Source organism: Mesorhizobium sp. ANAO-SY3R2, from assembly GCF_042466635.1.
Taxonomy (GTDB): Bacteria; Pseudomonadota; Alphaproteobacteria; order Rhizobiales; family Rhizobiaceae; genus Aminobacter.
This window is the reverse complement of record NZ_CP159955.1, coordinates 2,307,521-2,420,138: the sequence shown is the minus strand read 5'-3', so window position 1 is coordinate 2,420,138 and position 112,618 is coordinate 2,307,521. Positions and strand designations below refer to the sequence as shown.

Genomic DNA, 112,618 nt, shown 5'->3' with positions numbered 1-112,618 from the left:
GGCCATGGCGCCGGTCGCGGCAGTGACGGCGGTGGCAAGTATCGCGATGGTGGTTTCCTGCACCTGGGCGACGCTCGTCGCATAGCGGCTGCGGAGGGAAACGTAGACGGCGAGGATGACGGAACTCAGCAGCATGACGCTGACACCGGCGCCGAAGCCTTCCGAAAGGGTGCCTGAGAAGATCAGGGCCGCGAAGGCGACGCTGGTGCCGAGGCCGTCGATGCCAGCGATCAGGCCGAACATGGCGGAGCGGGGGGAGGCGCGGGTCAACGCGGGGAACGCGGTCCTCGGTGCGCCGGGCTGCGCTGCGGAAGGTTGGGGCGGGTTCATGCGGCGGGGCATCGATGCTCCTGCGCGATTGGGGCGAGGTCAACGGTCCGATCCGCCAGCAAGGCCAGGTCGGCCCTGTGCGTGGCGAACAGAACGGCGATGTCGCGTCTGCGGACTGCAGCAATGATGCCGGTGACAACATCGCGGTCGAGGTTTGAGAAGGTCTCGTCGAGGACGAGCAGGTCCGCCCCCTGCGCCAGTGCGCGTGTGATCAGTAGTTGCTGGCCCAGGCTTTGCGGAAAGGCACCCTCCACCACCAGCGTCTGCATACCCATCGGCAGGGCGGTGATCGCACTGGCAAGGCCCGCATCGGCGGCTGCCTGGAGGATTTCCGCCTCCCGCACCATCGGCGCGTTCTGGCCGATGACGCCGCGAATGGTGGCAACGCCGATCGGCGTATCCTGGAAGATACCGGCGATGCGGTCGCGATAGCTTGAAAGCGCCTGCCAGTCGCGCCGCTTGCCGTTGATGACGATGTGTCCGGCCTGCGGGGGCCTGAGCCCCATCAGGATAGCGAGGAGCGTTGATTTCCCGCTGCCCGAAGGGCCTGTGAGGGCCACCACCTCGCCACGGGAGAGCGCCAGCGAGAAGGCGGTGAAGAGCGGGGCGGAGGCCGGGTCAAGGCGAAAGCCAACGCCGTCCAACCGCACGGTCTCGATATGTCTGACCGGCGCTTCCGCCGCCGCCGGGGACGGCTGGTCAAGCCTCATGGCCTTTATTGCCTGGACCTTGCGCCATGCGCCGAGGATGCGGGCGAGGCGCCGTCCGAGATCGGCCGCGCAATAGGTCGCTGGCACCAGGAGGAGCAGGCTGGAAATGGTAGCGGCATCGACGGGAGGCCATGCTGCGAGCGCTATCGCGAAACTCGCTGCGGCAAACCAGAAGGGAGCGGCGCCGGCAACTGTGGTCAGGATGCGCGAGGTGCGCCGGCGTTCCGCGGTTTCCTGCTGCAGGATTGCCAGTTCGCGGAGCTTTTGGGGAGCCAATCCAAGTTGCCGCAAGCTGGTCATCCGACGCGCCAGTCGAATTTCGAGCCTTGAGAGGCCATGCCGGCTGAATTCGAGACGGTCGCTCGACGCGAGACTGCGTTCTTCCAGCAGGAACGCAAGGCCAAGCGCTAGCGGGATGACGATCGCTGGCAGCGCATCTAACCTCGTGTCCGGTGAGGACAGGATCAAGGCCGTGGCGGCAATCGTCAGCGCCGCGGGCGCGAGCAGGTTCCTGCTTTCGGCTGCAAGCGTGAGCGCGCCTTCCAGCCCGCGTTGGAGCAGGAAGGCCCGACGCATGGAATCGTCGCCCGCGTCGTCGGCGTCGGCAGCGGGGAGCGGAGTTTCGATGATCCGGTCCCAGAAGCGGGCGTGGATGCGGACGCTTTCGTCGCGCTCCAGCCGCTGACGGGCGGGCGAGGACGCCGAAAACAGGCAGGTCGCGCCAACGATGAGGCCGGCGCGGATGAGGTCAGTCGGCGCCTGCCACAGCAGATAGGGCAGGAGCAGCGCCAGGACGGGGAAAGCGGCGAGCATCCCATCCGCGAGCACGGCCGCGCGGGGACCCGACAGCGGCCAGCGCGCCGTCCAGCGGCGAAGTGAAAGCCCGCTTGCCGGAGCCGTGGGATAGGGCATGTCGACGCGTTCCGCCCCGTCGAGGCTGAGGCGCCCGCGCCCGCGCCATGCCTTGCCGTCGCCGTCGCGGATGAGAAGCGGTCCGGCGTCCTGCCAAGGTTTCAGGGCTGATGCGAAGCGCACCCGCCGAGACCTCAGGCGTTCCCGTCCCTCGATGCCCTCAGGCTGCATTGGCAGTCCCCAGTTCCAGCCGTTGGTCGCCGGCGGAAAGCAGATCGGCATTCTTCGTCGTGACGACGAGGATCATGCCGAGTGCCCGCAGCCGGGAGAGAATGGTCTTGGCAAGTGCGGTCTCGACATTGTCCAGCGCCTCGTCGAGCACCAGCAGGCGGGGCGAGCGGCAGAGCGCGCGGGCGACGGCGATACGGCGCAACTGGCCGCCGCTCAGGCGCGGCTGGTCAGCGTTGAGGATGAGGGAAAGTCCGCCGCGCGGCGCCAGCACCTCGTCGAGCCCGACGAGGCGGAGCGCGGCCCGCATTGCGCCATCGTCGATATCAGTCGCGCCGAGGCTGAGATTGTCCCTGAGCGTCCCCGGCACGATCGGCACGGAATGGTCGACGAGGATGGCCGCGGTCGGCGGATGGCCTGCAAGGGGCATGCCGTCGAGGGTCACGATCCCCTCCGTCGGCTCCAGCATGCCGCAGGCCAGCCGGGCGAAGGTCGTCGCCCCAGCGCCAGAGGGACCATGTACGACAAGAGCCTCCCCGGGCGAGAGGCAGGCGGACACATTATCCAGGAGCGGGCGGGTGCCGCCGCCGGCATGCCAACTGGCATTTTCCATGCGGAACGTTCCGTTCGCCGGCCGCGGTGGCACGGGCCGGTGCTTCTCCGTTGCGGCCGGCAGGTCATCCAGCCGGTGCAAGGCGTCCTTCAGCGGCTGGGAGGGAAGGTCCCTTCCGAAACGCCGGAGCATCAAGCTGCCGGCTGCGGCCAGTCCGAGCGCAAGGAGAAGGCCAGGCATACCGGCTTGTGCGGCGAGATGGAGGGGCGCGGCGACTTTCACTGTGTCGAGCATGAAGAGCGCCGTGTCCAGGCGCCGCCGTTCGTTGGAGGTCTTGAAGTATTCGGACGCGACCAGAGCATGATGCCCCCCCAGGCGGCAGAACAGTCCGTCGCCGGCTCGGCCGATCCTGTACCAGTCGGTGTCGGCGAGGTGCTCCGCATCGATACCCTGCGCGGAAAGCTCTGGATGGCCGAATCGAGCGATGCGGCCGCCGCGACGGATCGAAGCCCAGGCAAGCAGGGCCATCTGGAGCAGACTGGCGAGCGCGACCGGCAGAACCGGACCGGGCGCGAGCGCCGTGCCTGCGGCGAGTGCTGCCAGCAGCCAGAGCGCAGCCAGGAGGGCCCGGAGAATGTTGGTGTCCTGAACGTGATCGAGGGCCGAAAACTGGGCCAGTGTCTGCTCCGGCTTGGCGAACAGGTAGTGCTCGTTGCCGGCCTTTCCGAGCGCTGAGAATACGTCGGCGCTCCGCCGGCTCCGCGCATTGAGCCCGGCCTGTTCCGCAAGGAGGATCGCGCAACCGCCTGCGCAAAGCGATGCCGCCAGAAGAAAGAAGCCCATGCCGGGGCTGGCCTGTCCGTCCGCCGCCAGATGCCAGATTCCTGCCGCGGCGGTGATGCCGCCCCCGGCGGAGGCCGCGCCGGCGAGGCCAAGCTTCCCCAATTGCGACTTCCACAAGTGCAGCAGGGCGGTCGCGAAGGTGAACGGCTTGCCGCGCCGCGCCACCTTCTCCGGTTTCAGCGACAGCACGATGCCGGTGAAATCCCGGTCGAATTCCGCACGGTCCAGTATGGTCGGTCCGCAGGACGGGTCGTTGACATGCACGACCGCGCTGCCGACGCGCTCGACCACGACGAAATGGATGAAGCGCATATGCGCGATCAGCGGCAGGCCGATGGCGGGCAGGTCTTCCGGTTCGGTGCGGTGGGCCTTGGCCTCAAATCCGTAACCGCGGGCAATGTCGCGCAATTGTCGGACCGTCGAGCCGAACAGGGTGGAGCCCGCCTGCCGGCGCAGCTCCGCCATTGGCACATGCAGTCCATGGTGGCCGAGCAAGATGGAGAGTGCTGCGACGCCGCATTCGGCATGCTCGCCCTGTCGTACCTCCGGCGTCCGGGCGCGTAATCTTCCTGTCGGAAGCCTGCCGTTCTCTATCGTCAAAAGACCCATGGTCCGCATTGGTTGAAGCGCGCTGTCCGTCGTCTGACCGATACCGGAACGCGCGGGTATGCGGAGGTGAAAAACACTGCCTGGGACAAAAAGCGACTATTTAGGGACGGAAAGGACCTAATCCTAAACCATTGATTTATCGTCATCTCTTTGCTCGCTGTGTTATTCCGGCGCTGGAATTGGGTGGGGTCTCGCGCGAAATATGACTGTTGGCAAAACGCTTTCCGGGTGGGCCTGCGGTGTGGCCGCCTGCGCGATCCTTTCATTCGCCAGCGCGTCTGCGACCTGGGCCGCTCCGCGCGATTTCAACCGTCCCCCGCGCGCCGCCGCAGGTGACGTCGAGCCGATCGAGGCCCGGCGGGCAGCCTTGTTCCAGGTGATGCTGGACGACCCCGGTAATCTCGATGCCGCCTTCGAATATGCGGCGCTCTCCTCGCAGGTCGGCGATCTCGAAGGGGCCATCGCCACGCTTGAGCGCATGCTGATCTTCGCGCCCGGCCTTCCGCGGCTGCAACTCGAACTGGGCGTGCTCTATTTCCGCCTCGGCGCCTATGGCACGGCCGGCATCTATTTCGATGCCGCGGTTTCCAATGGCGATGTGCCGGAGGAGGTGCGCAACAAGGTTTCCGAATACCAGGCGGCGATTGCCAGCCAGAACGATGCCTCGTCCTTTTCCGGCTCGTTCGGAATCGGTCTGCGCTATCAGTCCAACGCCAACGGCGGTCCGGCATCGGCCATCGTCAACCTGAACGGCCTCGACTTCGTGCTTTCCGAGGATGCGCGCAAGGCGCCCGATCTCAACGGGTTCATTTCGGGTGACTTTCAGGGCGTGTTCGACCTGGAGGCCCAGGGCGCCGAATTCAAGGTCAACCTGCGGACCTATGGCGAGGGCTATCTGAAGCACGACGAGTTGAACCTCGCCTATGCGGAACTGGCGGCCGGCCCGTCCTTCGATCTGAACCGGTTCGGCCTCGAGGGCTATACGCTCGACCTCTACGGCATTGCGGGCGGAGGCATCCTGGCGGGCGATCCGCTGACTTCGGGGCTCGGGGCCGGGGTGTTCCTCGGTGTGCGCCCGACCCTGGATTGGTTCTATGGCCTTCGCGGAGAGTATCGCCACGAGCGCTTCTACGATTCCGACGCCAACCCGACGCTGAGCGATAACAGCGGCGATCGGTTCCAGGGGCAGCTCGTTTCCTCCTACCGCCTCTCGGACCGCCTGACCCTCGACCTTGCCGGCACCGTCGACCGCTTCGAGGCCGAGACCGCGCGAAATACCTTCTGGCAGGTGGGTGGGATGGCCGGCCTCACGATCCTGTACGAATCGCCGCTAGCGCGCCTGCCGGCTCCCTGGAGCCTGTCGATCACCAACCAGATCCAGCGCCGCAATTACGATGCGGCCGATCCCATGGTCAGTTCAGCGGAGCAGCAAACGACGAAATGGACCGTCGGCCTGACCCAGACCATTCCGCTGACGGACGATTGGGCCGCCCTGTTGCAGACCGGCTACCAGAAGTCCTGGTCCAACTACGACACCGGCATGTTCGACAATGCCACCCTCGGCATCAGCCTGACGAAGGTTTTCTGAGATGGGACGATTGAAGTCAGCGCTTCTTGCCGCAACCGGTCTGGCCACCTTCATCGCGGCGCCCAACCCTTCCGTGGCTGAGGTGACCCGGGTGGGCGTTGCCACAGCGGTCAACCAGGATGCCCAGACCCGAATTCCGGGACGGGGCCTGAAGACCATCGCCATCGGCGACGAGGTCATCCATAACCAGGTGATCGACACCGATGATGGCGGTCTCGTCCAGATCCTCCTTGCCGACGGCACGGCCTTCACGGTCGGTCCGAATTCCAGCCTGACGATCGACAGCTTCGTCTACGATCCCGCTGCAGGAACAGCCAAGGTCTCGGCGAGCCTGTCGAAGGGATTCATGCGCTTCGTCGGCGGGCGCACGTCGAAGACGGAGGGCGGGGCCACCATCAATACGCCGATCGGCACCGCCGGCATCCGCGGCGCCGTGGTCGACATCGATCTGGGCGCGATCGGCCAGCGGCTGGGCAAGGCACGTTCGCGCAAGGACAAGAAAGGCGGCCAGGCCGGCAATCCGCCCCACGTTTCCCTGATCTTCGGCAGGGAGGTCACACTGACCGCGAACGGCGCGTCGAACCGGCTTTTCCGGGCCGGCTATTCGGTGATCGTCGATGGCGACAGGCGGTCAGTGACAAGAACGCCGCCCGCCTTCCTGGCGGCGATGCAGGGCCAGCTCGCCGGCCGCGACGGCGCCAACGGGGGTGTCGCCAGGCAGCCGCAGGACAATCAGGTCCGTGGCAGCGGCGTCGCTCAGCACAATTCCGGGACAGGCCTGCCGGCGAACATTCCTGTTCCCGAACCGCGTCCCGGTGAAACGCCGCAGCAGGCGGTTGCCTCAGACACAAGAGCGGCGATCGTCCAAGGTGCGCTCGGCCAGGGCGGCACCACCGCCAAGGTGCGCATCCTGACAGCGCGCCCTGTCGCCGACGATGGCGGCAATGGCATTGTCGGCGGTTCGCCCGAGACGGATCGCAAGGGCACGCTGACCGGCCGTCCGGGGCAGGATGGAACCGTGAGCCTCGACGGCGGCGGCAGCCTGGCGCTGCCGGTCTATGCCGACAGCGCCTTCACGGCTCATGCGATTTCCGGCTACGCTTTCGGCGGCTCAACCTATTCCGGCAAGGCCTATGTCGGCCTCGACGGTTTCCGCGCCTATATGCTGACGGACGGCACCAATCCGCTCTATGCCATCGCGGGCCGGCCGACGGCCGACGTTCCCGGTGCCTTTGCGGCATCCGGAACGCGTCACTACGCTCTCGGCGCCGATGCCACGAACCCCTTGTTCGGAAACCTTGGCGGCGTCATTCCCTTCACCTATGCGCCGCGGTTTGCCGGCGTCGATCTCACGGGTGCCGTTTCGAGCGATTTCCTGGTGGCCGGAACGCCCGGTGGCAGCGACCCCGATGTCGCGGCGAGAGGCTTGCAGGCGTGGATCGTCATCGATGGAACCGGCTCTGGCCAGAAGAGCGCGATCGGTGTGATGACCGGCGCCATTTCGCTGCTTGAGGATGATGTATCCTACGGTTTCAATGGTGATCGGGGCGGCAGCGACCGGCTTGATGCATCGGATGGAACCACAGCCCACAAGGGCAAGGTGGTCAGCGTGGCTGGCGGCAATGGAGGCTCGTCGATCTTCGGTCCCGGCGGTCAATATGTGGTGCTGACCAACGATCCCGAGAATCCCTATTCCTCCTTTCGCGACGAGGCGAATTATCCCGGCTCCGATCAAGTCGATTTCTCGACGGGCCATGTGGGCAATCTCGCATCGAACGACACGAGCGTGGCACGGAGCTACGGCGGCCGGACGCTGAACGGTTTTTCGTCCATCGCGCTGTCCGTGAATGGAACGACGTCTGCGCGGGCCGGCACGGTGGAAATGCAGTTCGATGCCGCCAACGCGACGTTCCGCGCGCAATTCGAGCAGTTTGCCCAGTTCGGTGGCTGGCCGCTTCCGCACAACGAGATCGGCTTCGCAGACAGCTATGGCGGTGCTGTCTATCTGGACGACGACAACTTCGCTGCGTCCGGCAAGAATAACCGCTCCTATGTGGTGAATTCCAAGGTCGCGCCGGTGAAGATCTTCAACGGCGGCACATCCTCGGAACTGTGCGCCTGCTCCTATCTCAGTTGGGGCTGGTGGGGCAACGCGGATGCCGGCGACGGCTATACGACCTCCGGCCATATGGGCAATTGGGTAATCGGTGACGTGACCGCGAATATCGACATGCCGGTGGGCGGCACGGCGACTTACAGCGGCAACGCAGTAGGGACCGTGCTGAACGGCGGCGCGCAGTACATTGCCACGGGTACGATGAACGCGACGATGAATTTCGGTGCCCGGACCGGCAACGTCTCCATCAGCAATTTCGACGGCCGCAATTTCGGCAGCGACGTCTCCTTTGCCGGCTCCTCCACCTTCACCGGCACCAATGGCGCGACCGACATAACCGGTTCCTTCTCCAATGGCGGCGGGCAGGCGGCGAAGGGCATTCTTGGGTCGTTCTCGACGACCGATAGTGCCTGGTCGGCGTCCGGCATCTTCGGCGGAAACCGCAATTGATGGCCGGCAGCAAGATGACCTGGGGCAGATGAGGGGCACGCCAAAAGGATTGGGTGAGAGCAGGCTCCCACGCCCGTCGGTGACGACCCTGGCGGGCGTGCTGACGCTATTCCTGTGCCTTGGGCTCTGGCGAAGCTTTCCGGACGCGACGGCGGTCCTGACCAATCCCCTATTCGACGCCTACCAGCGTATTCAGCCGCGCCCTGCCACCGAACCGCCGGTGGCCGTCGTCGACATCGACGAGAAGTCGATTGCGGAACTTGGCCAATGGCCCTGGTCGAGGGATGTCATCGCCGGCATGGTCGACCGGCTGAACGAGGCGGGCGTTGCCGCCATCGGCTTCGACATCGTGTTTTCCGAGCCCGACCGGCTGTCGCTCGGCAGGGCTGCCGAGGAGCTCCGCAAGCGGGGTGCGAGCATCGCACTGCCGGCCGATGCCTCCTCGCTCGACAGCGACCGGGCGTTGGCCGGTTCCCTGTCACGCGCCAATGCCGCCGTGGGCCTCGCGCTCACCGATGAAAGCGACGATGCCCCACCCGAGGCCAAGGCGGGTTTCGCCTTCGGCGGCGGCGATCCGCGCGCCTACTTGCCGCATTTTGCCGGTGCAGTGCGCAATCTCGACATCTTGCACGAGGCAGCACCGGGGGCGGGCTTCTTCTCCTTCGCCACGAGCCGCGACCATGTCATCCGCACCATGCCGCTCGTCGCAGTCTCGGCGGACAGGCTCTATCCGTCGCTCGGCGTCGAGGCGCTTCGCCTGGCTTTTGGCGCGTCGGGCTTTGTCATCCGCAGCAACGATGCCAGCGGCGAAGGGGGCGGCGGGCGGCCGGGAATGAGCGCCATGCGGGTGGGGGAACTGACGGTTCCCACAGGAGCGGACGGTCGCGTTCGGGTCTATTACTCAGGTCTCGCCAACATGCCGGTCGTCAGCGCCGCAGATCTGCTCATGGGCAGAGGCGATGTGGGCGCGCTCGAAGGCCGGATCGTCCTCGTCGGCACGAGTGCGGTCGGCTTGCGCGATATCGTGGCCACACCCATCTCGGCGGCGACGCCCGGCGTCAATGTGCATGCCGAGATCATCGACCAGATTGTCGCCGGAGTATTCCTGCAAGAGCCGGATTGGGCGAGGGGGGCGACCCTGCTTGCGACATTCGCAGCCGGCGCAATCCTGATCCTTGTTGCAAGCCGCCGCTCCGCCCTGACGAGCACGATGGTCTTTGCGGTCCTCGTCTGCCTTTGCCTTGCCGTCTCGTGGCTGGCCTTTTCCCGCGCGCACTATCTCATCGATCCGGTCGGCGCGGTCATGACGCTGCTTGCCGTTTTCCTGGTGCTGATCCCGCTCCGGCTCGCCCTGGAAAACCGCGAAAAGCAATTCGTCAAGAACGCCTTCGGCCGATATCTGGCGCCGGCGCTAGTGGAACGGCTCGCCGAGGAGCCGAATGCCCTGCAGCTTGGCGGCGAGACCCGGCACCTGACCGTGCTGTTTTCCGATATCCGCGGCTTCACCACGCTTTCGGAGGGCATGGACCCGCAGGCGCTTACCGGCCTCATCAACGATGTGCTGACGCCGCTGACCGACGTTCTGCTCACGCGGGAGGCGACGATCGACAAATATATCGGCGATGCGATCATGGCCTTCTGGAACGCGCCGCTCGATATCGAGCATCACGAGGAAAAGGCCTGCCGCGCCGCGCTCGACATGGCGCGCGCCGTCGAGCGGCTGAACGAAGGTCGCCAGGTGCCGATCCGCATCGGCATCGGGCTCAACAGCGGCGAGGCCTGTGTCGGCAATCTCGGCTCGGCCCAGCGCTTCAGCTATTCGGCCCTCGGCGACAGCGTCAACCTCGCCTCGCGCATCGAAAGCCTGACGAAGTTTTATGGCGTGACGATTGCCGTAAGTGAGTTCACGCGGCAGGCGGTGGAGGGCTTGGCCTTCCTCGAGGCGGATTTCGTTCGGGTGAAGGGCCGTTCGGCGCCCGTCCGGCTTTATGCGTTGCTCGGTGACGAGGCTGTTGCCGAAGGCGAGGCGTTTCGCAGTCTCGCGCGGCAACATCAGGCGTTCCTCGACCTCTATCGCACGGGCGCTTTCAGCGCTGCGGTCGAGGCGCTTGCAGCACTTCGCCCCCACGAAACGACAGAGCTTGCGGGGCTCTACGACCTTTATGCCGAACGCCTGGCCACCCTGATCTCCGACCCGCCGGAAGGGCCGTGGGACGGCGTCTATGTCGCGCGCTCGAAATAGCTGAGGAATGGCGGGCTGATGAGCAACCAGAAATCGAACCTCTATCGCCAGGAAGCGCTGGACCGACTGTCGTCGCCGGAGCAGCTCGACGAGGCCATCGTCATCACCGGCTCCGGCAACTGGGCCGCGCTTCTTGGCCTGCTGATCCTGCTTGCCACTGCGATCGCATGGGCATTCACCGCGGCTATTCCGACGCGCATTGAGGGACAGGGCATCCTCTTTTCCGGAGGCGGCCAGATGGTGGACGCGATCTCCATGGCACCCGGCACGCTCATCCCCGCCGGCCAGCCGATCGGCGGCAAGGTGCGCAAGGGCGACGTGCTGGCAGAGATCGGCCAGCCGGACGCCGTAGCAAAGCTGGAGGTGGCGAAGGCCCAGGCCGAGGCTGAAAGAGGCGCGCTCGAAGCGTTGCGAGGCGAGCAGAAGGCGGTCGCCGAGGCCCGGCAGGCGAATGCCGAGGCGCGCAAGGCCTCGCTTGAAGTGCAGATGAGCGCTGCCGAGCAGCGCCGCGCCGCCTATGAGAAGCTTGTCGGCAATCAGGAAAAGCTGGCAGCCGGCGGCGTCACTACGGCGAGTGCCGTGCAGCAGGCGCGCGAGCAGTTGGCCAGCGCCACGTTCGACATCGCGACGGCACGGACGGGGTTGCTGGCGATTGCGGCGGAGCAGTTCGCGGCGCAATCGGAAGACCAGCGCCGATTTTTCGACCAGAACCAGAGGGTTCTCGCCGCCGATGCCGAGGTCAAGCAACTGGACCTGCAACTGTCGCTCTTTGGCAAGGTCACGAGTCCTGCCGATGGCACGCTCGTCGAGTGGAAGGCGCCCTTCGGTGCCTTCGCGCCCGCCGGTACACGTATCGCCAGCGTGGCGGCCGGCGAGGGCAGTCTGCAATTCATGCTCTACGTGCCGCCTGCCCAGGGCAAGCGCATCAAGGCGGGCATGTCCGTCAATGTCGAACTCGGCGGGCTCGAAAAGGAGCAGTGGGGGACGCTCGTCGGACGCGTTCTGTCTGTGTCCGAATTTCCGGCAACGCCGGAAGGCATGCAGGCCGTCTTGCAGAACGACGTACTCGTCACGCGATTTGCCAAGGAGGGCGCGCCCTTTGCTGTTGTGGTTGAACTGGAGCGAGACGAAACGACGGCGAGCGGCTACCGCTGGTCGGGCGGAACGGGCGCTTCGGCCGCGCTCAGTGCCGGCACGACGGGCACCGCCAAGGTTACCATCGACAGCCGCACGCCGGTCTCCTTCCTTCTGCCGCTTGCGCGCAAGGCGCTGGGCGCGTGACCGCCGTGACTGCAAACATCCGCTCCGGCTTCGCCGCCGCGCGTTTCCGGCCGCGTGCGACGCCTGAGATACTGCAGATCGAGGCCGTGGAATGCGGGGCGGCGAGCCTCTCGATCGTCCTTGCGCATTACGGCCGTTGGGTGACTCTGGAGGAAATGCGCATCGCCTGCGGCGTCTCGCGCGACGGGACCAAGGCGAGCAATCTGCTCAAGGCCGCGCGCCACTATGGCCTCACCGCCAAGGGCTTTCGCAAGGAGGCCGACAAGCTTGCCGATGTGCCCTGGCCGGCAGTGCTGCACTGGAACTTCAATCATTTCGTCGTGCTGGAAGGCATCCGGGGCAACCGGGTCTTCATCAACGATCCCGCCACCGGCCGCCGGACGATCACGAAACGGGAACTGTCCGATGCCTTCACTGGCGTCGTGCTTGCCTTCGAGCCATCCGAAACCTTCGAACGCGCCGGCGCGCCGGCGCTCGCCTTGCCGATGATGCTGGAGCGGCTGAAGGGCTCTCGCAACGGGCTCGTCTACGTCCTTGTCGCCTCGCTGGCGCTGGTCGTGCCGGGCATCGCCGTGCCCGTCTTCACCCGCGTTTTCATCGACAACATTCTCATCGGCCGGCAGCATGACTGGTTCCTCGCCTTTGCCGTAGCCATGCTTGCCGTACTGCTATTGCGCGGGGCGGCGACGGCGTTGCAGCAGGCGGGGCTGCGGCGGCTGGAGATGAAGCAGGTGGTGGTGCCGGCCAGCAAGCTGCTTTGGCACCTCTTGCGCCTGCCGGCGGAGTTCTACGCCCAGCGCCATCCCGGCGAAATGGCAAGCCGGCTGAACGCCAATGAGCGCATCGCCGATCTCCTCTCGGGGCGGCTCGCCTCCACCGTCTTCAACCTGACGAGTCTCGTCGCCTATGCGGTGATCCTGTGGCTGATCAGCCCCTTGCTGGCATCCTGCATCCTGGCGACGCAGGTACTGTATGGCTTCGTGGTCTATCATGGCGGCAAGGTGCAGCGCTCGCAGAGCATCAAGCTCTCGCACGACCTTGGCAATCTCCTCGCAGCGACGCTGGGGCCGATCCGGGCCATCGAGACGCTGAAGGCGTCGAACATGGAAGGCCAGGCCTATCGACACTGGGCAGGCCAGCACAGCCGCGTCCTCGGCACGCGCGCGGACCTGACGCTGACCCAGACCCTGGTCAACGCCATTCCTGCGGCCATACAGGCGCTGACGGCGGTGCTCGTCCTCGTGTTGGGCGCGATCAGCGTCATGCAGGGGCAACTGTCGCTCGGCGCGCTTGTTGCCTTCCAGGGATTGGCGCAGAGCTTCAACGCTCCCGTGCTCGATCTCATCGGACTTGCCGGCCAGATCCAGTCGATCCGTGCCGATCTCGTGAAGATCGCCGACGTCACCCGCGCCAGGCCCGTTGCCGCCGGCGATGAGGCCGCAGTGCCGGCCTCGAGCCGTGTCGAACTCGACCGGATCAGCTTCGGCTATTCGCCGCTCGATCTGCCGCTGATCGAGGATTTCACGCTCAATCTGAAGCCGGGCGCGCGCGTTGCCCTTGTGGGTGGCTCGGGCAGCGGCAAGACGACGATCGGGCGCCTTATCGCCGGGCTCCAGACGCCCTGGTCCGGTGATATCCGCATTGGCGGGGTGAACGGGCAGACGCTCACCCAGGCGCGCCGCTCCAATGTCATCGGCTATGTCGATCAGGAGATATTCTTGTTCGAGGGCTCCGTTCGCGACAATCTCACGCTCTGGGACAATTCGATTCCGCAGGCGCAGTTGGTCGCGGCACTTTCCGATGCGGCCATCCTCGACGATGTCCTGATGCGCGCCGGTCAGCTCGACGCCCATGTGGCCGAGGGCGGTCTGAACTTCTCCGGCGGCCAGCGCCAGCGACTGGAACTGGCGCGAGTGCTGAGCGCCAATCCTTCATTGATCGTGCTCGACGAGGCGACGGCGGCGCTCGACCCGGTGACCGAAAAGCAGATCGACGACAATTTGCGCCGTCGCGGCTGCGGCTGTCTGATCATCGCGCATCGCCTGAGCACGATCCGCGACTGTGAGGAGATCATCGTGCTCGACCAGGGCCGCATCGTCGAGCGCGGGGACCACGACACGCTGATGGCGATGCAGGGCGAATACGCCTCCCTCGTCCGGGGGAGCCTGTGATGCAGCAGCACGCAGTCTCCCATGGCGCGCCCATTGGCGGCCTCATCGAGGGCGGCGGCAACCGTCCGCTGCCGCTCGATACCGGGTTGGGCGCCTACCGCCTCGTCCAGGGCTATGCCGACATCTTCGTGCTCGATTGCCAAAGCGATGCGCGTCGCCACCTCTTCCGGGCGGAGCAGGGGGCTGTGATCATTTCCACCGGACCAGTCGCGGTGGGCCTGCTCATGGCCATCGGCGGACTCGGCTCGCGCTTCCAGCGCATTGGCATCGACGATGCCCGCACGGCCTGCGGCGAGTGGATCCGTGGCATCAACGCGGCCGTCGCCGAAGCGCAGCAATGGCCGAACCATCTGGTGGAAGGGCAGAGGCTTTCGCTTTCGGAAGGCGAGACCTGCTCCTCGGCCGGCGGTGAAATTGCCTATGTGTTGGCCGAGACGCCGGGGTTGTCCTGGAACGGCGTTTCCCTTTCGGCAGGAACACTCTTTCCCCTCGCGGCACCAGCCATGCTGATGGCGACATCCGAGGCTGCGCTGCGTCCCGTGCCCGTGCCTTCGGCCGCGGAAGTCGGCGAGGGGTTAGAGCAGCTCGCCCACGCGACGATCGAATGGGCCGCCCGCTCTTTCGCTGCGGATCGCTTGGCCGGCGAACGCCGCGAACATGGCCGTGACCAGGCCTCCGCGCGCCGTTTCTCGGATGCGCTAGGCGCGCTCGCCACGACGCGCCAAGTCCGCCGTGTATCGCAGAACCCGTGGCTGCATGCCGTCGAAAGCGTGCTGGAAGCCTTCGGGCAGCAGCCCGACAGCCTGCCTGACGCTGCGCGTCGCCGGGCCGCGGAGGCGAAGGCCTTCGAACCGATCCTCGCCGACCTTTTGCTCGACCATCGCCCCATCGTGCTGGCGGAGGGCTGGTGGAAACGCGACGGCATGCCGATGCTGGCGCAAACGACGGACGGCGAGCCGCTCGCTCTGCTTCCTACCGGCAATGGCCGGTTCCGTGCCGTCGGCGCATCGATCGACCGCAAGGTCGACGCGACCTTGGCCGCCTCGATCAGGCTCGGCGCGCTCCAGGTCTATCCCATGCTGGAAAACCGCAGCCTCGGCATGAGCGATCTGATGCGCTTTGCGTCGCGCGGCCTCGGGCGGGATGCGCGGCGCATAGCGCTGACCGCGCTGCTCGCAGCAGCTACGATGGCGTCGCTGCCCATCGCTACCGGCATCCTGTTCGATTCCGTCGTGCCGATGAACGACCGCGCCGGCCTCGTGCAGCTGGCACTGCTCCTGATCGCAGCGGCGCTCGGCCAGTCGCTCTTCGAACTGACGCGCGCCATGAGCGTCGCCCGCATGGAGGCAGCACTTGATGCCAAGCTGCAGGCGGCCATCATGCTGCGGCTCCTGAGCCTGCCGGTCCGCTTCTTCCAGCGCTTCTCCGTGGGCGATCTTGGGCAGCGCGCGCTTGGGCTTCAGGAGGTGCGGCAAATCCTGACGGCCTCGACCCTCAGCGGGCTCTTCGGCCTCGTCGGCGCGGTGACCAGCATGGTGACGATGCTGTTCATCAACTGGCGGCTTGCTCTCCTTGCCGTCATCCCCTTCGCGGTCATGATGCTCGTTTCCGGCTGGATCTCGCGCAGGCAGTTGCGCCATGAGCGCGAGCGGGTCCGCTTCAATGGCCAGGTCGAAGGCTTCCTGCTGCAGGTTTTGGTCGGCCTGCCGAAGCTGCGTGCCGCTGCGGCGGAGATGCGTGCCTTCGCCGAGTGGGCCTGGCGCTCGATGCCGGAACGCCGCGCCTTCGAGCGCGCGCGCTTTTACAGCGGCTGGCAGACGGTCGCCGTTGCTGTGCTGCCGTCGCTGTCGCTGCTCTTCATCTTCGGTTGCCTTCTCCTTGTCTTCAAATACGAGACGACGCAGGCAGCCCTCTCGGCGCTGGTTACCGGAACCGGCGCGCCCGACGATGCCGGCTCCATGTCGGCCGGCATGTTCGTCGCCTTTGCCGCCGCCTTCGGCCAGGCGTCTTCGGCCTTCGTCGCGGCAGTGACGGCGAGTTCCGAACTCCTCAGCATCGGGCCGCTGGTAGCACGAACCCTGCCGCTTCTCGAAGCCGAGCCGGAAGTCGGCAGCAAGCGTGAGGCACCGGGCCGGCTGTCGGGCGAGATCGCCTTCAACCGCGTGCATTTCCGCTATGGCAAGGACGGCCCGCTCGTGCTCCGGGACGTCAACTTCACGATCCGGCCCGGCGAATATGTCGCCATCGTTGGCGAATCCGGCAGCGGAAAGTCGACCATCATGCGGCTTCTGCTTGGCTTCGATACGCCGGAGGAGGGCGCCGTCTTCTTCGACTGCAAGCCCGCCGACCGGTTGGACACAGCGGCACTCCGCGCGGAAATCGGCGTGGTTCTGCAAAACGGGCGCATCAGCCCCGGCTCGGTCTATCACAACATCGCGGGCGCCTCCGGCCACGGGATGGAGGCCGCCTGGGCGGCGGCGCGCCTCGTTGCGCTCGCACCTGACATCGAGGCCATGCCCATGGGCATGCATACCGTGCTCAACGATGGCGGCAGCGCGCTGTCGGGCGGCCAGCGCCAGCGGATCCTTCTGGCGCGTGCGCTCGTCGGCGAACCCAACATCCTCCTGCTCGACGAGGCGACGAGCGCGCTCGACAACCGCACCCAGCGTGTGGTGACGGATACGCTGGCGCGGCTTTCCGTCACCCGCATCGTCATCGCCCACCGTCTCAGCACCATCATGAACGTCGACCGCATTTTCGTGATGGACAAGGGCCGGCTGGTGGAAAGCGGCACCTACGAACAACTGATGGAAGCGCAAGGTGCCTTCCACGCGCTTGCCCGGCGCCAGTTACTTGAGAAAGAGGGTTGATGCGCAAAGTACTCTATATTCTCGGCCAGTTGGACGATGAAGACATCGAGTGGATGGCTCGTAGGGGGCGCCGGTTCCAGGCGGCGGCGGGGACCGTGCTCATCCGCGAGGGCATGTCGGTCGGCGAACTGTTCTTCGTGCTGGCGGGCGAGGTAGCCGTGGTCGTTTCCGGTGTTGGCGAGGTCGCGCGGCTAGGGCGTGGCGAGGTGGTGGGTGAGATGTCGCTCGTCGATTCCGCCCCGCCTTCGGCGACGGTCGAGGCGGCTGAGGGGGCGCTGATCCTAGCCGTCGACAAGCGCGACCTCCAGGCGCGGCTTGCCGAAAATCCCGGCTTCTGCGGCCGCTTCTACAAGGCGCTCGCGATCTTTTTGGCCGACCGCCTGCGCAGCACGACGCAGCGCATGAATGCGCGCGGCGGCCTCAAGGCAGGCACCGTCATGGAGGATGAACTGGACGAGGGCATCCTCGACACGATTTCGCTCGCCGGTGCACGTTTCGAGCATCTCCTGGCGCGGCTTTCGAGCGGCCGGGACGGCAACGCATGATGGCCGGCGAATTCGTCACGCTGTTCGCGCTGCTGGTCTTCGGCCATGCGCTTGGCGACTATCCGTTCCAGAACGATTTCATGGCTCGCGGCAAGAACTGGTGCACGCCCGTCCCTGGGGTGCCCTGGTATCACCTTCTGGCCGCCCATTCGGTGATCCATGGCGGCCTCGCAGGGCTGGCGACCGGTTCCGTCGTCATCGGAGTGTTTGAAACCATTATGCATTTTGGCATTGACAGCCTGAAAAACCGTGGCATCACTTCGATCCATTCGGATCAGGCGCTGCACATCGCCTGCAAGATTGCCTGGGCGCTCCTCATTGTCGGAAACGTGGTTTAATTCTGCGGCCGGCGCCGCGGAACCCGCGAAAGTTTTGCCCTGCTGGGATGCCGAAGCGCGATTTGGGGGAGGCGCGATTTGGCTACGGAGACTATCGAGCAGCAGACCATTCATTCCTCGCAACTGAGCCGCCAGGACAACTACGAACAGTGGCGCATGGCCGTCGCCAGCCTGTTTGACGCGACGCCGTCGGGGGATGGCCTGGACGAATTCCGGGCGGACCTAGTCAGTTACAATCTCGGCCATTTCCTGATCGGTAGGTCCTCGGCCAGCGCGCAGCGTTTCGTTCGCTCCCGGGAGCGGGTGGCGGCCACCGGCGTCGATCATCTGCTGATCCAGCTCTATGTGAAGGGTGAGTGCGCCTACAATGCCGACGGTGGCGTGGCTAAGGGCGCGGCGGGTGACATTGTCTGCTTCGACCTCAGCCGGCCCATGCAGAGCCAGGCCACCGACATGGACATCGTCAGCCTGATCCTGCCGCGATCCATGATCCGGCTCACGCCCCGCGTGATCGACGGCCTGCACGGTGCGCGGGTGGACGGCTCCTCCACTCTCGGCGTCCTGCTTGGCGAGCATATGCTGAGCATGGCCAAGATTGCGCCCAGGCTTGCTGGCCCCGACGGTAAGCTGGCGGCGGAGGTCGCCTCAGCCATCGTGTCGAGCGGCCTTTCGGCGGCGGTTGCCGCCGAGCGCGAGGCGTTGATGGACGTCAACCTCCAGACCATCCAGATATTCATCGAGCGGAATCTGACCAATCCGTCGCTCTCGGCCGACATGATCACACGCCACTTTGCGCTTTCCCGCTCGGCCCTTTATCGCCTGTTCGAACCGGTCGGCGGCATTGCCGACTATATTCGCGAGCGCCGGCTCAAGCTCGCCTACCTGAAGCTGACATCCGTCGGCTCCTCGCGAGGAGCCGTCGCCAAGCTCGCTTACGCCACCGGCTTTGCCAGCGAGAATGCATTCTCCCGCGCCTTCCAGCAGCATTTCGGCATCCGGCCGAGCGAGGCGATCCGCAATGCCGAGGCGGGTATCCGGTTGAAGAGCGATCTCGGCACGAGCGACGTCAACAGGATGCAGGGCTGGCTCGACAAGCTGCGCGCCACGCCCTGACGCCTCAGGTCGCGTTGCATCCCAATCTTCGCGGATATCGTCCCAATCTCCGGCGGCTGTCTTTTCTTTCCCGGGAGCCGCGGCCAAACACACTCCATGTCTGCGCATGCGGCGGCCGTGTGGCTGTCCCGGCAAAGAACGGGTCAGGGAAAGAACGGAATTGTGAGGAACGCGCTCGAAGTGGCGTCACGCGGGTTTGAAGATGGGGCGGGTTGCCTTGGCGCCCGCTCGGCTCCCCGTGTTTCCCTGTCGGTGCTGACAAGGGACGCCCGGCTGTTTTCCGGCCTCACGTTCGATCGCTTTCGGTCGCAGCTCGCGCCCCTCGGACCGGCGATGGTGGCCGTGGGCGCAATTGCAGGTGGCCGCCCTGTGGGTCTGGTGTTCGGCACCTGCGAAGGCGGGGCAGAAGCGGAACTCCTGTCGGTTGCTGTCGCGCCACCCGAGCGCCGTCGCGGCATCGGCCTTGCGCTTCTGCGGGCGTGGCAGGTCGAGGCGGCCCGCCGCGGCGCCGCCACCATGATCGCGCGCTACAATGAGACGACATCAGGCCGCGCGGCCTTCGAGGCGCTCACGGGGAGGGCGGCCTGGAGCGCGCCGGTGGAAGATGGCCTGATAGTTGCCGGGCGCGCCGGCGCGATGGCCGAGGCGGCCGGCGCCTGGCGCACCATCAGCGACCGCCTGTCGAGATCCGATCTCTATGACTATGCGTCAGTGGAGCTCTCGGAGGCCGATGTGGCGGCGGTCGAGGCCTGTCTCGCGCAGCCGGCCGCGGCCGGAATGATGGGGCCGGTCGCCCTGGCACAGACGATCGCGCCCGCATTCAGCACGCTGATCCGCCGCCAGGGGGCAGTGGTCGGCTGGGTGCTGGCGGCAGAAGCGGAAAGCTCCGACGCCACAGAACAGGCAAAGGGTGGCGAGCCCGCCATCCGCTATCTCGAGGCCTTCCTCGATCCTGCCTATTGGCACAGCGGCGTCACCATCGGCGCCTACCATTATTGCTATGCCCGGCAGGCCGCGCTGCTGGGGCGCGACTCCGTCGCGGTCTACTACACGAACCCAACTCGGCCGCGCATGGTCGCAATCACGCGCCGGCGCTTCGCACCGATCGCCGACAGGATCGAAACCATCCTGGCCGTGCGATGCGCCGGCGTGCCGCTGCGCACCGGCACCACCAATCTCGACTTCGCTCACTACGAAAGGAAACACCCATGAGCATCGAAGCACTTGAGCAGTTCTATGATAAGGTTCGCGCGGACACCGCTCTCGAAGCGGAGGCCGGCGCGGCCCTCAACGAAGGGGCCGCCGCCATCGTGGCGCTCGGCGCGCGCGAAGGCTTTGAGTTCTCCGAGGACGAACTCTCCATCGCGCTCTCTAGGCATGCGACGGCCGCAGGCGAACTATCCGATTCCGACCTGGACCTGGTGGCCGGTGGCGTCATTATACCCGCCGGCATAAACAAGGCAGGCCAGAAGGGTAGCGGGTTCGGTCGCAACTGATCGCTCGTTTCGCTTGCAATAGCGTACCCGCCTTTATCTCATCAATCCGGTGGAAAGTGCCTCCGGCCATTTCGGGCCTGAGGCCCTGGAGGCCGGGTCGAAGTGCGGATGGCCGGCATGGCGGATTTCGTCATGCCGGCGATCGCAGCTTTTCGGTGTCGGATTGGACCGCCAGCCTGTGCGACGGGCGGGCCGCCCGGTCGCTTCAGGAACCGGCAAAGCCCAGTGCTGCGGGTTCGGGTTCGTCGATGAAAACATCAACGACGCGGACCGGATTGTCTTCCGACACGTAGTCGTCCAGGCAGTCGGCAAGCAGTGTCGCCGGCCGGCGGTCCTTGCCTTCGGCGAAGTACTTGATCGCGTCCCCCCTTGGTAGCAACCAGCATTACAGATCATTGCATCTCCACGCAGGCTGGAGCGCAAGGCGGCTTTTCACGTGCTAGAGCAGGGACGTAGGGACTGGAGTCCTGGCGACGAGGTTTCGTCGCCTGATCCGTTCGCCGCCGCACAATTCATCGCCTCTTCTCGATGATCTCGATGAAGCGGGCAAAAAGGCCGGCTTGGGATTTGATGCCGAGTTTGTGGTGGATGTTGCGGCGGTGGACCTTCACCGTCCCAGGCGCGACGCCGAGCGAGCGTGCGATGGATTCGGTCGAATGGCCCTGCAGCACCATGTCGACCACATGCATTTCACGTGGGGTGAGCGACAGGCTCTCCCAAATGTGGGTGCGATCGAATTCGTTGACCGGCGGCTCGGTAGCCTTGGAAGGTGGTGCAATCTGCTCGGATTCAGGCAGATCCGGCCAACGCTGGCGGCACAGTTCTATAACAAGAGGTGCCATGTCGCGCAGCAGCCTGGCATCGGCGGTGCCAAACGGGCCCGACGCCTTGAGCCGCATCAGCGACAGCACAACGGCATCCTTGCCAGCGAGCGGCACGAAGAAGCCGACCTCTTCGGCGAGCCTGGTCTGGCTGTAGTAGGAGCGGAAATATTCGCTGGCATAGAAGCGGTCGGGCGCCAGTTCACGCATGCGCCAGAAGCCTTCCTTGCGTTCGACCGCCGCGTGGTGGAAGGGGTCCAGCAGATAGGGCCCCTCCTGGTAGAGGGCGACGAAGACGTGGCTCTCCGCGGGGGAGAAGGTCTCGAATAGCAATGGCGGTCGTAGCGCACCACGATAGCCAAACACCACGCAATGGTCGAATGCGACGTGGCGTCTGAGCCAGGAAATCAAAGCCTCGCCAAAGCAATAGCCTTCGGTCTCGCGCGTTGCTCCAATGACAGCCGCGAGGTCACCGAAATGGTCGCTGCGGGAAGATTGTCCTTTCAACTGGATACCACTCTAAACCAAGATATCTGATCGATATACCACCTGTGAGGTATATACTAGTTGGCATTTTCTCTGGTAGCGTTTCGATAGTTGTGATGTTCTGGTCCTGGAGACTGTAGATTGACCGCAGCGCCTGTTTCCGACATCGAGTTTCGTGGGGTCGCAAAGCGCTATGGAGCCGTCACCGCCGTCAGCGGCATGGATCTGTCCGTCCCGCCGGCCGCTTTCGTTGCGCTACTTGGGCCGTCCGGCTGCGGCAAGACTACATGCCTGCGCATGATCGGCGGTTTCGAGCAGCCGAGCGAAGGCCAAGTGCTCATCCGTGGCAAGGACATGGCCGGCACGCCGCCCTACCGACGCCCGGTCAACATGGTATTCCAGCAATATGCGCTGTTTCCGCATTTGGACGTCGAGGATAACGTCTCCTACGGGCTGCGGCAGCAGCGGCCCAGGCTTTCGGGACGCGAGATCAGCCTGAAGGCCGGCGAGGCGCTGGCGATGGTTCAGCTCGCCGGCTACGGCCGCCGCAAGGTCCACGAGTTGTCGGGCGGGCAACAGCAGCGCGTTGCGCTGGCCCGGGCGCTGGTCAACAAGCCGGCGGTCCTGCTGCTCGACGAGCCGCTGGCCGCGCTCGACAAGAAGCTGCGCACCGATATGCAGATCGAGTTGCAGAACCTGCAGCGCGAACTCGGCATCACCTTTGTGCTCGTCACTCACGATCAGGAGGAAGCGCTGTCGATGAGCGACTTCGTCTGCGTGATGAACCGCGGCAGCATCGTCCAGGTCGGCCAGCCGAGCGAGGTCTACAACGAGCCCGCCGACCTGTTCGTTGCCGACTTCGTCGGCAAGACCAATCTTCTTGCCGGCAAGGTGGCGAGGCGCTCGGGCGAGCTCGTCGAGGTGCAGCTTGCCGACGGTTCAGTGATTTCGGCGCGCAACCGCAATGGCGTCGCCAGCGGCGAAGCTGTCTCGGTCAGCCTGCGGCCGGAGGCATTGCGCCTCGGTGCGCCGGGCCAGGGTACGCTTCAGGGCATCGTCCGCAACCGCATCTTCCTGGGGTCCACGGCGGAATATGCCATCGAGGTGCCGGCCATTGGCACGCTCTTGGCCACCGCCGATCACCAGCACAGTCAGGGAAATCTGTTCAAGCCGGGCGAGCCCGTCGCCATCGGCTTCGCTGCTGGAGCGCCTCTGGCGTTCTCGGGCGCCAAAGACAACGGGACAAAACAGAGGGAAACGAAAAATGTCGAAGTCATATCGTGATGGTTTGCCCGTCAGTGCGGAGGAATTCGTCAACCAGCTCATGCGCCTCAAGCGCGGCTCCATCGGTCGCCGTGATTTCCTGGGCCTGACCGGCCTGGGTATCGCCACCGCCGTGCTCGGACGCGAGCTCGGCCTGTCACCGACGCCGGCGCGCGCTGCCGAAAACCTTGGCGACCGCATGTCGATCGCCACATGGCCAAACTATCACGACCCGGCGACCTTCGAGAATTTCACCAAGGACACCGGCGTTGCCGTCCAGGTGAACGTGTTTGGGTCGAACGAGGAGATGCTGGCCAAGCTCCAGGCCGGCGGCTCTGGCTGGAGCCTTTACGTGCCGACCAACTACACGATCTCGACCTACAAGAAGCTCGACATCATCGAACCCCTCGATATGGCCAAGCTCGGCAATTTCGACCCCAAGTCAGAAGATGCGCGCTTCACCGCCGAAGGCACCATCGACGGGGTCGTCTATGCCGTGCCGAAGAACTGGGGCACCACTGGCTTTGCCGTCAACACCAAGAAACTGGCAAAGCCGATGACCACCTGGAAGGATTTCTGGGACGTGGCCATGACCGAGGGCGATGGCCGCACCATGGTGCATGACTACCAGCTCACCACCATCGGCAACGCGCTCAAATATTTCGGCTTCTCCTTCAACTCGCTCAAAGCAGACGAACTGGCCAAGGCCGAAGAACTCCTGATCAAGGCCAAGCCGCATCTCTTTGCCGTCTCGAGCGACTACCAGCCGCCGATGCGCGCGGGCGACGCATGGATGACCATGTGCTGGACCAATGACGGCGCCCAGCTCAACCGCGATATTCCTGAGATAGCTTATGTGCTTGGAAAGGAGGGCGGCGAAATCTGGACCGACTTCTACGCCATCCCCAAGGACGCGCCGAACAAGCCGGCCGGCTATGCGCTGCTCAATTACCTCATGAACCCGCAAGTTGCGGTCAAGGAGCATCTTGCCAACGGAGCGCCCTCGACCGACGCACGCGTCAATGCGCTGCTGCCAAAGGAAGTGCTCGACAATCCGATCCTCTATCCGGCGGCCGATCTTCTCAGTCCGCTCGAATTCGGCGCGGCGGCAACGCTTACCGACCCGGGTCGCGCCGAACTGATGGCCCGTTTCAAGTCGGCCTGAGCCAACTCTGCCTGATCAACCCCAACCGGCCGATGGGTGCGCCTCACGCGTGCCCGTCGGCGCCTTGGACATATTCGCATGCACGGTAGCGCCTTCCGACACAGACTGCTGACCGCCTTGCTGCTAGCGCCTGCAACGGCGTGGCTGGTGGTTTTTCTCGTCCTGCCATTTGTTGCCATCATCGTATTCAGCGTCGGTGAGCGCGCACCGGAGGGCGGCTACCAAGCAGCATTCACCATGGCGCAATATGCCAACCTGCCGGCCCGTGCCACGGCCTTCTGGAACACCCTGATCCTGGCCCCCGTCGGCGCCTTCGCCTGCCTGCTCGTCGCCTATCCGGTGGCTTATTACCTTGCCCTGCGGGCGCCGGAACGCTGGCGACTGATCCTGCTCGCGCTTATCGTTATCCCGTTCTGGACCAGCCTGCTGATGCGGACTTATGCGTGGATGTACATCCTCGGCGGACGCGGCATTCCGGCCCTGCTGTCCTACATCGGCATCGAGGATCTGCGCCTGATCAACACGCCTGGCGCCGTATTGCTTGGCATCGTCTATGGCTATCTGCCGCTGATGATCCTGCCGATCTATGTCAGCCTCGAAAGGCTTGACCGCCGATTGCTGGAGGCCTCCGCCGACCTCGGTGCCAAACCGCTCTCGACCTTTTTCGGCGTCACGCTCAGGCTTTCACTTCCGGGCGTCATGACCGGCTTGTCGCTGGTCATGATCCTGCTGCTCGGCGAATACATCATTCCGAGCCTGCTCGGCGGCGGCAAGGTGTTTTTCATCGGCAACGCCCTGGTCGACCTCTTCCTGCAATCTCGGAACTGGCCTTTCGGATCAGCCATCGCGGTCACTTTGGTGCTTGTCTCCGTGGTCGTCCTCATCATCGCCAATCGTGTTTCGACCCGTTTCTCGGGCGCCCGGCAGGTGGACCTTATCTGATGCGTGCCTTCATAATTGCAGTTTTCGCCTTCCTCTATCTGCCGATCGTGCTGGTCGTGCTGTTCTCGTTCAACGCTGGCCGTCATGCCAGCGAACTCACCGGCTTTTCGACGCAATGGTACGGCAAGGCGCTGGCCAATCCATTCCTTGTCGAGGCGCTGAAGAACAGCCTGTTCATCGCCACCACGAGCGCGTTCCTGGCCGCGGTCTTCGGCACCGCGGCAGCCCTCGGGCTTGCGCGCGTGGGCATCAGGACACGCACCATCTTTGACGCGCTTCTTGGGGCTGCGATCGTTGTGCCTGGGGTTGTGATCGGCATTTCAACGCTGGTTGCGCTGGTTCAGCTGTTTACCGTGGTCAATCCGTTCCTCGCATCGATCTGGCCGGGCAGCACACCGCCACGCCTGGCCCTCGGTTACGGCTCGATCATCGCCGCGCATGGCCTGTTCTCCATGGCGCTGGTGACCATGATCGTGCGCACGCGGCTCGGCAGCCTCGACCGCAATCTCGTTGAAGCCTCAAGCGACCTTTACGCCACGCCGATGACCACTTTCCGCTCAATCGTCCTGCCGCAGATCCTGCCGGCGATCCTGGCCGGCTTTCTACTCGCCTTCACCTTTTCCTTCGATGACTTCATCATAGCCTTCTTCGTCGCTGGCGCGCAGACGACGCTGCCGATCTACGTCTTCGCCTCGATCCGCCGCGGCGTGACGCCGGAAATCAACGCCATCGCCACCATCGTGCTCTGCGCGTCAGTTCTCATGGTGGTGCTAGCGCAACTTCTGTTGCGCAAGACAAAATCCTCACACTGAAAGGCCCATCATGCTGCTCAAAGATCGCATCGCCGTTGTCACCGGCGCGGGTTCCGGCATCGGCCGCGCCGGCGCGCTGATGATGGGCAAGGAAGGTGCTGTGGTGATCATCGCCGACCGCGATGCCGTGTCCGGTGAAGCGGTGGTGGCAGCGATCCGTGCTGCTGGTGGGCGCGCCGAGGCTGTTGCCACCGATGTTTCCGACGACGCCCAAATCGATCACCTGATCAGCACTACGCTCGACAAGCATGGACGCATCGACATCTTGCACAATCACGCCGGCATCCAGGTTGGGGGAGCGCTGACCGAAGTCGACAGCGAGGGCATGGACGCCTCGTGGCGCATCAACGTCCGCGCCCATTTCCTGGCTGCAAAGCTCGCCATGCCCTCAATGATCGAGCAGGGCGGCGGCGTGATCGTCAACACGGCCTCCAATTCCGGCGTCTTCTACGATCGCGAGATGATCGCCTATGCCACGTCCAAGCACGCGGTGGTGGCGATGACCCGCCAGATGGCGGTCGACTACGCCAAATACAATGTCCGGGTGAACGCGCTGTGCCCTGGCTGGGTCGACACACCCTTCAACGACCCCTTCATCGCCCAGATGGGTGGCCGCGCCGCTATCGAGAACTACGTCCGGACGAAGATCCCGATGAAGCGTTGGGCAAGCGCCGAGGAGATCGCTGAGGGCATTCTGTTCCTCGTTTCCGATCGCTCGTCCTTCATGACAGGCCAGGCACTTGTCATCGACGGCGGCGAAAGCATCGCCTGAACTGAATACGAGCCCTACGTTCTTGAAGCACCGCCCCGTCGGGCTCCGACAAGGTGGACGAATACGTTAACTGGACCGAATTCCCGCTTCTGGCACGGGGAAGCTGTCCGGCGCGTCGGCTGGACCGTGCGTATTGGAATGCCTTACGTCGCAATCGGCCTGAAGGCGCGGCTGCGTCAGTCTGCCAACGTGCTCGCCATGGCAGCATGCATTCGTTTCGGCATAAACATCGCATCGAGCGGCAGGCCTCTGTTGAGCCCCGGGCCACTTCCGTCTTTCCACGCTCCTTTGTATGCTCCCAATTCCTCGTCCGTCACGCGAAGCCAGGAGTATCTGTCGCTGAGCCCCCAAGTGGTGACTCCCTTCACGTTAGCGTGGTCAAGCACCGTTTCCAGATAGCGGCGCGTTTCGTCCGCGACCGTAGTATCGCGCTGCTCTGCCGAGGCAGCATAGTCGGCCTCCTTCACGTCCAGCTCGGTCACGACCACCTCAAGGCCGAAGCCCTCGATCTCCTGAAGGAATTCCTTGATCGCGTTCTGGAATACCGTTCCCTTTCGCAGATCCAAGTGTGCCTGAAGTCCTATGCCATCCAGGGGCACATTCTTGGACCTTAGTCGTTCGATCAACTTCAGGAAAAGGTATCTGCGGTCCCGTTCCACCTGATTATCGTATTCTAGGCCGTATTCGTTGATCATCAGCCTGCCGCGGGGGGAAAAGACGCGTGCATCGTGTAGGGAGCGTTCAATGTAACTGCTGCCGAAGGCGCGGAGGAATGGGCTGTCTCTCAGCCCGTCTTCACGATGGCCAGTATCTATCGGCTCGTTGACGACATCCCAGTAACGGACGACATCGCCATACCGAGGCATGACGGTGGCGATATGATTGCGCACATGTTGCCAGTCGGGGGCCTCGCGAAGCATCACTTCGGCCCAGTGGGGGATGCTTCCGTGCCAAAGAAGGGCGTGGCCGTAGACTGCCAGTCCGTTGAATCGCGCGAAATCAGCGATCTCGTCCATGTCGGTCAGTTCCAGCCTACCTCTGGAAGGTTCGGCCGCAGCCCATTTCATACTGAGTTCGGGCGTAAGGGATGAACACTCGGCCAGGATTGCCTCCTTGAACGAGGAATCCCGCCGGAGTGCGTCGGCCGCCACAGCTGTTCCGATGAAGAGCTCCCTAGCTTCAGCGGCCGTCCTAAGCCTTGCCATCGCCAAAGCGGCCTGCTTGCCGAAACCGCAGAATGCAAGGGAGGTGACTGCCCACCTCAGAAGGTTTCTGCGTGACAAAATTGAGGTTTCGTTGAGGACCATTTGCCAGATGACCGCGTAAACTCTGTCAAGAAATACATCAGAATGGCCTGTCGCAACAGTCGGAAGCCTGGATGTTGGCCGCGCTGCGTCTCAAAAACTAGGAAAACCTTAGAAAACATTGGGGCTGCACTCCCCCAGGTTTGCCATTTGAGATTGAGCAAATCAAAGAGCCGCAATCGCAACCTGGGGTATAGGCGGCAGGCAGGGAATAAGATATTATAGAAAGCTACTGTAGCGTTTTCTGATATAAATAATAGAGATATAAATCAATAAAGTTCGATATTTGAAAAATTATTGAACGGAACTTTATATAATTGGAAATCATATTCTGGTTAATTTGACTATATCAAAGTATAGATGAGTGTATTCGGCTTTGTGCGCTGTGAAGTCAATTTCATGTTCGAAATATAGATGGCCTTATTGAGAGGGTGTTGACAAAGAACGTCTCGTAGAGCGGTGCATGGGTGACGGAACGTCTTGCGTCCTGTCCGAGGGAGTAAAGTGCATGCGTTTTGATGAAGCGTTGCCTGGTGCAGACCCAGGTGGTGAAAGTCGCCTCAAAAACATTCTTGTCACAGGGGGCGCGGGATTCCTGGGATCGCATCTTTGCGACCTGATGGTGTCGAGGGGCCACAGAGTCTTCTGCGTCGACAACTTCCATACTGGAAGCAGGCGAAACGTCTCCAGGCTTGAGGCCACCAAGAAATTCTGGATGGTTGACCACGACGTTCGCCAAGGGTTGCCTGAAGAACTCCCGCGGTTTGACGAGATATACAATCTGGCCTGCCCTGCCTCCCCGAAGCATTACCAGTCAGATCCAGTGCGGACGGCGATGGTGAATGCAATGGGGGCCTGGAATGTCCTTCAGCGGGCAGAAGCCGATGGTGCACGGGTATTCCACGCTTCGACTTCCGAGGTCTACGGAGATCCAGAGGTGCATCCGCAGCCGGAATCCTACTGCGGAAATGTCAACCCTGTCGGGCCGCGCGCGTGCTACGACGAGGGCAAGCGTTTCGCGGAAACCCTGTTCATGGATTTCGCCAAGACACGCGGCATTACCGTCAGGATGGTCCGCATCTTCAACACGTATGGACCAAGGATGAGGGCGGACGATGGCCGGGTAGTCTCCAACTTTGTCATCCAGGCGCTTCGGAACGAACCGTTGACGGTCTATGGCGACGGAAGCCAGACGCGGTCGTTCTGCTATGTCAGCGACCTCATCATGGGTCTTGACCTGCTGATGCATTCGGGCAGCGAAGCTGCGGGGCCAATGAATCTCGGCAATCCCGCCGAGGTTCCGGTACACGACTTGGCCGAGATGGTCATCGACATGGTTGGATCGCGATCGAGGATCGTACGTCTTCCCCTTCCCATCGACGATCCAAAACGGCGCAGGCCCGACATATCGCGAGCCGTCGAGTTGCTTGGCTGGAAGCCTAAAGTGGCTCTAGAGCAGGGGCTCGAGAAAACCATCGCATATTTCGACGCGACCATGGCCGAAAGCGGCTCCGCGCCTTCCAAGACCGCTGTCATCGCCCGATCAGGCGGTCATTTGAGCGAGTTGGCGCCATGAAAGTCGCCATAGCCGGATCAGTCGTGCTCGGCCTCGCGCCCAAGCGAAATGCGGACGACATGGGGGAAGCCCCCGCAGTGTCCATCATTTCGTTCATCCAGGCCTCGGGTGCCAGCGTCAGCGCTTACGACCCCGAGGGCATGCGACACCCATCGGCCATCCCGGATAGCGTGGCTTTTACGGCGGATGCGTATGAGCGCGTGAAGGATGTCGACCGCATGGCCCTTGTCACTGAATGGGATGAATTCAGCCAACTCGATTTCCGGAAAGCGGCATCACTCGTAGCGCAGAAGGTCTTCGCTGACCTGCCCAACGCCATCGAACCGTCGCGGCTCGCTCCTGCTGGGTTTTCGGTTCACGGGACAGGCAATGCCCCCTGGTCAACGATGCCGGGGCTGTTTGCTGTCAGACCCTATCCAGGTCCGACGAAGCGGGTCGCGTCGTCCAGGTTCGGGATAAAAACCGTCCGGAAAACAGCGACAGAAACAACGCAAGGGTTCGTCAAGGGGTGCTGACATGTTGTCCCTCGCGGGAATGTCTGAAGCGGTCCTGCTTTTTCTCTTCTTCGGCGTGCAAGGCCTCTATTCCCTCAGCATGGCAGTCAACATCTATTTCAGGACGCTGCCGACGAACAAGGTGGAGCAGGCGGACATAGATGCGGTGGACCGGAACAATCTTCCCTTCATCGTCCTGTATTATCCAGTACTGCGGGAACTTGAGGCGACGATGCGGACCACATTCCGCACCATCGCCAACATCGACTACCCGAAACGCCGTTTCCGGGTGGTGTCGATCCCGAATGCTGACGACCGCGAGACCATTGCCTCCCTGAGGCGGCTCAAGGGAGAGTTTTCGTTTCTGGAAGTTATCGAGGTGCCGCCCACGAGCGATCCGCGGTGGTCGGTCGTCTGGCATGCATGGGACAATAACCCTAAGGCCTACTGGTGGCATCAAGGGGCACGCGCAAGAAACCGGAGCTTGCCGCCAAAAAAGACCAGGCAGCTCATATATGCCTTCTACAACACTGCGAAATATCTACTCCCCAAGGAAGACTTTCTGATCAACTACATCGATGCCGACAGCTGTCCGCCGCGGGACCACTTCATCGCCGGAGCGGCTGGCATCAAGAAATTCGACGTGTTGCAGGCGCAGAACATAGCGGGCAACCTCCTGGACAGCATGGCCGCAACTTGGCACGCCGCCGACCACATGGCTTGGGACGGGCTTACATATCCGCACATCTCGGCGGACGGAAAGCAGCCTTTTTGGGTGCTTGGCAAGGGTCTGTTCTTCAAGGCTTCCGATCTGGTGAAACTCGGTGGGTTCCATCCGTGGACGACCATCGAGGATCCAGAGGTCGGAATGCGGTTCTGGATCAACGGCAAGCGCATCGGCATCATCGAGAACCCCCTGATAGAGGAGGTTCCGACGACGATCGCTCATGGCATCACACAGCGGAAGCGATGGGTGTGCGGCTTCTTCCAGAGCTTGTCGTCCCCGTTGAAGGCCATGGGGTATAGCCGTTGGCAGAGGTTCAGAGCATGGCTCAATTTCCTGCCATGCCTGTCGCTCTCCATCAATTCGATCGGCTTTCCTGTCGGGGTGTGGGCGATCTGGAGCGTTTGGCGGGGCGACGGAATCATCCCACAGGCGGGGGTGTGGCTATCGTGGGCCAATGTGACAATCCTGAGCCTGTTGCTGGCCAGTCTCTATGTGAGCATCTGGAAGCGGACCAGGCTGGTTCTCGACACGAGACTTATGCGGGCCTGGTACATCCTTCGGGTGAATCCTGTCTCGATCATGATCTGGTGGCTGATCTGGTGCATCCCGCTGTGGATCGGGTTCCAGATGTTCAGGAAAGACGGGGGACTCGTTTGGGAGCGGACCGTCAAGATCGATGCAAACCACAATCTGATCAGGCTCGATCGCGGACAAGACCTACCAGAACAGCAGACGGGACTGCCTACAGCCGCAGAATAAGAAATGTCCGCCAGCGACGAGTGCCCAAGGCAATCGGGAGGACCGAATGAAAAGAGGACATGTGCTTGTAACAGGTGGAGCTGGTTTCATCGGTTCCCATCTCACCGATCTGCTGGTCGAGCGGGGGTTCGAAGTGACAGTGCTCGACTGCTTGGCCGATCAGGTTCACGCGGACGCGGAAATGGATGCCGAAGGCTGGCCCGTTTACCTCAATCCGAAAGCACGACGCATCAAGGGCAATATCCTCGATGGCGGCGTTTTCGAAAATGCACTCGACGGTATTACTCATCTTGCCCATCTCGCTGCGTCTGTCGGCGTGGGGCAGAGCATGACCAACATCGTCGAATACACGCGTAACAACGTCATGGGTGCCGCGGTCGTCCTCGAGGCCCTGTCGAAAATGCAGCCTGGGCCAGACGGACGACATCCAATCAAGCGGTTGGCCGTTGCCTCCTCCATGTCGATTTATGGCGAAGGCGAGTATCGCCGCTCTGACGGCAACGGAGGCTCCGTGGCGCCCGGCCTCAGGACGAACTCAGCCCTGAAGTCTCGGATATGGGAGTTGTCCGAAGAAGGCGTGGGCCTCGACCCAATTCCGACGACTGAAACCAAGCCGCTTCAGCCTGCTTCCATTTATGCCGTCAACAAGTGTTAGCGGCGGTCAGTTTCCGCGTAAATCTGGTGTCGGCAAGCAGTCGGACGCGGTCATCCGCGGCAGTCAGCTGAATGCCTTGAACTTCCTTTGAGTTGAATGGGGGGTGCCCGTTCTGCAGGGCACTGAGGTGTGCCGGGGGGGCGTGCCTGCTGTGGCCGTGGGATGGCGGGAGTGAGCCAGCGCAGGGGTATGGCGCAGCGCTGGTCTTTTGCGTTACATATCGCCTACCTGTGTAAGAAGCAGGCGCGACAGTGACAGTAAATTTCCGGTAAACCCACTGTCGCGCCCCGAGACCCCCCGCTTTGGAGGGCGCCGTTGCCGCTGTCAGTATTTCACGAAGCGGGCGTGGCTGTCCAGCAGCGTGGGCCCACGCATGGGAATGGAGCGTCCATGCCCACTGCCCAGCCCGCGCCGTCACCACCGCCCAGACGCTTTGTGTGCGCCCTGTGCCGCTGCCCTGTGCTCATCTGCAGCCACTGCGACCGCGGCCAGCGCTACTGCAGCGCGGCCTGCTCGCACCAGGCCAGAAGTGGCGCCCAGCGCGCAGCCGGCAAACGCTACCAGGACAGCCGCAAGGGCCGTCACGCTCACGCCAGACGCCAGGGGCAATGGAGGGCGCGCCAGCAAACAGTGACGCATCAGGGTAGCCCACCACCGCCCTGCGCTGATGTACTCCCACCCGGCGAAACAACCGCTCTGATCCCGGACGCAAGTCAACGCTGCCAATGCCTCTTTTGCGGCCGTTCGGTCTCGAATTTTGTACGCCTGGACTATTTGCGTTGCCGCTTTCGTCGCCCATCGAAACCATCCGTATGGAGTACCGACTCACATGGCCATTTCACCTGAACTCACGGCGCAGATCCTGCGCTACCACCACGCCGAGCACTGGCCGGTGGGAACGATCTCGTCCCAGCTGGGCGTGCACCGCGAGACCGTCATGCGCGTGCTCACCCAGGCCGGCGCCGCCCCCATAGTGCCCGCACAACGCACCTCGGGCGTGAGCCCCTACCTGCCCTTTATTGAAGAGACCCTGAAGCAGTTCCCCAACCTCACGGCCAGCCGGTTGCACACCATGGTCGCCGAGCGCGGTTACGAGGGACGCCCCGACCACTTTCGCCACATCGTCGCCAGGCACCGTCCACGCCCCCCAGCACAGGCCTACTTGCGCCTGCGCACCTTGCCCGGTGAACAGGGGCAATGCGACTGGGGCCACTTCGGCCACATCCAGATCGGGCAAGCCAGGCGACCCCTGATGGCCTTTGTGATGGTCCTGTCCTGGTCCAGACGCATCTTCCTGCGCTTCTTCCTGGGCGCGCACATGGAGAACTTCCTGCGCGGCCACGTCCAGGCCTTTGAATCCTGGGAGTCCGTTCCCAGGGTCGTCTTGTACGACAACCTCAAGAGCGCGGTGCTCGAACGCAGGGGGCCGGCCATCCGCTTCAATCCCACCTTGCTGGCACTCTCGGCGCATTACCGCTTCGAGGCCAGGCCCGTGGCCCCGGCCCGGGGCAATGAGAAGGGACGCGTGGAGCGGGCCATCCGCTACATCCGCACGGCCTTCTTCGAGGGACGCACCTTTGACGGCCTCGACGATCTCAATGCCCAGGCCGATGCCTGGGTGAACGGGGCAGCCAGCGCTCGGCGCTGCCCCGAGGATTCCCAGCTGTCGGTGCAGCAGGCCTTTGACCAAGAGAAGGCGCACCTGATGGACATCCCGGTCACACCGTTTTGTTGCGATGAGATCCGCGGCGTGACAGCGGCCAAGACACCCTATGTTCGCTTTGACCTGAACGACTATTCCATCCCCCACACCCACGTACAGCGCAGCCTGAGCGTGCACGCCAGCCTGCATGAGGTGCGTATTCTGGACGGCCAGCAGGCACTGGCCACGCACCCGCGTTGCTGGGACAAGGCTCAGCAGATCGAGATCGAGGCCCATGTGCAGGAACTGGTGCAGCACAAGCGAGCCGCGCGAGCCCATCGCGACACGGACCGCCTGGTGCACGCGCTGCCTCAGGTGCAGGACTTGCTGACAGAGGCGGCCAAGCGGGGCGAGCCGCTGGGGCGCATCGCCCGTGAGTTGCAGGAACTCCTGGATGTGCATGGACGCACGCAGATGACGGCCGCCGTCGCCGATGCCATAAGCCGCGGTGTACCGCACCCCCATGCGGTTCGTCTGGCGCTGCAACACCAACGCCAACGCCAACGCCAGCGCCAGCAGCAAACCCCGCCACCGCTGGGCGTGGCCCTGTCCGCGCAGGTGCGCGCGCGCGACATCGCCGTGCGCCCCCACAGCCTGGACGGCTATGACCGTCTCACACAGGAGAGTGACGATGCCAGCAACTGATTCGGCCACACTCAAACACCGCGCCCAGGCGTTGCAACTGCACGGGGTGCTGGCCAACTGGAGTGCCTGCTGCACCGAACCCTGGGTGGGCACATTGCTGGACTGGGAAGAGCAGGAGAGAACCCGCCGATCCATGGAGCGGCGCCTGCACAGTGCGCGCATCGGGCGCTTCAAGCCCTTGGTGGATTACGACTGGCGCTGGCCCGAGCAGATTGACCAGGCCAGCGTGAGCGAGCTGATGACGCTGCAGTTCCTGCAAAACGCCAGCAACGCCATCCTGGTGGGGCCCTCCGGGGTCGGCAAGACCACGATCGCGCAGAACATTGCGCACCAGGCGGTGTTGCAGGGACACACCGTCGTGTTCACCACCGCGGGCAAGCTGCTGGGCGAGCTGGCCAGTCTGGACAGCGATTCGGCACTGCGCACCCGGCTGCGCCACTACGCCAGGCCAGAGCTCCTGGCCATTGATGAGGTCGGGTATCTGTCGTATTCCAGCCGCTATGCCGATCTGCTGTTCGAGTTGATCAGCCGGCGCCACGAGCACAAGAGCACGCTGATCACCACGAACAAATCGTTTGCCGAGTGGGGTGAAGTGTTCCCCAACGCGGCCTGCGTGGTCGCACTCGTGGACCGCCTGGTCCACCACGCCGAAATTGTCGGTATCAAGGGTCAGTCGTACCGGCACAAGGAGGCACAAGAACGCGCCAGGGCGCGCACCGCAAAGCGCAAACCGTCGAAGGAGGCGGCATGAAGCCGTGGCACCCGCCTTCAGGACTGCGCCGTGGGCTGCCCTTCACGGTGGACGACACCTGGACACCAGAGCAGGCCTTGGCGGTGATGGAGTTGCTTGATGATCTGCGTGATCGTGTCTGGACCCACTACGGCCGGGTCATCCAGAACCTGCTGCGCGAGCAGCGCGTGACCAGTGAATCGCTGGATGACTTTGACCCGGAGTTGCCGTTCTGAACAACGACGAATCTCCCACGCCAACAGCAAGGGCCCCTGACGGGGCCCTTGCTGTTGGTGGCGCACTCAGCACCGAAAGCCGCCACCAGAATCCGCCGCCACAAATGACCACCGGATTCCGTCACCATATTCCGCCACCATTTGCCGCCGCCAGATTTACGCGGGTTTAGACCGCCGCTAACAACAAGCGCGATCACGAGGAGATGTTTTTGTCCGTCGGGCGAACGCTTGAAATCCCAACTGTCGCTCTTCGCTTGTTTAACGCCTACGGTTCACGACAGGCTCTCAGCAATCCCTATACGGGGGTAGCGGCCATCTTCATCTCACGGCTTCTCAATGATCAGCCGCCCATTGTCTTCGAGGACGGTGAGCAGAGGCGCGACTTCGTGCATGTCATGGATGTCGCCAATGCATTCGCGACGACGCTCGAGAGCGCAAAGGAGGTCTGGGACGTCTACAACGTAGGCAGCGGACGATCGATCACCGTGAACGAGATCGCACGTACACTCGCACGCCTTCTCCGAAAGAACATTGCCCCGGAAATTCTGAACAAGTATCGCGTAGGGGACATTCGCCACTGCTTTGCGGACATATCCAAACTCGAACGCGATTTCGGCATCCGCCCAGAGCGTAACTTCGAGAAGGGCATGGAAGAACTGATCGCTTGGGTGGAGACCGCCAAAAAACCCGTCGACAAGTCAGGCCGAAGCATGGCGGAACTAGCTGCCAGCAGGCTGGTCGTTTGACGATTAAACCGCCTGCTGCGTCATTGCTTGGCGCATGGCCTGATACGTCGACTTGGGCCGCGGTGCGTTCGTCGCAAGGCAGCCCGCGGTTTAGCATCCGTTTGCCGAGGGCAATTCCGATGACTACGAGGCCGCTTTCATCAGGTGTCAGCCACGATCCATCGTCGCTCATGCCCCAAGTTACCACGCCCTTGGTTGGCCAATCGGCATTCTTCCAACGCCCGCTCACGATACTCGGCGCGCCGACCGGCGGGGCGGCAACCTTACCAGTGATCGTGTCGCAAATGTCTCAGAAACATCAAACCACCTGCCATCGTTGCCCGCGCCATGGTTAGCTCCCATGCATGAACATTCGCAATCATGTCCGGCTGCATTCATACAAGCAGGGGAGCATTTCTATTGTTCGCGAAATGGTTGCACAACGTAAATAAGGCCAAAACGCTCAAGTGACTTATCGATAAGGGCATTGAACCAGCTTTTGGAGATTTCCCAATGCTTACCTCGCTCGTTCCACTCAGGATGGCGTCTGCCCATTGAACGAAGCCATGATCGATTATCAATCATAAAATGGAGCTTTACCAAGAGCGGCCGCCCGGTCTCTCCACTTCTCCACGCGACGGGAATATTTTGTTGCCGCCAAACAGCTTCAAGCCTTGATGGTTCTTCCAGCACGTTGGGTAATGCCCCCACAATTACTTCAGCAAGGTTGCGTTGATTTTGAAGGATTCGCGAGCGCATTGACTCGATATCGTGGCCCGCCTGTTGAGGCGCGGCATAGGGCGGGATGGATGCAGCATTTCGAGCAGGAGGAATGACGCGACGGGACGCAAATGCCCATGTGGAACACCCACAAGGCTGCAGCACTTAGCTTGCGCCAATGTTTTCCTAAATATCTGATTTTATTGAAAAGAAGCAATTGGCTGGGGAACCTGGATTCGAACCAGGACTAACGGAGTCAGAGTCCGTGGGTCTACCGTTAACCTATTCCCCAGCAAGGCCGATTTTGCTTCGGCCGCGACGCAGTCGGTGACAACGCCGCCGGTGCGCGCCTTGTAGCTGCCGGCGGGAAATAGTCAACCCGTCCGGTGCAGCAATTTTCGGTTTTTAGATCTGATCTTTTTTTCCGCCCCGCCCGAACTGCGAATGCTCGAAGGCAAGCACCGCGATGATACCCAGGATGAGCGGAATGATGAGATAAAACAGCCGGAATACGAGCAGCGCTGCGAGAACGGCTGCCGGATCCATTTCCGAAAGGCCGGTGAGAAAGACGACCTCGAGCACACCCAGTCCGCCCGGTGCATGCGATGCCTGGGCGACCGCGAAGGAGAACAGGAAGATGCCGAGCACGATGAGATAGCCGGGATTGTGCTCAGTCGGCAGCGCGAAATAGATGATCGCTGCCGCTGCTACGATCTCGAGCGGACCTATGATCAGTTGTCGCGCCACGATCGGCAGGGCCGGATAATGCAGGCGGAAGCTGCGGATGGCGAGCGGCTTGAGCTTCAGCCAGCTGCCGAACACATAGGCCGCGACGAAAATCAGCATCGCAATGCCGAGTGCGATCCACCACGCCTCGTGGCTACCTTCGGTGTAGCGGTCGAGCAGGCCTGGTTCGAGCAGAATCACGATGCCGCCGACGAAGATGCTCGACAGCACGAAGGTGAACCAGCATATGCCGACCAGCACGCCGACATCCTGAACCGTCAGGCCCTTGGTGCCGTAGGCGCGATAGCGGATCACCGCGCCCGAAAAGACCGAGCCGCCGATGTTGTGCGAAAGCGCGTAGGTGGTGAAGGAGCAGACTGTGACGAACAACCACGAAACGCGCTTGCCGATGTGCAGCAGCGCAATGTGGTCGTAGCCGGCTAGGGCGGCATAGGCGACGATCGAACTCGCCGCTGCAAGCGCCCAGCCATGTGGGGGAATGGCCTCCAAGCCAGACCAGACGTCCTCAAGTGAGATTTCTCGCCACTCGTGGTAGAGCAGCCAGGCGGAAAGGGCGACGGCGCAGAGCCCGACAACGGGCCAGAAATAGTCCTTAATCCTCATGCGGCAGCGCTTGCCCACTCCTCTTGGTTCCAGCGTTCCTTGCCCGCCCGGTTGATGCGTCCCGTCGCATGTCCGGCCAGTATTTGAGCTTTGCCTGAACGAAGCCAGCTATTCAACCCGAGGCCGCGATTTCGTTTGCCCTGCAGGGTGCGCGGCATGGCGGCGGTGGACGAGGGAGATCGGCAAAAATCCACCCCGCCGCCCTTGGTGATCGGCGTCCGCGCTGATAGTCTTGCATCAACACAAGATGATATGCGCGTGCAGCGTCCGAAAAGGTTCGCGCGGCGCCAGAAGGAAGTAACAAGGTGAAGGACCGCGAAGCCGACGCTGGCGCGTCGGATGCGGGTGTCCCTGGGGGTGGATCCTTGCCGCAAGGCGCGGGCCGCTCTCAGCAAGGCCGCAAGGCTGCCGCGCGACCGAGCCCCGGTCACGCCAATGGGGATGCCGCGCAAAACAAGGGCAAGACCAGGAAAAGACGCAAGCGTCGTCGCGGACGCAAGGTGTTTGCACGCGATGGCAGCCAGCCGGCGGCTGGCGGGAAGCCGACGGCTGCACCCGTTGCGCAGAAGGCGACACCGGTGCCCGTGCCGCCGAAGGCAGTCGCCAAGGCAGTTCAGAACGAGCCACCGCGCCGGACGCCGGTCGCGGACCTGCCGGCTTTTGCAGCACTTGATCTCGGCACCAACAATTGCCGGCTGCTGGTTGCCGTTCCCGGCCGGCCTGGGCAGTTCCGGGTGGTCGATGCGTTTTCGCGCATCGTCAGGCTGGGCGAGGGCCTGACCGCCTCTGGTCGGCTCGGGCGGCCGGCGATGGATCGGGCCGTCGAGGCGCTCAAGGTGTGTGGCGACAAGCTGCGCAGCCGCAAGATCAAGCGCGCCCGGCTGATTGCGACCGAAGCTTGCCGTTCGGCCGAGAACGGGGCGGAATTCATCGATCGTGTCGAGCGTGAAGCGGGGCTGAAGCTGGAAATCATCGACCGGCAGACCGAGGCACGCCTTGCCGTTTCGGGTTGCGGCTCGTTGATCGAGCGCGATACCGACGGTGTCGTGCTGTTCGACATCGGTGGCGGCTCCTCCGAGATCGCGCTGATCGACGTGTCGCGCCACCGCTCGCCGCGCCTGGCGAATCACATCGTCTCGTGGACCTCGCTTCCCGTCGGCGTCGTGTCGCTTGCCGAGCGTTTTGGTGGGCGCACGGTGACGCGCGAAATATTCGCTGCCATGGTCGAAGACGTTGCCGCCCGGCTGCGCGCCTTCGATGGGCGCGACAGGCTCAGTCACATCATGTCGAGCCCGAAGTTCCATCTGCTGGGCACTTCCGGCACGGTGACCACCCTTGCCGGCGTGCATCTGGAACTCGACCGATACGACCGTCGTCGTGTCGACGGATTGTGGATGGACGGCGCCAGCGTCGACCGCATGGTCGAGAAGGTGCTCGGCTGGGACTTTCATCAGCGCATGGCGAACCCCTGCATTGGCGCGGACAGGGCCGACCTTGTACTGGCCGGCTGCGCCATACTGGAGGCGATTCGCGCGGCCTGGCCGGCAGAGCGGCTTCGGGTCGCCGACCGTGGCCTGCGCGAGGGCATTTTGAGCGAATTGATGGCTGACGACGGCGTGTGGCGCCGTAACTGGCGGAACGGACAGCGCGGATGACCAAGAAACCGACGAAGGCAGGGGTATCGGCAGGGGCGACCCGCGTGCTCCGGACCAAGATCAAGAAGAAGAGCGGGCTCAAGGAATCGTCGCGCCGCTGGCTCGAACGCCACATGAACGACCCCTACGTCCAACGCTCGAAAGCGGAAGGCTATCGCTCACGCGCGGCCTACAAGCTGATCGAGATCGATGACAAGCATCATCTGCTAAAGCCTGGCCTGAAGGTGATCGATCTTGGGGCGGCTCCCGGCGGCTGGTCGCAAGTTGCTGCGGCGCGCACGGTCTCGACCGAGGAAAACCCGCATGTGGTTGGCATCGACTATCTCGAAATGGATGCGGTGCCGGGCGCGGCAATCCTGCTGATGGATTTTCTCGATCCCGACGCGCCGGAAAAGCTGTCGGTTGCCTTGGGCGGCGCGCCCGATCTCGTACTGTCCGACATGGCGGCGCCGACGACAGGACATCGGCGAACCGACCATATCCGTACGATGCATCTCTGTGAGGTCGCCGCCGATTTCGCCATTTCGGTGCTGAAGCCTGGTGGTCATTTCCTCGCCAAGACTTTCCAGGGCGGAACCGAAGCCGAACTTTTGACGCTACTCAAGAAGAATTTCCGCACGGTCCATCACGTCAAGCCGCCGGCCTCGCGCGACGAATCCGCTGAACTCTACCTTCTCGCCAAGGACTTCAAGGGTCGCACGGAGTCCGACCCCTCATAGCCGTTGCGGCTCTTCCGTCACGGTTCGTTCGTGGCGGTGGCCTGAAATCGCCCCACCGGCATCCGACGCCAGTCGAGCAAACAGCAACAGGGGCAGCGCCGTGATCGCTGCGATCACCAGGAAGGCGAAGGTGAAGCTTTGCCCGCCGATCGCTTCGCCCGTGACCACGCTCCACAGTTCCAAGGCTCCGCCGCCAACGGCCACGCCGAGGGCTACGGCGATCTGCTGAGCCACCGCCGAGATGGCGGTGGCCTGGCCCGTTTGCGCTGCGTCGACATCTGCAAAGACCAGCGCATTGGATGAGGTGAAAAACAGCGAGCGCAGGAAGCCGGCGAGAAAAAGCACGGCGAGAATCACCAGATAGGGCGTCTGCGCGGTAAAGAACGCATTGGCCGCGATCAGGCAGGCCGAGCCCGCGGACGCCGTGATCAGAACGGTTCGAAAGCCGATCCTCCGCAGGATCTGGGGTGCCACGAACTTCATCGAAAGCGCACCTGCTGCGGTGGCGAAGGTGATCATGCCCGACTGGAACGGCGACAGACCGAATCCGAGCTGGAAAAGCAGCGGCAGCAGGAACGGCGTGGCTCCGACGCCGACGCGAAACAATGAGCCGCCGCTGATTGCGGTGCGGAAGACCGGGTTCGCAAAAAGCCTGAGGTCCAGCAGCGGATAGGCCGTGCGCCGTGCGTGGCGGATGTAGAGCAGGCCGCTGAGGATGCCGATGGCAATCGTAACGGCGCCTATGATGGGCGGCAGCGCCGGCAGGCTCACCACCGACAGGCCGAACACGACGCCGGATGCGGCGATCGCCGACAGCAAGAAGCCGGGCACATCGACGGGTTGCGTCGGCTCCGGCGGAATTTCAGGCAGGAAACGCCCCGCCAGCCAAATCCCGATGACGCCGATCGGTATGTTGATGAGGAAGATCCAGTGCCAGGCGAAGAAGGTGGTGATGAAGCCGCCGACGGGCGGGCCGACCAGCGGGCCGATGAGAGCGGGGATGGTGAGTGTTGCCATTGCCGACACCAGCCCGCTCTTTTCGGTCGTGCGCACCAGCACCAACCGCGCCACCGGGGTCATCATCGATCCACCCATGCCCTGCAGGAAACGCGCCAGCACGAAGGCGCCGAGCGAACCAGACATCGCGCAGCCGAGCGAGCCCAGCATGAACACCCCTATCGCCACGCGAAAGATGAGCTTAGCGCCGAACTTGTCGGCCATCCAGGCGCTGATGGGGATGAAGATCGCAAGTGCGACCAGATAGGCGGTCAACGCCAGTTTGAGGGCGATGGGGCTGGTGCCGATGTCGGTTGCGATTGCCGGCAGCGAGGTGGCAATGACGGTCGAATCCATGTTCTCCATGAACAGGGCGACGGCCAGGATGAGCGGGGTGGTTCGATTGATCGTCATGCAAATGGTCACGGTCTGTCGCCGCAGAACCGCGGCAGGATGCGCCCTGTTATCACGGGCCGTTAATGCTGTCCGCTGCCAGCGCTGCCCGTGGTGAATGCCAGCAAGACAAGGCCCCGGACCCGCGTAGGTTCCCTGCCTGCGTCGATTGCGCATCAACGCGCGCTTTTCAACGCCTCCAAGACGTGTTACCAGCCAGCGCCAATCCTGAAAGGGAATATTGAGGAGTCGGCGCTGAACACCATTGGTGCCAGTGCTCTTTTTCGCATTCCCCATTTTCACACATGAAGGACTGGCCATGGCGAAAATCATCGAATCCTCCACCGGCGCACTGGCGCTAACCTTCGACGACGTGCTGCTTCAGCCCGGCCACTCCGAGGTCATGCCCGGCGAGACCGACATTCGCACGCGGATCGCCGGCGACATCGAGCTCAACCTGCCGATCATCTCGGCTGCGATGGACACGGTCACGGACGCCCGGCTTGCCATTGCCATGGCCCAGGCCGGCAGCATCGGCGTCATCCACCGCAATTTCACGCCGGCCGAACAGGCCGAGCAGGTTCGACAGGTCAAGAAGTTCGAATCGGGCATGGTGGTCAACCCGGTGACGATCGGCCCGGACGCAACGCTTGCCGACGCGCTCGGCCTGATGCGCGCGCATGGCATCTCGGGAATTCCCGTGGTCGAGAACGGTGGTACCGGTGGGCAGAAGACTGGCCGCCTCGTTGGCATCCTCACCAACCGAGACGTCCGCTTCGCCTCCGACCCGTCCCAGAAGGTCTACGAGTTGATGACGCGCGAGAACCTCGTCACCGTCAAGGAGACGGTCGACCAGGAGGAAGCCAAGCGGCTGTTGCACGCGCACCGGATCGAGAAATTGCTGGTCGTCGACAGGCATGGCAATTGCGTCGGCCTCATCACGGTCAAGGATATCGAGAAGTCGCAGCTCAACCCCAATGCCTCCAAGGACGCGCAGGGGCGGCTGCGGGCAGCTGCCGCCACCAGCGTCGGCGAAGACGGCTTCGAGCGTGCCGAGCGTCTGATCGATGCCGGCGTCGATCTGCTCGTCATCGACACCGCCCATGGCCATTCGCAGCGGGTTCTCGACGCTGTGACGCGCGCCAAGAAGATCTCCAACGCGGTCCGCATCATGGCCGGCAACGTCGCTACTGCTGAAGGCGCGCAAGCGCTGATCGATGCCGGCGCCGACGCCGTCAAGGTCGGTATCGGGCCTGGCTCGATCTGCACCACGCGCATCGTGGCCGGCGTCGGCGTGCCGCAGCTTTCGGCGATCATGTCGGCAGTCGAGGCGGCTCAGAAGTCAGGTGTCACGGTGGTCGCCGACGGCGGCATCAAGTTCTCCGGCGATCTCGCCAAGGCGCTTGCCGCCGGCGCTGGTGCGGCGATGATCGGTTCGCTGCTGGCCGGCACGGATGAGAGCCCCGGCGAGGTCTACCTGCACCAGGGCCGCTCGTTCAAGGCCTATCGCGGCATGGGCTCGGTGGGTGCCATGGCGCGCGGTTCCGCCGACCGCTATTTCCAGGCCGAGGTCCGCGATACGCTGAAGCTGGTGCCTGAGGGTATCGAGGGGCAGGTGCCTTACAAGGGCCCGGTCTCGGGCGTCCTGCATCAGCTCGCCGGCGGCCTCAAGGCGTCGATGGGCTACGTCGGTGCGCGCGATCTCGCCGAGTTCCGCGAGCGCGCTACCTTCGTGCGCATCTCTAATGCCGGCCTCCGCGAAAGCCACGCCCACAACGTGACCATCACGCGCGAAAGCCCGAACTACCCGGGCGGCATCTGAGCCGAGAGATCGTGCGGCCGCGGTATCGCGCAGCCGCAATGAGTTTCATCACGGCGGCGGTGTCGCCGCGATGGCGCTTCTCGAATACTTTTATTTTAGCAGGTTGAGCGGCGGCATGCCGTCGCTTGATCTGCGCTTCCTGGGCTTTTCCGACAGCGACTCCGGGCTGATCGTAGCGAAAGTCGCCCTGCTGCTCGTCCCGGCGGGCGTCATCGCAATCTTTGCATTGGCTGCGCGGCGCGTGCGCTCGCTGGCTGATCGGCTTAAAACCGTACCGAGAATTTTTGCTTGTTGTCGAAGTCAGACGGGTCGATGAATTCCAGGTATTGAGCAAGCAGCCCGCGCGGACGTTCGCCCTTGGTGTGCTCGGCGAACTCCGCCCTTGCGGCGTCCTTCACCATATCTGAAAGATCCAGATCCACTTCCGGCAGGTCCTTGCCCGAAGTCGGTTCGGACATGGGTGCTACCGAAGTCATGCCGCTCAGGGCCTGAACGATAGTCATGGCTGCCTGAGAATCGTAGGGCTCGGATGAGGACTTGTTAGCCTGAGCCTCTTCCAGCGCCTCCTGCACCTTCTCGGGAATCGCCGCTGCCTCGTCGAGCTTTTCCTTGGCTTTGGCAGTTTCGATCGCTTTCAGGTCCTCGGCGATGGTTTCTTCGTCCACGACGTCGATGGAGGATTTCTTCTGGTCGATGAGCGTCTCCTCGACCGACTTTGCCCCTTCCGTAGCCGTTTCCAGGCGCTGGGCGACTTTACTGCCCGCTTGGCCGGCGAGACCTTCGGCGACCGCGTCGTACACCCTCTTCGCAGAATCGCCGTCCGGCTCGGCGAATGCCTTGAACAAATCGAGTGCGTTCATTCCGTGAAGACGGAAACCAGCGACATCTTCCAATGACCTCATCAGGTCGACGTCGCTTGCCAGATACTCGGTCTTGAACTTTTCAAGGACGAGCTTGGCGACGGCGCGGAAGGTCACGCCGTTCTCACCGGGCTTCGGAATGCGGAAGTCATCGCCAGAGCCGACTGCCACGTTCTTGCTAAGCGCCGTCTCGCGCCACTTGTTTCCCTCTTCGATCGCCTTCGGATCGCCGTCGCTGCCGAGGCCCATCTTGTCGTTGAGGTAATCCACGGCCCGCTCGACCATGGAGAACATTACCTCCATCGGCGTAAGGCTGATGCCGAAGTAGTGCTCGTTGATTGCCTGCATGTCCTTTGGTCGGACCGGTGCAGCCTGCGCCATGCCGCCCAGCGGCTTGATGCCGCCAGCAGCAGCCTGTGCGTCGGCCCACATCGCGCGCTCGCGGGAGTAGGTTGCGGCCTGGATGACGGACAGTGCGGGCTGGTATCGATTGGCCGTTGCAGGGAGCATCATGTTTGTCCGATTGTAGGGCTGCGCTTAAGCCTATCGTCACTCGCCGGTGTGAATTCTCCGTTAAACATAACGTATGAGTTCGTTGAGTAACTCACGATGTCTATTTAGGTATTTCTGAAGTGCAATTCTACAATCTTCCGGCAAATGCTTGTGAAGGTGCTTCCGGTCTACATCCTCTATTTTTCCTGGAGATGCGTCGACGGCAGGCTGTGGCCTCGGCCGAGGCGCGGGTCAGTCAGGTCAAGACCAGGGCGGCCGAACTTGTGTCGAGCGCGAGCGCCGCCAACGGTTGTCGCTCTACGTCACCGAGGGCGTGGCCCATCGCCGTCGCGCGTTCATCGCCGGATGGCGGGTGCAGGCGCTGCTGTGGATCTGGTTCGCCATGTAGCGCGGGCGCAGTCAGGGGCGCGGCAGTCTATGCCGCGCCGTTCAGTTCTTGACGTCGAACACTGTGATCTTGCGCTTGTCGAAGCGGATGGCGATCTCGCCGCGTACCAGGCGCAATGCCGCCTCGCCGAATACCGCGCGTCGCCAGCCCTGCAGGGCAGGGACGTCGGCGTCCTCGCCCTCGGCTGCGATGCGGTCGATGTCGTCGCCGGAGGCGAGCACCTTCGGTGCCACTCCTTCCTTTTCCGAAACCAGGCGCAGCAGTACCTTCAGCAATTCGGAGGCCGCGCTCGAGCCTTCGGGCGGCTGGGATGACTTCGGCAGCTTGGGCATTTGGTCGCGCGGCGTATCGAGCGCGGCGTTGACCACGGCCAGCAGTGCAGCGGCCGAGGACGACCGCTCCCAGCCCTTCGGCGTGGTGCGCAGGCGGCCAAGTGCTGTGGCGTCGCGCGGTCCCTGCTGGGCGATCTCGTAGATGGCATCGTCTTTCAGGACGCGTCCGCGCGGCACATTGCGTTCGCGTGCCTCGCGCTCGCGCCAGGCGGCTACTGCCTGGACGACGGCAAGCTCCTGGGGCTTGCGCAGTCGCATCTTGAGGCGCTTCCAGGCGTCTTCGGGATGCGGGTCGTAGGTCTCGCGGGAGGTCAGGACCTCCATCTCTTCCGTCAGCCAGTGCGCACGGTTTTCGCGGTCGAGTTCCTTGACGAGGTGCTGGTAGACGCCGATGAGATGGGTGACGTCGGCCAGCGCATAGTCGAGTTGCTTGTCCGACAGCGGCCGATGACGCCAGTCGGTGAAGCGCGACGATTTGTCGATGCGCCCGCCTGTCACCTTCTGTACGATCTGCTCGTAAGAGACGCTGTCGCCGAAGCCGCAGACCATCGCCGCCACCTGCGTGTCGAAAACCGGATGCGGGATCAATCCGCCGAGGTGGAAGATGATCTCGATGTCCTGCCTGGCGGCGTGGAAGACCTTGGTCACCGCTTCATTGGCCATCAGGCGGAAGAACGGTTTCAGGTCGAGGCCGGGGGCGAGCGGATCGACCAGTGCCGACACGTCAGGAGTCGCCATCTGGATCAGGCAGAGCTCGGGCCAGAAGGTGGTTTCGCGAATGAACTCGGTGTCTACCGTGACGAAGTTGGATTTTTCGAGCGCGGCGATGACGGTATCGAGTTCGTCCTGGGTCGTTATTACATGCATATTATGACTTTGGTCCGGACGCGTTGTCTTTCCATTTCAGTCGAGCGCGCTTTCGTCAAGGACCTGTGTCCTCGGGCTGGGAAGTTCAGTTGGCGTTGGAACGGTCGGCGGAGGGGCTTCGCCGGGCGAGGCGGGAGAATATCGGCGACGTCTTCAGCAACGCGATGAAGCGTCCGCGCCGGCCGGCGGGAACCGGCGACCGCGCGCCCATGCGATAGACTATGACGGCCACGAACATCACATACACCGCCGCGCTGAAGGCAAACAGCGAATGCGGGCCATATTGCTCCATGACGAGTGCGGCAACCAGTGGGCCACCAATCGCGCCAATCGAATAGAACAGCATCAGCGCCGCATTGACCAAAACGAACTCGCCCTTTTCGGCGCGGTCGTTCGCATGTGCTGCCGACAGCGAATAGAGCGGCATCGCAAACGAGCCGAAGATGAAAACCAATATGAAGTTGGCAAGCGACGAGTTGCCGGCCAGAAACACCAGCATCAGTGCCGATACGAGTGCGCCGCTGGTGGTGATCAGGAGCACCATCCGGCGATCCCATCGATCGGAAAGATAGCCGAGCGGGTACTGGATGAGCGCGCCGCCGATGATGCCGACGCTGACGAAGGTGACGACATCGGTGACCGACATGCCGATCTGCTCGGCATAGATCGGGCTCAGGGTGCGAAAGGCGCCATTGGTGATGCCGACGAAGACGCAGCCGAGGCTGCCCAGCGGCGAGATGCGCCAGGCCCGCTTGAGGTCGAGCTTGACCTCTTCTGGCGGGGTCGGGTTGGAGCGGTCGCCGAGCGACACCGGCACCAGCGACAGCGTGATCATGATCGACATGATGGCGAAGATGGTGAAGCCGTCGGCGCCGAAAACCGGGATCATGAACTGCGCCCCGGTCACCGAGCCGATGTCGATGATGCGGTAGATGGCAAGCACTCGTGCGCGACTGTCGTTCGACACGCCCGAGTTGAGCCAGCTTTCCATCACGGTGAACAGGCCCGCGAAACAGAAGCCGGTGGCGAAGCGGATCACCGACCACATCAGCGGATCGATGACCAGCACCAGCGTCAAGGTGGCCGCGGCGGCAATGGCGGCAAGGGCGGCGAAGGCGCGAATGTGGCCAACCGACTTCATGATACGGGTGATAAAAATGCAGCCGAGCAGGAAGCCGACGAAATAGGCCGTGCCCATCAGCCCGATTGTCGACGCGGAAAAGCCCTCCTTGGCGCCGCGCAGGGCGATCAGCGTGCTTTGCAGGCCGTTGCCGCCAAGCAAGATGCCGGCGGTGATCAGCAGTGGGATCAGAGGACGTATGGAGGACATGTCAGACGCAATTGGAGCGGGCTTGCCCTCTATTGGACTAAGCTAGCCGGCAAAGCCAGCGACATTTCCCGCCAGGATTGGGCCACAAGGGTCTCTTTACCTTGACAAAACCGAGCACCCATGCGCTTTTCGCGCCAATTTTTCGGCCCGGGCGCGACTGTCGTCCCGACGCCGTACAACAACAGCCCGAACCGGAATTTTGCCATGCACCGTTACCGCAGCCACACCTGCGCCCAATTGAGGAAATCCGACGTCGGCTCCGCCGTTCGCCTGTCCGGCTGGGTGCATCGCGTGCGCGATCACGGCGGACTGCTGTTCATCGACCTGCGCGACCACTACGGCCTGACCCAGATCGTCGCCGATCCCGATTCGCCGGCCTTCAAGGTCGCCGAGACGGTGCGCGGCGAGTGGGTGATCCGCGTCGACGGCGAGGTCAAGGCGCGCATGGCCGAGGCCGTGAACGGCAACCTGCCGACCGGCGAGATCGAGATTTTCGCCCAGGAGATCGAAGTGCTGTCGGCGGCCAAGGAACTGCCGCTGCCGGTGTTCGGCGAGCCGGAATATCCCGAGGATATCCGCCTCAAGTACCGCTTCCTCGATCTTCGCCGCGAGACGCTGCACAAGAACATCGTGGCGCGCACCAAGATCATCGCCGAAATGCGCAAGCGCATGGGCGAGGAGGGCTTCACCGAATATTCGACGCCGATCCTGACGGCGTCGTCGCCGGAAGGCGCGCGCGACTTCCTGGTGCCGTCCCGCATCCATCCCGGCAAGTTCTTCGCCTTGCCGCAGGCGCCGCAGCAGTACAAGCAGTTGCTGATGGTTGCCGGCTTCGACCGCTACTTCCAGATCGCGCCGTGCTTCCGCGACGAAGACCCGCGCGCCGACCGCCTGCCGGGCGAGTTCTACCAGCTCGACCTCGAGATGAGCTTCGTGACCCAGGAAGACGTCTGGAACACGATGGAGCCGGTGATGCGCGGCGTGTTCGAGCAGTTTGCCGATGGCAAGCCGGTCACGCAGAAGTTCCGCCGCATTCCCTATGACACGGCGCTGCGCACCTATGGCACCGACAAGCCGGACCTGCGCAACCCGATCGAGATCCAGGAAGTCACCAGGCATTTCGACGGCTCGGGCTTCAAGGTCTTCGCTGGCATGATCGCCTCGAATCCGAAGGTCGAAGTCTGGGCAATCCCGGCAAAGACCGGTGGTTCGCGCGCGTTCTGCGATCGCATGAACTCCTGGGCGCAGGGCGAGGGCCAGCCGGGCCTCGGCTACATTTTCTGGCGCAAGGAGGGCGACAAGCTCGAAGGCGCTGGGCCTATCGCCAAGAACATCGGCGAAGAGCGTACCGAAGCGATCCGCCAGCAGCTTGGCCTGTCGGATGGCGATGCCGCATTCTTCGTCGCCGGCGATCCCAAGAAATTCGTTTCGTTCGCAGGTGCTGCCCGCACCCGCGCCGGCGAGGAACTGAACCTCGTCGACCGCGAGCGTTTCGAACTGTGCTGGATCATCGACTTCCCGTTCTACGAATGGCTGGAAGACGAAAAGAAGATCGATTTCGCCCACAATCCGTTCTCCATGCCGCAGGGCGGCCTGGATGCGCTGAACAGCCAGGATCCGCTCACCATCAAGGCCTACCAGTACGACATGGTCTGCAACGGCTTCGAGATCGCGTCCGGTTCGATCCGCAACCAGTTGCCTGAAGTGATGGTCAAGGCCTTCGAGCTGACCGGAAAGTCGCGTGAGGAAGTCGAGGAGCATTTCGGTGGCCTGTACCGCGCCTTCCAGTATGGCGCACCGCCGCATGGTGGCATGGCCGCAGGCGTCGATCGCGTAATCATGCTGCTTGTCGGCGCAAAGAACCTGCGCGAAGTGACGCTGTTCCCGATGAACCAGCAGGCGCAGGACCTTTTGATGAACGCGCCCGCGGAGGCTACCCCTCAGCAGCTGCGCGAGTTGTCGCTGCGCGTCGCCGTGGCCAAGAAAGAGGCTTAACAAGCCCGCCCAAGCGATTCTTTCGACTCAACAAAAAGCCCGGCATCGCTGCCGGGCTTTTTCTTTGGAATGGTGAACCTGATGTCAGTCCTGGTTCGCTGTGATCGTGAGGCCAAGGGTCTTCGGCAGGTCCTTGGGGCCGGCCATGCCGCTGGCGGCCAGCAGCGCGAACGGCACAGGGGAGCCGGGCTCGGCGGAAATCTCGATCGACTTCGGATTGTCCAGGAATGCCGACAAGGCTGCCATTACCTGTTGGGTCAATTCGGGATTGTTGAGTTCCATCATCATCAGCGGAACGATCGCCTTGGCCTGGTTGGCGACGTCCTTGCCGGTCACGCCCTGCTGCTTGCCGAGATAGTCGAGCACCTTGTTGGTGATCGAGTCGTCATCGAACCTGACGGAGGCGCCGTTGAAGGTGAGCTGCTGCAACAGTCCGAGCATCGCGAGGCCCTGGGTCGAGCTGTCGGCGCCTTCCGGCTGCGCGGCCATGGACTTCTGCAGTTCCTGCATCGACTTGATGAACTCGAGCGTGTAGCCGCCGAGGTCGAAGGTCATGCCGAACGTGCCGGCGTTGTCGACGGTGACGTCATACTGCGTCAGCGCCATCTGGCCGTCCTTGGGCTGCCAGGTTCCTGCGACGTCGAAGCTGCCGCTGATCGCCTGGTAGCCGAGCGCATCGATCGCGGCCTTCGACTGCGGGTCTTCGACGAGGCTGAGGTCGGCGGTGAACTTTTCGGTCGACCCGGTGAACTCCATGGCCTGGCCGTCTGCCGGCGGCGTGATTTCCATCTCGAAGTTGGTCATCTGGAAGGTCTGCTTGCCACCGACCTTGACGCTGACATTCTCGAGGCTTGCCGTCTCGTACATCAGGAACGAGGCGAGCGGATCGGTCGAGCCTTGGGCTGGCAGCGACAGGTTGCCGAGGATCAGCGGACTGATCTCGATCGTCGCACCTTCCTCCGTCACGCTGTAAGGTTCAGTGCTGACGGTTTCGATCTTGAAGCCGCCATTGTCTTCGGAAATACCGCTCAACGTGATCTTGCCGACCGGAAGGGGCTTGTCCTCGCCGGCTACGGCAAGGGTGGCGCCCTCGATTACCATCTCCGAATCGTCGCCGGAAACGCTGCTCCAGCCCAGCGTCATGCTTTGCGCGGCCAGCAGCGACTTGAGCCTTTCGGCGACAGCCGTTGCGTCCTGCGCGAACGCCGCATTCAATGGGACCGTGAAGAGGAACGTCGATAGTGCAAGCTTGCCTAATGCAGAGCGGTAGTGCGTCATCATCTTTTCCTAGAACTGGGAGGAATCGTTCTGGCCTTTCCTGTCCGATAAGAACCAGACCAGTACAAGGCTTCTAGCCACAATGGCCGCAAATCGCCTGAAAAGGCAATTGCGACGATGCGATGCACGCATAGATGGTGAATCATGTATTTGCAACGCAAGGGATATGCATGTCGGCCAAAATATGATGCCTTGCGACGCCGCGACGCCATTGCATTTGTCGATAGAGCTTGTCGCGAATCGCCCGTTCCGATAGTCCAAACCCATGGGAAAAGGGCATTTGCCGCCCGCAAGCGGCGGCGACAACATCGAACCGGTCGATCTGAAGAAGGCGCTTGAAGAGCGCTATCTCGCCTACGCGCTGTCGACCATCATGCACCGGGCATTGCCGGATGTGCGCGACGGACTGAAACCGGTCCATCGCCGCATCATGCATGCCATGCGGCTGCTCAGGCTCAATCCGGACCAGGGCTTCGCCAAATGCGCCCGCATCGTCGGCGAGGTGATGGGCAAGTTCCACCCGCATGGCGACCAGTCGATCTACGACGCGCTGGTGCGTCTGGCGCAGGATTTTTCCGTTCGCTATCCGCTGGTCGACGGGCAGGGCAATTTCGGCAACATCGACGGCGATAACGCCGCCGCCATGCGCTACACCGAAGCGCGCATGACCGACGTGGCGGTGGCGCTGCTCGAAGGCATCACCGAAGATGCGGTGGACTATCGCCCGACCTACAACGAGGAAGACGAAGAGCCGGTCGTCCTGCCCGGCGCGTTTCCCAACATACTTGCCAACGGCTCGTCGGGCATTGCGGTCGGCATGGCGACCTCGATCCCGCCGCACAATGCCGCCGAGCTTTGCAGCGCAGCACTTCACCTGATCGACAATCCCGAGGCCTCGGTTGCCGATCTGATGACGTCGCCGTCGGAGTGGGAGCGCATCAAGGACGATCCCGAAGCGCGGCTCAACTGCATGGTGCGCGGTCCCGACTTCCCGACCGGCGGCAGCGTCGTCGACGATTGGGCCTCGATCGTGTCGGCATACGAGACTGGTCGCGGCGGCTTCCGCGTGCGCGCCAGATGGCAGCAGGAAGACCAGGGTCGCGGCACCTGGAACATCGTCGTCACCGAAATTCCCTATGGCGTGCAGAAGTCGCGGCTGATCGAGAAGATCGCCGAACTGCTGATCGCTCGCAAGCTGCCGCTGCTTGAAGATGTCCGCGACGAGAGCGCCGAGGACATTCGCGTCGTCTTGGTGCCCAAGAGCCGTTCCGTCGATCCGGGGCTTCTGATGGAGTCGCTTTTCAAGCTTACCGAGCTTGAAAGCCGCTTCTCCCTCAACATGAACGTGCTGTCGCGCGGCAAGGTGCCCAACGTTCTGTCGCTCAAGAGCGTGCTGCGGGAATGGCTTGACCACCGCCGCGAGGTGCTGGTCCGCCGCTCGCAACACCGGCTCGGCGAGATCGAGAGGCGCCTGGAGATCCTCGGCGGCTATCTGATCGCCTATCTCAACATCGACGAGGTGATCCGCATCATCCGCGAGGAGGATGAGCCCAAGCGGGTCATGATGGCTCGCTGGGATCTGACCGACACCCAGGCTGAAGCCATCCTCAACATGCGCTTGAGGGCCTTGCGCAAGCTCGAAGAGTTCGAGATCCGCAAGGAACACGATGCGCTGAGCGCCGAAAAGCAGCAGATCGAGGCATTGCTTTCGTCGGAAGCCAAGCAGTGGCAGACGATCAAGTGGGAAGTCGGCAACGTCCGCAAGCAGTACGGCCCGGACACCGAGCTGGGGCGCCGCCGCACCGAGTTCACCGACGCGCCTGACCATGACCTGACCGACATCCACCACGCCATGATCGAGAAGGAGCCGGTCACGGTGGTCGTCTCGGAAAAGGGCTGGCTGCGTGCCATGAAGGGGCATCTCGCCGACTTTTCGCAGCTTTCCTTCAAGGAGGGCGACAGCCTCAAGCTCGCCTTCCATGCCCAGACGACCGACAAGATCTTGGTCTTCACCACCGGCGGCAAGTTCTACACTATCGGTGCCGACCGCCTGCCGGGCGGGCGCGGCCATGGCGAGCCGATCCGTATCATCGTCGACATGGAGAACGATCAGGACATCGTTACCGCCTTCGTCCATGAGCCCAAGCGCAAGCTGCTGCTGGTCAGCCACGAGGGCAACGGCTTCGTCGTCGATGAGGAGGAAGTCGTCGCCAATACCCGCAAGGGCAAACAGGTGATGAACGTCAAGGCGCCCGACGAGGCCAAGCGCTGCATACCGCTTCAGGGCGATCACCTCGCCATTGTCGGCGAGAACCGCAAGATGTTGGTCTTTGCCCTCCAGGAAATCCCCGAGATGACCCGCGGCAAGGGCGTGCGCCTGCAGAAATACAAGGATGGCGGTGTGCTCGACGTCAAGACGTTCGCCATGGATGCCGGCCTGACATGGCTGGACTCGGCCGAGCGCACCTTCACGAGGACGCGCGAAGAGCTGCTTGAGTGGATCGGCACGCGCGCCACCGCTGGCCGAATGGTGCCCAAGGGCTTCCCACGCACCGGCCGTTTCGGCTGATGTTCAGCGCCGCGCGGCAAAGTTTTGGTGCGCGGCGCCGCATTCGGCACTATGATCTTTCTATCGGCGAGGTGAGCACTCGTCGGGCGTGCAACACGGGTCCGCTCCAGGGCCGAGGAGATCAAGGCTCTTGAACGTCACCGATCCCCGCAAACAGCAGCGCGAGCCGCGGCTGTTCGGTCCGTCCCAGCCGATGCGTGCCGCACTCGTACCGCCATTGTCGGCCGCGCGCTGGCTGTTAGTGCTGATCGTTGCCGCCGGCATCTATTTCTTCCACGGCTTCCTGGTGCCGGTCCTGGCGGCGCTCGTCATCGCCTTCGCCAGCTGGCCGCTCTACCGCAGGCTTTTGACTGCAGTGGACGGCAACCGGACCATTGGCGCCACGCTTGCGCTGCTGTTCATCATCGCCTTCCTGGTCGTGCCGATATCCTTTGCCTCGACCTATGCCATCAACGAGATCCGTGAGTGGGGCGGCTGGGCGGTCAATACCAACCGCCACGGCGCACCAACCCCGTTGTGGATCTCGAACCTGCCGGTGGTGGGCGAGTGGCTCAACGAGCAGTGGATCCGCTATGTCGGGCATCCCGGTGCGATCGGCGAACTGATCCAGCTGGTCAGCGGTGCGAATATCGGCAGCATCTATCGCGGCGTTCTCGCTGCCGGCGGCAGCGCCTTCAGCATCCTTTTGACGCTGCTGTTCATGCTGATTGCGCTGTTCTTCACCTATCGCGACGGCGAGATTTTCGTCGCCCAGCTCGATCTCCTGGGTGAGCGCATCCTGCCGATGCGCTGGGAACGCATTTCGCGGGTCGTGCCCAAGACCATCAGTGCGACGGTCATGGGCATGACGGTGATCGCCATTGGCGAAGGCGTGGTGCTCGGCGTGGCCTACTGGATCGCCGGCGTGCCGTCGCCGGTGACGCTCGGCGTGCTGACCGGTTTCATGGCACTGATCCCCGGTGGCGCGCCCCTGGCGTTCACGTTGGTCTCGATCTATCTGGTCGCCAGCGGCTCGCATGTCGCCGGACTGGCGCTGTTCGCCTGGGGGTCGATAGAACTCTTCATCGTCGACAAAACACTACGGCCGAAGCTTGTCGGCGGACCGATCAAGCTGCCGTTCCTGCCGACGTTTTTCGGCCTGATCGGTGGCGTCAAGACGATGGGCCTGCTTGGCCTGTTCATCGGCCCTGTGCTCATGGCGCTGCTCGTCGCGATCTGGCGCGAATGGCTGCGTGAGATCGAGCTGACGGACGAGGCGGCACTTGTTGCCGCCAATGCGCAGCCGGAGGTCGATGCGCCGCGTACTGTCGAAGATTTGCTGGAGGAACGGCCGGCAAAGCGGGCGCAAGCCGATCAGTTGCAGTCCTAAGCCGGCTGTTCGATTGCGCTGTTGATGCGGCGCTTGCGGCTCTCCGAAAGCTGCCAGGCCGAGTGCGCAACGAGGGTGACGATCAGGATCACGCCGCCAATGAGTGTGTTGGTCGTCGGCACTTCCGCAAAGATCATCCACACCCAGATCGGAGCAAGCACGGTTTCGAGCAGGTAGAACATCGCTACTTCCGGCCCGGAAATGTATTTCGGCCCATTGGCGAGGCAGAAGAACGAAATCGGCATGACCACCGCGCCGTTGAAGATGATCCACCAGGGCGCCTCGACCTGAAGGCCGGTCTTGGACACCATGAACGCGGCGACGAGGAAGGGCAGCAGCACGCCGACAAGCGCGGTAAAGCCCATGTCCTTGCCGCTGGCGCGCGAGATGGTGATGGCTGAGGCGATGCAAAACGCCGAGCACACGGCCATCAGGTCGCCGAAGAGATTGCCGGTGCCGACCGAGCCGCCGACGATGATGAGAACCCCACCGACCATGACAAGCATTGCCAGGACCGTTTGCGGTCGCGGCCGTTCGCGGAGAAAAATCCACGACAGCAATGCGGAGAACACCGTGTTGAAGGCGAGGATGAACACCAGATTGGCGGTGGTGGTGTTGTAGACGGCGGTGATGAAGGCCACCGAGCCGATGCCGTAGAGGCCGGCGACGATCAGGCCGGCCCGGCCGGGAATGAGTTGCGGCGCGTTGCGACTGAACGAGCGCCAGACCAGCCAGATGACGATCGCAGCGAGGAAGGTGGTGCCGCTACGCATCATTAGGATCGACCAACTGCTGCCGGAGGCCAGCTTGATCAGCGGAATGTCGACGGTCAGCGCCAAGCCGCCGATGCCGGTCAGCAGCAATCCCCTGGAGTGGTTCGATTGAGTGTTTGCCACGTTTTCCTCTGCCATATGGTCGACGGCAGCGTGGAAAACGGGCCGGACATGCTCAGGTTTTGCCCTCGAAACGCTCCCAGCCTTTCGGGCCGAGATGTTCTTGCGGAGTGAAGCGCACCTTATAGTTCATTTTGCGCGAACCGTTGACCCAGTAACCGAGGTAGACGTGGGGCAGGCCCATCATGCGCGCACGCGTGATGTGGTCGAGTATCATGAAGGTGCCGAGCGAGCGATCGTCCATTTCCGGATTGTAGTAGGAATAGACCATCGACAGCCCGTCGGACATCTGGTCGGTGAGTGCCACGGCCATCAACTCGCCCTGGCCCTTGCCGGTGATGAAACTGTCGGGACCGCGGCGGCGGTACTCGATCACCTTGGTGTCGACATGCGTGTCCTCGACCATCATCGCGTAGTCGAGCACGGTCATGTCAGACATGCCGCCCTTGCGGTGACGTGCGTCGAGGTAGGCACGGAACAGCGAATATTGCTCGGTGGAAGGTTCGGCGTCATGCATCGCGCCGATGAGGTCCGAATTGCGCTCGATCACCCGGCGCATGTTGCGTGTCGGTCGGAACTCCTGCGCCAGGATGCGTACCGAGACGCAGGCGCGGCAAGTTTCACACGCTGGACGGTAGGCGATGTTCTGCGAACGTCGGAAGCCGCCCTGAGTCAGCAGGTCGTTCATCTCCGGCGCCTTGTCGCCGACCAGATGGGTAAAGACCTTCCGCTCGAACTGACCCTCGAGATAGGGGCACGGCGAAGGCGCCGTCAGGAAGAATTGCGGCGAATGGGTTGGGTGCTGCGTCATCGAGCGTCAGAAAGACTCCCCACGAATGTTCCTAGCTTGGCCCTGACAGCAGAAATTTCAACATGAATGTGAAGGCAAGCAGATTCTTTGCCTTCACGTTTTGGCACAAGTGACCGTTTTGACTCGCCGAATGCCGTTTCAGCGGTCGCTGCGGCTTACCACGGTGCCGAGCAGCAGGTCATGCAGCGTGCGCTTGCGGTCGGCAAACAGCGTCACCAGCAGGATCAGCGGCGTGAGCAAAACGTTGCCGGCCCAGAACAGCACCGAATGCACGACTGCCAAAAGACCGTCCACAGGCCTGCCGTCGAGACGGTCGAGACGGATGCCCATCATGCGCATGCCAGTCGTCGCCTGATTGCGTCCGCCGAGCGTCGACCAGACATAGATCAGCGCCACCGCCGGGAAGAGGATGCCGAACAGCGCCCAGCCCAGCCCAAGCGTCAATATGCCGAGCAGCAAGATGATGATGGCGAAGGGGATCATCAGTAGACCGACGATGAGGTAGTCGATGCAAAAGGCCAGAACTCGCCGCGTGCGCACGCCATCATAGGCGCGGACATCGTCGAGCCTGCTGGTGATGATTTCGCGGTCCAGAACGCGTGCGGTCATTTTATCCTCTATGGCGGGCGAGATTGCCCGCGCATCAGTGCAAATGGGAGAAACGGAGTGCGAATTCAAGATTCGCGCTTCGCAACTTCAGCGGCGATCCGTTCGACTGCAATGCGCAATCCGGGCAGATTGTCCGTCACGACTGCCCAGACTATTGGGTCGGCGATCTTGTGATACTCGTGTCTGAGGACGTTCCCAATTCCGCGAATCTGCTTCCAGGGAATTTCAGGTGCGTTCACGAATATCTCGTCCGGCAGGTGCCGTGAAGCTTCCGAAATGATCTCTATCCCGCGCTGGACACCGTGCTTCAAAAGCCAGTCGTCTTGAAAGTCCCGTAGCGACTTGCCGGCAGTCGCCTTCTCGATCCCGTCAATCGCCGCGAGAATTTCCGTCAAGATCGGACTGATCTTTCGAGCTGCCATCAGAACACGCGGACGGCCGAGCGTTCGATGTCGTTCTTCAACTGAGGGTGCAGGCTGTCGCGCGTCGTGACGTCAACGTCGACTGCCATGGCCTCTTCCAGCAGTTGCTTGATGCCGACGAGATCGATCAAAGAAAAACGGCGGGCAGGGTCGTAGTCGATGAAGAGGTCGAGGTCGCTGCCCGACGCAGACTCGCCACGCGCCGTCGAACCGAACAGATACAATGATGTCGCGCCCATGCCGCGCACGGCATCGGCATTCTCCCGAAGTCTTCTGATGGCTTCCGACCTGTTCATGCTTCACATGCTACCGCAACTGTGAAGCATGTTGTAGTCGGCGTCCTCAGCCCCTGAGCATCTCCGCCACCTCAGGCGCGAAATAGGTCAGGATGCCGTCGCAGCCGGCGCGCTTGAAGGCGAGCAGGCTTTCCAGCATCGCCTTTTCGCCGTCGATCCAGCCATTGGCGCCCGCTGCCTTGATCATCGAATATTCGCCTGACACCTGATAGGCGAAGGTCGGTACGCGGAATTCTTCCTTGAGGCGATGGATGATGTCGAGATAGGGCAGGCCGGGCTTGACCATCAGCATGTCGGCGCCCTCGGCGAGATCCTGCTCGGCCTCGCGCACCGCCTCGTCGGAATTGGCGTGGTCGATATAGTAGGTTTTCTTGTCGCCTTTGAGCAGCCCCTGCGTGCCGATCGCCTCGCGATAGGGACCGTAGAAGGCGGACGCGAATTTCGTCGCATAGGACATGATCGCCACGTCCTGGAAGCCGTTGTCGTCGAGCGCGTCGCGGATCGCACCGATGCGGCCGTCCATCATGTCGGAGGGGGCGATGATGTCGGAGCCAGCCGCCGCCTGTAGCACGGCCGCCGCCGCGACCTGCTCCACGGTCTCGTCATTGACGATGATGCCGTCGCGCAGGATGCCGTCATGGCCATGGCTGGTGAAGGGGTCGAGCGCCACGTCGGTGATGATGCCGATCTCGGGCACCGCCGCCTTTATCGCGCGCGTCGCGCGGTTGATGATGTTGTCCGGATCAAGCACATGGGAGCCGGTCTGGTCGCGCAGGTCCATGTCGACATTTGGGAAGGTGGCGAGCGCAGGGATGCCGAGCCTGGCGGCGCGTTCCGCTTCCCTGACCGCAAGGTCGACCGACATGCGAAACACGCCGGGCATCGCCGGGACTGGTTCCTTGCGATTCTCGCCGTCGATGATGAAGATCGGCCAGATCAGATCGTCGACGCTCAGCCGGTTCTCCTGCACAAGACGGCGCGACCAGTCGGCCTTGCGCATGCGGCGCAGGCGGCGGCTGCCGGTGATCTCGTCGACGCTGCGAGCGCCGGCTGGCTTGGCGGGAGTGTATTTGTTCATCGATCGTCTCCGGATTGTGCGGTTTTTAGCATGCCGGTTTGCCGAAGACCAAGCTGCCCGATGACACCTGCGGCATTGACGCACCCCGGCACTGCACATTAGCTCTGCAAACGGCTTGGAATTAAGGGAATCTCTTGAATATGGACTTTGGCGGCGGCGATGAAATCCGCTTCGAGCGGATCGGCAAGGCCGGAATCGTCACGCTGACGCGGCCGAAGGCACTGAATGCGGTTACCCACAACATGGTCGGCGCGCTGTCGCGTGCGCTGACAGCGTGGGAGGCCGACCACGAAGTGGCGCTGGTTGTCATCAAGGCCGAGGGCAGGGCGTTTTCCGCCGGTGGCGACATTCTGCACATCTATGAAGCGGGACGCGCCGGCAATCCGCCGGTCGATTTCTTCGCCGACGAGTATCGCCTCAACGCCCAGATCGCGCGCTTTCCGAAGCCATATGTCGCGCTGATCGATGGCATCGTCATGGGTGGCGGCGTCGGTGTGTCGTTCCACGGCTCGCACCGGGTCATGACGGAGAACGCGCAGTTCGCCATGCCCGAGGTTGGCATTGGCTTCTTCCCCGATGTCGGCGGCAGTCATCTGCTGCCCGACCTTGGCGAGCATTTCGGCATGTATCTGGCGTTGACCGGCAACAGGATCCGATTTGGCGACGCGCTGTGGTCGGGGCTGGCCACCCACACCATGAAGGCAGAATATCTGCCCGGCCTGATCGAGCGCCTCTGCGAGACCGGCGATGCCGAACTGGCGTTGCACGAGGTTTTCGAGGCCGCCCCGGGCGAAACCGGTCGCGATACGCTCGAAGCCGTCGCCCGGCATTTCTCCAAACCGTCACTGTCCGACGTCCTCGAAAGCCTCAAGTCGGAAGCTGCGACCGACGAATTTGCCGCCAAGACGCTCGCCACGCTACTGTCGCGCTCGCCGACGAGCCTTTCGGTTGCCTTCCGCGAGGTCAGCGCCGGGCTGACCATGTCGATGGACGACTGCATGCGGATGGAGTTCCGGATCGTCAACCGCATGCTGTCCGGTCACGACTTCTACGAGGGCATCCGCGCTGCGATCATCGACAAGGGCTCGACGCCGGTGTGGCAGCCGGCACGCCTAGAGGATGTCGATCCAGCCGATATCGACCGCTATTTCGCAACGCTTGGCGACAGGGAACTTGCCCTTTGAACGACAGTGCAAGCCGCCTCCGCGAAATACACCCCTCGGCGGTCGAGGGTGCCTTCGCGTTGTTCCTGCGCGTCGTCGCCGCCTACTGCCTGCTGTTCGGGATCCTGTACTGGATCCGTCTGATCGGCCTCTACGATGGGGCACTTTGGCGCTTCGACCTGATGCCGGTGCACTGGCAGATCGCGGCGGTGATACTCTCGGTGTTTTTCCCTTTCGCTGCCATTGGCCTGTGGATGCTCTCGTCCTGGGGACCGGTCATCTGGTTCATCTGCGCGGCAACCGAAGTCGTCATGTATGCCGGCTTTCCCGATCTCTTCGGCAGCCGTCCCGTGATCGTTGCCGCCCATATAGTGGTGGCGTTGATCTATGCGGGCTTCCGCATCGTCCTGCACCTGCAGAGGCGTCAAAACGCGCAGTAGAGCGCCGTGCGTCCGAATGGACGCACAAAGGACGCTCTACGTCTTTGAAGTGGCGCACCGTGCTTCCCGAAAATCAGTTCCGATTTTCGGGAAGCACGGTGCGCCAGCCAACGCTTTCAGCGCGTTGCGCGGCAGTCGGTAAAATTCAAGGTTAATTCTTCTTGTTCGAAGCGGGTTTCATTAACCCTCTTTCGAAACCTGTGGATGGTAAGCCCTTGTTAAGCCTGACGTTTAAGTCGAATTTTATGGGTATTCGATAAGTTCGCGCTCAAGGTGAGATCAAACAAAAAAATCACCAGGCGACAACAGAGAGGCAAAGACAATGATCAATTCGCGTCAGGCTGCCAAGCCAGCCATGGTTTCCGAGGACCGTAACGAAGCGATCCGTTCGCTTTACATGGAATCGCTCCAGCTCGTCGAAAGACTTCATCGTCGTCTTCTTGACGTTATCAAGGATGAGTTCGACCGCAACAGCCGCAGCGACATCAATGCGATCCAGGCCCTGCTGCTGTTCAACATCGGCAATGCCGAGCTGACCGCCGGCGAATTGCGCTCCCGCGGCTACTATCTCGGCTCGAACGTCTCCTACAATCTCAAGAAGCTGGTCGAGCTCGGTTTCATCAACCACCAGCGCTCGCGCATCGACCGTCGTTCGGTTCGTATCAGCCTGACGCCCAAGGGCCAGGAAGTGGCCGAGGTCGTGGCCGGTCTGTACGACCGTCACGTCGGTTCGATCGAGCAGGTCGGTGGCATCAACACCGACGAATTCAAGCAGATGAACCGCGCCCTGCAGCGCCTCGACCGTTTCTGGAACGACACCATCGCCTACCGCATGTAAGCGTGACGGCACGCGCGGCGCCGCAAGATCCGCCCAAAGGAACGACCTCCAGTCGCAGGGCCGGTTGCAGAAATGCACCGGCTCTTCCTTTTTCGACACCGGCCACTGCGAAACGGGACCGTCCAGCCATGTTGCCGCCATATTCGGATGGATACCGGAAGACTGTGATGTGCCAGATCTGCCTGTTCGGCCGTCAGTAACCCGTGCGGTGAGGGCACGTTCCACGTGTTGTGATGCCGGGTTATGGTTGGCTAATTGTTAAGTATGGCCGTCATATCGTCGCGGGAAGAAATTCCTGCCGGTTGAGTTGCGAGAACATGTCTGGGACGACCATGAAAACAAGCCGCCGTTTCTTCCTCTCGGGTGCCGGCGCCATCGCCTTGGCAGCCATGTCGGGCGCGGCCAAGGCCCAGGACGTCATCGGTGATGTGCTCGGATCGTCGCGGCGCGGCAACTGGGACGATCAGTTCGACGCCCGCGTCACGCAGGGCGACAAGGTCGCTTCGACATTGCCGGTCTTTGCGCCGCAGACCGTCAGCTACACGCAGCAGGCGATCGCCCAGTACCAGAACATCGTCGGCCAGGGTGGCTGGCCGGTGGTGCCTGCCAACAAGAAGCTGCGGCTCGGCGTCGAAGATCCCGATGTCGCGATCCTGCGCAAGCGCCTGATGATCTCGGGTGACCTGTCCTCGCGCGCCGGCATGTCCAATTCCTTCGACACCTATGTCGACGCAGCGCTCAAGCGCTTCCAGGCGCGCCATGGCCTGCCGACTGACGGCGTCATGGGCAAGTACACCTATGCCGCGATGAACATCAGCGCCCAGGTTCGACTGGGCCAGCTCGAGACGAACCTCGCGCGCCTGCAGGCCCAGGCGGGCACGCTCGGCGCACGTTATGTCAACGTCAACATTCCGGCCGCCCAGGTCGAGGCCGTCGAGAACGACCGTATCGTGCTGCGCCACACGGCTATCGTCGGCAAGGTCGACCGCCAGTCGCCGATCGTCAATTCGAAGATCAACGAGATCGTCGTCAACCCATACTGGAATGCGCCGGTGTCGATCGTCCGCAAGGACATCATTCCGCTGATGCGCAAGAACCCCAACTACCTGACCGACAACAAGATCCGCCTGTTGGCGCCTGACGGCAGCGAGGTTGATCCGATCAGCGTCGACTGGTCGACGGAAGAGGCGGCAAAGTATCGCTTTCGCCAGGACCCGGGCGCCATCAACGCCATGGCTTCGGTCAAGATCAACTTCCCGAGCCCCGACGGCGTCTACATGCACGACACGCCGCAGCAGAGCACGTTCGACAAGCTGATGCGCTTCGACTCCTCGGGCTGCGTCCGCGTGCAGAACGTGCGTGACCTCGTCACCTGGATCCTGCGCGACACGCCGGGCTGGAGCCGCCAGCACTTCGAGCAGACCATCAAGTCGGGCGAGAATACCCCTGTGCCGGTCACCAATCCGGTGCCGGTCTACTTCACCTATGTCTCGGCCTGGTCGACCGGCGATGGTGTCGTCCAGTTCCGCGACGACATCTATGGCCGCGACGGCGTCGACGAGCTGCAGATTACGTCGGCGCTCTGAGTAAAGCGCGAAAACCAAAAACAAGGCCGTCCCTCGGGGCGGCCTTTTTCGTTGCAGCTACCCTTTGCCGCAAAGCGACTACGAAATTTCGCGGCTCAAACGTGGCGACCCAGCGGCAAGTGTGTTAATGGCGCGCCGAACCTCCCCAATGACCTCCCGGACAGCAAGGATCAAAACCTATGGCCGTTTCGCAACACCTCGAATCCTTTTTTGGAACTCCGCTGTCGGAGGTCGACCCGGAGATCTTCGGCTCCATCCGCAATGAGCTCGGTCGCCAGCGTCACGAGATCGAACTGATCGCCTCGGAAAACATCGTCTCTCGCGCCGTTCTCGAGGCGCAGGGCTCGATCATGACCAACAAGTACGCTGAGGGCTATCCGGGCAAGCGCTACTATGGCGGCTGCCAGTTCGTCGACGTCGCCGAGGAACTCGCCATCGAGCGCGCCAAGAAGCTGTTCGGCTGCAAGTTCGCCAACGTCCAGCCCAATTCCGGCAGCCAGATGAACCAGGCCGTGTTCCTCGCCCTGCTGCAGCCGGGCGACACCTTCATGGGCCTCGACCTCAATTCGGGTGGCCACCTGACCCACGGTTCGCCGGTCAACATGTCCGGCAAATGGTTCAAGCCGGTGTCCTATGGCGTGCGCAAGGACGACAACCTGCTCGACATGGACGAAGTCGAACGCCTCGCCCATGTCCACAATCCGAAGCTGATCCTCGCCGGTGGCACCGCCTATTCGCGCGTCTGGGACTGGCAGCGTTTCCGCGAGATTGCGGACGCGGTCGGCGCCTACCTGATGGTCGACATGGCCCACATTGCCGGCCTGGTCGCTGGCGGCGTGCATCCGTCGCCGCTGCCGCACGCCCATGTCGTCACCACCACCACGCACAAGTCGTTGCGCGGCCCGCGCGGCGGCATGATCCTCACCAATGACGAGGACATCGCCAAGAAGATGAACTCGGCTGTGTTCCCCGGCCTGCAGGGCGGCCCGCTGATGCACGTCATCGCCGCCAAGGCCGTCGCCTTCGGCGAGGCGCTGAAGCCGGAATTCAAGACCTACGCCGAAAACGTCGTCGCCAACGCCAAGGCGCTAGCCGAAAGCCTCAAGGACACCGGCCTCGACATCGTCTCGGGAGGTACCGACAACCACCTGATGCTGGTCGACCTTCGGCCCAAGAACGCCACCGGCAAGCGCGCCGAGGCCGCCCTTGGCCGCGCCAACATCACCTGCAACAAGAACGGCATCCCCTTCGATCCGGAAAAGCCTTTCGTCACCTCGGGCATCCGTCTCGGCACCCCTGCCGGCACGACGCGCGGCTTCGGCGAGGCCGACTTCCGCGAGATCGGCCAGCTGATTGCCGAGGTTCTTGACGGCCTCAAGGTCGCCAACTCCGACGAGGGCAACGCTGCCGTCGAAGCAGCGGTCAAGCAGAAGGTCCTGGCGCTCACCGAGCGCTTCCCGATGTATTCCTATCTCGGCTGATGCGCCGGTCTTGAGCCGCATTTGACGCTATTGGAGCCCCATTCCGACACGTTCGGGATGGGGCTTCTGCTTTCTGGGCCGTCTCGCAACGCCAAAAGCGGTTTCCACTTTCGGGCGTCATGCATTAAGCCTTGATAGGTCGAGGATTCGAAAGACAAGGCCGAACGATGCGTTGCCCATATTGCCAGTCTGAAGACACGCAGGTGAAGGATTCCCGTCCCGCCGAGGATGGGGCCGCGATCCGCCGGCGGCGCATCTGCCCGGTCTGCGGCGGCCGCTTCACCACCTTCGAGCGGGTGCAGTTGCGCGACCTCGTCGTCCTCAAGAAATCCGGCCGCAAGGTGCCGTTCGACCGCGACAAGCTCGCCCGTTCGGTCGAGATCGCCGTGCGCAAGCGCAATGTCGATCCCGAGCGCATCGAACGTGCGGTGACCGGCATCGTCCGTCAGCTTGAAAGCTCCGGCGAGACCGAAATTCCCTCCGGCGAGATCGGCCGTCTGGTCATGGAGGCGCTGAAGTCGCTCGACGACGTTGCCTATGTGCGCTTCGCCTCGGTCTATCGCAATTTCCGCGAAGCCAAGGACTTCCACGACGTGCTCGGCGAGCTCAAGGGCGACGAGGACGCCGGCTGAGCGATGCCCGCAATGCTCACTGATCAGGACAGGACTGACCATCGTTTCATGGCGGCGGCGATCAGGTTTTCGCGCCGGCATCTCGGCCTGACTTCCACCAATCCCGCCGTGGGTACGCTGATCGTCCGCGATGACGGCAACGGTCCTGTGATCGTCGGGCGCGGGGTCACCGCTATCGGCGGACGACCGCATGCCGAAGCCGAAGCGATTGCCGATGCTGGCGAACTGACGCGAGGTGCGACCGCTTATGTCACACTCGAGCCTTGTGCCCACCACGGTCGCACCCCGCCTTGCGCCAATGCGCTGGTGACTGCGGGCGTGGCCCGTGTCGTCGGTGCCGCCAGTGACCCGGATCCGCGCGTATCCGGCAAGGGCTATGCCATTCTTCGCTCGGCCGGTATCGAGGTGCGGGAGCAGGTGCTCGCGGCAGAGGCCGCCGACCAGCTGGCTGGCTACCTGAATCGTTCCGTCAACAAGCGTCCCGAAGTGATTCTGAAGCTTGCGCTTTCGGCCGACGGCATGATCGGCAGGCGAGGCGAGGGGCAGATTGCGATCACCGGCGAGATCGCTCGCCGTCAGGTCCATGTCATGCGAACCGAAACCGATGCGATCCTGGTCGGTATCGGTACGGCGATTGCCGACGATCCCGAACTGACGGTTCGTTTGCCCGGTCTGAGAGGGCGCTCGCCGGCCCGGATCGTGCTCGACAGGCTCGCACGCCTGCCGGCGACGTCCAAGCTGGCGCGTTCGGCGAAAGATGTGCCGGTGCTGGTCGCCGCCTGCCCGGAAGGCGATGCGGCCAACAGGGCCGAACTCGAGCGGGCAGGCGTAAAGTTCCTGGCGACCGAGAGCTTTGACGGGCGTGTTGCATTGCCGGAACTGCTCGAAGACCTCGCCAATCGGGGCATGTCACGCGTCTTCGTCGAAGGCGGTGCCGACACCGCGCGGGCGTTCCTGGACGAGGGGCTGGTCGATCGCATCGCGCTGTTTTACGGCCCCGAGGCGATAGGCTCTGACGGCATTGCAGCGCCGATCGGCCGCGACCACATTCCGGCAGGGTTCGCCTTGGTGCGTGAGGCGCGCTTCGGCGAGGACAGCTATGCCGAATGGATGAAGGAAATCTGATGTTCACTGGTATCGTCACCGATGTTGGCACCGTTGCGTCGACGACGCCTCTCGACCAGGGCGTGCGCCTGCGTATCGACACCGTCTACGACCCCAAGGGCATCGACATCGGCGCTTCGATTGCCTGCTCCGGTGTCTGCCTGACGGTTGTCACGCTGCCGGACGCTACGTCCAACGCCCGCTGGTTCGAGGTCGAGGCCTGGGAAGAGGCGCTGCGGCTGACCACCGCAAGCGACTGGACGGCAGGGCAGAAGATCAATCTGGAGCGTGCGCTCAAGATCGGCGACGAACTCGGCGGACACATCGTATCTGGCCATGTTGACGGCATGGCCGAAATCGTTTCGCGTGAGGATGAAGGCGAGGCCGTGCGCTTCCGCCTGGAAGCACCGCGCGAGCTGGCGAAATTCATCGCCCCCAAGGGGTCTGTCGCGCTCGACGGTACTTCGCTGACGGTCAACAAGGTCGAGGGCAGGCGCTTTGACGTGCTTCTGATCCATCATTCGCTGCAGGTGACGACTTGGGGCGAGCGCAAGGTTGGCGACCGCGTCAACCTCGAGGTCGATACCATGGCGCGCTATGCCGCGCGTCTCGTGGAAGCGGCCAACGAAGGACTCTGAGGAAACGCGCCTGTGCCGGCGATGGATCAGCGGTTTCCTTTCACGACCATTAACACTTCGCTTGCGAACTCCCCCGGTTCGGCCTAATTGACCGGCTCTGCCGGAGATCGAATATGGCCAATCACAAGAAACTGAAGCTCCTCATCATCGAGGCGCGCTTTTACGACGACCTTGCCGATGCTCTGCTGGAGGGTGCCAAGGCTGCCCTCGATGAAGCCGGCGCCTCCTATGACGTCGTCACCGTCCCCGGCGCCCTCGAAATCCCGGCCGTGATCTCTTTCGCGCTCGATGCTGCCGACGAAGACGGCACCGAATATGATGGCTATGTCGCGCTCGGCACCGTCATCCGTGGCGAGACCTACCATTTCGACATCGTTGCCAACGAATCCTGCCGCGCCCTGATGGATCTTTCGGTCGCAGAGTCGATTGCCGTCGGCAATGGCATCCTCACCACCGAGAATGACGAGCAGGCCTGGGCGCGTGCCCGCCGCAATGAGGGCGACAAGGGCGGTTTTGCTGCGCGCGCCGCACTCACCATGATTGCCGTGCGTGAGAAACTCGGAGCGGCCCGATCGTGACTTCTTCCGAAGACAAAGGCCAGCCGGTCATCCGCCAAGCCAACAAGCGTGGCGCAGCGCGCCTCGCTGCCGTGCAGGCGCTCTACCAGATGGACGTGGCAGGCAGCGGCCTGCTTGAAATCACCGCCGAATACGAGGCCTTCCGGCTCGGCAAGGAAGTCGACGGCGCGCTCTATCGCGAAGCCGACGCCCAGTGGTTCCGCGCCATCCTGGCCGGTGTCGTCGAGAACCAGAAGATCGTCGATCCGATGATCCGCCAGGCGCTGACTGAAGACTGGCCGCTGTCGCGTCTCGATTCGACCTTGCGCGCCATCCTGCGCGCTGGCGTCTACGAGTTGATGAAGCGCGAGGACGTGCCGGTGGCGGTGGCCGTGTCGGAGTATGTTGACATCGCCAAGGCCTTCTACGCAGATGACGAGCCCAAGCTCGTCAATGCGGTTCTCGACCGTGTGGCCCGCAGGGTGCGTGGCGAAGGAAAAGGCAAGGACGCATTATGATCGGTGAACGCGAAGCACGGCGAACTGCCTATATTCTCGCCGCTTCGCAAGCCATCATCGGCTCCACTGCACCGATCGCCTTCTCCCTGGGCGGTCTGGCCGGCTACTATCTCCTCGATGCCGACAAGTCGCTGGCAACCGCGCCCATCACTGGTTTCAGCGTCGGCATGGCGATCGGCGCTCTTCCCGCGGCGGCGATCATCCGCAGCATCGGCCAGCGCAGCGGCTTCATGTTTGGCACCGCCGTTACCGCGCTCGGCGGCGCGATTGCAACGCTCGCGCTGTTCCGTTCCGAGTTCTGGCTCTTTGTTTTTGGCCTGATGCTGCTTGGCGGCGGCAACGCCTTCGTGCAGCAGTTCCGCTTCGCCGCCGCCGACAACGCGCCGCCCGAATTCAAGGCCAACGCCATATCCTTCGTGCTGGCGGGCGGCGTCATCACCGCCATTGTCGGGCCGCAGGTCGTCATCTTCACGCGAGAACTGTTCGCGCCCGTCATGTTCGCCGGCTCCTTTGCCTCGGTCATCGGCCTTGCGGCGGTCGGCGCGATCATCCTGTCCTTCCTGCGGGTGAAGGAAGCCAGCCATGGGCATGCCGCTACCGCGCAAGCCGATGCGCGTCCGCTGCTGGAAATCCTTTCCCAGCCGCGATTTGCGGCGGCACTCGTCTGCGCTGTCGGCAGCTATTCGCTGATGACTTTCGTCATGACCGGTGCGCCGCTTGCCATGGTCGGCTGCGGCTTCTCGCCCGATGAGGCGACGCTCGGCATTTCCTGGCATGTCATGGCGATGTTCGGGCCGAGCTTCTTCACCGGCAAGCTGATCCAGCGCTTCGGTGCCGAGCGCATCGTCGCCCTCGGCATCTTGTTGCTGATCGCTTGCGCCATCGTGGCGCTGTCGGGCATTGCGCTGTGGCAGTTCTGGACGTCGCTCATCCTGCTCGGCCTAGGCTGGAATTTCGGCTTCATCGGTGCAACCGCCATCGTTGCCACGGCCTATCGACCGTCAGAAAAGGGCAAGGTGCAGGGGTTCCATGATTTCGTGCTGTTCAGCACTGTGGCCCTGGCTTCGCTGATGTCTGGTGCGGTCTACAACGCCTATGGCTGGGAGATGCTGGCTTGGGTCGTGTTCCCAATCTGCGCCATCTGCCTTGCAGCACTTGCGACCCTGTCGATGGCGCGCCGTCGCGAGGCAGCCTGACACGACCCCTGACAGCACGCTGTCAGCAACAGAGCCTGTTGGGCCCTTTGAAATTAAAAAGAATATTGCGCGGGCTCCGCGCAGTGTGAAACCGTATGCCCCGACCATGCGTTCCGGTTGTGCTCAAATCAGCCAACTGAAATCCGGAAGCAACAAGGGGATCGAATATGCGTCAGATCAGATCAATTGCCGCGACGATAGTCGCGCTTGGCCTCGCCACCAGCGCTGCGAACGCGCAGGTGGTCGTTTCTTCGAAGATCGACACTGAAGGCAGCGTACTCGGCAACATCATCAAGGCCGTGCTCGACGCCAACAACATCGCCACCACCGACCGCATCCAGCTTGGCGCGACGCCGGTAGTCCGCAAGGCGATTGCCGCCGGAGAGATCGACATCTATCCCGAATATACCGGCAATGCCGGCTTCTTCTTCCAAAAGGCCGACGATCCGGTCTGGAAGGATGCCGTCAAGGGCTTCGAGACCGCCAAGACGCTCGACTACGATGCGAACAAGATCGTCTGGTTGTCGCCGTCGCCAGCCAACAACACCTGGGCAATCGCGCTGCGGAAGGACGTCGCCGAGTCCAACAAGCTCGCCACTCTGAGCGATTTCGGCAAATATGTAGCCGGCGGCGGCAATGTCGTGCTGGCCGCTTCGTCGGAGTTCGTCAATTCGGCGGCAGCCTTGCCGGCCTTCCAGACGACCTATGGCTTTGCGCTCAAGCCGGAGCAACTGATTACGCTGTCAGGTGGCGACACCGCCGCCACGATCGCTGCCGCCGCCAACCAGACCAACGGCGCCAACGCAGCCATGGTCTACGGCACCGATGGCGGCATCGCCCCTTCGGGGCTTGTTGTTCTGGCCGACGACAAGGGCGTGCAGCCCGTTTACCAGCCGGCACCGATCATCCGCGAGGCCGTGCTCAAGCAGCATCCGCAAATCGAGACACTGCTCAAGCCGGTGTTCGAGAAGCTCGATCTCGTCATGCTGCAGGAGCTCAACGGCCGCGTTCAGGTCGGCGGCGAGCCGGCCAAGGCGGTTGCCGAAGATTTCCTGAAGCAGAACGGCTTTCTGAAGTAAGCTTCCCCGGCGCGCCTCGTCCAGGAGGGCGCCGACGGAACCGGGACGCATCGCAGCCGTGGGTATCAGGTTCGACAAGCTGGGCGTGGTGATCGCCGCGATCGCTGCCTATGGCGCTTTCGTGGCGCCATTCGCCACGTTTCGCGCCAACCGCATCGTGGCCGGCGAGCCGCGTTCCATCATCGAGGCGTTGCCGTCGCCCATGGGGACGATCCTGCTTGCCATCCTCGTCGCGACGGGACTCGTTGCCCTGATCCGGACACCCCTAACCATGCGGCTCGTGGCCAGCCTGGCTGCCCTCGCATCGCTGGCGCTGCTGATCGGAGTAGCGGGCAGTCATCTTACGCCCGAAGGCAACACATTCGCCCGCGTGTCGCCAGCTTCCGGCTTCTGGCTGTTGATCTTTGCTTACACCCTGCTTCTGGCCGACGTCCTGACCAGGCTGCAATTGTCGCCGTCAGGCCGCGTCGCGGTGCTGGGCGCGGCTGCCGCAGCCATCTGGTTGCTGCTCGCCTCCGGCCAGTGGGACAGCCTGTCTATCCTCAAGGAATATGCCAGCCGTGCGGACAGCTTCTGGAACGAAGCGAGGCGTCATGTGACGCTGGCGCTCGGCTCGCTTGTGGCCGCCGTGCTTGTCGGCCTGCCGCTCGGCATCCTTTGCCACCGCGTCGAGGGCTTGCGGGCCGCAGTGCTGAATGTGCTGAACATCATCCAGACGATCCCGTCGATTGCGCTTTTCGGCATCCTGATCGCGCCGCTTGGCTGGGTAGCGGCCCATGTCCCGGGCGCTGCGGCCATAGGCATTCGCGGCATCGGCGTGGCACCCGCGTTCGTTGCGCTGTTTCTCTATTCGCTGCTGCCAGTCGTGGCGAACACGGTGGTCGGGCTCGCCGGTGTGCCGCGCGCCGCCAACGACGCCGCGCGCGGCATGGGCATGACCGGCTGGCAGCGGCTGGCTGGTGTGGAATTTCCGCTTGCCTTTCCGGTGATCCTTACGGGCATCCGCATCGTTCTGGTCCAGAACATCGGCCTTGCCACAATCGCCACCCTTATCGGCGGCGGCGGCTTCGGCGTCTTCGTCTTCCAGGGCGTCGGCCAAACGGCAATGGACCTCGTCCTGCTTGGCGCGGTGCCGACGGTGGCGCTGGCCTTTGCCGCGGCCATCATTCTCGACGCAGCGGTCGAAATCGTCGCGACCCGCAGATCCATCACGGTGTCCGCATGATCGAAATCGAGCACATCACCAAGCGCTACGGCGATGCTGCAGTCGTCGATAACGTTTCGATGGTCATCGAGCCGCGCACCATGACGGTGATCGTCGGCACCTCCGGTTCCGGCAAGACCACGCTCTTGCGCATGATCAACCGCTTGGTCGAACCGACCGCGGGCACGATCAGGCTCGACGGCATCGACAACCGCTCGGTGCCCGGTCCCGAACTCCGCCGCAGCATTGGCTATGCCATACAGGGCAATGGCCTGTTTCCGCATCGCACCGTTGCGCAGAACATCGGCACCGTACCGAAGCTGCTTGGCTGGGATGCTGCCCGCATCAGGGCCCGCGTCGAGGAGCTCATGTCCCTGCTGCAACTCGACCCGGTTGAGTTCGGCCCGCGTTATCCGCATGAGCTGTCGGGCGGCCAGCAGCAGCGCGTAGGCGTCGCCCGTGCGCTTGCAGCCGAACCCAACGTGCTTTTGATGGACGAGCCGTTCGGCGCTCTCGATCCGATCATCCGCACCAAGGCGCAGGAAGACCTGCTCGCAATCCAGAAGCGTTTCGGCACCACCATCGTGCTGGTCACTCATGACATGGAAGAGGCGGTACACCTCGGCGACCGCATAGCGGTGATGGACGCGGGCAAGCTCATCCAATACGCGACCCCGGCAGAACTTCTGGCAAAGCCCGCCACGGGCTTCGTCGAGACCCTGGTCGGGGCCAGCGATCGTCCGTTCAAGCTTCTGTCGCTGGGCGAGGTCCGCGATGCGGTCGAACCGGGCAATGCCGAGGGCGAAGCAATCGATGCCGATGCGACCCAGCGCGACGCGCTGGCTGAGCTTCTGTGGTCAGGACGCCCGGCGATGCCGGTGACGTCGGATGATGGCAAGCTCATCGGCCGGGTGACTGTCGAAGAACTCATCAAGCGGGCTGCGAGGCCCGCATGAAGGCCTGGCTCCCGACCATTCTGCGGCTCGCCCTGCTGGCGCTTCTGATCGCGTTCCTGACCAATCCTTACTGGTTCGAGCCGCTGCTAAAGCCGCTGACACAGAACGGCGCCCCTGCGATCTACAACCATGGCAGCCTTCTGTCTCTTGCGCTTCAGCACCTCAGAACGGTGGCCATTGCTACGGCGGCAGCAATTGTCGTTGCCGTTTCGCTCGCCATACTGGTCACCCGGCCGGCTGGCGTCGAATTCCTGCCGTTGTCACGCAGCCTGGTCAACATCGGCCAGACCTTTCCGCCCGTCGCGGTGCTGGCGCTAGCGGTGCCGGCAGTCGGCTTCGGCGAAAAGCCGACGCTGATTGCGCTATTCCTCTATGGCCTGCTGCCGATCTTCGAAAACACGCTGACTGGCCTGACCACCACGCTGGCCAACGTCGTGGAAGCTGCTCGCGGCGCGGGCATGACCGGATGGCAGCGGCTGGTCCAGGTCGAGCTTCCGCTCAGCGTGCCCATCATACTAGCCGGCATCCGGCTTTCGGTGGTCATCAGTCTTGCCACTGCCACCATCGGGTCGACGGTGGCCGCCAAGACGCTCGGCGAGGTTATCATCGCCGGGCTGCAGTCCAACAACCTGGCCTTCGTCCTGCAGGGGGGACTGGTCGTGGCGGCTTTGGCCGTCCTGATCTACGACGCACTGTCGGCGCTTGAGCGCTATGCGGCGCGCCGGATGGGACAGGTGCCGCAAACGGTGTAATCCTCAGCGCCCGCGCACAGGATAGTCGAGCGTGATTTCGAGGCTGCTGTTCGGCTCTCCAATAACCCAGCGTCGGCGCAGCACGGCAAAATCGTGCCGAACGCCCCCTGAAAACACGGAGACGATATCCCCGGTCTGGCAATCGGGCGAAAGTCGTTCCGTGTAGCTTGTAAGGTCGAACCCCTGTTTTTCGGCATAGATCCTGGCCGAACCGGTAGTGGCAATGACGATCGGCAGGCCTGTTGCGCCACCGCCTCGACTCGGTGCTTGATCTGCGTGATGCCCCGATGTCTGATTGACCGGAGTTCTAGCCATGACCTTACGCCTTTCCAAGATCGTTATGTCCATGTGCCTCGCAGCCTTCGCCTTTCTTGTAGCCTTCGGCAACATCACCGACTACGGCTCCAACTATGCCTTCGTGCAGCATGTGCTGAGCATGGACACCACCTTCCCAGGCAATGCGCTGATGTACCGTTCGATCACCAACCCGACGCTGTGGACGCTCGGCTATTGGGTGATCATCCTGGGTGAGGCGCTGACCTGCGTGCTGTTTCTGATCGCCTCTCTCAAGCTCTGGCAGGCGCGCAACGGGACCGGACAGGAGTTCAACGACGCCAAGGGTTTCGTCGTCATCGGCGCCACCATGGGGTTCCTGGTCTGGTTCTTCGGATTCATGGTCGTCGGCGGCGAATGGTTCGCCATGTGGCAGTCGAGCACCTGGAACGGCCAGGAGGCAGCTTTCAAGTTCTACATGACGATGCTCGCGGTGTTGATATTCGTCAATCAGCCCGATCGCGATCTGGCCTGACAACACAGAGCGGCGCCTTCGTCCATGGTCGTGAAACAGGCGGCGAAAGCCGGGACAAAAGCTTAACGATATCTTGACGTTCGCTGCCCCGTTTCGGATTGTTGGTTTGGGGGCCGGATAGCGCGTAGAGGCTGCCGGTCTCGTTCACTCGCCCGGGGAGGGGAATTCCGGGCACAATCAGGGAAGAGAATTGGCAATGACAATGCTTTATGTCGTCATCGCCTGCGGCTTGCTATCTGTCCTATACGCCATCTGGGCGACGAAGTCGGTGCTTGCATCCGACCAGGGCAATGCGCGCATGCAGGAAATTTCCGCCGCTATCCGGGAAGGTGCGCAGGCATATCTGGCGCGCCAGTACACCACCATCGCCATCGTCGGCGTCGTCGTGTTCCTGCTCGCCTGGTGGCTGCTTTCCAGCACCGCGGCGATCGGCTTTTTGATTGGTGCAGTCCTTTCGGGGGTTGCGGGCTTCATCGGCATGCATGTTTCCGTCCGCGCCAATGTGCGCACGGCGCAGGCCGCATCCAACAGCCTGGCCGCCGGCCTCGACATCGCCTTCAAGTCGGGCGCCATCACCGGCATGCTGGTGGCGGGGTTGGCGCTGCTCGGGGTCTCCGTCTACTACTGGATCCTGACCGGCCCGATGGGACATGCTCCCGCCGACCGCATTGTCATTGATTCGCTTGTCGCCTTGGGCTTCGGCGCATCGCTGATCTCGATCTTCGCCCGCCTGGGCGGCGGCATCTTCACCAAGGGGGCTGACGTCGGCGGCGATCTGGTCGGCAAGGTCGAAGCCGGCATCCCCGAGGACGATCCGCGCAATCCGGCGACCATCGCCGACAATGTCGGCGACAATGTTGGCGACTGTGCCGGCATGGCGGCCGACCTGTTCGAGACCTACGCGGTGACCGTCGTCGCCACCATGGTGCTCGGCGCCATCTTCTTCGGCGGTACGGCCGTGCTGTCGAGCGTCATGCTCTACCCGCTCGCCATCTGCGGCGCCTGCATCATCACCTCGATCATCGGCACTTTCTTCGTCAAGCTGGGCGCCAATGGCTCGATCATGGGCGCGCTGTACAAGGGCCTGATTGTCACCGGCCTTCTGTCCATCATCGGGCTCGGGGCCGCGACCTCGCTGACCATCGGCTGGGGCGACATCGGCATGGCTGGTGGCGTTGCCGTCACCGGCAAGAACCTGTTCATCTGCGGCCTGGTCGGCCTCGTGGTGACAGGATTGATCGTGGTCATCACCGAATACTACACCGGCACCAACAAGCGTCCGGTCAATTCGATCGCCCAGGCCTCGGTCACCGGTCATGGCACCAACGTCATCCAGGGCCTGGCAGTGTCGCTCGAATCGACCGCACTTCCAGCCATCGTCATCGTCGGCGGCATCATCGCGACGTTCCAGCTTGCCGGCCTGTTCGGCACGGCAATCGCGGTGACCACCATGCTCGGCCTTGCCGGCATGATCGTCGCACTCGATGCCTTCGGCCCGGTCACCGACAATGCCGGCGGCATCGCCGAGATGGCCGGTCTGCCCAAGGAAGTGCGTCATTCCACCGACGCGCTCGACGCGGTCGGCAACACCACCAAGGCGGTGACCAAGGGCTATGCCATCGGCTCTGCCGGTCTCGGCGCGCTGGTGCTGTTTGCTGCCTACAGCTACGACCTGCAGTATTTTGCGGCCAACCCGACTGAGTTCCCGTATTTTGCAGGCATCGGCACGGTGTCGTTCGACCTGTCCAACCCCTATGTCGTCGCCGGCCTGATCTTTGGCGGCCTCATTCCGTACCTGTTTGGCGGCATCGCGATGACCGCCGTCGGTCGCGCCGCGGGCTCGATCGTCCAGGAAGTGCGCAAGCAGTTCCGCGAGAACCCCGGCATCATGCAGGGAACTGCCAAGCCGAACTATGCGCGCGCGGTCGACATCCTCACCAAGGCGGCGATCAAGGAGATGATCATCCCCTCGCTGCTGCCGGTGCTGGCGCCGCTCGTCGTCTATTTCGGCGTGCTGCTTATCTCCGGCTCCAAGGCCTCGGCCTTTGCCGCACTTGGTGCCTCGCTGCTCGGCGTCATCGTCAACGGCCTGTTCGTGGCCATCTCGATGACCTCGGGCGGCGGCGCCTGGGACAACGCCAAGAAGTCGTTCGAGGATGGTTTCACCGACAAGGACGGCGTCAAGCACATGAAGGGCTCCGAGGCTCACAAGGCTTCGGTCACCGGCGATACGGTCGGCGATCCCTACAAGGACACTGCCGGTCCGGCGGTGAACCCGGCGATCAAGATTACCAACATCGTGGCATTGCTGCTGCTGGCGGTGCTGGCGCACAGTGCAGGCTGATTCTTGAGACGGGTTCCGCCCGTTTCTGATCGGGCATAGTCGACCCCGTCCGCGCAAGCGGGCGGGGTTTTCATTTGGAACACTGCGCGTCGTCGGCCATGCAGCGGGCGCAACCAAAGAAAAACCCGCGGGATTGCTCCCGCGGGTTCCTGTTGCCTGAGAACTCTGAAAATTGTTGCGCGGTTTAACTTCCGCCGAAAATGCTGCTGGCCGCGCTCGACCCCATCTTGCCCGCGCCCGCAAGCAGCTGTCCCAGGAAGTTCTGGTCCTTGCCGCCGGTCGGCGTCGTGCGCGAAATGAAGTCGAACACCTTGCCGTCTTGCATGCCGTAATTGGCAATGTTGGTGACGCGCCCGTCTGCGCCGAAATAGACGGCGAGCACGCGCTGGTCAATGAGCTTCGGCTTGGCGAAGGCCACGGCGCGTTTACGCGTCTGGGAGATGTAGTAGAATACCTCGTTGTCGAAGGTTGCGGTGGTCGACGGCGTGCCGAGCGCCAGCAGGACCTGCTCGCGGCTGGAGCCGACCGGCACCGAATCGATCGACTGCTGGTCGATGACATAGCCCTGAGTCAGCGTCTCGCCTGGGGTCAGGTCACCGAAGGTCTTGGAGGTATTGCACGCCGAAAGGGCGACGGCAGCCGCGACCAGCGACACCGCTCCGGCCGGCCGCAGCGAAAATGGCATCTTGAATTTCAGCGAGTGCAACAACAACTCCATCCTGTCGTGCCAGAGCCCTAGCTTGCGCGAAGCCGCAAAACCGGTAAACCAGCTTGCGCGCCGATGCAACAAGGCCACTTAGCGAAACGGGTCCCCGGGAGACCGCCCTCTCATGTTCCAGCGTCTATTTGGCCGTCAACGGCAAGCCAACCGCGCCATCACCGACGCGCTCTATACACGAATCGTGGCGGCTGCGCGGCAAGAACCTTTTTATTCCGCCTGGAATGTGCCGGACACGCCGCTCGGCCGTTTCGAGATGCTGTCGCTGCACATGTTCCTGTTCCAGCACCGTCTCCGCGGTGAGGCGGGCGCGTCGGCCGAGATCGCGCAACTGCTCATCGACGAATTCTTCCTGGACGTCGATCATTCGCTGCGCGAATTGGGCATCAGCGACACCGGCGTGCCGAAGCGCATGAAAAGGCTGGCGAAAATGTTCTATGGCCGGACCGAGTCCTACAAGGATGCGCTGGAGCGCGACGACCACGCAGCACTTGCGGCAGCGCTTTCGCGCAACGTCCGGCCGGACGTCAAGGAATGGCCGGAGGTGACAGCACTTGCCGATTACGTCATTGCGGCGAATCGCGATCTGGCGGCCCAGCCTTCGCAAGACATATGTGCAGGCAAGCTGGAGTATCCGGCGCCACAGGCAGCCTGAAGGAGATCATCCATGAATCACCACGAAACTCGAAGCCCGGTTTCCTTCCCGGTCAATGTCGCCCGGCTGCCGCAAAAGGGCCAGCCGGTTGTCGTCGATGCCGACGCGAGTCAACGCGCGGCGCTGGCCGAGGCCCATGGGCTGTTGTCGGTGGAACGCTACCGGGCCGATCTTGTGGTCACCAAATGGAAGCGCAACGGCGTCAAGGTCAGCGGCCGAGTCGAGGCCGAGATCACGCAAGCCTGCATCGTCACCCTCGAGCCGGTCGAGACGAAGATCGACGAGGACGTCGAGGCGGTGTTCCTTCCTGAAGACTCCAAGCTCGGTCGGGAAGGGTTTCACGTCGGCGGCGAGATTCTGCTCGATGCCGAAGGGCCCGACAGCCCCGAGACCTTTTCCGGCGACAGCATCGATGTCGGCGCGCTTGCCGAGGAATTCTTCGGCCTGGGCGTCGATCCGTACCCGCGCAAGTCGGGTGCATCGATCCCGGATCGCTCCGCTGACATCGAGCCGATTGAGAGCGATTTCCAGAAAAAGCTCCGCCTGATCTCCAAGAAGCTTTGAAAACGGCTGCCGTTTCGCGTAATCCCGGTTGTGCGGTGAACGAAAACCGCTATTTTCGCCGGGCTTTTGCGTGCCCCGCTCCGACAACAGTGAGATGACCGACGCGTGATCAAGATTTCCATTGACGCCATGGGTGGCGATCACGGTCCCTCCGTGGTCATTCCTGCCCTGGCCAAGGTCGCCACCCGGCGCGGCGATATTCGTTTCGTCATCTATGGTCGCGAAGAAGTCGTTCGCCCAGAGCTGGCCAAGCATCCCAAGCTCGCCGCCGTCAGCGAGTTTCACCATTGCGAAGTGGCCGTCCGCATGGACGACAAGCCCAGCCAGGCGCTGCGCCACGGTCGCTGGAAGTCGTCGATGTGGAAGGCGATCGAGGCGGTCAAGTCAGGGACGTCAGACGCCTGCGTGTCGGCCGGCAATACCGGTGCGCTGATGGCCATGTCGAAATTCTGCCTGCGCACCATGGCGACCATCGATCGTCCGGCGATCGCAGCCCTTTGGCCGACGACCCGCGGCGAAAGCGTGGTGCTCGACGTCGGCGCCACCATTGGCGCGGATGCGCACCAGTTGATCGATTTCGCCATTCTCGGCACCGGAATGGCCCGCGCGCTGTTCGGCATCGAACGCCCCACTGTTGGGCTGCTGAATGTCGGCGTCGAGGAGATCAAGGGCCAGGAAGAGGTCAAGGAAGCCGGGCGCATGCTGCGCGAGGCCAACATGGCCTCGATGACCTACCAGGGCTTCGTCGAAGGCGACGACATCGGCAAGGGGGCGACGGACGTCGTCGTCACCGAAGGTTTTTCGGGCAACATCGCGCTCAAGACCGCAGAAGGAACTGCCCGCCAGATCGGCGGTTATCTGCGCGAAGCCATGAGCCGGACGCTGATGGCCAAGATCGGCTACATTTTCGCCAAGGGCGCGTTCGACCGCTTGCGCGAGAAGATGGACGTGCGTCGCGCCAATGGTGGCGTGTTCCTCGGGCTCAACGGCATCGTGGTGAAGAGCCACGGCGGCGCCGATGCGGATAGTTTCGCCGCAGCCGTCGAAATGGCCTACGATATGGTGCGGAACCGGCTGCTCGATCGCATCGAGGCGGATCTCGACCTGTTTCACGCGCGCAACCCGCACGCCGCAATGGGCCGGCCTGTCGCCAAGGCCGAAGATCAGGAATAGGAACTCTTTGAAGTGATCAGATCAGTTGTGCGCGGCATCGGTTCGGCGCTGCCCCGCCGCATCATGAAGAACGCCGATTTCGAAGGCATGGTCGAGACTTCCGACGAATGGATCGCCCAGCGCACCGGCATCCGCCAGCGCCATATCGCTGCCGACGACGAGACGACTGCTTCGCTCGGCGAGGCGGCGGCGCGCGCAGCGCTTGCCGATGCCGGGCTTACGCCCGACGACATCGATGTGATCGTGCTCGCGACCTCGACCCCGAACAACACCTTTCCTGCGACCGCGGTAGAGATCCAGAACCGCTTGGGCATGCGCCACGGCTTCGCCTTCGACATGCAGGCGGTGTGCAGCGGCTTCGTCTATGCGGTGACCACCGCCGACCTCTACATCAAAGGCGGCATGGCCAAGCGCGTCCTGGTCATTGGTTCGGAGACCTTCTCGCGCATCCTCGACTGGAACGACCGTTCCACCTGCGTGCTGTTCGGCGATGGCGCCGGGGCGCTTGTGGTCGAAGCGCAGGAAGGGCAGGGCACCATCGCCGATCGCGGCGTGCTGGCTGCGAGCCTGCGTTCGGACGGTATCCACAAGGACAAGCTCTACGTCGATGGCGGGCCTTCGACCACCGGCACCGTCGGCCATCTCCGCATGGAGGGGCGCGAGGTGTTCAAGCATGCGGTTGGCATGATCACCGACGTCGTCGAGAATGTCTTTGCCCAGACCGGCATCAGCGCCGACGATCTCGACTGGTTCGTACCGCACCAGGCCAACAAGCGCATCATCGACGCTTCGGCCAAGAAACTCGGCATCCCCGAGGAAAAGGCGGTCGTGACGGTCCATCTCCATGGCAATACGTCGGCGGCTTCAGTGCCGCTCGCGCTTTCCGCAGCCGTCGCCGACGGTCGCATCAAGAAGGGCGACCTCGTCATGCTCGAGGCCATGGGCGGCGGCTTCACCTGGGGTGCCGTTCTCCTGAGGTGGTGAGCCTGGCATAGCCTCGGTCCTTGCAAGGCACTTGCTGAAGGTCACGGATCGGTCCTTGACCTTTACGGATCAATTACTTAACCTCCGGCGCATTCGCTCAATTTGCTGTTATTTAGGATTGGACCGTCGCATGGGGGGAAAGACACTTACGCGTGCCGACCTCGCTGAATCCGTCTATCGGAAGGTCGGCCTCTCGCGCACCGAATCGGCGCAACTGGTCGAGACGGTCCTGGACGAAATCTGCGAAGCGATCGTGCGGGGGGAGACGGTCAAATTGTCGTCTTTCGCCACGTTCCATGTCCGCGACAAGAACGAACGCGTTGGGCGCAATCCCAAGACCGGCGAGGAGGTTCCGATCCTGCCGCGGCGGGTGATGACCTTCAAGGCATCCAATGTGCTCAAGAGCCGGATCCTGCGTTCGCATCAGAGCGGCAAGTCCAAGGCATCCAAGTAGCCGATTTTGGATCATGCGCAAATTCAAAGTGTTACAGCGTCCTTTGCGCGTCCAAAGGGACGCGCGGCGCTGTAATCGGTTGATAGCCTGGTGCGTGATTCGCACCGGGCTTGAATGTTGGCGCGCAAACCGCTGAAATGAACCACGATTCGTTCTTGCGAAAGTGGCGACTATGGACAAGAGCCCCGACGCCTTCCGCACCATCAGCGAAGTGGCAGAAGACCTCGATTTGCCGCAGCATGTGCTGCGGTTCTGGGAAACGCGATTCACCCAGATCAAGCCGATGAAGCGCGGCGGCGGCCGACGTTATTATCGGCCGCAGGATGTCGAGCTCATCAAGGGCATCCGTCACATGCTCTACGAGCAGGGCTACACCATCAAGGGCGTGCAGAAGCTGCTCCGGGAGAATGGCAACCAGTTCCTCGTTGCCATCGGCAGCGGCGATCTGAAGGCCGTGGAAGCGATTGCCCAGCGCAGGCAGACGGAAGCGCCGTTGACGCCCGCCGCGCTGCCCCGCACGGACGAGGAAGTGCTCGTCGGTGAGGCCAGGGCCAAGCCGAGTCGCCGATTCTTCGGCCTGGGCAAGGGTGACGACGAAGGCCCGGTATCCGCCGACAGCGGCAAGCTATCGCGAGACAACCGCGCATTGCTGCAGGAAGCCTTGTTCGACCTGCTCGAGTGCAAACGCCTGCTCGACCAGGTGCGCTGACGTCCGGATCGGCCGGGATCCGGCCCTATCGGGCAGGCCGATTTCGACAATGAACAAGATTGACGGGAAAGCCGCCGAATAGGGTTGACCGAAGCGGTATTATCAAGATACATCGCGACCGGTCCGGAGTGTAGCGCAGCCCGGTAGCGCACTTGACTGGGGGTCAAGGGGTCGTCGGTTCGAATCCGGCCACTCCGACCATTTTTCCCTTCCCCCTCTTCGATTTTGATTTGTTTCGTCGCGACTTCGCGCAGGCCTGTCGCTGCCTGCCGACGACGCTCGAATTCAACTCCTCCGCGTCCTGCCATGACAGGCATGCACGGGTTCCACGCCCGTTGTGCGCGCGCCGTTCATCTGCGTGACGCGCGTGAGCCGCCAAGCACGTTCTTTATCTTGTCGCCTTCATCGTTGAACATGATCGTGACCCTGTCGCCTGGGTTTAGCCTGGGAACGGCGACGTGGCGGGGGATGGTATAGCTCCTGCCGTTCTGAAGCTTGATCACCCGGGTTGAAGGGTTGTAGCTTGCGACGGTGCCCTGTGCCTGGCGGGCGAGCGCTACGCCTGTCATCAGCGCAAGCGCGGAAATGGCTATAATTAGCCTTCTCATGACGGTGCTCCACCAAATCGGATGTTGCGGCCTCCAATGCCCAGCTTCCCTACAAACGCAGTTGGCCAAGAATGGTTACGCGTAAATCGATCGATTTAGACTGCGGTGCGGTCACAGTTTGGTGTCGTCCCGGGTCGTGGCAGACGTTGGTGCCTGGCCGAGCGGCGCGAGATCGAGGCTAGTGAAGTCTTCCCTGTAGAGGCGGCGGGGATAGCGCGTTGAAACCAGGATGCGCCCCGGGCGGCCGGCCGTGCGTGGCGTTGTTCGTCGCCAGGAACCGATACCACGTCACCGGGCTGGCGAGGCCGCCGTCGCATGAGATGATGGATAGCCTCTATCCCGCGATGGCCCGTGGTGGCGACGCGACATTGCTCGGGAGAGTTTGATGGCCGCCACCCATCGGCATAGGAGGGGGCGACATCGGTCTTCACGCAGAAAAGCCATGGGAGGGAGGACCCATGGCTTTCTCTTGCAACATGCGTGCTGCCGGGAAGTAAGTCGACTGGAGGTGAAGACTTACTTGAGGACTGCGCGAACCTTGTCGCCTTCGTCATTCAGCTGGATCGATACCTTGTCGCCATCCTGTATCGCAGGGATCGCGACGTCGCGTGGGACAGTGTAGCTGTTGCCGTTCTCCAGTGTAATGACGCGCGTTTGGGCGTTGAACTTGCTAATAACTCCAGAAGCCGAAGAAGCAAAAGCGGCGCCAGACATGACGGCGAGGGCCGAAGCGGCAATGATGATCTTGTTCATTATTGTAGGCCTTTCATTTCCTTGTCGCGAAACGATTTTTATATTTTCTGTTTCGCTTGCCACCACCAGATAGGCCCTTTCGTTGTTAAATGCGATAGCCGGAGCAGTCACTTATCGGTCACAAAAAAGTCACACCGAGTTGAGCCCGAAATCGGTGCCGGACTGTTCACAATGAAGGCGATATGTGGCCCGCCAGCTGTGGTGGGGGACTCAGTCGACCTGGCCGGCAAGCCGGCGCTGATGACGGCTTTCGAGTGCTATCGCACCCCAGATCAGGCCGAGCAGCAGGTAGAAGTGGCGCCAGTGGTCGGTATCGATGACCGTACCGAGAGCGATGTGGCCGAGGAAGACGACATAGGCCGACAGAAGGTAGGGCTGCCAGGGCCGATCGCGAAGCAGGATGCGGAAGCCGGCGGCGACGGTCCATATGATTAACGTCAGATAAGCGGCAAAGCCCAGCCAGCCATAGTCCATCAGCGCCTTGAGCCAGATGTCGTGCGTATCTTCGCCGTAGATCTGTCCGAAAACCAGCGGGCCGATGCCGAATGGCCTTTCGGTGGCCAGCAGGAACCCGGTGCCGAAGCGTGCGAAGCGGCCCATGCGGGCGCCGTCATAGTCCTGGACCAACTGGGCGCGGACGGTGAACAGCTCGGCGACGCTCGGGATCTGCAGCGCGATCAACAGTGCGATCGCCAGCAGCGCCACGGCCGCGATGCTCATGACGACAATTCTGAGCCGGAATTTTCCGCTGTTGCTCTGCAGGAAAAGAAATCCAGTCAGCAATGTCGCGGAGGCGCCGAACAGACCCCAGGCGCCGCGGGAGAAGGATAGAAAGATACCGCCGGTGATGATCAGGAGCGGAATGGCATAAATCGCCATCCTGGCAGGGTTGCCGGTCAGCACGCGGTAGAGCAGGTAGATGCCGGGCAGTGCCAGATATGGCCCGAACAAGTTCGGGTCCTGGAAGCCCCCTGCCGCGCGGCCGTACTTGGTGAACATCTCCGCGCCCGGTACTGCGCCGAAATAGCCCAGAATGCCTAGCAGCGAGGTGAAGACGGCCGACGCGATCCAGGCGAGGAAGATGACCCGATAGAGCTTCGGGTCGGTTTCGGTGACGGCGGCAAAGAAAACCGCGGTGAAGGCGAGAAACAGCGATACCGCCAGATAGAGTGGCGTGTTGGCGATGTCCGACATCTGCGTCATCGAGATCATGCCGCCGATGTTGAAGGCCACCAGCAGCACGAGCAGCGGCGCGATTGCCGGTGAAATGCGCAGGCCGAACAGCGACCAGACCGCAATCAGGCCGGCCATGTAGAGCTCATAGGGGGCCGGTTCGCGGATGACGAAGCCCGACAGCAAGACACCCAGCGCGATGGCGCCGGTGGAAATGAGGCCGATCAGCTTGGCGTTGATCGCCCCCTGCGGCAATTCATGGGTGATCGCACTCAATAGGCGTTTTCCGTGTCGAGCAGGCGAATGGGTGTGAGGAACAAAATCTTGATGTCGAACCAGAGCGACCAGCGCTCGATGTAGTCGAGGTCGAACTCGGTGCGTTTGCGGATCTTCTCGTGCGTGTCCGTCTCGCCGCGCCAGCCATTGATCTGCGCCCATCCAGTCACGCCGGGCTTCACCTTGTGGCGGGCGAAATAACCGTCGACCACCTCATTGTAGAGACGGTTTTGAGACAGGGCCTCCATCGCGTGCGGGCGCGGTCCGACAAGCGACAAGCTGCCGAACAGAGCATTGAAAAACTGCGGCAGTTCGTCGATCGAGGTCTTGCGGATGATGCGGCCGACGCGGGTAACGCGCGGGTCGTGCTTGGTCACCAATTTGCGTGCGGCTGGATCGCCCTGGTCCGCGTACATCGACCGGAACTTGTAGACCTCGATCAGTTCGTTGTTGAAGCCGTAGCGCTTCTGCTTGAACAGCACCGGCCCCTTGCTTTCGAGCTTGATGGCGATGGCCGTCGCGAGCATCAGCGGCGAAAAGACGACGATGCCGAGCAGGCTGAAGACTATGTCGAAGGCGCGTTTGGCGACCGAATCCCAGTCGTTGATCGGCTTGTCAAAGATGTCGAGCATCGGCACGGCGCCGATATAGGAGTAGGAACGCGGCCGGAACTGCAACTGGCTCGAATGCGCCGATAGCCGGATGTCGACCGGTAGCACCCATAGTTTCTTGAGCAGTTGCAGGACGCGCGTCTCCGCCGTCAGCGGCAGCGAAACGATCAGCATGTCGATGCGCGCGATGCGGGCGAACTCCAGCAACTCCGAGACGGTGCCGAGCTTTGGATAGCCAGCTACGATCGGGGGTGAGCGGCGGTCGTCACGGTCATCGAAGATGCCGCAAATGCGGATGTCGTTGAATGGCTGCTGTTCGATCGAGCGGATGAGCGTCTCCGCCGCCTTGCCGCCGCCGACGATGAGGGCGCGGCGCTCCATGCGACCGTCGCGTGCCCAGCGACGGAGGAGGTGCGCCAAGGCAAGCCGCAGGCCAATCAGCAAGGCAAGGCCTGCGACGAACCATGTGCCGAACAGGAGACGGGAGTAGTCGGCCGAGACCTTCATGAAAAAGGCGGTCACTGCCATGAGCGCAAAGGTCACGGCCCAGCAAAGCGCCATGCGCCCGAGGGTGACGCCTGGACGCAGGAGCGACTGGAGCTGGTAGCAATCCATGACTTCGAAGAAGATCACCGCGCCGATGGAGGCGGCAACAATGACGGCCGGGTACTGCCAGCCGAGTTCTTCGAGAAAGCCAACGTGATAGAGATAGAGCGACAGCCCCAACGCTGTGAGCAGGGCGAATTCCGCGATCCGCAAGACGCCGCTGACCATGACCGGAGACATGGTATCGCGCCGGTATTGGCTGGCAACTTCCCTGGCAACCTTGCTCAGACGGGAGCTGGTCTTCTTGCTGTCGCTGCTTGCTGCTTTGACCGCCTCGGCAGTGAAGCGGCCAGCTGGATCGTTTTTGGTCATGGTCGTCGATCTGTAAACTGGCTGAACTGTCGCCAGATCGACTATCACCTATGGCCTAAGAAACCCTTGAGCTGGGAATTCGACTTCTAGGTACTTGCGAGGGCCGAGTGGTAGGCCGCTTCGACATTTGCCGCCATGACTGCGACGCTGAATCGTGCCTTGAGGTCGGTATTCGTCGGCATGGTGGCGGCATATGCCGCGGGCGATTGAAGGGCGAGTGCCATCTTCTCCGCGATTTCGTCTGTTTCCGGGCTGACAAGCGCTGGCGAGTTCGGGCCGAAGATTTCGGGAATGCCGCCGACAGCGGACGCAATGATCGGCATGCCTGCGGCGAGGGTCTCCAGCACGATATATGGCATTGCTTCGGCGCGCGAAGGCACGACTACGCAATTGGCGAGGGCAAAGGCCTGGCGGGCAGGCATCGGCGCCATGAACCGAACCTGGTTGGCGAGCCCCAGTCTTTCGACTTGAGCCCGGTAGCTTGGCAGGTCATCGCCATCGCCGACCATCACCGCGGACACACTCCTTTTGACGCGCAGCACAACATCGGCGAGCGCATCGATGAAGAGATCGGGCCCCTTCAGGTCGCGCATCATGCCGATGTAGAGAAAGTCGGCCGGGTGGCTGGTGGGATGCACCGGCTCGAACTCGTTGTCCCGCAAGCCGTTGTAGACCAGGCTGTTGGGTGCGCGAGGCTTGCCGACCTTGCGGAAATAGGTGCGGCGCTCGTAGTCCGACACGAAGAGAAGCTGGTCGGTGAAGCGCTCCATCAGACGTTCGAGACCGAAGAGGAACTTTCCCTTCGCCGACTTCTCGTCATAGTGCAGGCTGCCGCCATGCGGCGAATAGAGGCGGGCCACGCGAGACCTTGAAACCCGCAACAGTGAGCCGAACGCACGCGCATAGACACCGCCTTTGGCGCCATGTCCGTGCAGCACGTCCGGCTGCAATTCCTTGACTATCTTGTAGCTGTGCCAGGCGGCAACAGCGTCGCCTGGGCCGACATGGCGCTGCATCGGCGTGCGGTGCACTCCGAGCGCGAGCATGGGCTTTATCGTCTCGAACAGACGCTCTTCATGCTCGCCGCCCGTGGTCGAGTCGCAGACGATGCCGACTGAATGCCCGGCAGCCACCTGCGCTTCTGTCAGGTCGCGCACATGCCTGAAGATGCCGCCGACCGGCGACCTGAAGCAGTGGACGATGCGCAGCTGGCGCGGTGAGTTCTGCGGCGCGGTCAAGTTGACGGTCACTTTAGAAGAACCGCTCGCGGACATAGATGGTATCGCCGGGCAGAAGCGGGTCACTGGTCACCACCCGTCCGGTCATCACCTTGCCGTTGATGTCGCGTGTAATATCGACATCGGCCTGGTTGGCGCGGGCGCTGTAGCCGCCGGCCATGGCCACGGCCTTTTGCACAGTCAGTCCCGGCACATAGGAATATTGCCCCGCGGCTCCTACTTCGCCCATGACGAAGATTGGACGGTAGCGATCGACCTCGACCGAGACGTCAGGGTTGCGCAAAAAGCCCTGGCGCAGCTTTGCGGCGAGCGCGGCTTCGAGTTGCTTCGGCGTGCTGCCGCGCGCCGGTACTGCGCCGACGAGTGGGAAGGAGATGTGGCCCGACTGGTCGACGCTATAGGTGTTGCTCAAGCCTTCCTGCTCGAAAACGGTTACGCGGATGCGGTCGCCTGCGCCGAGCTGATATGGTTTGTCGAGCACTTCATGGAAGGCTTCTGGTGCCGGCTTGTAGCTCGAGCAGCCAGCCGCGACCAGCATGAGGGCGATGAACGCGTGACGAATGGGGAGTGGTCTTTTCATTGCTGGCGACGCGCCTTCGACTGCTTGCCGCCATGCTGCGGCTACCGGTTCGCCATCGTTATCGACTTGTTAGGGTTAATGCCCGGTAAAGGCCGCGCAGTTCGCGCTCCCGTGGGTTTCGCCGCAAGCGCTGCAATCTTAACGCATGGGTTACCATGTTTGTTTACCGTGCGCCTGCAAAGTCTCGGAGCAAGAATTTATGTCAGGCACTCAGTCTACTGCCGGTGATGTCGATGTCGACCTCCGCCATCTCTTCGCCAGCCTCATCAGGAACTGGCCGCGATTGGCATTGGTTGCAATCGCTGCAACCGGCTTGGCCTTTGTTCTGACTTCGATGACACCTCCGAAATACCGCGCCGAAACGCGGCTCCTCATCGAAACGCGGGAGTCGGTGTTCACGCGGCCTGGTGGTGGCGGCGACGAGGGGCCGATCCTTGATGGGGAGGGGGTGGCCAGCCAGGTCGAGGTGATCGGCTCGAGCAACATCCTCAAGCAGGTGGCCACGAAGCTCGACCTGGCCAGCCGGCCAGAATTCCAAATCGCGACCGAGATGTCGACTTTGTCCCGACTGCTCGTGATTGCCGGACTGAAGAGCGATCCAGGCGAACTGTCGGCCGAGGATCGCGTGCTCAAGACACTCAGCGAAAATCTGACTGTCTATCGTGTTGAAAATTCCCGCGTCATCGTCATCCAGTTCTCGTCGCGAGACCCGAAGCTCGCTGCCGATGTGCCGAACGCGGTCGCCGACGTCTACATGGAATTTCAGCGCAATTCGAAGCTCGAATCGAACACCGAGGCAACTGATTGGCTGAAGCCTGAGATCGCTGATCTTTCCACGCAGGTGAAAGAGGCAGAAGCGCGAGTCGCGAGCTTCAGGGCGCAGTCCGATCTGCTTATGGGTCAGAACAATTCCGTCCTGTCCACGCAGCAGCTTTCCGAGCTTTCCAGCGAACTGTCGCGGGTGCGCGCAAACCGTTCCGCCGCCGAAGCCACGGCCCAGCGCGTGCGCGAGGCGCTCAAGGGTGGCGGCTCGCTCGATGCGATGCCCGAGGTCCTGTCATCAGGACTCATCCAGCGTCTGCGCGAGCGGCAGATCCAGTTGCGCAATGACATAGCGGACCTGTCCACGACGCTGCTTCCGAACCATCCCCGCATCAAGGCGCTGAACTCGCAGCTTGCCGATCTCAACGCGCAGATCAGGACGCAGGCCGAAAAAGTGGTCAACGGCCTGGTCAACGAGGCATCCAACGCCGACATGCGCGAACGCCAGCTGATTGCCGACCTCAACACGCTGAAGGCCGAGTCGGCGCGCGCCTCGGAGCAGGAGGTCGAACTGCGGGCACTGGAGCGCGAGGCAGCGGCCCAGCGAGCGCAGCTAGAATCCTATCTGACCCGTTATCGTGAGGCTTCGTCGCGCCAGGACCGCAACTACCTGCCGGTCGATGCACGCATCTTTTCGCGCGCTAACGTGCCTTCGGATCCCTATTTTCCCAGAATCGTGCCGATCGTCGGTGCCGCCTTCGTCGGCTCGCTGCTTTTCATGGCGATCGTCACCCTGCTGCAGGAACTGTTCTCTGGCCGCGCGATGCGCCCGGCGGCAGGTGCGAACGTTGCCCCGGTACCACAGGTGGCAATGCCGGCGCTCCGGGCGGCCAGCCTGTCTGATGCGGCAAACGCCCGGGTTCGCAACGAAGCCGAGGCGCCACTGGCCCAGTCGGTGCCTGTCAGCGGGACGGGCGTTCACGCTGGCGTGAGTATCGAAGCGGCGGCGGAAAAACTCATTGCCGGTGGTGCCGCGCGCGCCATCTTCGTCTCGCCCGAGGGCGACGATGCTGCTGCAACTGCAGTGCTCGTGGCACGCGAGGTGGCCGACACCGGGCTGCGCGTGCTGCTGATCGATCTCACCGCTTCGGGCGCGGCATCAAGGCCGATGCTCGATGGCGGCCGCTATCCCGGCGTCACCAATCTTCTCGCCGCCGAGGCCCAGTTCACCGATGTGATTCGTGCCGATCACTATTCGGATTGCTATGTACTGCCGGTAGGTACTGTCGACCCGGCGCGCGCCATGCGCGCTGCCGATCGCCTGCCGATCATTCTGCAATCGCTGACGAGTGCCTATGATCTGCTGGTGGTCGAGTGCGGTCCGGCGAACGCCGATGAGATCCGTCGTCTCGTGGGCGAGGGAACCGAAGTTCTGGTCAGCTTCCTGGAACATGACGATCACGTCACTGACGCGGCCGACGGCCTTCGCTCTGGCGGCTACGAAGATCTGATTCTGGTGACGCCGGCTGGTCGCGACCTGCCGACGACACCGCAGCCGACGCGTTCGGCTGCCTGATTTCAGTCCTCTCCGGCAAGCGCGGCTTTGCCGCGCGCGCCTGTCCGCAACCGCCTGACGAGGGCCCATAGGGCATGGTTGCCCTTGATCGCGGCTTTGATGCGCGAACTTGCCTTGATGCCAAGTGCGTAGATGCGCCCTTTGGCAGACAGTGGCACCAGCACGTCAGCGTGGCGGATTTCGAGGTCGCACCAGTTGCGCTTGTAAGGCTCGTCGCCGACGCTGAAGTCGTAGATGCCGAATCCCTGCTCGCAGGCTTCCGAGATGTTGTCGAAGAACAGGTATTCGCCCGGACTGATATAGGCGAGGTCGTCGTCCATGATGGCGCCGAATTCGCAGATGAGACGGCTTCCGGCGCGGCTTGAACCAGTGACCGCGCGATATCTTCCATCCGCCTCGAGACCGTGCAGGACAAAGGCAGGCTCGTCCTGCTTGAGCGCGTCGGCAAACAGCCTGCGGAAGAAGCTGCGGACTTCGGCTGGGGCGAAAACGTCGGTAATGCCCATTGCAGCGAAGCGCTGCTTCTTCATCGCGAAGAAGGCGTCAAGCATGGCATTTGTTTCCGCCTCGGTGGTCGCCACCACCCGTCGCGCCCCGCCGACTGCATCATATTTGCGCTCCTGGCTGCGATGGCGCTTGCGCTTCTTTTTGCCGGGGGTCCGGCCGAGGACGGCCTCGAAACCGCCATCCAGGTCGACCGCCAGGGCGATGTTTGGGCTGGGCGCCGACGGAAGGGTCAGCAGCGGGTTAGGTAGACCGTCGAAATCGCCGATCAGACGCTCAAGCACGACCGCGTCGATATCTCGCCTTGCCGCCTTGATCGCGCCGATGAGTTTCTGGACATCGGCCGCGTCGGCCGTGGCGAGCCATTTCTTGTCTGAGGCCGGGAAATTGCCGTTGGCGTGTTTGCCGCTCAGGAACCGCGCGATACGGAATGGTCCTTCCTGGCAAACCTCCAGGGCAAGCGCGAGCACGACGCGGCCTTGCACTGTCAGCATGGCGACAACGGCATCCGAGCCTGTCGCTTCCAGCCAGCCGGATACCCACTTCGGGCTCTGTGCCGGCGCAAAGACAGCCAGCCGGGAGAATTCGCCATAGGCGGCGATCGTCTCCTTCGAGGCATGAAAGGCGGTCGCTGTGGAAGCCGAATCGACGGTCGGGCGCGGAGTGGTGCTATTTCTGCGCCAGCCAGTCGTGTCAACCATACTTCAATCCTTGCCGTCTATAGAGGGCTGTGGGCATTGCCCAGGCAAACTCCGTATGGCCAAGCCTAGGTGCTACAACCTAGTTGTTAATGGTGAAGGAATGATCGACGCAGCCCGAAAACTGGCCTTCAAGATGATCAGCTACGGTGGCCTCGGCGCGCTCGCCAAGCCGTTGGTCGGCGGCGTCGGCGCGATCCTCATGCTCCACCGCGTGACGGAATCCCCGGAAGCTGCTGAAGGTCCCAACCGTGGTCTCGTCATCGCGCCGCAATTTCTTGATGCGCTGATCGGTGAAATGAAGCGCATGGGTTGCAGCTTCGTTTCGATGGACGAGGCGGTGGGGCGGCTTCGATCCGGCAGCAACCGAGGGCAGTTTGCGGCAATCACTGCCGACGACGGCTACCGTGACAACATGACCGAAGCGCTGCCGGTGCTCGAAAGCCATTCAGCTCCGATCACGATTTACGTGGCGCCAGGGCTCACTTCCGGAGATGTCGCCCCCTGGTGGGAGGCTCTCGACGGGCTGGTGGCGGCGGGAAGACCGCTTGCGGTCAAGCTGTCTGACGGAGAAATGCGTTTCGACTGCTCGACGGCCAAAGGGCGGACCGATGCGTTCCGACATTTGTCGAACCATCTAACCGGCCAAGTGCGCGAAGAGGACCAGGCCGCCGTACTGCACGGCTGGGCGGCAATGGCAGGCTACGACGCGTCGTCACCGGGCCGCGCACTGCTGATGAATTGGGACGAGATCAGGCGGATTGCAGCACATCCGCTGGTCACCATCGGCGCGCATACGGTTCATCACTACAATCTGAAGCGGCTGAGCAAGGAGGCCGCGATCCAGGAAATGTATCGGTCGCGCAGCATGATCGAGGCAGAGATCGGCAAGGCGCCGCAGCATTTCGCCTATCCCTATGGCAACCCGGCAGCAGCAGGGCAGCGTGAATCCGAGCTGGCGCGTGAAGCCGGCTATCGCTCCGCGGTCACCACGCGCCACGGTGTGCTGCTGCCCGAACATGTCCAGCACCTGCATGCGCTGCCGCGCCTTTCGGTCAATGGGCGGCACCAGGACATTGTGACCATGCGCGCCATGCTGACGGGAGCGACGACGCTTCTGGCAAATCGCGGCAAGCGGCTGGTGACGGTTTGAAAATCAGCGGTTGGTTTTCTTCGACGGCGTGACCATCCATTTGATGATCCACATTGCCGGCAGGACCCACAGCAGGCCGCTGAGGAAGAAGAAGGCAAGGTGGACGACTGGGCCGGACTCCGCAAGTTGCGCCACTGCCACCGTAGTCGCGACCAGCGCGTAGACGATCACCAGCAGCACCAGCAGCACGGTACCGATCAGCTTCTTGACGCGAACTGGCATTTCTTCATCCTTTGTCCGAGCACGGCGCGCCCACCTGGAGGCGCATGGGGCCGCTCTGACATCTTGAGCCGGCGGCATCCTGCCTCGAAAACCATTCCCGATCTCGAGGCCGATGCGCTAGGCCTCCGCATAGTCTCTCCGGCCTGCCCACGCAACCGGGGAGGGCATGCGACGCAGCGGCGCGACCGCTTGTCGCGTGGTCAGTTGCGCCGCTATGGTCCACCAGTCCTGCGGTTTCGAATGCGCCGGGAACGATCGCCATGTCCGCCACGACCAATATTGCCGCACCGCTTGCCGAACGCGACAAGGAGCTACGCAATCGCGCGCTCGTCCGGGGCTGGCTCTATGTCGTGCTGATCGTATTGTTTGCGCTGGTCATGGTGGGTGGCGCCACGCGCATGACCGGCTCGGGGCTCTCCATCACCGAATGGAAGCCGATCCACGGTGTCATCCCGCCGCTCAATCAGGCGGAGTGGCAGGAGGAATTCGAAAAGTACCAGCAGATTCCGCAATACGAACAGATCAACAAGGACATGACCGTTGACGAGTTCAAGGGCATCTTCTGGTGGGAATGGGCGCACCGGCTGCTCGCCCGTGGCGTCGGCTTCCTGGTCGCCATCCCGCTCGCTTTCTTCTGGCTTACGGGCCGTCTTGAGCGTCGGCTGAAGCCCCGCCTCGTCGGGCTTCTGGCGCTGGGCGGCCTGCAGGGCGCGGTCGGCTGGTGGATGGTCGCGTCCGGGCTTTCGGAGCGCGTTTCGGTCAGCCAGTACCGGCTGGCGATCCATCTCACCTTCGCCTGCATCATCGTGACCGCGGTCGCCTATATCGCCAGAGGGCTTGCGACCTATTCTGAACCACCCGCCAATCGGCAGGTCCAGCGCTTCGCCGGCATCATGGTGCTGTTCGTGCTGTTCCAGATCTATCTCGGCGCTCTGGTCGCCGGCCTGCATGCCGGTCTAAGTTACAATACCTGGCCGCTGATGGACGGTGCCATTGTCCCTGGCGACCTCTGGGTGATCGAACCGGTCTGGCGCAATTTCTTTGAAAGCCCCAAGACCGTGCAGTTCATCCACCGGATGTTTGCCTACACCTTGCTGGTCGTGGCGCTATGGCACGCTTTTTCGACCACGCGAGCTGCGCCGAGAACGACGCATGCGCGCCGCGCCTGGCTGCTTGTGCTTTTGATCCTGTGTCAGGCGGCCATCGGCGTCGGTACGTTGCTGATGCAGGCGCACATGCACTGGGCGCTGCTGCATCAGGGTTTTGCGCTGGTCGTTCTGATCTTCGCCACCGCCCATTGGCGCGGCACCAAGGGGGCTTATCCGCTTGAAACCGACGTCGAGGTCAGAAGCTAGCCCGCACCGCGCGGATCGCTGCCACGACGGCGAGTTCGCTCTGCTCGTCCTCGTCGTTCTCGTCTTCGGCATGCCAGGATGACGACAGACAGCCCCAAGCGATGGCGTGGTCGAGGATGACGTCCGGACGCTGACCAAGCGTCCTCGCGAATGTCTCGGCCATGTAGGCGATGCGCTTGGGCGCGAGGCTGAGGTCGTGGCGATAGAGCGGATTGTAGAACAGGTTCGCCGCGTCGAAGCCGGGATCGCCGAGCAAGCCCTTGGGATCGATCACCAGCCAGCCGCGCTCGCCCAACAGGATGTTGTCGTGATGAAGGTCGCCATGTAGCACCCTGATGTCGTGTGGATCTGAGAGTAGGCGCTCCGCGATCCCTGCCGCCTCCGCATATAGGGACTTCGTGCCGGCATCGCTTTCGGCCCTGGCCTTCTTGAACAGGCTGGCGTAGCGCTCACCCAGCGGCTGCAAGTCAGCTGGGGGCGGGGTGTCGGACGGCGAGAACAGCCGCGCCATGACCTCATTGGCGATGTCAGTCGCATGGCGGTCGCCATGCTCGTTCAGTTCGGTGGTCAGATGCCGGTCGCCGGCATACTCAAGCAGCATGTCGTGCCCCTCGAACTGCAGCAGCCGGATCGCGCCAACGCCGTTGCGCCAGCTCAGGTAGTGCACGCCGCGCAACTCGTCGCCGACGTCATCGAACGGCTTCAGCGCCTTGACGATCGCCGGCCTGCCGTCAGCCAGCCGCACCTTCCATATGCGGCTGGAGAATGTCTCGGCGATGAGCTCCGGCTCGCTGACGTTCCAGTGGGCCGGAAAAATCGCCGGGTCCATTCAGTGATGGAGTCCGAGCATCAGGTCCATGTTCTGCACCGCAGCGCCTGACGCACCCTTGCCGAGATTGTCGTAGACGGCGATCAGCAGCGCCTGCGCGGCCTTGTCGTTTGCGCTGACATAGAGCTTCATCTTGTTGGTGCCGTTGTAGATTTCCGGCTGGATGTCGGCGCTGCGCTCGAAGTCGACCAGCGGCGCCACTTCAACCACGCCGCCCTTCAGGCCGGCATAGTGGTCGGCGAGCGCTGCATGAAGTTCGGCGCCCGTCGGCACCTTCTTCAGGCTGCCGAGCTGCAGCGGAACGACAGTGATCATGCCTTGCGCGAAGTTGCCGACCGCCGGCTGCATGATCGGGTCATGCGAAAGCTTGGCATAGGCGCGAATCTCCGGCACGTGCTTGTGCTTGAGCATCAGGCCGTATGGCAGGAACTCGGGTGCGTCCTCGCCCTGCGCTTCGTAATCCTCGATCATCTGCCGGCCGCCGCCGGAATAGCCCGAAATGCCATTGACCGTGACCGGGTAGTCGGCCGGCAGCAGGCCGGCGGTGACCAGCGGGCGCAAGCCCGCGATCGGACCCTGCGGCCAGCAGCCGGGATTGGCGACGCGCTTGGCAGCGGCGACGGCCTTGGTCTGGGCTTCGTCCATTTCCGGAAAGCCGTAGGTCCAGCCGTCGGCCACGCGGTGCGCGGTCGAGGCGTCGATCACGCGCGTCGTGTCATTCTTGATCAGCGCGACGCTCTCCTTGGCCGCGTCGTCCGGAAGGCACAGGATAGCGACATCTGCCGCGTTGAGGAACTCGGCGCGCGCGGCAAGGTCCTTGCGGCGCTCGACGGGAACCGAAATCATCTCGATATCGTTGCGCCCAGCGAGCAGCGCCCTGATCTGGAGGCCTGTCGTGCCGTGCTCGCCGTCGATGAAGATTTTCGGTTTCATGTGCCTGTCGTTCCGTCGAAAAAGAAGTCGTGTCAGAGGGTTGTGGCCAAAATCGGACTCTAACCCGGAGGTCGTTGATTCAGTGTCTCAGCCGCCGTTGCGTGCCTTCTTCTCGGCCAGTAGGCCGAGATAGTGCATGGCGACCGTCGAGCCCGCGATGGCGGTAATATCGGCATGGTCGTAGGCCGGTGCAACCTCGACGATGTCGGCGCCAACGATATCGATCTGTGTCATCTGGCGCAGCACCGAAAGGATCTTTGCCGAGGAGGGGCCGCCTGCCACCGGCGTGCCAGTTCCCGGTGCATAGGCGGGGTCCAGGCAATCGATGTCGAAGGTGACATAGGTCTTCTTGCCGCCGGTGCGTTCGGCGATCGCATAAGCGATGTCGGCGGCCCGCATCTCCTCGACATCGTGTCCGTAGAGGATCTTGATGCCGAAATCGTCGGGTGCATGGGTGCGGATGCCGATCTGGATCGAGCGGTCGGGATCGATGATGCCGTCCTTGACCGCGCGGCCGACGAAGGAGCCGTGATCGATGCGCTTGCCGTCATCGGGCCAGGTGTCCTGGTGAGCGTCGAACTGCACCAGCGCCATCGGTCCGTGGATCGCGGCATGGGCTTTGAGCACCGGCCAAGTGACGAAATGGTCGCCTCCGAGCGTCAGCAGGAACGCACCGGATTTCAGGATCTTGGTAGCTTCGCGCTCGATGGTGCCGGGCGTTTTCTGATGGTTGCCGCTGTCGAGCAGGCAGTCGCCATAATCGATTACCGCGAGGTCGTCGAACAGATCGCGATGGAACGGATACTGCGGGTCGCAGTCGAAGATCGCCGAAGCGCGGCGGATCGCCTGCGGGCCGAAGCGCGCGCCCGGCCGGTTGGTGACGGCGGCGTCGAAGGGAATGCCCCAGACGACTGCGTCGGCGCCGGCGACGTTCTTTGAATATTTGCGGCGCATGAAGGACAAGGCCCCCGCATAAGTCGGATCACCCGAGCGGCCCTTTGTGTTCCGCGCGGTAAAAGCGTGATCGATCGACGATGCGGGCATGGCAGTCTCCTCATTCGGTCTTTCGGAAGTCGTGGCGCCAGAACTACAGAAGCCGGGCGCAAGATGCCAGCCCCGTGGTGCAACGCGTATGACAAGCTGCGCTTCAGCGTACTGTTGTTGTTCAGCCACCAAAGAAAAAGGCCACCCGAAGGCGGCCTTTTCCGAAATTCCGATCTGCGAGGCGCTTAGCGCTTCGAGAACTGGAAGCTACGACGGGCCTTGGCCTTACCGTACTTCTTACGCTCGACGGTACGGCTGTCGCGGGTCAGGAAGCCGCCCTTCTTGAGCACGCCGCGCAGCGCCGGCTCGTAGTAGGTCAGCGCCTTGGAGATGCCGTGACGAACGGCACCCGCCTGGCCCGACAGGCCGCCGCCGACGACGGTGGCAACGATGTCGTACTGGCCGACGCGGTTGGCCGCGACGATCGGCTGGTTCAGGATCATCTGCAGCACGGGGCGCGCGAAGTATGCCGCGAATTCCTTGCCGTTGACGATGATCTTGCCGGAACCCGGCTTGACCCAAACGCGAGCGATGGCGTCCTTGCGCTTGCCGGTGGCATAGGCGCGGCCGCTCTTGTCGAGCTTCTGGACGTGGACCGGAGCTGCCGGCTGTGCGGCGACAGCGACGGTGCCGAGTTCTGCGAGCGAGCTGAGATCAGCCATAATTACGAGGCCTTCTTGTTCTTGGCGTTCAGCGCGCCGACGTCGAGCGTCTCGGGCTGCTGGGCGACATGCGGATGTTCGGCGCCTGCGTAGACGCGGAGATTCTTCATCTGGCGACGGCCAAGCGGACCGCGCGGGATCATGCGCTCAACGGCCTTCTCGAGCACGCGCTCGGGGAAACGACCCTCGAGCAGCTGGCGCGCAGTGCGCTCCTTGATGCCGCCGGGATGGCCGGTGTGCCAGTAGTAGACCTTGTCGGTGTACTTCTTGCCGGTGAACACGACCTTGTCGGCATTGATGATGATGACATTGTCACCGTCGTCGACGTGGGGCGTGAAGGTGGGCTTGTTCTTGCCGCGGAGAATGTTGGCGACGATAGTGGCGAGACGGCCGACGACGAGACCCTCGGCGTCGATCAGCACCCACTTCTTCACCACGTCCGCAGGCTTCTGCGAAAAGGTTGCCATGGATAAATGCTTTCGTTTGGGACCTTCCGAAGAAGGCGTTTCTTGTTGCTTTTATTGGCCAACGGACGGTGCCGCTCGCCAATAACAAAACGGCGGCCATTTCGGGCCGCTGCTTTGGATGGGCTTATAGGCGAGGGCTAACGGCGCGTCAAGCTTGTCGACTTGCGGGTCGCGGCGAAAAGAGGCGCAAAAACAAAGCGATAACTAGGCGGTATTATTTTACCTCATTGCTGCTGCGCTTCGGTGGGATGGAATAGGTTCCGGTGGCGTGCGCCACGGTCTGGCGATCGGGACCGGCGACGATGTCGATGTCGAAGACCATCAGGCTCTTGCCAAGCTTGAGGATCCGGCAATGCCCGTCGATCGGTCCGGTCTCGGCCTTGCGCATGAAGTTGATGTTGAGGCTGGTCGTGACCGAGAGCGCGTCGGGGCCGGCATGGCTGAGCACGCAGACGTAGCCGCCGATGTCGGCAAGCGTGAACAGGGAGGGCCCTGACACGGTACCGCCTGGCCTGAGGTGGCGTTCGTCGGCGTTGAGGCGTACCGTACAGCCTCCAGGGAACACCTCGATCGCCTGATAGAAATCATATTGGTCGTTGAGCTGCGGATAGGCGCCCTTGAGGAGGTCGTTAACCTCGTTCGCGTTCATCACTGGCTTCAGGTGCATCTGTTCGGGCATGGTAGCTTCCATTTCTATCCTCGGTTGCATCGAGGTCGCCGTGAAGTCGCGTTCGTCCGTGCTCGCATTGATGAAGCATGGCTGGGAACCAAGTTCGGCTGAATGCGTATATGCCTATGGTTCGACTGAGGCGATTCTTTCGCCGCGCATCGAATCCAGAGAGGGATAATATGGCAGAAATCGTCGCCATGAAGGGCAGCACAGCGGAAGGTCCGGTTTGGTCCAGCTTCGACAGGGGCGTTCTGCGCCTGGTTCTGGCCAATCCGCCGGCCAATGCGCTGTCGCTCGACACCATGGCTGCATTGCAGGCGCAACTTGACGCCGCCCGCGACGACAAGTCCGTTCGGGTGATCGTGCTGGCAGCCACGGGCAAGGTCTTCTGTGCCGGGCACGACCTCAAGGAAATGACGGCGCACAGAAGTGATGCCGATCGTGGTCGCGCGTTTTTCGAGCTCACCATGTCGCGCTGCGCAGCACTGATGCAGTCCATCGTGCGCCACCCCAAGCCTGTTATTGCCGAGGTCGACGGGCTGGCGACGGCGGCGGGCCTGCAACTGGTCGCAAGCTGCGATCTCGCCATTGCTTCGGACCAGTCGAGCTTTTGTACGCCCGGCGTCAATATCGGACTGTTCTGCTCGACGCCGATGGTGGCGCTTTCGCGCAACGTCTCGCGCAAGCAGGCGATGGAGATGCTGCTGACGGGCGAAACGATCGATGCGACGAGTGCGCGCGACTTCGGCCTCGTCAATCGCGTGGTGCCGCGCGAGTACCTGAAACACATTGTCGGCAAATACGCTCAAACCATTGTTTCGAAATCGCCTTTGACGCTGAAGATCGGCAAGGAGGCATTCTATGCCCAGGCCGAGATGGGACTGGGCGAGGCTTATGACTATGCCGCCCGCGTCATGGTCGAGAACATGCTGGCAAAGGATGCGGAAGAGGGCATCGGAGCATTCATCGAGAAGCGCGAACCGGAGTGGAAGGGGGAGTAGGTGGAGCCGAGAATCTCGCTTGTGACGCTGGGGGTCGACGACCTCGATCGCGCCGTGCGCTTCTATGAGGCAATGGGCCTCAAGCGCAACATGAACGCCACGGACGGCGTCGCCTTCTTCCAGATGGGCGGCCTCGTGCTTGGCCTCTGGGGGCGAGAGCACCTTGCGACCGACGCTGGCATCTCCGCTGGGAGGTCCGGATTTTCCGGTATCTCGCTCGCCTATAACACACGCACCGAAGCCGAGGTTGACGAACTCCTGACCAAGGCCGAACGCTCAGGCGGGCGCATCGTCAAGTCGGCGCAGCGGGCATTCTGGGGCGGCTGGTACGGCTATTTCGCCGACACCGAGGGGCACCTGTGGGAAGTCGCGCACAACCCCGACTTCCCGATCGCCGAGGACGGCAGCATCTCACTGCCGTAGGAGCCACCTTTCAGCCACGCTCGGCAAAGGCCTTTTCGACCACATATTCGCCCGGCGTTGCATTGTTGCCCTCGCTCATGCCCAGCCCTTCAAGAATGTCGCGCATGTCGGCGATGAAGGCCGGGCTGCCGCACAGCATGGCGCGGTCGTTCTTTGCGTCCATCTCCGGCAGGGCAATGTCCGAAAACAGCGTGCCCGAGCGGATGAGGTCGGTGATGCGGCCGCGGTTGCGGAAAGGTTCGCGCGTCACCGTCGGATAGTAGACCAGCTTCTCCGAAAGCAGCTCGCCGAAATATTCGTTGGCCGGAAACTCGCTGGTGATCTGCTCCTTGTAGGCGAGTTCGTCGGTCTGGCGGCAGCCATGCACCAGCACGACGCGTTCGTAGCGTTCGAAGGTCTCGGGATCGCGGATCAGGCTCATGAACGGCGCAAGCCCGGTGCCGGTGCCGAACAGGTAGAGATTGCGGCCGGGCCGGACGTTGCCGAGCAGCAGCGTGCCGGTCGCCTTGCGCCCAACGACGATGCTGTCGCCAACGGCAAGATGCTGGAGCCGCGAGGTCAGGGGGCCGTCAGGAACCTTGATCGACAGGAATTCGAGTGTTTCGTCGTAGTTGGGGCTGACCACGCTATAGGCGCGCAACAAGGGCTTGCCGTCCACTTCCAGTCCGATCATTGCGAACTGGCCGTTTTCAAAGCGGAAAGAAGGGTCGCGCGTCGTGGTGAAGGAAAACAGCGTGTCGGTCCAGTGGTGCACGCTCAGCACCTGCTGCTGGGTAAGGTTGCTCATTCCCTGCGCTCCTCGGCTAAGGGTTTAGGTCCAGTCGGACGTGGGTCGTTTGGTTCGGGAGGTGCCTAGACCGCCAGGTGGCGCTGCTTGATTCCCGGATCGGCGTCGAATTCCTGCCAGCTGCCGCGGAAGGCGATGCGGCCGGTGTCCATGACGAGCAAGGTGTCGGTCGTCTGCCGCGCGAACCAGATGTTCTGCTCGCACAGAAGCAGCGCCGCCTGCTCGGCCTCGCACAGTTCGCGGACATTCTCCGCCAATTGCTCGACGATTGCTGGCGCAAGCCCCTCGGTCGGTTCGTCGAGCAGCAGCAGGCGAGGGCGGCAGGCGATGGCGCGGGCGATCGCCACCATCTGCTGCTGGCCGCCGCTGATCTGGCCGCCGCCGCGCTCGCTGATCGGCTGCAGCATCGGGAAGCGGTCGACGATCTCCTGCGGCGGTATGGCCTTGCGGCCCGGCGCGGTGGCGTAGGTTGCCATCTGGATATTCTCGCGCACAGTCAGATGCTGGTAGATGCGCCGGTCCTCGGGCACGAGCTGGAGGCCGAGGCGGGCCCGCTTGTAGGTGGGCAGGGCGGCAATCGACTTGCCTTCCCAGCGCACCTCGCCATTGACAGTCGGTCCGGCGTTCATGATCGACTTGAGCAAGGTCGACTTGCCCGCGCCATTGCGGCCGATGACAGCGACGCGGCCGAGTGCCGGAACCGCTAGGTCGACGCCGTGCAGGATATGGCTGCCGCCGTAGAATGCGTTGATGCGGCTTGCTTCAAGCATGTTGCGCCTCCTTGCCGAGATAGACGTCGCGGACGACCGGATCGGCGCGGATCTCCTCGATGCTGCCCTGCGCGATCTTGCGGCCCTGGTTCATGACCATGATCCGGTCGGCGAGACCGAAGATGACGCCCATGTCGTGCTCGGTCATCACCACTGTCAGACCGCTGCCCTTGCCGCTGATGCTGCGGATGAGTTCCGTCACGCCGACGCGGTCGCTCGGCGACATGCCGGCAGTCGGCTCGTCCAGCATCAGGATCTTTGGCCGGCCCGCGAGGGTTATGCCGAGTTCCAGGCGCTTCTTGTCACCATGCGAAAGCTCGGAAGCGGGTGTCCTGGCCTTCTTGTCTAGGGACAGCCGGACGAGGATGTCATGCACCTCGTCGAGTGTCGCCCGTGAGGGCCTGACGGCATACCAGGGCGCGTCCGACTTGCCGGTGTTTTTCAGCCGGGCCTCGACGGCGACGATGAGGTTTTCCTCCGAGGTCATATCCTTGTAGACGCGCGCTACCTGGAACGTCCTGCCCATGCCGGCGCGGGTGCGCTTGTAGGCTGGGTCCCTTGTCACGTCCCTGCCGAGGAACTCGACCTTGCCGGCCTCGCAGCCGACCTCGCCGGTCATGACCTTGAACAGCGTAGTCTTGCCCGCACCGTTTGGGCCGATGATTGCGAAGGTCTCGCCCTCTGATATCTCGGCGTCGATGCCGTGCAGCACCTTGTGAGCGCCGTAGCTCTTGTCGACGGAACTTAGACGGATGATGGCCATCGGCTCACTCCTTCACGGTCTGGAGCGCGGGGGTCGCCGGCGCCGACTTTGCTGGCTCGGAGCGTGCGAACAGGCGGGCGACCAGCGCATTCCACGCACCGGCCACGCCGGTCGGGAACATCAGCACCACGGCGAGCAGGATGCCGCCGGTGATGATCTCCTGGATGCCGACGAGCGTGCGGGTGGAAAACTCGATCGCCGAGAACAGGAAGGCGCCGATCATCGGACCCCAGAAGGACGAGGCACCGCCAAGCAGGGTGAACAGGATCGGCTGGGTAGAGCGCATCATGTTGCCGATGTCGGGCGTCACGATCTGGGCCCATGGCGCAAACAGGGCGCCGGCGCAGGCGGCGATGGCGCCCGAGATGGTGAACGCGATCAGCCGGTAGCGGTGCGTATCCACGCCCATGAAGGCGGCGCGCTCGATATCGAGGCGGATGGTCCGCAGCGTGCGACCGAAGCGGCCATGCGCGATCCACCAGCACAGCCCGACCAGCAGGGCGCAGGCGATGCACAGGAACCAGTAGTAGCGGTTGCCGTTGGAGAGATCGATCGTGGCGATACCGATGGAGAAGGCGGGCCGCACGATGCTGGGGATACCGTCTTCCGCGCCTACCCAATGGATGCGGGCGAGCGTGATGCGCAGCAATTCGGCCAGGGCCAGCGTCAGGATGGCGAGATAAATGCCGGTCGAGCGGCGCAGGGCGACGATACCGATCGCAAAGGCTACCGCGCCGCCGACCAGCGTGGAAAGGATGATCAGGAGCAGGAACTGCGCCTCATGCCCCCCACGCAGCATCACTGCCATGGTGTATGCGCCGATCGAGAACAGGCCGCCGCTGCCGAAGCTGGCGAGGCCGGCATAGCCGAACAGGATGTTCCAGGACAGGGCGAAGACGGCGACCACCATCGTCGTGCCGGCGAGGAACACCAGGCCGGAGTTGGCCCACAGCGGCAGCAGGAGAAGCGCTGCGGCAAGCGCCAGCAGCAGATAGGTCGGCAGTCGGTTCATAGCCGGCTCTCCCCCAGAATGCCGTTGGGCCACAGAAGCAGGAAGGCGACCATGCCGACATAGACGGCAACGCCTGGATAGGCTGGCAGGAACATGGTGTTGAGGCCGTCGATCAGGCCGAGCAGGATGGCGGCGATGAAGCAGCCGCGGACGTTGCCCAGCCCGCCGATGACGACCGTGATGAAGGCAAGCAGCAGGAAGGTGTCGCCAAGTGCTGGCGACAGCGTCTGGTTGGGCAGCAAAAGCCCGCCGGCGAGGCCGGCCAGCGCGAAACTGCCGCCGACCGCCGCCATGACGCCGGCCGGCACGTTGATGCCGAGCAGTTCGGCCATCCAGCCATCGCGGGCGATTGCCGTGATCATCTTGCCGGCCCAGGCGCGGTGGATGACCAGGTCGAGGATCAGGAACACAACGATGCCCGAAGCGATGATGAACAGCGAGAAGGACGGGACGAACAGTCCCGCGATCTCGACGCCCGCGTCGATGCCGGGGGGCGGGTCGACCGACAGGAATTCCAGCCCCCAGACCAGTTTGACGAAGCCGACGCAGACCAGCATGACGGCGAAGGTGGCAATCAGCATGTAGTGCTCGTCGACATGCTGGATGCGCCGGAGGACGAACCGCTGGACAACGATCCCGAGCACCCCGACCACCGCCGCCGCGACCAGGGCCGCGGCGACCAGCGCCAGGACCGACCGCGGCGCCGAGCCGACGAGAGTGCTCGCGACATAGGCGCCGATCATGAAGAAGGCGCCATGGGCGAAGTTGAGGATGCGCATGATCCCGAAGACCAGGGTGAGCCCGGCTGCGACGAGAAACACCGCCATCCCGGTCGTGAGACCGTTGACCAGCGTGAACATCGAATGCTTCCCCTGACTAGTTGAGCTTCTTGCCCGGCGTTGCCGGTTCGAGGAACTCCTCGCCCGCCAGCTGCTCGGTCTCGAACACGCTCCAGCCATTGGCGTTCTTGCCGTCGCGGCCGAAGCGGATGTAGGTCAGGTCGCCGGCGAAGCCGTGGTCTTCCTTGCGGAACTTGATGTTGCCGAGCGCGCCCTGCGGGGTTTCGGTCTCGATGGTCGGGATGAGCTTGCTTGCTTCCATCGACCCTGCCTTGCCGACCGCATGCGCGATGGTCAGGATGCTGTCGTGCGAGACGCCGATATACCAGTTCGGATACTCGTCGCCGCGCAGCTTGATGTAGGCCTGGTGGACTTCGTTGCTGACGGGGTTGTCCTTGTTGGCCAGCGGATACCAGCCGGTCCAGCTCCACAGGGAGGCCGGCGTGTTGGCGCCCATCGCCTTGGCTATGGCGAACTCGTTGGCCGAGTCGCACAGCACCTTGAATTTCTGGTCGAGACCGAAGGTGCGCGCCTGCTTGTAGTAGCTGATGGCGTCCGCGCCCTGCAGGACGTTGAACAGGCCGGGCGCGCCCGAGCCGATGATGTTGGAGATCTGGTTGCGGAAGTCGGCGCCGCCATAGGGCACCAGCACCGGATCGAGCAGCTCGACCTTGCGGCCGGCCTTCTCGCTCTCCTTCTTCATGCCGTTGGCGAAGGCGTTGGTGATGTCGCCGAGCGCGGTCACGTCGGAACGCAGCATCGCCCACTTCTCGATCTCGGGATGCTTGCGCGCCATCAGCGTGCCGTAGCCGCCGAAGCACATCGGCGACGAGAAGCCGAGGCGGAAGGCGCGCGGGTTGTAGGCCTCGTGGGTCAGCGCCAGCGCCGAGGCGCCGACCATGACCATGGTGACGTCGGCTTCTTCAAGCAGCGGCAGCGTGCCGAGCAGGTTGGCGGTGAACGTGCCCTGGGCGAACAGCTTGATGCCGTTGCCGGTCAGCTCGCGAAAGGCGGTGACCGCACCTTCGGGCGAGTTCTTGTCGTCGCGCACCACCAGCTCGATCTTCGAGCCGTTGACGCCGCCGGCGGCATTCAGGCGTTCGACGGCGATCTCTGAGCCGTCCTTGATGTAGTTGCCGTAGAGCTGGCCCGGGCCGCTCAGCGTGGTGATCAGGCCGATGCGCACGGTGTCGCCCTGCGCTGCGCGCAGGATGCCCGGCATGGACAGCGCGCCCAGGCCGGCGGCTGATGCCGTCAGAAAATGTCTTCTATTCAATTTCATGTCTTCCTCCCAAAAGACCGGGGCCATCCTCCCCCGGGTTAAAGAACTCGGTCAGTCCATCTGCAGGACCATCTCCCTGACCCGCGAGCGCATGATCTGGCCGGTGGCCGGCGTCTTCGGCAGGTCGTCGACGGCGACGATCCTGCGCGGGTGCTTGAAGGCGGCGAGCGCTGGCCCGAGATGGGCGCGCAATGCCTCGAGGCTCGGGCATTCGCCCGACCGCTCGAGCACCACCGCCGCGCAGACGAGTTCGCCCCACACGGGGTCTGGCACGCCGATGACCGCGACCGAACGGATGCCGGGCAGGCCCGCCATGGCGAGTTCCACTTCGGCTGGCGCCACGGTCTCGCCGCCGGAGCGGATCACTTCGCGGCGGCGGCCGGTGATGGTGAGGTAACCCTCGGCATCGGCCTCGGCGAGGTCGCCGCTGCGATACCAGCCGTCGATGAACACCTCGGCCGTCTGCTCCGGCAGCTCGAAATATCCGTCCATCATGCTCATCGACCGCAATTGCAGTTCGCCGTCGACGATGCGCGCCTCGTTGCCGGGGTTGGGCAGCCCGACGCTGCCGGGCTTGCGCTCGATGTCGGAATCGTTGAGCCCGAGTGCGCCGCCGAATTCGGTCGAGCCATACATCGCCGCCCGGTAGGCCCGGGGAAAGCGGGCACGGATCCTGTCCATCAGGACCGGGTCAAACCTGGACGTGCCCGAGGCAGCGGAGCGCACGACGCTGCCGTCGAACGGCGTCTTGGCCGCAAGCACGCGCTCCCAGATGGCGGGAATGCAATAGAAGAAAGCGGGCTTCCAGCGGTCTATGGCCCTTGCCAGCGTGTCGCCGTCGGGGCGGCTGACGAAATGGGCCGCGCGCCGGTGCGCCCAGTTCTCCATCAAATAGTTCCAGCCTGCCCAGTGGAACATCGGGAAGGTCATCAGTTCGCCGCGGCCGCCCGATGTGACGAAGCGCGAGGCCCCGAGATAGGAGCGCAGCCAGCTGGCGCGATGCGACAGCACCACGCCCTTGGGCCGGCCGGTGCTGCCGCTGGTCAGGAAGATCGCGTGCGTGTCGTCCTCCGAGACGCCGAGATCGGGCAGGGGCGCGGTGCTCGCCTTGCCTGCCAGCACGTCGAGATTGATGCCTGATGTCGCCGCTTCGCCGGCGCCGAGTACGGCGACGGAGATGTCAGCACCTGCAGTGGCGAAGCTGCTGCCGTCCTGGCGAGCCGGATCGAGCACCAGCAAGTCGGGACGGATGTATTCGGCAATGGGCCGCACCTCATCGGGCGAGAGTGCAGGGTTGACCGGCACGAAGGCGGCGCCCAGCCGCTGGGTAGCGAAATAGAAGGCGAGATGGTCGAGCGCCATCTCGGCCTGGAACAGGATGCGGCTGCCGCGCCCGATGCCAAGGGATTGCAGGACGCGCGCCATGGCGTTCGCCGCCCTGTCGACTTCGCTGAAAGTCACGGTGCGGTCTTCGAGCGACGCCGCGAGACCGTTGGGCGTCGTGCTGACGGCCAGGTCGAGGATGCGATGGGTCAGGCGAAGTAATGTCATGCGAGCCTATTCCGAAGCCGAAATGTCCTTGATCTCGCCCAGCGGATAGGTCTTGCCGAGCGACTCCATCATGTAGTCAGCACCGCCTGAGGCAGGCACGAACCAGCCGGTCGGGCACATGGTCAGGATTTCGACCAGGCTGAGGCCCTTCTTTTCCATTTGCCGCTGAAAGCCCTTGCGGATCAGGCGGCGCGTGGCGGCGATAGAGGCGGCGTTGTGTACCGAGCCGCGCGCAACATAGGCCGAGCCCGGCATCGCAGCCACCATGTCGCCGATGACGATGGGATGGCCGTGATAGGCGGCATCACGGCCTTCCAGCGTGTTCTTGGTGCGCTGGCCGATCACCGAGGAGGCCGTCATCTGGCCACCGGTGTCGCCGAACACGCCGTTGTTGAGCAGAATGCAGGTGATGTTCTCTCCACGCGCCGTGGCGTGCAGGATCTCGGCCAGCCCCTCGCTGGTCATGTCGCCGTCGCCCTGCAGCGTCCAGACGGCGACGTCGGGGCGCATGCGCTTCAGGCCGGTCGCGACCGCGGGCGCGCGTCCGTGCAGGCAAAGGGTCGAGTCGACGTCCATCGTCATGATGAAGGAGCCGTAGCAGCCGTGGCCGATGATCGAGACGTTCTTTTGAGCTAGGCCGAGTTCCTCGATCACTTCGAGCACGAGGCGGATCGCCACCGGTTCGCCGCAGCCGGGGCAGAGGTGGTGTTCCTCGGTCTGCAACAGCGCCGGCTTGAAGGAGGCGACCTTGTTACTTGGCGCCTCGGGCGGGCGCGTGGTCATGACGATGCTCATTTGCTCGCTCCGTTGATGGCTTGCTCGATGCGCTCGCGAATGACGCCCGCGTCCATCAGCGGGCCGAGGTTCAGGCCGGATTCGTCGAAGCTGACGCCGCCGATGGCCTTGACCAGCTTGCGGTCGCGCACGTTGAGCTTGACGTCGTCGATCATCTGGCCAGCGTTGAGTTCGAAGACCAGCACGCGCTTGCAGTTCTGCGAGGCCCGCTCCAGCGCTTCGCCGGGGTAGGGCCAGAGCGTGATCGGCCGGAAGTAGCCGACCTTGTGCCCATCGGCCCGCATCTCGCGCACCACATGTTCGACGAACTTGCCGCCGGTGCCGAAGGCGACGACCAGTGTCTCGGCGTCTTCAACGAAGCCTTCCTCATGGCGGGCTTCCACCTCCGCGATGGCGTCAAATTTCGCCGCGATACGTTCCCAGTGCTTGCTCGGGCCGGGGCCCGGATCGTTGGTCTTGCCGCAGCCGAAGGTCCAGATCTGCCGCGACTTGCCGGTGCCGCCGGAAGTACCGTCGAGCTGCCAGTCCTTGGGTGGCAAGGGCTCGAGATCGAGTTCCGGCAGTTCGGTACCCATCTGGGTGCGCGCGAGCAGATTGTCGCCCATGAAGATGACCGGCACGCGGTACTTGTCGGCGAGATGGAAGGCGAGCTGCGCATGTTCGACAGCCTCATGCAGGTCCTTCGGCGCCAGCGTGATGGTGCGGTAGTCGCCCCAGCCGCCGCCGCGCGTCGCCTGGAAATAGTCCTGCTGGTTGCGCGCCATGTTGAAGATGACGATCGGCGTCTCGTTGAGCGCGGCTTCCGCAATCGCTTCCTGCATGAGCGCCAGGCCCTGGCCGCAGGAGCCGCTCGCCGCACGGAAGCCGCCGGCGGCAGCACCCAGCGCCATGTTGACGCCCTCGATCTCGGTCGCCGCATTGATGCAGACGCCCTCATGGTGAGGCAGTTTCTCGGCCATGTATTCGAGCAGCTCGGTCGCCGGCGACATCGGGTAGCCCGCATAAAAGCGCAGGCCCGCCTGGATCGCCGCCTCGACGATCGCCTCGCTGCCGTCCATCAAGCGCATCGTCATGGGTGCATCCTTTCGGCGTCCGAGCCCGAAACGATTGGCTCATGGTATTTGTAGACCTCGAAGACGAAGTCGGGGCACACCTGCTGGCAGGCGGTGCAGCCGGTGCAGCCGGGCGCAAGCTCGGGATAGAGGTAGCCGGTGGCGTTGCCCGTCTTGGACATGGTCAGCACCCGTGGCGGGCAGGCGACGATGCAGAGCTCGCAGCCCTTGCAGCGGTCGGCGTCGATGACGAGTGTGCCGCGCGTAACCTGTCTCATGCGACCTCCCGTGCGTCGAAGTCGACGGCGTAGGCGAGGGGCGTCACCGCCGCCGCACCCGCACGGATCGCCCGTTCGTTGGCCTCGATATGCTGGCGGCGATAGGATGGGATCTGCTCGGCCATGGCGGCCACCGCGCTGTCGATCTTCACTGCGCCGGTGAGCGCCGCAAAGGCGCCCAGCATCACCATGCCGGCGGCCATGCGGCTGCCCTGCTCGGTGGCGATGGCCGTCGCCGGCAGCCTGACAAGCCTGTGCTTTTCCATGTCTGGCAGGTCGGCGGCGATGGTTTCTTCGGCAAGCACCAGCGAGCCCGGCCGCAGCCGCGACCCCACGCGCTCCCAGAACAGATGCGACAAGGCGATGGCCGAGCCGGCATGCGGCAGGATCGGCAGGGCCCTGAGCGGCTTCGCGCCGATGACCACGGTTCCGACCGAGCTGCCGCCGCGCATGTGGCCGCCATACTCGCCGGCAAGCATGACGTGCCTGCCGTCCTTGATGGCGGCGAGCGCCAGCGACTTGCCAACAAGCTGTATTCCCTGGCCGCCGATGCCAGAGATGAAAAGGTCGAGTTCCAACTAACCCCTCCCGGTTACTTCTCGTCCAAGAGCTACGGCGATCTCGATCGCTGCGCAAGATATTTTTTCTTGTTCGACAAGAAATTTCCTGTTGAACAACAAAAAATCTCGTCTAGCTTCCGGCCACCGCTTTGGAGGGATGACGAATGGCCTATGTGGTGACCGACGCCTGCGTGCGCTGCAAATTCACCGACTGCGTGGCGGTCTGCCCGGTCGATTGCTTTCACGAGGGCGAAAACATGCTGGTGATCGACCCGGAGGGGTGCATCGACTGTGGCGTCTGCGAGCCCGTATGCCCAGCCGACGCCATCCTTGCCGACACCGATCCAAGGGCCGGCAAATGGCTGAAAATGAACAAGGAATATGCCGCCAGGTGGCCGGTGATAACCGCACAACTGGCCCCGCCGGCGGACGCGGAAGCCTTCAAGGGCCTCGAAGGCAAGTTCGAGACCCACTTTTCACCGGAAGCGGCATCGCGCTGAGCGGGTCAGTCGCGTGGCGCGAGCCCGCCGAACAGCACGTCTAGGATATCGATCGCCAGTTGGGTCGGTGTCAGCCGACCCGGCTTGTACCACTCGCGGGTCCAGATCAGCGTTCCCTGCAGCACCTGGTTGGCGAGCGAGACGTTGATGCCCGCACGCAGTTCTCCGGCTTCGGCGGCGGCCGCCATCAGGTCGCGCCAGATCTTGTTGGTCGCGTCCAGCAGTATGAAGTGCCGGTCGCGGACGTCCTGCGGAATCTGGTTGATGACATTGCCGTGGGCGGCGATGTAGTCGAGCTTCGTAAGCGTCGTGTTGAGGTAGGTGATCGCCGCCGCCTCGATGCGCTCCCGATAGGGCGTCTCGGGCGGCAATTGCTGCAGCGTAGCGAGCAGCCTGACGTGCAACTGCCTGGTCAGGCTGTTGATCATTTCCTCGACCAGCACGTCCTTGGTCGGGAAGTGATAGCGCAGCGCCGTCACATGCACGCCGACCTCGTCGGCAATGTCGGTGAGCTTGGTGAGCTGATAACCTTTTTGCGCGAACACCTTGGCGGCGGCATCGAGAATCTTCTCTTGCACGCCTTCAGTCTTGCGGCTGGGTTTGCGACCGGAAGCGTTGCGGGCGGTGCGGTTGAGTTCGCGCGTCGCACCCTCCGCTTCGCCCACGGCCAGTGCCTCGATTTCCTTGGTCGTCATCCTTGACGTGCCCGAGTGTACCGACTCATCGGGCCTATCATCACCGATCGTTGCCATTTGTAACGTGCCTCCATGCACAAGCCACAGCATTCCCATTCGTGGCTGGCCATTTGCCCGGGGGCGAATGGCATGGATCGTGGCTGCGTCGGGCGTTCAGATTCTGACGTAGCATGGCCATTGCGCTGCGTGGGGGCAACCATAATTTCTACTTGAGCATGAAATTTAAGCCGCTAGGCTTCCGGAAACTCAATTGACCGGGAAGGCCGCGCAGATGTTCGAACTCGATCTCAAGGGGCGCCGCGTCGTCGTCGCCGGTGGCAGCAGGGGGCTTGGCCTGCACACTGCGCAAGCCTTTGCCGCCGCGGGCGCGTCGGTATCCATCTGCGCGCGGGGCGAGGCCGACCTCAAGGCCGCGCGCGACGGCATCGCTCGACTCGGCGTGACGGCACATGCCGCCCGCTGCGACCTTGCCGACCTCGCATCCATCGAGGCCTATGTCGCGGAAGCCGCAGCCGCGCTGGGCGGCATCGACATTCTGGTCAACAACGCCACCGGCAAGGCGAGCTCCGACACCGAAGCCGATTGGGCGGCAAGCCTGGGCGTGGACGTGCTCGCCACCGTGCGGGCATCACGAGCGGCCCAGCCCTATCTGGAGCAGGGCAAAAATTCGGCGATCGTCAACATTTCGTCGCGAACTGCCTTCGGTCCGGCTCCGACCACGTCGGCCTATGGTGCGGCCAAGGCGGCGGTGATGCACTTCACCCAATCGCAGGCAGCCGCCCTGGCCCGCAAGGGAATCAGGGTCAACTGCGTGGCACCCAGCTCGCTCGAGTTTCCCGGCGGCTGGTGGGACAAGTGTCGCGAAACCAATCCCGAACTCTACCGCAAGACACAGGCGAGCTTTCCCTTCGGCCGCTTTGGTGCGCCGGAAGACATTTCGCGCGTCATCCTGTTCCTCGCTTCTCCGTTGAGCGGCTGGATCACCGGCCAGACGCTGCTGGTCGATGGTGGACAGACGCTCGCCGCCTAGCCTGGGTGACCGAAAGGCGGTATTCGAAATGTCCGACGAGGACGCCCATGAACCACGACGCCTATGACGATGCCTATATCGGCGACATCCTGAATTCGGTGAGGACCATCGCCGTCGTCGGCGCCTCGGCGAACGATGTACGGCCGAGCTACTTCGTCACCAAGTACATGATCGACAAGGGCTACGAGGTCTTTCCGGTCAATCCGGGCCATGCCGGCAAGGAAATTCTCGGCCGGATGACCTATGCCAGGCTCGCCGATGTTCCTGATGCCATCGACATG

General features: G+C 63.0%; 108 protein-coding genes, 2 tRNA genes and 1 pseudogene (2 of these 111 cut by a window edge). 63 read left to right on the top strand and 48 right to left on the bottom strand.

The window, feature by feature from the left end; genetic code table 11:
• The 3 genes in view from ABSY17_RS16725 to ABSY17_RS16715 are tightly spaced (each overlapping or abutting the next) and all read right to left on the bottom strand, a layout consistent with a single transcriptional unit that may run on beyond the window.
• A protein-coding gene (locus ABSY17_RS16725) for a SulP family inorganic anion transporter (RefSeq protein WP_378943126.1) crosses the window boundary here: on the bottom strand, positions 1–342 show its 5' portion. 1,902 nt of this gene lie to the left of the window's left edge; 342 of the gene's 2,244 nt are visible here — the first part of the coding sequence; its start codon is at positions 340–342; its stop codon lies off the left edge, out of view.
• On the bottom strand, positions 327–2,123 hold the full coding sequence (locus ABSY17_RS16720) for an ATP-binding cassette domain-containing protein (RefSeq protein WP_378943124.1): 1,797 nt from the start codon (positions 2,121–2,123) through the stop codon (positions 327–329). Before ABSY17_RS16720 ends, ABSY17_RS16725 begins: the two co-directional genes overlap by 16 nt.
• Entirely contained in the window at positions 2,113–4,125 is a 2,013-nt protein-coding gene (locus ABSY17_RS16715) for a cysteine peptidase family C39 domain-containing protein (RefSeq protein WP_378952774.1), read from the bottom strand. Before ABSY17_RS16715 ends, ABSY17_RS16720 begins: the two co-directional genes overlap by 11 nt.
• A gap of 202 nt (positions 4,126–4,327) precedes the next feature.
• Between ABSY17_RS16715 and ABSY17_RS16710 the strand changes: the two genes are divergently transcribed.
• From ABSY17_RS16710 to ABSY17_RS16660, 11 genes are all read left to right on the top strand, one after another.
• On the top strand, positions 4,328–5,713 hold the full coding sequence (locus ABSY17_RS16710; protein ID WP_378943122.1) for a tetratricopeptide repeat protein: 1,386 nt from the start codon (positions 4,328–4,330) through the stop codon (positions 5,711–5,713).
• A 10-nt stretch (positions 5,714–5,723) separates the two neighbouring features.
• Entirely contained in the window at positions 5,724–8,279 is a 2,556-nt protein-coding gene (locus tag ABSY17_RS16705) for a FecR domain-containing protein (protein WP_378943119.1), read from the top strand.
• 79 nt (positions 8,280–8,358) lie between these two features.
• The gene (locus ABSY17_RS16700) at positions 8,359–10,521 is read left to right on the top strand and encodes a CHASE2 domain-containing protein (RefSeq protein ID WP_378943117.1); all 2,163 of its coding nucleotides are present in this window, start codon (positions 8,359–8,361) and stop codon (positions 10,519–10,521) included.
• An 18-nt stretch (positions 10,522–10,539) separates the two neighbouring features.
• On the top strand, positions 10,540–11,802 hold the full coding sequence (locus ABSY17_RS16695) for an NHLP bacteriocin system secretion protein (RefSeq protein ID WP_378943114.1): 1,263 nt from the start codon (positions 10,540–10,542) through the stop codon (positions 11,800–11,802).
• Positions 11,799–13,973: an NHLP family bacteriocin export ABC transporter peptidase/permease/ATPase subunit gene (locus tag ABSY17_RS16690; RefSeq protein ID WP_378943112.1), complete on the top strand. Its 2,175-nt coding sequence runs from the start codon at positions 11,799–11,801 to the stop codon at positions 13,971–13,973. The genes ABSY17_RS16695 and ABSY17_RS16690 overlap by 4 nt, the downstream gene beginning before the upstream one ends.
• Entirely contained in the window at positions 13,973–16,843 is a 2,871-nt protein-coding gene (locus tag ABSY17_RS16685; RefSeq protein ID WP_378943109.1) for an NHLP bacteriocin export ABC transporter permease/ATPase subunit, read from the top strand. Before ABSY17_RS16690 ends, ABSY17_RS16685 begins: the two co-directional genes overlap by 1 nt.
• Positions 16,843–17,388: a cyclic nucleotide-binding domain-containing protein gene (locus ABSY17_RS16680; RefSeq protein WP_378943107.1), complete on the top strand. Its 546-nt coding sequence runs from the start codon at positions 16,843–16,845 to the stop codon at positions 17,386–17,388. The genes ABSY17_RS16685 and ABSY17_RS16680 overlap by 1 nt, the downstream gene beginning before the upstream one ends.
• Positions 17,385–17,726, top strand: coding sequence for a DUF3307 domain-containing protein (locus ABSY17_RS16675; protein ID WP_378943105.1), 342 nt, complete (start codon positions 17,385–17,387; stop codon positions 17,724–17,726). Before ABSY17_RS16680 ends, ABSY17_RS16675 begins: the two co-directional genes overlap by 4 nt.
• Before the next feature lie 78 nt (positions 17,727–17,804).
• Positions 17,805–18,839, top strand: coding sequence for a helix-turn-helix domain-containing protein (locus ABSY17_RS16670; protein WP_378943103.1), 1,035 nt, complete (start codon positions 17,805–17,807; stop codon positions 18,837–18,839).
• Positions 18,840–19,181: 342 nt separating this feature from the next.
• Positions 19,182–20,051 (top strand): GNAT family N-acetyltransferase, encoded by an 870-nt coding sequence (locus ABSY17_RS16665; RefSeq protein ID WP_378943101.1) that lies wholly within the window; start codon positions 19,182–19,184, stop codon positions 20,049–20,051.
• Positions 20,048–20,335, top strand: coding sequence for a Nif11-like leader peptide family RiPP precursor (locus tag ABSY17_RS16660; RefSeq protein ID WP_378943099.1), 288 nt, complete (start codon positions 20,048–20,050; stop codon positions 20,333–20,335). Before ABSY17_RS16665 ends, ABSY17_RS16660 begins: the two co-directional genes overlap by 4 nt.
• Before the next feature lie 211 nt (positions 20,336–20,546).
• On the opposite strand, the pseudogene ABSY17_RS16655 reads toward ABSY17_RS16660, so the two are convergent.
• A pseudogene (locus ABSY17_RS16655) lies at positions 20,547–20,693 on the bottom strand (IS5/IS1182 family transposase); the annotation flags it as partial.
• 154 nt (positions 20,694–20,847) lie between these two features.
• Positions 20,848–21,663: a LuxR C-terminal-related transcriptional regulator gene (locus ABSY17_RS16650; protein WP_378943096.1), complete on the bottom strand. Its 816-nt coding sequence runs from the start codon at positions 21,661–21,663 to the stop codon at positions 20,848–20,850.
• Positions 21,664–21,783: 120 nt separating this feature from the next.
• Here ABSY17_RS16650 and ABSY17_RS16645 point away from each other — a divergent pair, with 120 nt between their 5' ends.
• The 5 genes from ABSY17_RS16645 to ABSY17_RS16625 all read left to right on the top strand — a co-directional run bounded on the left by ABSY17_RS16645 (position 21,784) and on the right by ABSY17_RS16625 (position 26,596).
• The gene (locus ABSY17_RS16645) at positions 21,784–22,926 is read left to right on the top strand and encodes an ABC transporter ATP-binding protein (protein ID WP_378943094.1); all 1,143 of its coding nucleotides are present in this window, start codon (positions 21,784–21,786) and stop codon (positions 22,924–22,926) included.
• Positions 22,907–24,070 (top strand): PotD/PotF family extracellular solute-binding protein, encoded by a 1,164-nt coding sequence (locus ABSY17_RS16640; RefSeq protein WP_378943092.1) that lies wholly within the window; start codon positions 22,907–22,909, stop codon positions 24,068–24,070. The genes ABSY17_RS16645 and ABSY17_RS16640 overlap by 20 nt, the downstream gene beginning before the upstream one ends.
• Positions 24,071–24,148: 78 nt before the next feature.
• Positions 24,149–25,012 (top strand): ABC transporter permease, encoded by an 864-nt coding sequence (locus ABSY17_RS16635; protein ID WP_378943089.1) that lies wholly within the window; start codon positions 24,149–24,151, stop codon positions 25,010–25,012.
• Positions 25,012–25,824, top strand: a complete 813-nt coding sequence (locus ABSY17_RS16630) for an ABC transporter permease (RefSeq protein ID WP_378943086.1) — start codon at positions 25,012–25,014, stop codon at positions 25,822–25,824. The genes ABSY17_RS16635 and ABSY17_RS16630 overlap by 1 nt, the downstream gene beginning before the upstream one ends.
• A gap of 10 nt (positions 25,825–25,834) precedes the next feature.
• Positions 25,835–26,596 carry an SDR family NAD(P)-dependent oxidoreductase gene (locus tag ABSY17_RS16625; RefSeq protein WP_378943084.1) on the top strand — a complete coding sequence of 254 codons (762 nt, stop codon included), beginning with the start codon at positions 25,835–25,837 and terminating at the stop codon, positions 26,594–26,596.
• A 176-nt stretch (positions 26,597–26,772) separates the two neighbouring features.
• Here ABSY17_RS16625 and ABSY17_RS16620 read toward each other — a convergent pair whose 3' ends face one another.
• On the bottom strand, positions 26,773–27,903 hold the full coding sequence (locus ABSY17_RS16620) for an endo-1,4-beta-xylanase (protein ID WP_378943081.1): 1,131 nt from the start codon (positions 27,901–27,903) through the stop codon (positions 26,773–26,775).
• Positions 27,904–28,408: 505 nt separating this feature from the next.
• On the opposite strand from ABSY17_RS16620, the gene ABSY17_RS16615 reads away from it, so the two are divergent.
• From ABSY17_RS16615 to ABSY17_RS16580, 8 genes are all read left to right on the top strand, one after another.
• Positions 28,409–29,476: a UDP-glucuronic acid decarboxylase family protein gene (locus ABSY17_RS16615; protein ID WP_378943079.1), complete on the top strand. Its 1,068-nt coding sequence runs from the start codon at positions 28,409–28,411 to the stop codon at positions 29,474–29,476.
• On the top strand, positions 29,473–29,991 hold the full coding sequence (locus ABSY17_RS16610) for a UDP binding domain-containing protein (RefSeq protein ID WP_378943076.1): 519 nt from the start codon (positions 29,473–29,475) through the stop codon (positions 29,989–29,991). Before ABSY17_RS16615 ends, ABSY17_RS16610 begins: the two co-directional genes overlap by 4 nt.
• Position 29,992: 1 nt before the next feature.
• A complete protein-coding gene (locus tag ABSY17_RS16605) occupies positions 29,993–31,456 on the top strand; it encodes a glycosyltransferase family 2 protein (RefSeq protein WP_378943074.1) in 1,464 nt (487 codons plus the stop codon).
• A gap of 46 nt (positions 31,457–31,502) precedes the next feature.
• Entirely contained in the window at positions 31,503–32,111 is a 609-nt protein-coding gene (locus tag ABSY17_RS16600; protein WP_378943071.1) for an NAD-dependent epimerase/dehydratase family protein, read from the top strand.
• 829 nt (positions 32,112–32,940) lie between these two features.
• Positions 32,941–34,458, top strand: coding sequence for an IS21 family transposase (gene istA / locus ABSY17_RS16595; protein ID WP_378940750.1), 1,518 nt, complete (start codon positions 32,941–32,943; stop codon positions 34,456–34,458).
• On the top strand, positions 34,445–35,209 hold the full coding sequence (gene istB, locus ABSY17_RS16590; protein WP_304833932.1) for an IS21-like element helper ATPase IstB: 765 nt from the start codon (positions 34,445–34,447) through the stop codon (positions 35,207–35,209). The genes istA and istB overlap by 14 nt, the downstream gene beginning before the upstream one ends.
• Positions 35,206–35,424, top strand: a complete 219-nt coding sequence (locus ABSY17_RS16585) for a hypothetical protein (protein ID WP_305335607.1) — start codon at positions 35,206–35,208, stop codon at positions 35,422–35,424. The genes istB and ABSY17_RS16585 overlap by 4 nt, the downstream gene beginning before the upstream one ends.
• A 209-nt stretch (positions 35,425–35,633) precedes the next feature.
• Positions 35,634–36,170, top strand: a complete 537-nt coding sequence (locus ABSY17_RS16580; RefSeq protein WP_378943068.1) for an NAD-dependent epimerase/dehydratase family protein — start codon at positions 35,634–35,636, stop codon at positions 36,168–36,170.
• 396 nt (positions 36,171–36,566) lie between these two features.
• On the opposite strand, the gene ABSY17_RS16575 is transcribed toward ABSY17_RS16580, so the two are convergent.
• The 3 genes from ABSY17_RS16575 to ABSY17_RS16565 all read right to left on the bottom strand — a co-directional run bounded on the left by ABSY17_RS16575 (position 36,567) and on the right by ABSY17_RS16565 (position 38,219).
• Complete coding sequence (locus ABSY17_RS16575; RefSeq protein WP_378943065.1) at positions 36,567–36,908, bottom strand: hypothetical protein; 342 nt, start codon at positions 36,906–36,908, stop codon at positions 36,567–36,569.
• A 179-nt stretch (positions 36,909–37,087) separates the two neighbouring features.
• Positions 37,088–37,161, bottom strand: a tRNA-Gln gene (locus ABSY17_RS16570).
• A gap of 113 nt (positions 37,162–37,274) precedes the next feature.
• On the bottom strand, positions 37,275–38,219 hold the full coding sequence (locus ABSY17_RS16565; RefSeq protein WP_378943063.1) for a YbhN family protein: 945 nt from the start codon (positions 38,217–38,219) through the stop codon (positions 37,275–37,277).
• A gap of 305 nt (positions 38,220–38,524) precedes the next feature.
• Between ABSY17_RS16565 and ABSY17_RS16560 the strand changes: the two genes are divergently transcribed.
• A complete protein-coding gene (locus ABSY17_RS16560) occupies positions 38,525–39,874 on the top strand; it encodes a Ppx/GppA phosphatase family protein (RefSeq protein WP_378943060.1) in 1,350 nt (449 codons plus the stop codon).
• Complete coding sequence (locus tag ABSY17_RS16555; protein ID WP_378943058.1) at positions 39,871–40,593, top strand: RlmE family RNA methyltransferase; 723 nt, start codon at positions 39,871–39,873, stop codon at positions 40,591–40,593. Before ABSY17_RS16560 ends, ABSY17_RS16555 begins: the two co-directional genes overlap by 4 nt.
• Here ABSY17_RS16555 and ABSY17_RS16550 read toward each other — a convergent pair.
• Positions 40,588–41,997 carry an MFS transporter gene (locus tag ABSY17_RS16550; protein WP_378952771.1) on the bottom strand — a complete coding sequence of 470 codons (1,410 nt, stop codon included), beginning with the start codon at positions 41,995–41,997 and terminating at the stop codon, positions 40,588–40,590. The genes ABSY17_RS16555 and ABSY17_RS16550 overlap by 6 nt on opposite strands.
• Positions 41,998–42,301: 304 nt before the next feature.
• Between ABSY17_RS16550 and guaB the strand changes: the two genes are divergently transcribed.
• Positions 42,302–43,804 (top strand): IMP dehydrogenase, encoded by a 1,503-nt coding sequence (gene guaB / locus ABSY17_RS16545; RefSeq protein WP_378943056.1) that lies wholly within the window; start codon positions 42,302–42,304, stop codon positions 43,802–43,804.
• A gap of 70 nt (positions 43,805–43,874) precedes the next feature.
• Entirely contained in the window at positions 43,875–44,120 is a 246-nt protein-coding gene (locus tag ABSY17_RS16540; protein WP_378943053.1) for a hypothetical protein, read from the top strand.
• Here ABSY17_RS16540 and ABSY17_RS16535 read toward each other — a convergent pair.
• The 3 genes from ABSY17_RS16535 to ABSY17_RS16525 form a co-directional block, all read right to left on the bottom strand.
• A complete protein-coding gene (locus ABSY17_RS16535; protein WP_378943051.1) occupies positions 44,068–45,177 on the bottom strand; it encodes a hypothetical protein in 1,110 nt (369 codons plus the stop codon). The two genes, ABSY17_RS16540 and ABSY17_RS16535, sit on opposite strands and share 53 nt — an antisense overlap.
• 429 nt (positions 45,178–45,606) lie before the next feature.
• Complete coding sequence (gene rnd / locus ABSY17_RS16530; protein ID WP_378943048.1) at positions 45,607–46,764, bottom strand: ribonuclease D; 1,158 nt, start codon at positions 46,762–46,764, stop codon at positions 45,607–45,609.
• 85 nt (positions 46,765–46,849) lie between these two features.
• On the bottom strand, positions 46,850–48,094 hold the full coding sequence (locus ABSY17_RS16525; protein ID WP_378943046.1) for an MFS transporter: 1,245 nt from the start codon (positions 48,092–48,094) through the stop codon (positions 46,850–46,852).
• A gap of 204 nt (positions 48,095–48,298) precedes the next feature.
• On the opposite strand from ABSY17_RS16525, the gene aspS reads away from it, so the two are divergent.
• Positions 48,299–50,089: an aspartate--tRNA ligase gene (aspS, locus tag ABSY17_RS16520; RefSeq protein ID WP_378943043.1), complete on the top strand. Its 1,791-nt coding sequence runs from the start codon at positions 48,299–48,301 to the stop codon at positions 50,087–50,089.
• Between the two features lie 84 nt (positions 50,090–50,173).
• Here the strand turns inward: aspS and ABSY17_RS16515 are convergent, their stop codons facing one another.
• Positions 50,174–51,367 carry a hypothetical protein gene (locus ABSY17_RS16515; RefSeq protein WP_378952768.1) on the bottom strand — a complete coding sequence of 398 codons (1,194 nt, stop codon included), beginning with the start codon at positions 51,365–51,367 and terminating at the stop codon, positions 50,174–50,176.
• Between the two features lie 265 nt (positions 51,368–51,632).
• On the opposite strand from ABSY17_RS16515, the gene parC reads away from it, so the two are divergent.
• Complete coding sequence (parC, locus tag ABSY17_RS16510; protein WP_378943041.1) at positions 51,633–53,936, top strand: DNA topoisomerase IV subunit A; 2,304 nt, start codon at positions 51,633–51,635, stop codon at positions 53,934–53,936.
• A 193-nt stretch (positions 53,937–54,129) separates the two neighbouring features.
• Positions 54,130–55,305, top strand: coding sequence for an AI-2E family transporter (locus tag ABSY17_RS16505; protein ID WP_378952765.1), 1,176 nt, complete (start codon positions 54,130–54,132; stop codon positions 55,303–55,305).
• Here the strand turns inward: ABSY17_RS16505 and ABSY17_RS16500 are convergent.
• The 6 genes from ABSY17_RS16500 to hemB all read right to left on the bottom strand — a co-directional run bounded on the left by ABSY17_RS16500 (position 55,302) and on the right by hemB (position 59,414).
• Positions 55,302–56,201, bottom strand: a complete 900-nt coding sequence (locus tag ABSY17_RS16500; protein ID WP_378943038.1) for a DMT family transporter — start codon at positions 56,199–56,201, stop codon at positions 55,302–55,304. The genes ABSY17_RS16505 and ABSY17_RS16500 overlap by 4 nt on opposite strands.
• A 52-nt stretch (positions 56,202–56,253) precedes the next feature.
• Positions 56,254–57,009 carry an arginyltransferase gene (locus tag ABSY17_RS16495; RefSeq protein ID WP_378943036.1) on the bottom strand — a complete coding sequence of 252 codons (756 nt, stop codon included), beginning with the start codon at positions 57,007–57,009 and terminating at the stop codon, positions 56,254–56,256.
• A 138-nt stretch (positions 57,010–57,147) separates the two neighbouring features.
• Entirely contained in the window at positions 57,148–57,618 is a 471-nt protein-coding gene (locus ABSY17_RS16490) for an RDD family protein (RefSeq protein ID WP_378943034.1), read from the bottom strand.
• Positions 57,619–57,683: 65 nt separating this feature from the next.
• On the bottom strand, positions 57,684–58,040 hold the full coding sequence (locus ABSY17_RS16485) for a DUF86 domain-containing protein (RefSeq protein WP_378943032.1): 357 nt from the start codon (positions 58,038–58,040) through the stop codon (positions 57,684–57,686).
• Positions 58,040–58,336 (bottom strand): nucleotidyltransferase family protein, encoded by a 297-nt coding sequence (locus ABSY17_RS16480; protein WP_378943029.1) that lies wholly within the window; start codon positions 58,334–58,336, stop codon positions 58,040–58,042. Before ABSY17_RS16480 ends, ABSY17_RS16485 begins: the two co-directional genes overlap by 1 nt.
• A 46-nt stretch (positions 58,337–58,382) precedes the next feature.
• Entirely contained in the window at positions 58,383–59,414 is a 1,032-nt protein-coding gene (hemB, locus tag ABSY17_RS16475; RefSeq protein WP_378943027.1) for a porphobilinogen synthase, read from the bottom strand.
• 140 nt (positions 59,415–59,554) lie between these two features.
• On the opposite strand from hemB, the gene ABSY17_RS16470 reads away from it, so the two are divergent.
• The 15 genes from ABSY17_RS16470 to ABSY17_RS16400 all read left to right on the top strand — a co-directional run bounded on the left by ABSY17_RS16470 (position 59,555) and on the right by ABSY17_RS16400 (position 73,558).
• Positions 59,555–60,598 (top strand): enoyl-CoA hydratase/isomerase family protein, encoded by a 1,044-nt coding sequence (locus tag ABSY17_RS16470; protein WP_378952762.1) that lies wholly within the window; start codon positions 59,555–59,557, stop codon positions 60,596–60,598.
• A complete protein-coding gene (locus ABSY17_RS16465) occupies positions 60,595–61,017 on the top strand; it encodes a DUF6163 family protein (RefSeq protein WP_378943024.1) in 423 nt (140 codons plus the stop codon). Before ABSY17_RS16470 ends, ABSY17_RS16465 begins: the two co-directional genes overlap by 4 nt.
• A 322-nt stretch (positions 61,018–61,339) precedes the next feature.
• Entirely contained in the window at positions 61,340–61,855 is a 516-nt protein-coding gene (gene ldtR / locus ABSY17_RS16460; protein ID WP_378943021.1) for a transcriptional regulator LdtR, read from the top strand.
• A 332-nt stretch (positions 61,856–62,187) separates the two neighbouring features.
• Positions 62,188–63,441 (top strand): L,D-transpeptidase family protein, encoded by a 1,254-nt coding sequence (locus tag ABSY17_RS16455; protein WP_378943019.1) that lies wholly within the window; start codon positions 62,188–62,190, stop codon positions 63,439–63,441.
• A gap of 179 nt (positions 63,442–63,620) precedes the next feature.
• Positions 63,621–64,922, top strand: a complete 1,302-nt coding sequence (gene glyA, locus ABSY17_RS16450) for a serine hydroxymethyltransferase (RefSeq protein ID WP_378943016.1) — start codon at positions 63,621–63,623, stop codon at positions 64,920–64,922.
• Between the two features lie 167 nt (positions 64,923–65,089).
• Complete coding sequence (gene nrdR, locus ABSY17_RS16445) at positions 65,090–65,554, top strand: transcriptional regulator NrdR (RefSeq protein WP_378943014.1); 465 nt, start codon at positions 65,090–65,092, stop codon at positions 65,552–65,554.
• Between the two features lie 12 nt (positions 65,555–65,566).
• Entirely contained in the window at positions 65,567–66,679 is a 1,113-nt protein-coding gene (ribD, locus tag ABSY17_RS16440) for a bifunctional diaminohydroxyphosphoribosylaminopyrimidine deaminase/5-amino-6-(5-phosphoribosylamino)uracil reductase RibD (RefSeq protein WP_378943011.1), read from the top strand.
• On the top strand, positions 66,679–67,296 hold the full coding sequence (locus ABSY17_RS16435) for a riboflavin synthase (protein ID WP_378943009.1): 618 nt from the start codon (positions 66,679–66,681) through the stop codon (positions 67,294–67,296). Before ribD ends, ABSY17_RS16435 begins: the two co-directional genes overlap by 1 nt.
• 113 nt (positions 67,297–67,409) lie before the next feature.
• Entirely contained in the window at positions 67,410–67,874 is a 465-nt protein-coding gene (gene ribH / locus ABSY17_RS16430) for a 6,7-dimethyl-8-ribityllumazine synthase (RefSeq protein WP_378943006.1), read from the top strand.
• An 89-nt stretch (positions 67,875–67,963) separates the two neighbouring features.
• Complete coding sequence (gene nusB / locus ABSY17_RS16425) at positions 67,964–68,371, top strand: transcription antitermination factor NusB (protein WP_378952759.1); 408 nt, start codon at positions 67,964–67,966, stop codon at positions 68,369–68,371.
• A complete protein-coding gene (locus ABSY17_RS16420) occupies positions 68,368–69,567 on the top strand; it encodes an MFS transporter (protein WP_378943003.1) in 1,200 nt (399 codons plus the stop codon). The genes nusB and ABSY17_RS16420 overlap by 4 nt, the downstream gene beginning before the upstream one ends.
• 167 nt (positions 69,568–69,734) lie before the next feature.
• Entirely contained in the window at positions 69,735–70,646 is a 912-nt protein-coding gene (locus ABSY17_RS16415) for an ABC transporter substrate-binding protein (protein WP_378943001.1), read from the top strand.
• Positions 70,647–70,704: 58 nt separating this feature from the next.
• A complete protein-coding gene (locus ABSY17_RS16410) occupies positions 70,705–71,871 on the top strand; it encodes an ABC transporter permease (RefSeq protein WP_378942999.1) in 1,167 nt (388 codons plus the stop codon).
• Positions 71,868–72,806, top strand: a complete 939-nt coding sequence (locus tag ABSY17_RS16405; protein ID WP_378942996.1) for an ABC transporter ATP-binding protein — start codon at positions 71,868–71,870, stop codon at positions 72,804–72,806. Before ABSY17_RS16410 ends, ABSY17_RS16405 begins: the two co-directional genes overlap by 4 nt.
• The gene (locus ABSY17_RS16400; protein WP_378942993.1) at positions 72,803–73,558 is read left to right on the top strand and encodes an ABC transporter permease; all 756 of its coding nucleotides are present in this window, start codon (positions 72,803–72,805) and stop codon (positions 73,556–73,558) included. Before ABSY17_RS16405 ends, ABSY17_RS16400 begins: the two co-directional genes overlap by 4 nt.
• Before the next feature lie 3 nt (positions 73,559–73,561).
• Here the strand turns inward: ABSY17_RS16400 and ABSY17_RS16395 are convergent, their stop codons facing one another.
• Positions 73,562–73,873, bottom strand: coding sequence for a hypothetical protein (locus tag ABSY17_RS16395; protein ID WP_378942991.1), 312 nt, complete (start codon positions 73,871–73,873; stop codon positions 73,562–73,564).
• On the opposite strand from ABSY17_RS16395, the gene ABSY17_RS16390 reads away from it, so the two are divergent.
• Both ABSY17_RS16390 and ABSY17_RS16385 read left to right on the top strand, forming a co-directional pair.
• A complete protein-coding gene (locus tag ABSY17_RS16390) occupies positions 73,872–74,366 on the top strand; it encodes a DUF2165 family protein (RefSeq protein WP_378942989.1) in 495 nt (164 codons plus the stop codon). The genes ABSY17_RS16395 and ABSY17_RS16390 overlap by 2 nt on opposite strands.
• Positions 74,367–74,562: 196 nt before the next feature.
• On the top strand, positions 74,563–76,710 hold the full coding sequence (locus ABSY17_RS16385; RefSeq protein WP_378942987.1) for a sodium-translocating pyrophosphatase: 2,148 nt from the start codon (positions 74,563–74,565) through the stop codon (positions 76,708–76,710).
• 184 nt (positions 76,711–76,894) lie between these two features.
• On the opposite strand, the gene ABSY17_RS16380 is transcribed toward ABSY17_RS16385, so the two are convergent.
• Positions 76,895–77,416, bottom strand: coding sequence for an outer membrane protein assembly factor BamE (locus ABSY17_RS16380; protein WP_378942984.1), 522 nt, complete (start codon positions 77,414–77,416; stop codon positions 76,895–76,897).
• 124 nt (positions 77,417–77,540) lie between these two features.
• On the opposite strand from ABSY17_RS16380, the gene ABSY17_RS16375 reads away from it, so the two are divergent.
• The 7 genes from ABSY17_RS16375 to ABSY17_RS16345 all read left to right on the top strand — a co-directional run bounded on the left by ABSY17_RS16375 (position 77,541) and on the right by ABSY17_RS16345 (position 82,168).
• The gene (locus ABSY17_RS16375) at positions 77,541–78,083 is read left to right on the top strand and encodes a ubiquinol-cytochrome C chaperone family protein (protein ID WP_378942982.1); all 543 of its coding nucleotides are present in this window, start codon (positions 77,541–77,543) and stop codon (positions 78,081–78,083) included.
• Positions 78,084–78,095: 12 nt separating this feature from the next.
• The gene (locus tag ABSY17_RS16370; protein ID WP_378942980.1) at positions 78,096–78,647 is read left to right on the top strand and encodes a YceD family protein; all 552 of its coding nucleotides are present in this window, start codon (positions 78,096–78,098) and stop codon (positions 78,645–78,647) included.
• 105 nt (positions 78,648–78,752) lie between these two features.
• Positions 78,753–79,820: a phosphate acyltransferase PlsX gene (plsX, locus tag ABSY17_RS16365; RefSeq protein WP_378942978.1), complete on the top strand. Its 1,068-nt coding sequence runs from the start codon at positions 78,753–78,755 to the stop codon at positions 79,818–79,820.
• Between the two features lie 12 nt (positions 79,821–79,832).
• A complete protein-coding gene (locus tag ABSY17_RS16360; protein ID WP_378942976.1) occupies positions 79,833–80,804 on the top strand; it encodes a beta-ketoacyl-ACP synthase III in 972 nt (323 codons plus the stop codon).
• A gap of 130 nt (positions 80,805–80,934) precedes the next feature.
• Entirely contained in the window at positions 80,935–81,258 is a 324-nt protein-coding gene (locus tag ABSY17_RS16355) for an integration host factor subunit alpha (protein ID WP_378942973.1), read from the top strand.
• 172 nt (positions 81,259–81,430) lie between these two features.
• Complete coding sequence (locus ABSY17_RS16350; protein WP_378942971.1) at positions 81,431–81,967, top strand: MerR family transcriptional regulator; 537 nt, start codon at positions 81,431–81,433, stop codon at positions 81,965–81,967.
• Positions 81,968–82,091: 124 nt separating this feature from the next.
• Positions 82,092–82,168, top strand: a tRNA-Pro gene (locus ABSY17_RS16345).
• A gap of 149 nt (positions 82,169–82,317) precedes the next feature.
• On the opposite strand, the gene ABSY17_RS16340 is transcribed toward ABSY17_RS16345, so the two are convergent.
• From ABSY17_RS16340 to ABSY17_RS16315, 6 genes are all read right to left on the bottom strand, one after another.
• Positions 82,318–82,575 (bottom strand): hypothetical protein, encoded by a 258-nt coding sequence (locus ABSY17_RS16340; RefSeq protein ID WP_378942969.1) that lies wholly within the window; start codon positions 82,573–82,575, stop codon positions 82,318–82,320.
• A gap of 516 nt (positions 82,576–83,091) precedes the next feature.
• On the bottom strand, positions 83,092–83,328 hold the full coding sequence (locus tag ABSY17_RS16335) for a DUF1344 domain-containing protein (protein WP_378942968.1): 237 nt from the start codon (positions 83,326–83,328) through the stop codon (positions 83,092–83,094).
• Positions 83,329–83,538: 210 nt separating this feature from the next.
• Complete coding sequence (locus ABSY17_RS16330) at positions 83,539–84,777, bottom strand: O-antigen ligase family protein (protein ID WP_378942965.1); 1,239 nt, start codon at positions 84,775–84,777, stop codon at positions 83,539–83,541.
• Positions 84,774–86,306 carry an undecaprenyl-phosphate glucose phosphotransferase gene (locus ABSY17_RS16325; protein ID WP_378942963.1) on the bottom strand — a complete coding sequence of 511 codons (1,533 nt, stop codon included), beginning with the start codon at positions 86,304–86,306 and terminating at the stop codon, positions 84,774–84,776. The genes ABSY17_RS16330 and ABSY17_RS16325 overlap by 4 nt, the downstream gene beginning before the upstream one ends.
• An 86-nt stretch (positions 86,307–86,392) precedes the next feature.
• Complete coding sequence (locus tag ABSY17_RS16320; protein WP_378952756.1) at positions 86,393–87,463, bottom strand: glycosyltransferase; 1,071 nt, start codon at positions 87,461–87,463, stop codon at positions 86,393–86,395.
• 94 nt (positions 87,464–87,557) lie between these two features.
• On the bottom strand, positions 87,558–88,124 hold the full coding sequence (locus ABSY17_RS16315) for a polysaccharide biosynthesis/export family protein (RefSeq protein ID WP_378942961.1): 567 nt from the start codon (positions 88,122–88,124) through the stop codon (positions 87,558–87,560).
• Between the two features lie 199 nt (positions 88,125–88,323).
• Between ABSY17_RS16315 and ABSY17_RS16310 the strand changes: the two genes are divergently transcribed.
• The gene (locus ABSY17_RS16310; protein ID WP_378952753.1) at positions 88,324–90,462 is read left to right on the top strand and encodes a GumC family protein; all 2,139 of its coding nucleotides are present in this window, start codon (positions 88,324–88,326) and stop codon (positions 90,460–90,462) included.
• A 2-nt stretch (positions 90,463–90,464) separates the two neighbouring features.
• Here ABSY17_RS16310 and ABSY17_RS16305 read toward each other — a convergent pair whose 3' ends face one another.
• Positions 90,465–91,667, bottom strand: coding sequence for a GNAT family N-acetyltransferase (locus tag ABSY17_RS16305; protein ID WP_378942959.1), 1,203 nt, complete (start codon positions 91,665–91,667; stop codon positions 90,465–90,467).
• Positions 91,668–91,767: 100 nt separating this feature from the next.
• Between ABSY17_RS16305 and ABSY17_RS16300 the strand changes: the two genes are divergently transcribed.
• Positions 91,768–92,817: a polysaccharide deacetylase family protein gene (locus ABSY17_RS16300; RefSeq protein WP_378942956.1), complete on the top strand. Its 1,050-nt coding sequence runs from the start codon at positions 91,768–91,770 to the stop codon at positions 92,815–92,817.
• A gap of 3 nt (positions 92,818–92,820) precedes the next feature.
• Here the strand turns inward: ABSY17_RS16300 and ABSY17_RS16295 are convergent, their stop codons facing one another.
• The gene (locus ABSY17_RS16295) at positions 92,821–93,039 is read right to left on the bottom strand and encodes a DUF2842 domain-containing protein (protein ID WP_378942954.1); all 219 of its coding nucleotides are present in this window, start codon (positions 93,037–93,039) and stop codon (positions 92,821–92,823) included.
• Positions 93,040–93,299: 260 nt separating this feature from the next.
• On the opposite strand from ABSY17_RS16295, the gene ABSY17_RS16290 reads away from it, so the two are divergent.
• On the top strand, positions 93,300–94,394 hold the full coding sequence (locus ABSY17_RS16290; RefSeq protein ID WP_378942951.1) for a COX15/CtaA family protein: 1,095 nt from the start codon (positions 93,300–93,302) through the stop codon (positions 94,392–94,394).
• Here the strand turns inward: ABSY17_RS16290 and ABSY17_RS16285 are convergent.
• From ABSY17_RS16285 to ABSY17_RS16260, 6 genes are all read right to left on the bottom strand, one after another.
• Positions 94,384–95,223, bottom strand: a complete 840-nt coding sequence (locus ABSY17_RS16285; protein ID WP_378942949.1) for an aminoglycoside phosphotransferase family protein — start codon at positions 95,221–95,223, stop codon at positions 94,384–94,386. The genes ABSY17_RS16290 and ABSY17_RS16285 overlap by 11 nt on opposite strands.
• On the bottom strand, positions 95,224–96,156 hold the full coding sequence (argC, locus tag ABSY17_RS16280; RefSeq protein WP_378942947.1) for an N-acetyl-gamma-glutamyl-phosphate reductase: 933 nt from the start codon (positions 96,154–96,156) through the stop codon (positions 95,224–95,226).
• Between the two features lie 87 nt (positions 96,157–96,243).
• On the bottom strand, positions 96,244–97,200 hold the full coding sequence (gene speB / locus ABSY17_RS16275; protein WP_378942945.1) for an agmatinase: 957 nt from the start codon (positions 97,198–97,200) through the stop codon (positions 96,244–96,246).
• Positions 97,201–97,385: 185 nt separating this feature from the next.
• On the bottom strand, positions 97,386–97,862 hold the full coding sequence (rpsI, locus tag ABSY17_RS16270) for a 30S ribosomal protein S9 (RefSeq protein WP_378942943.1): 477 nt from the start codon (positions 97,860–97,862) through the stop codon (positions 97,386–97,388).
• Between the two features lie 2 nt (positions 97,863–97,864).
• Positions 97,865–98,329: a 50S ribosomal protein L13 gene (rplM, locus tag ABSY17_RS16265; protein ID WP_378942941.1), complete on the bottom strand. Its 465-nt coding sequence runs from the start codon at positions 98,327–98,329 to the stop codon at positions 97,865–97,867.
• 214 nt (positions 98,330–98,543) lie between these two features.
• A complete protein-coding gene (locus ABSY17_RS16260; RefSeq protein WP_378942938.1) occupies positions 98,544–99,008 on the bottom strand; it encodes a PaaI family thioesterase in 465 nt (154 codons plus the stop codon).
• Between the two features lie 170 nt (positions 99,009–99,178).
• On the opposite strand from ABSY17_RS16260, the gene ABSY17_RS16255 reads away from it, so the two are divergent.
• Both ABSY17_RS16255 and ABSY17_RS16250 read left to right on the top strand, forming a co-directional pair.
• A complete protein-coding gene (locus tag ABSY17_RS16255) occupies positions 99,179–100,000 on the top strand; it encodes an enoyl-CoA hydratase (RefSeq protein ID WP_378942936.1) in 822 nt (273 codons plus the stop codon).
• Positions 100,001–100,423 carry a VOC family protein gene (locus ABSY17_RS16250; RefSeq protein WP_378942934.1) on the top strand — a complete coding sequence of 141 codons (423 nt, stop codon included), beginning with the start codon at positions 100,001–100,003 and terminating at the stop codon, positions 100,421–100,423.
• A gap of 10 nt (positions 100,424–100,433) precedes the next feature.
• On the opposite strand, the gene ABSY17_RS16245 is transcribed toward ABSY17_RS16250, so the two are convergent.
• From ABSY17_RS16245 to ABSY17_RS16195, 11 genes are all read right to left on the bottom strand, one after another.
• Complete coding sequence (locus ABSY17_RS16245; protein WP_378942931.1) at positions 100,434–101,210, bottom strand: ferredoxin--NADP reductase; 777 nt, start codon at positions 101,208–101,210, stop codon at positions 100,434–100,436.
• Positions 101,211–101,275: 65 nt separating this feature from the next.
• Positions 101,276–101,980: an ABC transporter ATP-binding protein gene (locus ABSY17_RS16240; protein ID WP_378942929.1), complete on the bottom strand. Its 705-nt coding sequence runs from the start codon at positions 101,978–101,980 to the stop codon at positions 101,276–101,278.
• A complete protein-coding gene (locus ABSY17_RS16235; protein WP_378942927.1) occupies positions 101,973–102,743 on the bottom strand; it encodes an ABC transporter ATP-binding protein in 771 nt (256 codons plus the stop codon). Before ABSY17_RS16235 ends, ABSY17_RS16240 begins: the two co-directional genes overlap by 8 nt.
• 4 nt (positions 102,744–102,747) lie before the next feature.
• Entirely contained in the window at positions 102,748–103,755 is a 1,008-nt protein-coding gene (locus ABSY17_RS16230; RefSeq protein ID WP_378942925.1) for a branched-chain amino acid ABC transporter permease, read from the bottom strand.
• Complete coding sequence (locus ABSY17_RS16225; protein ID WP_378942922.1) at positions 103,752–104,615, bottom strand: branched-chain amino acid ABC transporter permease; 864 nt, start codon at positions 104,613–104,615, stop codon at positions 103,752–103,754. The genes ABSY17_RS16230 and ABSY17_RS16225 overlap by 4 nt, the downstream gene beginning before the upstream one ends.
• A 16-nt stretch (positions 104,616–104,631) precedes the next feature.
• Positions 104,632–105,876, bottom strand: coding sequence for an ABC transporter substrate-binding protein (locus ABSY17_RS16220; protein ID WP_378942920.1), 1,245 nt, complete (start codon positions 105,874–105,876; stop codon positions 104,632–104,634).
• A gap of 51 nt (positions 105,877–105,927) precedes the next feature.
• A complete protein-coding gene (locus tag ABSY17_RS16215; RefSeq protein WP_378942917.1) occupies positions 105,928–107,427 on the bottom strand; it encodes a class I adenylate-forming enzyme family protein in 1,500 nt (499 codons plus the stop codon).
• A 6-nt stretch (positions 107,428–107,433) separates the two neighbouring features.
• Positions 107,434–108,222, bottom strand: coding sequence for a thiamine pyrophosphate-dependent enzyme (locus ABSY17_RS16210; RefSeq protein ID WP_378942915.1), 789 nt, complete (start codon positions 108,220–108,222; stop codon positions 107,434–107,436).
• Complete coding sequence (locus tag ABSY17_RS16205) at positions 108,219–109,295, bottom strand: hypothetical protein (protein WP_378942912.1); 1,077 nt, start codon at positions 109,293–109,295, stop codon at positions 108,219–108,221. Before ABSY17_RS16205 ends, ABSY17_RS16210 begins: the two co-directional genes overlap by 4 nt.
• The gene (locus ABSY17_RS16200) at positions 109,292–109,552 is read right to left on the bottom strand and encodes a 4Fe-4S dicluster domain-containing protein (protein ID WP_378942910.1); all 261 of its coding nucleotides are present in this window, start codon (positions 109,550–109,552) and stop codon (positions 109,292–109,294) included. The genes ABSY17_RS16205 and ABSY17_RS16200 overlap by 4 nt, the downstream gene beginning before the upstream one ends.
• Positions 109,549–110,130: a 2-oxoacid:acceptor oxidoreductase family protein gene (locus tag ABSY17_RS16195; RefSeq protein WP_378942907.1), complete on the bottom strand. Its 582-nt coding sequence runs from the start codon at positions 110,128–110,130 to the stop codon at positions 109,549–109,551. Before ABSY17_RS16195 ends, ABSY17_RS16200 begins: the two co-directional genes overlap by 4 nt.
• 146 nt (positions 110,131–110,276) lie before the next feature.
• Between ABSY17_RS16195 and fdxA the strand changes: the two genes are divergently transcribed.
• Positions 110,277–110,612, top strand: a complete 336-nt coding sequence (gene fdxA / locus ABSY17_RS16190; protein ID WP_378942905.1) for a ferredoxin FdxA — start codon at positions 110,277–110,279, stop codon at positions 110,610–110,612.
• Positions 110,613–110,617: 5 nt separating this feature from the next.
• Here fdxA and ABSY17_RS16185 read toward each other — a convergent pair whose 3' ends face one another.
• Entirely contained in the window at positions 110,618–111,307 is a 690-nt protein-coding gene (locus tag ABSY17_RS16185; protein ID WP_378942903.1) for a TetR/AcrR family transcriptional regulator, read from the bottom strand.
• Positions 111,308–111,557: 250 nt separating this feature from the next.
• Here ABSY17_RS16185 and ABSY17_RS16180 point away from each other — a divergent pair, with 250 nt between their 5' ends.
• On the top strand, positions 111,558–112,337 hold the full coding sequence (locus ABSY17_RS16180; RefSeq protein WP_378942901.1) for an SDR family NAD(P)-dependent oxidoreductase: 780 nt from the start codon (positions 111,558–111,560) through the stop codon (positions 112,335–112,337).
• A gap of 47 nt (positions 112,338–112,384) precedes the next feature.
• Positions 112,385–112,618: the 5' portion of a CoA-binding protein gene (locus ABSY17_RS16175; RefSeq protein ID WP_378942899.1), read on the top strand. Its footprint extends 288 nt past the window's final position; the window shows 234 of its 522 coding nt (coding positions 1–234); its start codon is at positions 112,385–112,387; its stop codon lies off the right edge, out of view.

Excerpts from the sequence above, each read along its gene's own strand:
- ABSY17_RS16720 (WP_378943124.1), bottom strand. The coding sequence starts at position 2,123 with ATGCAGCCTGAGGGCATCGAGGGACGGGAACGCCTGAGGTCTCGGCGG.
- ABSY17_RS16715 (WP_378952774.1), bottom strand. The coding sequence starts at position 4,125 with ATGGGTCTTTTGACGATAGAGAACGGCAGGCTTCCGACAGGAAGATTA.
- ABSY17_RS16710 (WP_378943122.1), top strand. The coding sequence starts at position 4,328 with ATGACTGTTGGCAAAACGCTTTCCGGGTGGGCCTGCGGTGTGGCCGCC.
- ABSY17_RS16695 (WP_378943114.1), top strand. The coding sequence starts at position 10,540 with ATGAGCAACCAGAAATCGAACCTCTATCGCCAGGAAGCGCTGGACCGA.
- ABSY17_RS16685 (WP_378943109.1), top strand. The coding sequence starts at position 13,973 with ATGCAGCAGCACGCAGTCTCCCATGGCGCGCCCATTGGCGGCCTCATC.
- ABSY17_RS16680 (WP_378943107.1), top strand. The coding sequence starts at position 16,843 with ATGCGCAAAGTACTCTATATTCTCGGCCAGTTGGACGATGAAGACATC.
- ABSY17_RS16675 (WP_378943105.1), top strand. The coding sequence starts at position 17,385 with ATGATGGCCGGCGAATTCGTCACGCTGTTCGCGCTGCTGGTCTTCGGC.
- ABSY17_RS16660 (WP_378943099.1), top strand. The coding sequence starts at position 20,048 with ATGAGCATCGAAGCACTTGAGCAGTTCTATGATAAGGTTCGCGCGGAC.
- ABSY17_RS16640 (WP_378943092.1), top strand. The coding sequence starts at position 22,907 with ATGTCGAAGTCATATCGTGATGGTTTGCCCGTCAGTGCGGAGGAATTC.
- ABSY17_RS16635 (WP_378943089.1), top strand. The coding sequence starts at position 24,149 with ATGCACGGTAGCGCCTTCCGACACAGACTGCTGACCGCCTTGCTGCTA.
- ABSY17_RS16630 (WP_378943086.1), top strand. The coding sequence starts at position 25,012 with ATGCGTGCCTTCATAATTGCAGTTTTCGCCTTCCTCTATCTGCCGATC.
- ABSY17_RS16625 (WP_378943084.1), top strand. The coding sequence starts at position 25,835 with ATGCTGCTCAAAGATCGCATCGCCGTTGTCACCGGCGCGGGTTCCGGC.
- ABSY17_RS16620 (WP_378943081.1), bottom strand. The coding sequence starts at position 27,903 with ATGGTCCTCAACGAAACCTCAATTTTGTCACGCAGAAACCTTCTGAGG.
- ABSY17_RS16615 (WP_378943079.1), top strand. The coding sequence starts at position 28,409 with ATGCGTTTTGATGAAGCGTTGCCTGGTGCAGACCCAGGTGGTGAAAGT.
- ABSY17_RS16610 (WP_378943076.1), top strand. The coding sequence starts at position 29,473 with ATGAAAGTCGCCATAGCCGGATCAGTCGTGCTCGGCCTCGCGCCCAAG.
- ABSY17_RS16605 (WP_378943074.1), top strand. The coding sequence starts at position 29,993 with ATGTTGTCCCTCGCGGGAATGTCTGAAGCGGTCCTGCTTTTTCTCTTC.
- ABSY17_RS16600 (WP_378943071.1), top strand. The coding sequence starts at position 31,503 with ATGAAAAGAGGACATGTGCTTGTAACAGGTGGAGCTGGTTTCATCGGT.
- istA (WP_378940750.1), top strand. The coding sequence starts at position 32,941 with ATGGCCATTTCACCTGAACTCACGGCGCAGATCCTGCGCTACCACCAC.
- istB (WP_304833932.1), top strand. The coding sequence starts at position 34,445 with ATGCCAGCAACTGATTCGGCCACACTCAAACACCGCGCCCAGGCGTTG.
- ABSY17_RS16585 (WP_305335607.1), top strand. The coding sequence starts at position 35,206 with ATGAAGCCGTGGCACCCGCCTTCAGGACTGCGCCGTGGGCTGCCCTTC.
- ABSY17_RS16575 (WP_378943065.1), bottom strand. The coding sequence starts at position 36,908 with ATGCGCTCGCGAATCCTTCAAAATCAACGCAACCTTGCTGAAGTAATT.
- ABSY17_RS16565 (WP_378943063.1), bottom strand. The coding sequence starts at position 38,219 with ATGAGGATTAAGGACTATTTCTGGCCCGTTGTCGGGCTCTGCGCCGTC.
- ABSY17_RS16555 (WP_378943058.1), top strand. The coding sequence starts at position 39,871 with ATGACCAAGAAACCGACGAAGGCAGGGGTATCGGCAGGGGCGACCCGC.
- guaB (WP_378943056.1), top strand. The coding sequence starts at position 42,302 with ATGGCGAAAATCATCGAATCCTCCACCGGCGCACTGGCGCTAACCTTC.
- ABSY17_RS16540 (WP_378943053.1), top strand. The coding sequence starts at position 43,875 with ATGGCGCTTCTCGAATACTTTTATTTTAGCAGGTTGAGCGGCGGCATG.
- ABSY17_RS16535 (WP_378943051.1), bottom strand. The coding sequence starts at position 45,177 with ATGATGCTCCCTGCAACGGCCAATCGATACCAGCCCGCACTGTCCGTC.
- rnd (WP_378943048.1), bottom strand. The coding sequence starts at position 46,764 with ATGCATGTAATAACGACCCAGGACGAACTCGATACCGTCATCGCCGCG.
- ABSY17_RS16525 (WP_378943046.1), bottom strand. The coding sequence starts at position 48,094 with ATGTCCTCCATACGTCCTCTGATCCCACTGCTGATCACCGCCGGCATC.
- aspS (WP_378943043.1), top strand. The coding sequence starts at position 48,299 with ATGCACCGTTACCGCAGCCACACCTGCGCCCAATTGAGGAAATCCGAC.
- ABSY17_RS16515 (WP_378952768.1), bottom strand. The coding sequence starts at position 51,367 with ATGACGCACTACCGCTCTGCATTAGGCAAGCTTGCACTATCGACGTTC.
- parC (WP_378943041.1), top strand. The coding sequence starts at position 51,633 with ATGGGAAAAGGGCATTTGCCGCCCGCAAGCGGCGGCGACAACATCGAA.
- ABSY17_RS16505 (WP_378952765.1), top strand. The coding sequence starts at position 54,130 with ATGCGTGCCGCACTCGTACCGCCATTGTCGGCCGCGCGCTGGCTGTTA.
- ABSY17_RS16495 (WP_378943036.1), bottom strand. The coding sequence starts at position 57,009 with ATGACGCAGCACCCAACCCATTCGCCGCAATTCTTCCTGACGGCGCCT.
- ABSY17_RS16490 (WP_378943034.1), bottom strand. The coding sequence starts at position 57,618 with ATGACCGCACGCGTTCTGGACCGCGAAATCATCACCAGCAGGCTCGAC.
- ABSY17_RS16485 (WP_378943032.1), bottom strand. The coding sequence starts at position 58,040 with ATGGCAGCTCGAAAGATCAGTCCGATCTTGACGGAAATTCTCGCGGCG.
- ABSY17_RS16480 (WP_378943029.1), bottom strand. The coding sequence starts at position 58,336 with ATGAACAGGTCGGAAGCCATCAGAAGACTTCGGGAGAATGCCGATGCC.
- hemB (WP_378943027.1), bottom strand. The coding sequence starts at position 59,414 with ATGAACAAATACACTCCCGCCAAGCCAGCCGGCGCTCGCAGCGTCGAC.
- ABSY17_RS16470 (WP_378952762.1), top strand. The coding sequence starts at position 59,555 with ATGGACTTTGGCGGCGGCGATGAAATCCGCTTCGAGCGGATCGGCAAG.
- ldtR (WP_378943021.1), top strand. The coding sequence starts at position 61,340 with ATGATCAATTCGCGTCAGGCTGCCAAGCCAGCCATGGTTTCCGAGGAC.
- ABSY17_RS16455 (WP_378943019.1), top strand. The coding sequence starts at position 62,188 with ATGAAAACAAGCCGCCGTTTCTTCCTCTCGGGTGCCGGCGCCATCGCC.
- glyA (WP_378943016.1), top strand. The coding sequence starts at position 63,621 with ATGGCCGTTTCGCAACACCTCGAATCCTTTTTTGGAACTCCGCTGTCG.
- nrdR (WP_378943014.1), top strand. The coding sequence starts at position 65,090 with ATGCGTTGCCCATATTGCCAGTCTGAAGACACGCAGGTGAAGGATTCC.
- ribD (WP_378943011.1), top strand. The coding sequence starts at position 65,567 with ATGCTCACTGATCAGGACAGGACTGACCATCGTTTCATGGCGGCGGCG.
- ABSY17_RS16435 (WP_378943009.1), top strand. The coding sequence starts at position 66,679 with ATGTTCACTGGTATCGTCACCGATGTTGGCACCGTTGCGTCGACGACG.
- ribH (WP_378943006.1), top strand. The coding sequence starts at position 67,410 with ATGGCCAATCACAAGAAACTGAAGCTCCTCATCATCGAGGCGCGCTTT.
- nusB (WP_378952759.1), top strand. The coding sequence starts at position 67,964 with ATGGACGTGGCAGGCAGCGGCCTGCTTGAAATCACCGCCGAATACGAG.
- ABSY17_RS16420 (WP_378943003.1), top strand. The coding sequence starts at position 68,368 with ATGATCGGTGAACGCGAAGCACGGCGAACTGCCTATATTCTCGCCGCT.
- ABSY17_RS16415 (WP_378943001.1), top strand. The coding sequence starts at position 69,735 with ATGCGTCAGATCAGATCAATTGCCGCGACGATAGTCGCGCTTGGCCTC.
- ABSY17_RS16405 (WP_378942996.1), top strand. The coding sequence starts at position 71,868 with ATGATCGAAATCGAGCACATCACCAAGCGCTACGGCGATGCTGCAGTC.
- ABSY17_RS16400 (WP_378942993.1), top strand. The coding sequence starts at position 72,803 with ATGAAGGCCTGGCTCCCGACCATTCTGCGGCTCGCCCTGCTGGCGCTT.
- ABSY17_RS16390 (WP_378942989.1), top strand. The coding sequence starts at position 73,872 with ATGACCTTACGCCTTTCCAAGATCGTTATGTCCATGTGCCTCGCAGCC.
- ABSY17_RS16395 (WP_378942991.1), bottom strand. The coding sequence starts at position 73,873 with ATGGCTAGAACTCCGGTCAATCAGACATCGGGGCATCACGCAGATCAA.
- ABSY17_RS16385 (WP_378942987.1), top strand. The coding sequence starts at position 74,563 with ATGACAATGCTTTATGTCGTCATCGCCTGCGGCTTGCTATCTGTCCTA.
- ABSY17_RS16375 (WP_378942982.1), top strand. The coding sequence starts at position 77,541 with ATGTTCCAGCGTCTATTTGGCCGTCAACGGCAAGCCAACCGCGCCATC.
- ABSY17_RS16370 (WP_378942980.1), top strand. The coding sequence starts at position 78,096 with ATGAATCACCACGAAACTCGAAGCCCGGTTTCCTTCCCGGTCAATGTC.
- ABSY17_RS16355 (WP_378942973.1), top strand. The coding sequence starts at position 80,935 with ATGGGGGGAAAGACACTTACGCGTGCCGACCTCGCTGAATCCGTCTAT.
- ABSY17_RS16350 (WP_378942971.1), top strand. The coding sequence starts at position 81,431 with ATGGACAAGAGCCCCGACGCCTTCCGCACCATCAGCGAAGTGGCAGAA.
- ABSY17_RS16340 (WP_378942969.1), bottom strand. The coding sequence starts at position 82,575 with ATGAGAAGGCTAATTATAGCCATTTCCGCGCTTGCGCTGATGACAGGC.
- ABSY17_RS16335 (WP_378942968.1), bottom strand. The coding sequence starts at position 83,328 with ATGAACAAGATCATCATTGCCGCTTCGGCCCTCGCCGTCATGTCTGGC.
- ABSY17_RS16325 (WP_378942963.1), bottom strand. The coding sequence starts at position 86,306 with ATGACCAAAAACGATCCAGCTGGCCGCTTCACTGCCGAGGCGGTCAAA.
- ABSY17_RS16315 (WP_378942961.1), bottom strand. The coding sequence starts at position 88,124 with ATGAAAAGACCACTCCCCATTCGTCACGCGTTCATCGCCCTCATGCTG.
- ABSY17_RS16310 (WP_378952753.1), top strand. The coding sequence starts at position 88,324 with ATGTCAGGCACTCAGTCTACTGCCGGTGATGTCGATGTCGACCTCCGC.
- ABSY17_RS16305 (WP_378942959.1), bottom strand. The coding sequence starts at position 91,667 with ATGGTTGACACGACTGGCTGGCGCAGAAATAGCACCACTCCGCGCCCG.
- ABSY17_RS16300 (WP_378942956.1), top strand. The coding sequence starts at position 91,768 with ATGATCGACGCAGCCCGAAAACTGGCCTTCAAGATGATCAGCTACGGT.
- ABSY17_RS16295 (WP_378942954.1), bottom strand. The coding sequence starts at position 93,039 with ATGCCAGTTCGCGTCAAGAAGCTGATCGGTACCGTGCTGCTGGTGCTG.
- ABSY17_RS16290 (WP_378942951.1), top strand. The coding sequence starts at position 93,300 with ATGTCCGCCACGACCAATATTGCCGCACCGCTTGCCGAACGCGACAAG.
- ABSY17_RS16285 (WP_378942949.1), bottom strand. The coding sequence starts at position 95,223 with ATGGACCCGGCGATTTTTCCGGCCCACTGGAACGTCAGCGAGCCGGAG.
- argC (WP_378942947.1), bottom strand. The coding sequence starts at position 96,156 with ATGAAACCGAAAATCTTCATCGACGGCGAGCACGGCACGACAGGCCTC.
- speB (WP_378942945.1), bottom strand. The coding sequence starts at position 97,200 with ATGCCCGCATCGTCGATCGATCACGCTTTTACCGCGCGGAACACAAAG.
- rpsI (WP_378942943.1), bottom strand. The coding sequence starts at position 97,862 with ATGGCTGATCTCAGCTCGCTCGCAGAACTCGGCACCGTCGCTGTCGCC.
- rplM (WP_378942941.1), bottom strand. The coding sequence starts at position 98,329 with ATGGCAACCTTTTCGCAGAAGCCTGCGGACGTGGTGAAGAAGTGGGTG.
- ABSY17_RS16260 (WP_378942938.1), bottom strand. The coding sequence starts at position 99,008 with ATGCCCGAACAGATGCACCTGAAGCCAGTGATGAACGCGAACGAGGTT.
- ABSY17_RS16255 (WP_378942936.1), top strand. The coding sequence starts at position 99,179 with ATGGCAGAAATCGTCGCCATGAAGGGCAGCACAGCGGAAGGTCCGGTT.
- ABSY17_RS16245 (WP_378942931.1), bottom strand. The coding sequence starts at position 101,210 with ATGAGCAACCTTACCCAGCAGCAGGTGCTGAGCGTGCACCACTGGACC.
- ABSY17_RS16240 (WP_378942929.1), bottom strand. The coding sequence starts at position 101,980 with ATGCTTGAAGCAAGCCGCATCAACGCATTCTACGGCGGCAGCCATATC.
- ABSY17_RS16235 (WP_378942927.1), bottom strand. The coding sequence starts at position 102,743 with ATGGCCATCATCCGTCTAAGTTCCGTCGACAAGAGCTACGGCGCTCAC.
- ABSY17_RS16230 (WP_378942925.1), bottom strand. The coding sequence starts at position 103,755 with ATGAACCGACTGCCGACCTATCTGCTGCTGGCGCTTGCCGCAGCGCTT.
- ABSY17_RS16225 (WP_378942922.1), bottom strand. The coding sequence starts at position 104,615 with ATGTTCACGCTGGTCAACGGTCTCACGACCGGGATGGCGGTGTTTCTC.
- ABSY17_RS16220 (WP_378942920.1), bottom strand. The coding sequence starts at position 105,876 with ATGAAATTGAATAGAAGACATTTTCTGACGGCATCAGCCGCCGGCCTG.
- ABSY17_RS16215 (WP_378942917.1), bottom strand. The coding sequence starts at position 107,427 with ATGACATTACTTCGCCTGACCCATCGCATCCTCGACCTGGCCGTCAGC.
- ABSY17_RS16210 (WP_378942915.1), bottom strand. The coding sequence starts at position 108,222 with ATGAGCATCGTCATGACCACGCGCCCGCCCGAGGCGCCAAGTAACAAG.
- ABSY17_RS16205 (WP_378942912.1), bottom strand. The coding sequence starts at position 109,295 with ATGACGATGCGCTTGATGGACGGCAGCGAGGCGATCGTCGAGGCGGCG.
- ABSY17_RS16200 (WP_378942910.1), bottom strand. The coding sequence starts at position 109,552 with ATGAGACAGGTTACGCGCGGCACACTCGTCATCGACGCCGACCGCTGC.
- fdxA (WP_378942905.1), top strand. The coding sequence starts at position 110,277 with ATGGCCTATGTGGTGACCGACGCCTGCGTGCGCTGCAAATTCACCGAC.
- ABSY17_RS16185 (WP_378942903.1), bottom strand. The coding sequence starts at position 111,307 with ATGACGACCAAGGAAATCGAGGCACTGGCCGTGGGCGAAGCGGAGGGT.